Raw genomic sequence first — 113,945 nt, 5'->3', positions numbered from 1 at the left:
TCCGATCAGGCGCGGATCACAGCAGTCCGTCCCACATCTGCTCCAGCAGCACCGACCACCAGTTCTCCGGCGAGGCCAGCGCGGCGGTGTCCAGCCCCGCCAGATTCGCCTGGAAGTCGACCGTCCAGCGGCCCGCCTGCTCCGGCGTCAGATGCTGGCGCAGCCGCCACATGTGACCCAGCATCGCCAGGCACCGTACGAACTGCGGCAGGCTCGAATTCACGAACTGCGGCGGCACCGGAGCACCGCCCGGACCGCCCTCCACCGGCACCGCCACGATGTGCGCGGTCCCGTACTGCACGCAGAGCGCCTTGCCGAAGTCACTGCCCACGACGAGGTACGAACCCGCGTCCGAAGCGGGCTGGACCTGCCGCTGCGCGGCCAGCTCGGCCAGCGTCGGCACCGGCTGGCCCGGCACCGCCTGCGCCCAGAAGAACGGCCCGAAATCGACGGGCAGCCCCGACGCCATGAGAGTCTGCGCGACGATCTCCGGCACGCCCTGGCGGGACACCGCCCGCTGGTCGAAGCGGAACACCGCCTGCGGGCCGAAGGCACCCGCCAGCTCCTGCGCGATCGCCTCCAACGGGATCGCGGGCTGGAGCGGGACCTGCGGCAGGGGCGCCCGCACCGGCGCCGGACGCGCCGGACCGTCCGCCACCTGGTGCAGCTCGCCCTGGTGGGTGAGCAGGTGGCGCATGCCCTGCTGACGGCCCGCGTGGTCCGTGCCGTACGGGGCCACGCTGGTGATCCGCACCTGCGGCCAGGTCTCCCGGATCATCCGGGCGCAGTAACCGCCCGGCAGCTCGCACGACGCCAGCTCCGTGTGCAGCTCCAGCACCTGCTGCGGCGGCACGTTCATGGCGCGCAGCTCGTGCAGGATCTGCCACTCGGGGTGCGGCGTACCCGGCGCCGAACGGCGGATGAGCTGCTGCTCGGAGCCGTCGGGAGCGCGGTATCGCAGCACCGCCTGGTAACCGGGCCCCACCGTGGGCACACCGGAGGGCGCGGGCTGCGGCGCCGCGGGGCCCACGGGACCCGAGGGGACCCCCGGCGGCGGGCCGGGAGGACCGGGCGGACGCCCCACGGGCGGACCGGCGAGCATCGTGGCGGCATGGTCCAGCCCAGCGCCGGGAGCCCCGGGCGCACCAGGAGCACCAGGCGCACCCGGCGGACCGGGCGGCTGCGGTACGCCGGGACCCGCGAGCATGGTCGCGGCGTGGTGCGCCCCGCCACCCGGGGCACCGGGCGGCTGCCCCGTCACGGCCGGACCGGCCAGCATGGTCGCGGCATGATCCAGCCCACCACCGGGCGCACCGGGCGCACCAGGAGCACCGGGCGGCCCGGGAGGCGTGGGGGGCTGCCCCGTCACCGCGGGACCGGCGAGCATCGTGGCGGCATGGTCCAGCCCGCCACCGGGAGCACCGGGCGCACCAGGCGGACCGGGAGGCGCCGGCGGCCGGCCCCCGCCGGAAGCACCCGGAGCACCCGGAGCACCGGGGGCGCCAGGGACTCCGGGCGGACCGGGCGGCTGCGGGACCCCGGGGCCGGCCAGCATGGTCGCGGCGTGCTGCGGCGCACCCGCACCGGGCGCACCAGGCGCCCCGGGCGGACCCGGCGGCGTAGCGGACTGCCCGGCACCGGCACCGGCACCACCGGCGGCAGGACCGCGCGCCGGATTGACCTGGGCCTTGCTCGTGGGCGCGTCGGCGATGTCACCCGCGGACGGACGGGAACCCGCACCGGGGCCCGGGCCGTGCCCGAGCGCCGGGGAGACCGCGGTCCTCGGGAGCTGACTGCCCCCGGCCATCAGGGTCGTCTTCGCCTCCGGAGCCACCCCGGAGGACGGCCGGTCCTCCAGGTCCGAACCCGACAGGGGCGGCGCGAACACCGTCGCGGGCAGCGGCACGGACACGTCGTCCGCGTCCGCGTTCACATCGGTCCCGGCCCACGGCGTGGACCCGGCCGGAACACCCGCCGGAGCACCCGCCGGCACCCCGTCGTTGGCCGTCGGCTCGTACGGGATCTCTCCCCCGCGCCGCAGCGGCACCGCGTCCACCTGCGCCGGAGCAACCGCGGCCGCAGCCGGAGCCGGGCTCTGTGCCGCAGCCGCAGCAGGTGCGGAAGCCGACGCGGATGCAGAAGCGGACGCCGACGCGGACGCCGGAGCCGCGCTCGACGGACCCCCCGGGATACCCGCCCGGTCCGCCGCCTCCTGCAGCCACTCCGGCGGACTCAGCATGAAGGACGTCTGCTCCGAGTCGATCCGCGGCGCAGGCACCGAAGGCTCCGCCGCCGGAGCGGCCGAAGCCCCGTACTCCTCCTCGTACCGGCGGATCACCTCACCCACCGGCAGCCCCGGCCACAGCGTCACCTCCCCGCTGTCCCGCGCGATGACCAGACGCTGCCGCCCGCCACCCGACACCGGACCCGACGCGCGGTCCTCCGCCCACACCACGAACCCGAGGCCGAACTCCCGTACCCGCACCTCACGGTGCTGATAACCGGGAACGTCCCCGTTGATCCACTCCTCGGCGCGCTCCTGCGCCTGCGCGAAGGTCACCACCGCGCGCTCACCCCTCATCCGAAGCGGAACGCACCACGGGAACCGGGCGCGCGAATCCGCCGTCCACCATCAGACCGGCCACCGTCTCCAGCTCCGGCGGGTTCCCCGCCAGCCGCTCAAGAAAGGCGTCGAAATCAACGCCGCACGGCAGCAAAAGCCGCTCCACGCGCTCCTGCACCGACCAGCCGTCCCGGTCGCGCGCATCGTCGTACGGGGAGAACCACACCGAACCGATCGCCTCGCCCTTGACCTTCAGCGCGAGCAGCCCGCCCTGCGCGAAGGCCACGCACAGGTAGTCCTTGGTCAGATGGTCCCGCAGGCACTTGTTCACGTAGACGAGATCGTTGACCGCCGCCTCCTCGCGCACCGTGAAGAACGGCTGGTCCACGAGCAGACCCAGGTCCACGTCCAGGCCCGCGCCCACCGGCGCACAACCGCCCGCGGCCTTCAGGAACGAGCGGTACGCCTCCGGCAGCCGGTAGCCGAGGTCCTCCTCGACGCCCTGCACCTGCCCCTCGGACACCGACACCACCGACTTCGGCAGCCCCAGGTGAACCGGACGCACCTCCTGCAACGCCCGCGTCCCGCGCTTCTCGTGGTCCACCGGCGCCGTCACCAGCCCCGCGTGATGCCGCAGCAACGCCTTCACCTCGACCGGGACCAGCTCCAGCCGCCGCGTACCCGCCACGTGGTGCCAGGTCCAGCCGTGCGGCGTGGCCACCGGGCCGACCGTGTCCCACAGTTCGTGACCGGACTCCTGCATCGCCGCGTTCGCGGACACGTAGTCCGTCAGCCGCAGCTCGTCCACGCCGAAGCCCTCGGGCGGTTCGGCGATCTCCACCGCGGCGCGCGCGTACGGAGAGAAGTCCGGATGCCCGCCCCCGTCGATCCGTACTCCCTGGGGATGCCGAGCGGCCCGGACCGGGTCCGGGAAATGCACGACCTGCCCCGAGTAAGCGGCGTTGGGTGGCGCGGCCTGCTGCCCGAGCCGACCTGTCGTCATGGCGGTAGCCCCCTGCTGGATCTGGCTGGTTCACCACAGCCTATGTGCTGGGGCAAGAGGCTCACCCGCCCGTGACCGGCACGCCCCCACTAGGGACAGGAACATCCGAATTGATACGAATATTCGACCCCGCTTCCGCACTACCGGTGACATTTGGCAGGCTGTCCCCGCAGCACGGGGGCGTGCGCGACAGCGGCACCACCGCGGCCACGGGAGGGAAAGCGCAACCATGCAGAACACGGCAACACGCACAGATCCGGCCGACACCGGCCCCGGAACCCCGGGAACACCCGGCACCCCGGGCCCCGGCAGCACCCCGGCGACCGCCGAGACCGGCGACCCGGCCGGCGACCCCCGCCTGCGCTGGAGCAGCTCCGACGGCCGCCCCGCCGCGCCCGTCCTGCGCTTCCGCCGCGACGGCATCCTGCCCACCGTGGCCGCCGCACTCTCCGTACGCGGCGAAACCCTCACCGGCACCGCGGGCAAAGCCGACCATCCCCCCGCCCTCCACCCCCTCGTCCAGGACTTCCTCGACACCCTGACGAGCGGTCAGCGCGAACGTTTCACCGGCCGATGTCCGGAAGCCATCCTGCTCTCCCGCCACCTCGCCGCCGTCGAAGGCGCCCGCAGCAAGCGCGCCTCCCGCAAACCCCTCACCCCCAGCGAAGCCCGGCGCTCCCTCAAGCACGCGAAGATCACCGCCCGCCGCATCCGCGAGGACGGCGACCCCCTCCACGGCAGCTACGCACCCCCCTGCCGCTCCTGCGACGCCCTCCTCGCCCACTTCGGCGTACGCTCCGTCGACCTCACCGCATCCGAGTAGCCATGACCACGACCTCAGCCTCCTACGACCGCTCCTCCGCCACCCGCTTCCCCGTACCCGTCGACTCCGCCCTGCGCACCGCAGGCTGGGAACCCGGCCGCTGGGACATCAAGCAGGCCGAGTACTGGGCGGACGCCCTGCGCGACCACACCACACCCGCCGGACACCGCCACGCCGTCTTCCCCGCCGCCGTCGAGGCCTGGGCCGAATTCGGCGGACTCACGGTCACCGCCCCCGGACCGGGCCGCCAGATAGCGCCCACCCCCCTGCGCATCGACCCCCTCACCGGGCTCCACCTCGCCCGCACCTTCGCCGACCTCGGCCGCGCCCTGTCCACCCAGCTCTGCCCCCTCGGCGTCGAGGCCGACGGAGGCTCCCACCTCGCCCTCGACCGTGAGGGCCGCGTCTACGGCATCGACCACACCGGCGACTGGTACCTCGGCTCCAGCCTCGACGAAGCCCTCACCCTCCTCCTCACCGGCCTCCAGCCGACCCGCCTGACCACCGGCTAGCCGAGCTCCGGAAGCCGCTCACCCGCTTCCGGGTACCGCCCCTCCTCCAGCCGGAACAGGTACGCCCGCAGGTCAGCGGCAAGCCCGCCGGCCAGGTAGGCCCGGAAGTCCAGCACCCCGGCCACCGCGTCGTCCTCGCAGCGGTCGCGGCCGCGCCCGAACTCCTCCAGCGCCCCCACCAGGTGCCCGGCGACCCGGGCGCGCTCCGCCCACCACTGCCGCACCGCCGACGGAGTCCACCGAAGGTCCCCGTCACAGGCGTACTCCCAGAAGGACTCCGCGTCCGCCGCAGCCACCACGTTCCGCACCTCGCGCGGATCGCGCGGCTGCCGGAACACGTACTCGACGCTCTCGCACGCGGCCGCGTAGAGCACGTTGTCCGGCGCGTGGAGCCGCCCGGTCCAGCAGGTGTCCGTCACCGCCGTGTAGAACGGCCCGGGCACGTTCAGCCACAGCCGCTCCTCCCACCGCCCCCCGAACAGCTCCCGGTCCCCGTCCGTCAGCTCCCCCACCGGATCCCAGCCCATCGCTACCCCCGCTCGCTCGGGAGCACCGCCGACACCCGGAAGCCGCCCGCGTCCGTCGGCCCGGACACGAACACCCCGCCCAGCCCGAGCACCCGCTCCCGCATCCCCACCAGCCCGTTGCCCCCGCTGGGCAGACCCGCACCGTCCGCCTCGCCGTCACACGGCCCGTTCTCCACCTGCATCGCGACCTCTCCGTCCCGGTGCGCCAGGCGCACCACGACCCGCGCCCCCGGGGCGTGCTTGTGGCAGTTGGTCAACGCCTCCTGCACCACCCGGTACGCCGTCTGCTCGACCTCCGCCGCATAGGCCGCCCGAGCACCCTGGACCACCATCTCCACGGCCATCCCGGCCGCCCGCGACTGCCCCACCAGGGCCTCCAGCTCGTCCAGCGAAGGCCCGTCGTCGAAGGTCCCCACCAGAGCGGCCACGACCGGCACCACCGGCCGCACGGCCGCACCGCCCCCGGAACCACCGGCCGGCCGGACACCCGCCGGACCCGGGACCGGCTTCGGGGTCCCCGAACGGAGCACCCCGAGCATCTCCCGCAGCTCCGTCAACGCCTGCCGGCCCATGTCCCCCACCAGCGCCGCGTTCTTCACCGCCCGCGCCGGATCCTTGAGGGCCACGGCCTCCAGCGCCGCCGCGTGCACCACCATCAGCGACACCCGGTGCGCCACCACGTCGTGCATCTCCCGCGCGATACGCGTCCGCTCCTCCGTACGGGCCCACTCGGCCCGCTCCTCCGCCCGGTCCGCCAGCAGCGACAGCTCCCGCTCCAGGGAGTCCGCCCGCTCCTGCAGGCTCTCCATCAGCCGCCGCCGGGCCCCGATGTACAGCCCGAACAGCACCGGCGGCACGGTCAGCGCCACCGCCACGAACCCGGACAGCGCCACCACCAGCGCGGTGTCGGCCTCCACGTCCCCACGGGTCCGCAGGTACATCACGGCATACGTCGCGGCCAGCGACATCGAGGCGAGGGTGGCGGTGATCCGCCGGGGCACCTCGGAGGAGGCCAGCGTGTACAGCCCCACCACCCCGAGGAGGAAGCCCATGGCCGCCGGGGCCACGGCGATCCCCACCAGCACCACGGCGATCGGCCAGCGCCGCCGCAGCACGAGCACGGCCCCCACCACGATCCCGAACAGCACACCGACCGCCGTCGGCACCCCCGCCTCACCGGCGAAGGCGACCCCCTCCCAGCCGCACTCCAGGGCGGACAAGCCGCCGAGCCCCACGTCCCACACGGCATCCCGCCGCCGCACCCACCACAAAGGCGGCCCAGCGCGGCCTTCCACTTCCCCCGTACTGGTCATGCCGTCCAGCGTACGCAGCGCCCCCAGCACGTCCGCGACCGAAATTCCTGCACACCCCAGGCAATCGCACATACGACTGAATCGGCCCGGTGACCGAGACCCGAACTCCACATTCCGGACGACGGACCGGAAGAGCACGGTCGACACGCATCGCAGCCGCCTTGCGCTACGCGTCCCGAAAAGCTCAGATTTGTACCGTCGCATCGAAGGCGGTTGGTGCGGCATAGTAGGTGCCGTCGACTGGATCACCGGACAGAGATGTCCACTTCAGTCGGAAATGGTCCCCTGTGGTGTAATTGGCAGCACTGAGGCTTTTGGTGCCTTATGTCCGGGTTCGAGTCCTGGCGGGGGAGCCACACACATACGGGTCCTGACCTCCGAGGTCGGGACCCGCACTCGTTTGAGGCCCCTGGCCCCCCGGTATCCTTCGTGCGTCCACCCCCGAAGCCGAAGGGCACACCCGTGAGCGCCAACCGCCCGGCAGCCGTCGTCGTACTCGCAGCGGGTGAAGGCACCCGCATGAAGTCGGCCACTCCCAAGGTCCTGCACGACATCTGCGGGCGCTCGCTCGTCGGTCACGTCGTCGCCGCCTCCCGCGAGCTGGACCCGACCCACCTCGTCGTGGTCGTCGGACACGCCCGCGAGCAGGTCACCGCGCACCTCGCCGCCGTCGACGCGGAGGTCCGCACCGCCGTCCAGTTCGAGCAGAACGGCACCGGCCACGCCGTCCGGATGGCGCTCCAGGAGCTCGGCGGCCCGGTCGACGGCACCGTGATCGTGGTCTGCGGCGACACCCCGCTGCTGACGGGCGAGACCCTGCGCGAGCTCGCGCGGACGCACGAGGCCGACGGCAACGCCGTCACCGTGCTCACCGCCGAGGTCCCGGACTCCACCGGCTACGGGCGGATCGTGCGCGACGCCGGCGGGGCCGTCACGGCCATCGTGGAGCACAAGGACGCCTCCGACGCCCAGCGCGCGATCCGGGAGATCAACTCCGGGGTCTTCGCCTTCGACGGCGCGCTGCTGTCCGACGCCCTCGGCAAGGTGCGCACCGACAACAGCCAGGGCGAGGAGTACCTCACCGACGTCCTCGGCATCCTGCGCGAGGCCGGGCACCGCGTGGGCGCGGCCGTGGGCAGTGACCACCGGCAGATCCTCGGCATCAACAACCGCGTCCAGCTCGCGGAGGCCCGTGCCCTGCTGAACGCCCGCCTGCTGGAGCGGGCGATGCTCGCGGGTGTGACCGTGGTCGACCCGGCCAGCACCTTCGTGGACGTGACGGTGACCTTCGGGCAGGACGCCCTGATCCACCCGGGGACGCAGCTGCTGGGTGCCACGCACGTGGCCGAGGGGGCCGAGGTCGGGCCGAACAGCCGCCTGAAGGACACCCGGGTGGGTGCAGGGGCCCGGGTGGACAACACGGTGGCGGACACCGCGGTGATCGGCGAGTCCGCGAGCGTGGGCCCCTTCGCCTACCTGCGGCCGGGCACGGAGCTGGGTACGAAGGCCAAGGCCGGTACGTACGTGGAGATGAAGAACGCGAAGATCGGCGAGGGCACGAAGGTGCCCCACCTGTCCTACGTGGGCGATGCCACGATCGGCGAGTACACGAACATCGGCGCCGCGAGCGTCTTCGTGAACTACGACGGTGAGCACAAGCACCACACGACCGTCGGCTCGCACTGCAAGACGGGCTCGGACAACATGTTTGTGGCGCCCGTCACCATCGGGGACGGGGCCTACACGGCCGCCGGGTCCGTGATCACCAAGGATGTGCCGCCCGGTGCGCTGGCCGTGGCCCGTGGCCAGCAGCGGAATATCGAGGGCTGGGTGGCTCGTAAGCGTCCCGGAAGTGCTGCCGCGACGGCGGCCCAGTCGGCGGTCCAGGTGGACTCCGACGGCCGTTGAGGTGAACTGACCGGAAACAGGTACGTCCGGGACGGCGTACCGTGATAGGTGCACGCAATTCGGCTGGCTCACCGTGTGCGGGACGGACGCACATGGGGGCGAGCAGCTTTCAACACGTCTGAGGAGACAGTGCTGTGACCGGGATCAAGACGACCGGCGAGAAGAAGCTGATGCTCTTCTCCGGCCGCGCCCACCCCGAGCTGGCCGAGGAGGTCGCGCACCAGCTGGGAGTCGGCCTCGTGCCGACCAAGGCTTTCGACTTCGCGAACGGCGAGATCTACGTTCGCTTCCAGGAGTCGGCTCGTGGCGCGGACTGCTTCCTGATCCAGAGCCACACGGCTCCGATCAATAAGTGGATCATGGAGCAGCTGATCATGATCGACGCGCTGAAGCGCGCGTCGGCGCGCTCCATCACCGTGATCGTGCCGTCCTACGGGTATGCCCGTCAGGACAAGAAGCACAAGGGCCGTGAGCCGATCTCGGCCCGTCTGGTCGCCGATCTGCTGAAGACGGCGGGCGCCGACCGGATCCTCACGGTGGACCTGCACACCGACCAGATCCAGGGCTTCTTCGACGGCCCGGTGGACCACCTCTCCGCCCTGTCGGTCCTCGCGGACTACGTCGGCGCGAAGGTGGACCGTACGAAGCTGACGATCGTGTCCCCGGACGCCGGGCGCGTGCGCGTGGCCGACCGCTGGTGCGACCGCCTGGACGCGCCGCTGGCGATCGTCCACAAGCGCCGCGACAAGGACGTCGCCAACCAGGTGACCGTCCACGAGGTCGTCGGTGAGGTCCGGGGCCGCGTCTGCGTCCTGGTCGACGACATGATCGACACCGGTGGCACGATCTGCGCGGCGGCCGATGCGCTGTTCGCGCACGGCGCCGAGGACGTCATCGTGACGGCGACGCACGGCATCCTGTCGGGGCCGGCCGCGGACCGTCTGAAGAACTCCAAGGTCAGTGAGTTCGTGTTCACGAACACCCTGCCGGACCCGTCCGACCTGGAGCTCGACAAGATCACGGTGCTGTCGATCGCTCCGATGATCGCGCGTGCGGTGCGCGAGGTCTTCGAGGACGGTTCGGTCACCAGCCTCTTCGAGGAGCAGCAGTAGTCGCTCCGCGATAGATCCTTTTTGGTGCGGCCTCCCCTGCCGGGTACACTCCATGAGTTGCTCGGCGAGGGAGGCCGTACCGGTTCAAGGTACGGATGCTCCGTTATCGACGCGCTCTTCGTAGCAGGCCGTTCCGGCCGGGTGACTGTCGTCCATTTCCGTCACCCCACGAGGAGTGAGCATGTCCGAGGTCAAGCTTTCCGCCAAGATCCGTGACTCGTTCGGCAAGGGCTCTGCCCGTCAGGCGCGTCGTGACGCCCTGACCCCCGCCGTCATCTACGGCCACGGCACGGACCCCAAGCACGTCAACGTCGACGCCCACGCCCTTCAGCTGGCGCTGCGTACCCCGAACGTCCTGATCTCCCTGGACCTGGGCGACGCCGGCACCGAGCTGGTCATCCCGAAGGCCGTGCAGAAGCACCCGCTGAAGCGTTCGATCTCGCACGTCGACTTCCTGATCGTCAAGAAGGGCGAGAAGGTCACCGTCGACGTCGCGATCGTCACCGAGGGCGACCTGGCGGTCGGTGGCAACATGCTGGAGACCCTCCAGAACACCATCTCCGTCGAGGCCGAGGCCACCCACATCCCGACCGAGGTCACCGTCTCGATCGCGGGCCTGGAGGCCGGCGCCACCATCCACGCGAAGGACCTGGTCCTCCCGAAGGGCACCACCCTGGCCGTCGACGGTGACATCGCCGTGCTGCAGGTCGTGGCCCCGCAGGCCGAGGAGCCGGCTGCCGACGCCGCCGAGGGCACCGAGGCCTGAGCCTCGCCCTCACCCCTCAGCAGTTGCTGACCGACCGCCGTCCGGCTCCACTGGAGCGGGACGGCGGTCGTCTTCGTATAAGGAGTTCTTGATGTCGGACGACGCGGCACCCTGGCTGATCGTCGGCCTCGGCAACCCGGGACCGGAGTACGCGGGCAACCGCCACAACATCGGCTTCATGGTGGCCGATCTGCTCGCGGACCGTATCCGTGGGAAGTTCAAGGCCCACAAGGCGCGCGCGCAGGTGGTCGAGGGCCGGATGGGTCCGCCGGGGCCGGGGAACCGGCGGGTGGTGCTGGCCAAGCCGATGACGTACATGAATCTGTCGGGCGGGCCGGTGACGGCGCTGCGGGACTTCTACAAGGTGCCGCTGGAGCGGGTCGTGGCGGTCCATGACGAGCTGGACATCGACTATCCGACGTTGCGGCTGAAGCTGGGCGGCGGGGACAACGGGCACAACGGACTGAAGTCGATGACGAAGTCGCTGGGTGCGGAGTACCACCGGGTGCGGTGCGGGATCGGCCGTCCGCCGGGGCGGATGCAGGTGGCGGATTTCGTGCTGAAGGACTTCTCCTCGACCGAGCGCAAGGAGCTGGACTGGTTCGTGGACCGGGCGGCGGATGCGGTCGAGTGTCTGCTCCAGGAGGGTCTGGAGCGCGCGCAGTCGACGTACAACTCCTAGCGGCGCACGACGTGGGAAAGCCCCCGCACCGGCTGGTGCGGGGGCTTCCTGTTGTCCGGTCCGGTGCGGGGCCGGTCAGCCGGTGTTGCGCAGGCCCGCGGCGACGCCGTTGACGGTGAGCAGCAGGGCTCGGGCGAGCAGCGGGTCGGGGTCCTCGCCGCGGGCGGCGGCTGCGCGCTGGCGGGCGAGGAGGGAGACCTGGAGGTAGGAGATGGGGTCCAGGTAGGCGTCGCGGACGGCGAAGGTCTGCTGGAGCACCGGGTGGGAGTCGAGCAGTTGCCGGCCGCCGGTGATGCGCAGGACCTCGCGGACGGTGAGCTCGTGTTCGGCCTCGATGCGTGCGAAGACGTGCTTGAGGTCTTCGGGTACGAGGGTGTCGACGTAGTGGCGGGCGATCCGCAGGTCGGTCTTGGCCAGCGTCATCTCGACGTTGGACAAGAAGTTGCGGAAGAAGTGCCAGCGGCTGCCCATCTCGGTGAGGACGTCCTCCTGGCCTGCTTCGCGCAGGGCCTTGAGGCCGGAGCCGACCCCGTACCAGCCGGGAACGATCTGGCGGGACTGGGTCCAGCCGAAGACCCAGGGGATGGCGCGCAGTCCGTCGAGTCCGGCGCCGGAGTCGGGGCGGCGCGAGGGCCGGGAGCCGAGGTGGAGGTCGGCGAGCTGGTCGACCGGGGTGGCGGCGAAGAAGTAGGCGGGCAGGTCGGGGTCCTCGACGAGCGCGCGGTAGGCGCCGTGGGCGGCGTCGGAGACGGTGTCCATGGCCGCGTCCCAGCGGGCGAGGGCCTCGTCGGACTGGCGGGGCGCGGTGTGCAGGGCGGAGGCCTGCAGGGTGGCCGCGACGGTCAGTTCGAGGTTCTCGCGGGCCAGCGACGGGACGAGGTACTTGTCGGAGATGACCTCGCCCTGCTCGGTGACCTTGATCTCGCCTTCGAGGGTGCCCCAGGGCTGGGCGAGGATCGCGTCGTGCGAGGGGCCGCCGCCGCGGCCGACGGTGCCGCCGCGGCCGTGGAAGAGGCGCAGGCGCACGCCGTAGCGGTGGGCGACGTCGCGCAGGCGGCGCTGGGCGCGGTGGATCTCCCACTGGCTGGTGGTGATGCCGCCGAACTTGGAGGAGTCGGAATAGCCGAGCATGACCTCCTGGACGTCGCCGCGCAGGGAGACCAGGCGGCGGTAGGAGGGGTCGGCGAGCATCTCGTCGAGGATGACGTCGGCGGCGCGGAGCTCGTCGGTGGTCTCCAGGAGCGGGACGATGCCGATCTTGGCCCAGCCGCTGTGGAGGTCGATGAGGCCGGCCTCGCGGGCGAGGACGGCGGCGGCGAAGACGTCGTCGGCGCCCTGGCACATCGAGATGATGTAGGACTCGATGACTTCGGGGCCGAACTTCTCGAAGGCGTCCTTGATCGCGGAGAAGACCCCGAGGGTCTTCTGTCCGGCGGCGTCGAGGGGGGCCGGGGTGGGCGCCAGCGGGCGGCGGGAGCGGAGCTCCTTGGCGAGCAGCTTGCCGCGGTAGTCGCGGGGCATGTCGGCGTAGCGCCAGGACTCCTCGCCGAGACGGTCGAAGAGCTGGCCGAGCGCGTGGTGGTGGGCGTCGGCGTGCTCGCGGACGTCCATGGTGGCGAGCTGGAGGCCGAAGGCGGCCAGCGTCCGGATGGTGCGGTCCATGCGGCCGTCGGCGAAGAGCGCGCCGCGGTGTTCGCGCAGGGAGGTCTGGATGAGGGTGAGGTCGGTGAGCAGCTCGGCGGTGCCGAGGTAGTCGCGGCCTTCCTCGTGCGGGATGCCCTTGGCGAGACGCTCGCGGGTGTTGAGGAGCTTCTGCCGGATGCAGGTGGCCTTCAGCCGGTAGGGCTCCTCGGCGTTCAGCCGCTTGTAGCGCGGGCTGATCTCGGGGAGGCGCTCCAAGTCCGCCTGGAGGGAGGCGAGGAGTTCCTCGGTGGCTCCGGTGTAGCGGATGGAGTTGGAGAGCAGTCCGCGCAGGAAGTCGATGAGTTCCAGGGCGTCGGTGATGCCGTGCTCGTGCTGGAGGATCAGGACGTCGCGGGTGACCTCGGGGGTGACGTTGGGGTTGCCGTCGCGGTCGCCGCCGATCCAGGTGCCGAAGGTCAGCGGGCGGGTGCCGGCGGGCAGCTCGACGCCGACGCGCTGGAGCTCCGCGGCGAGGTCTTCGAGTACGTCCCCGACGGCGCCGGCGTGGAGCTCGTCGAGGTAGTAGATGGCGTTGCGGGCCTCGTCGGCGGGCTCGGGACGCACCACGCGCAGTTCGTCGGTCTGCCAGACGAGGTCGATGTTCTCGGCGAGGCGCAGGTCGTGGCGGCGGCGGTCGCCGGCGCCGGTGACGGGCTCTTCGAGCAGGGCGGCGATGCGGCGCAGCTTGTTGAGGACGCTGCGGCGGGCTGCCTCGGTGGGATGCGCGGTGAAGACGGGGCGGACGTTGAGGTTGCGGACCGTCTCGCGCAGGTGCTCGGGGTCGGCGTCCTTCAGCATGTCCGCGGTGCGGGCGAGGAGACCGCCCTCGGCGGCGCGGTGGGCGCGCAGTTCCTTGCCGCGGTGCACCTGTTCGGTGACGTTGGCGAGGTGGAAGTAGGTGGAGAAGGCGCGTACGAGCTTGGCGGCGGTCTCCAGGTCGGTGTCGCCGAGCAGGGTGGCGGCGGCTTCGCCGTCGGTGCGGGTGAGGGCGCGGACGCGCTCGACGAGGTCGAGGAGGTCCTGGCCCTCCTGGCGTACCAGGGTTTCGCCGAGGAGGTCGCCGAGGCGGCGGATGTCCGCGCGCAGTTCTGCGTTGGCGGTGTCGGCCTGGGTGGCGGGGGCGGCCTGCTGGGGGGCCCGGGGGGCCTGGTCAGCACTGCTCACAGGTGCGGCTCCTTGCAGTGTTCGAGCGCTACTGGGCGGTGGGCACCCGGGCGCGCGCGGCATGACCGCTCCTGATGCGCAGCTCGGGCTGCCCGTGCGGACCGCGCTGTCCGACGACAACAGGATAGGTGTCCGATGCCTGTGCCTGGGCAAATGTGTCACCAGGTGGTCGCGATCGGCTCGTGGCGCCGCTGTGGCGGGCGTGTGACGGCCGTCCGTGGTGCGGTCGGACGGGCCGTGGTCCTGGTGCCCCGGGCCCCGCCTTTGCCATACTTACGATGCCGTAGGTTACGGGTCCGTAGGGTCTGTGACCCTGGTTCCCCCGGTTCTCTGCCGGGTGGTGCTTCCGTCGATTCCTCACCCTCCAGGGGACCCTCATGACCACCAGTCCCGATCTGATCGAGGGCGCCTCGGCGCCCTCGGCGCCCTCCGCGCATCCGGGGGACGCGCCGTCGGCGACCCTCGGCGGCGAGAACAAGCGGTCGATCGAGCAGATCGCCCTCCTGCTGTTCATCACCGTTCCCTTCCTGGCCGTGCTGGCGGCGGTCCCGCTGGCCTGGGGCTGGGGGGTGAGCTGGCTGGACCTCGGCCTGATGGTGTTCATGTACTTCCTGGCCTGCCACGGGATCACCATCGGTTTCCACCGCTACTTCACGCACGGTTCCTTCAAGGCCAAGCGGCCGCTGCGGATCGCCCTGGCCGTGATGGGGTCGATGGCGGTGGAGGGTCCGCTGGTGCGCTGGGTGGCGGATCACCGCAAGCACCACAAGTTCTCCGATCACGAGGGTGACCCGCATTCGCCGTGGCGGTTCGGCGAGACCCTGCCGGCCCTGATGAAGGGGCTGTGGTGGGCGCACATCGGCTGGCTCTTCGACGAGGAGCAGACCGATCAGCAGAAGTACGCCCCTGACCTGATCAAGGATCCGGCGATCCGGCGGATCTCGCGCGACTTCATCTTCTGGACGATGCTGTCGCTGGCGATCCCGCCGCTGGCGGGCGGTCTGGTGACGATGTCGTGGTGGGGTGCGTTCACGGCGTTCTTCTGGGGCTCCCTGGTACGGGTGGCGCTGCTGCACCACGTGACGTGGTCGATCAACTCGATCTGTCACGCGGTGGGCAAGCGGCCGTTCAAGTCCCGCGACCGCAGCGGCAACGTGTGGTGGCTCGCGGTGCTGTCCTGCGGTGAGTCCTGGCACAACCTGCACCACGCCGACCCGACCTCGGCGCGCCACGGTGTCCTGCGCGGTCAGATCGACTCCAGCGCGCGGCTGATCCGCTGGTTCGAGCAGCTGGGCTGGGCCTCGGACGTGCGCTGGCCTTCGGAGGCGCGCATCGACGCCCGCCGCAAGGAAAACTCCCCGAACGCGGCATGATGGGGGACGTGGCGATCGACGGCAGTAATTCCAGCAGCGACAAGCCCAGGCGCGGCCGCCGGGTCCGGATGACGGGCGCGGAGCGGCGTCAGCAACTGCTGGACATCGGCCGGACCCTGTTCGCGGAGAAGGGCTTCGAGGGCACGTCGGTGGAGGAGATCGCGGCCAAGGCCGGGGTGTCCAAACCGGTGGTCTACGAGCACTTCGGCGGCAAGGAGGGCCTGTACGCGGTCGTCGTGGACCGGGAGATGCGCCAGCTCCTCGACGGGGTGACGGGCGCGCTGACGGCCGGGCATCCGAGGGAGCTGCTGGAGCAGGCGGCTTTCGCGCTGCTCGACTACATCGAGTCCTATACGGACGGCTTCCGGATCCTGGTGCGGGATTCCCCGGTGGCTCAGTCCACGGGTACGTTCGCCTCGCTGATCAGCGATATCGCCACGCAGGTGGAGGACATCCTGGGCCTGGAGTTCAAGGCCCGGGGCTTCGACCCGAAGCTGGCGCCGCTGTACGCGCAGGCGCTGGTGGGGATGGTGGCGCTGACCGGGCAGTGGTGGCTGGACGTGCGCCGCCCGAAGAAGGCGGAGGTCGCCGCCCACCTGGTGAACCTGGCCTGGCACGGCCTGGACGGGCTGGAGTCGAAGCCGCAGCTGGTGGGCCGCCGCAAGAGCTGAGCCGCGCGCGACGCGGGTACGACGGCGCCCCGCCACCGGATCCTTCCGGTGGCGGGGCGCCGTCGTGGACCCGTCGCGGAACGGGCTGCGGCCGTGACCGTGGGGTCAGGGGCCGGACGGCTCCGGAGTGCCGGGCTCGGGGCTACGGCGCTGCGGATCGTGCGGCTCCAGGAATTCGAGCCGGTTGCCGACGGGGTCCTCGGAGTAGAAGCGGCGGTGGCCCGGCAGGCCGTCGTCCCAGACGACCTTGGCGCCCCGCTCCTGCAGTCTCTGCGCGTAGGCCTCGATCCCGGTCACGCGCAGGCCCGGGTGGGCCTTGCGCGCCGGACGGAAGTCCTCCTCCACGCCGAGGTGCAGCTGGACGGGTCCGGCGGCGAACCAGCAGCCCCCGCGCGCGGCGAGGACGGAGGGTTTGGAGAGCTCGGTCATGCCGAGGACCTCGGTGTAGTAGGCGCGCAGCCGGCCCTCCGTGCCGGGGGGCGCCGCGAGTTGGACGTGGTCGACGGCGGTGAGCACGCTCAGGCCTCCTTGCGGGCGACGGCGAAGATGCGGCGGAAGGGGAAGACGGTGCCGCGGGGTCCGGACGGGTAGACGGCGCGCAGCCGGTCCCGGTACTCGGTGAGGAAGGCGTCCACGGCGTCCGCGTCGTCGCCCAGGGCGGTCAGGACGGGCCTCAGGGCGGTGCCCTTGACCCATTCGAGCACCGGGTCGGGGCCTTGGAGCAGCTGGTGGTAGGTGGTCTCCCAGACCTCCACGGCGCAGCCCAGTTCGGTGAGCCGGGCGAGGTATTCGGCGGGTTCGAGCAGGTGGATGTAGCGGGCTCCGTGGCCGGCGAGGCGGGAGCGCCAGCGCGGGGTGTCGCAGAGCTGCGCGAGGAGGGCGTGGCTGGGTGCGGTGAAGTTGCCGGGGATCTGGAAGGCGAAGGTGCCGCCGGGCCGCAGGCCGTGGATCCAGGCGGCGAAGGAGCCGGGGTGGCTGGGGACCCACTGGAGGGCGGCGTTGGAGACGATCAGGTCGTAGGGCTCCTCGGGGAGCCAGTCGGTGATGTCGCCGGGGCGGAAGTCGAGGCTGCCGCCCCCTGTGGTGGGGCCGGCGTACTCCTGGGTGGCGCGGTGGAGCATCTCCGGGGAGAGGTCGAAGCCGGTGGTGCGGGCCTCGGGCCAGCGTCCGGCGAGCAGGGCCGTGACGTTGCCGGGGCCGCAGCCCAGGTCGGCGATACGGGCGGGGCTGGTGGGGAGCTCGGGTATCCGGGTCAGAAGGTCGAGGAAGGGGCGTGTGCGGTGGCCTGCGTGCCGCAGGTACTGCTGGGGGTCCCAGGTGGGTGCGGAGGGTTCGGAGAGGACGTCGGCCGTGGGGATCCTGGCCTGGGCAGTATCGGAATGCATGTTCGAGCCTCCCTGCTGGCGGGGCGGTCGGAAGCGGAAGCCGTTTCAGCCCCCTCCATGCCCCATGGTCGCGGATTTATATCTTGACATCAAGATACTTGAAAACGAGATACTCGACATGAAGAGACTTCATATCGACAGACCCCTTACACTGATCCGCATGGAGGACGAGGTCGACCGACTGGTCGCGGCATGGCGGCGGGAACGCCCTGACCTCGACGTGGAACCGCTCGAAGTGCTCAGCCGCGTCAGCAGGCTCGCGCGCCATCTCGACCGCGCCCGCAGACTGGCCTTCTCCGAGCACGGCCTGGAGCCTTGGGAGTTCGACGTCCTGACCTCCCTGCGCCGCGCGGGAGCCCCGTACCAGCTCTCCCCCGGCCAGTTGCTGACCCAGACCCTCGTCACCTCCGGCACCATGACCAACCGCATCGACCGGCTCGCCAAGAAGGGCCTGGTCGAACGGCTGCCGGACCCCAGCGACCGCCGCGGGGTCCTGGTCCGCCTGACCCCCGAGGGCCGCGACCGCGCCGACCAGGCCCTGGCCGGACTGCTGGCCCAGGAACGGGCCATCCTGGCCCAGCTCTCGCAGGGCCAGCGCGGCGACCTCGCGGCACTGCTACGCCAGTTGACCGCTCCGTTCGACAACGTCCCCGGATAGGTCCGCCGGCCGTACGCCCGCCCGCCGGGCCAGCGCCACCGCGGCCAGCGTGGAGTGCACGCCGAGCTTGCCCAGCACGTTCTGCATGTGGGTGCGGACGGTGTGCGGGGACAGGAACAGCCGCGCCGCCACATCCTTGCGGCCCAGCCCCGCCACCATGCAGCGCAGCACCTCGTGCTCGCGCGGGGTCAGCGACTCCACCAGCCGTTCGCTGTCCGTCCGGTGCTTGCGGGCCGCCGTCAGCTCGCGCAGGACCCCGGTGAGCAGCGCGGGCGGCAGGTGGGTCTCCTCCCGCAGGACTCCCCGCACGACGGCCAGCAGCCGCGAGAGCGAGCAGTCCTTCGCCACCCAGCCCGAGGCCCCGGCCTGGAGCGCGAGCGCGGCCCGGCGCGGGTCGTCCCGCTCGGCGAGGACCACGGTGCGCACCCCTGGGTGGGACGCCCGCACCCCGGCGACCAGCGCGATCCCGTCCGAGCCGGACGGAGGCCCCGAACCCGGCTCCCGCTGGACGGGGACGACCCCGGCCGCGCCGCCGAGGTCGGCGTCGACCAGCAGGACGTCGAAGCGGCGGCCCTCGGCCACCGCGCGTTCGAGACAGCGCACGGCCGCAGGAGAACTGCCGGCCGCGGACACGTCGACGTCCGGCTCGGCCGCGAGCGCGGCTGCGAGCGATTCGGCGAAGATGCGGTGGTCGTCGACCACGAGAACCCGGATACGAGCCACAAAACCCCCAAGGGTCGGGGAACGGACGACGGCGGGTACGGAGCCCGGACCGGGTGATCCGCAGCTGCCGCGGCCGCCGCCGAGACATCTCTGCACTACCCCGGACCGGACGCCGTACCCGACTTGTCTCGACCCCTGAATCAACACCGGCCCCCACCGGTGTCACGCATCAGCGTAGGCCCGGCAGCCGCTGCTAGTTGGCCGAATAGCAGAAGTTTTCCCGGGGATTTTCCGGCGCGGCCGACCTCCAAGGCCTTTGCCGTGGCTTGAATTCACCGCTCGGCAGGTCCGGATGACAGCGTCGCCGACGGCGTGTGCCGCGGGCAGTTGCACGGGGGGCATTTCACCCGGCGTGCGCACGCCGGGCGCCCGCGCACAGCGCCCGCCCTCAGCGCGCGGCCCCAACGCACGCGCCCCCCGCGCCGGTCGGCGCGGGGGGCGGGTGGAGAAGCAGGGGGGCAGGTGACTCAGGAGGTGTGCGTACGGGCGAAGTTCCACGCGTCCGTGATGATGCCGGTGAGGCCCGAGCGGGTCGGGGTCCAGCCGAGGCGCTCGTGCGCCGCGCGGGCCGAGGCGACCAGGACCGCCGGGTCTCCGGCCCGGCGCGGGGCGACCACCTCGGGGATCTCCTTGCCGGTGACCTTGCGGACCGTCTCGATGACCTCGCGGACCGAGAAGCCGCTGCCGTTGCCCAGGTTGCAGATCAGGTGCTCACCGGGCGCGGCCACGCGCAGCGCGTCCAGGTGGGCCTCCGCCAGGTCCGCGACGTGGATGTAGTCGCGCACGCAGGTGCCGTCCGGGGTCGGGTAGTCCTCGCCGAAGACCGAGATGGCCTCCCGCTTGCCCTGGGCGACCTGGAGCACCAGCGGGATGAGGTGGCTCTCGGGCTCGTGCCGCTCGCCGAACTCCTTGTAGGAGCCCGCGACGTTGAAGTAGCGCAGCGAGACCGCGGCCAGCCCGTGCGCCGCGCACATCCCGGCGATCATGTGGTCCACGGCCAGCTTGGTGGCACCGTACGGGTTGGTCGGCGCGGTCACCGAGGCCTCGGTGAGCAGGCCCTCGGTGGGCTCGCCGTAGGTCGCCGCGGTGGAGGAGAAGACCAGCTTGGCCACCCCCGCATCCCGCATGGCGCTCAGCAGGGCCAGGGTGCCGCCGACGTTGTTCTCCCAGTACTTGGCCGGGTTCGCGACGGACTCGCCGACCTGCGAGGAGGCGGCGAAGTGCAGGACGGCGTCGTAGGAGCCGTCCAGGTGGCGGGCCGCGTCCTGGATCCGGCCCTCGATGAAGGCGGCGCCCGCGGGGACCCCCTCGCGGAAGCCCGTGCTCAGGTCGTCGAGGACGGTGACCTGGTGGCCCGCCTCCAGCAGGTGGGCCGCCACCACGCTGCCGACGTAACCGGCACCGCCGGTCACCAGGCACTTGAGAACCGGCTTGTCATGAATCGGCGTGTTGCTCACTCGCCTACTGCCTCTCACGGGGGTACGCACGCGGGAGGTTCCACATGCCGGTCATTGGCTTACCCGATTCCGCGCCCACGGGGAAATCGGCGGCCCCGCACGTCAGCCCGCGGGAGCGGCGGACGGGCCCGGCAGCGGCTCCGGCAGGGCCCGGTCCAGCAGGCCGGTGCGCGCGGCCAGCGCGGCCGCCTCCAGCCGTGAACCCACGCCCAGCTTCATCAGCACCCGCTGCACGTGCGTACGCGCCGTGCTGGGCGCGATCTCCATGCCCGCGGCGATGAGCCGGGTGTCCTCGCCCTCGGCGACCCGGACCAGCACCTCCACCTCGCGCGGGGTGAGCAGCCGCAGCAGCCGGCCGGCCTCGTCGTCGGGCTGGGCCGTGGGGTTGAGGAGCTCCGCGAAGGCCGCTTGCAGCAGCTGCGGGGCGATGGCCACCTCCCCGGCCCGGGCCTTGGCCAGGGCCCGCTCCACGCCCTCGATGCGCTCGTCGTGGCGCACGTACCCGGAGGCTCCCGCGGCGAAGGCCGCGGCGATCCCGCGCGGGTTGGGCACGGGGCCGAGGACCACGACGGCGATCTGCGGGCGCTCCCGCTTGATCCGCACGACGGGTTCGAAGACACCGGGCTCGGCCGGGGAGGCGGTGCCCAGGAGACAGACCTCGGGGGCCCGGCTGATGACCAGCTCGGCGGCGCCCGCGGCCGGGGCGGCAGCGGCGAGCACCCGGTGACCCCGCAGTTTCAGGGCCGAGGCGAGCGCCTCGGCCAGCAGCCGGTGCTCGTCGACCACCACCACGCGTACGCCCATCGAGGCTCCCCACCCCCACCCTTCTGACCCGGCAAGCTACACGCTTGTTCGACGGTGCGCGGGGGATACCGCGCAGAAGCCCCCGGAAGGACGGACCTTCCGGGGGCTTCCGAGGGGCGCTGCGGCCGGTCAGCTCGCCGTGTACGAGACGAACAGGTACTCGGGGTCGCCGCCGCCCGAGTAGGGCTTGCGCGCGTACCAGCGGGCGATGAACAGCTTGCCGTTGTGGTAGCGGTACTCGGCGGCGGTGGGCGTGATGCCGGTCTCCGCGCGCTGGCTGGTCTTGTCCCCCGGGTTCTCCATGAGGACGGTCTCCTTCATGGTCTTCCCGTCGATGCTGACGATCTGGCCGCCCTTGTCGTACGGGGGGATCTTGTACGCGATGACGTTGGAGCCGTCCATGCGCAGCGGCATGATCTGGTAGCGCTCACCCGCGTCGGCGCGGTCGCTGGTCTGCTTGCCGGTCTCCAGGTCGAAGGAGAGCAGCTCGTTGGTGCGGGCGCCGCTGGTGTCCTGGCCCTGGTGCTCGTAGGAGGGCAGGTAGAGCTTGCCGTTGCCGACCACCATGTTCACGCACTGCTCGACCTCGGTGGCGGGGCAGTCGGGGTTGAAGTTGCCGGAGGCCAGGGAGATGCTCGCCTTGAGCTGGCCCGCGTCGTCGATGACGAAGAGGTCGCTGACGCCGGTGGCGTTCTTGGCGGTCTTGCCGACGTCGGCGGCGATGACCAGCGGCTTGGTGGAGATGATGCCGGCCCACTCGATGCCCGGGGAGAGCTTGTAGGTGGACTTGACCGCGCCGGTGGCCGGGTCCAGGGACTGCGCGTGCAGCGTCTGGTTGGGGCTGCGGCCGCACTTGCGGAGCACGGCGAGGGCCTCGCCGCCCGCGTAGCCGAGGTCGTAGCAGCCTTCGCCGTCGACCTTGGGCTGCCACAGGGGCTTGCCGTCGGTCAGGTTCCAGGCGGCGCCGCCCGAGAGGCCGCCCGCGGCGACGGTCGTGCCGCTGAGGGAGACCTCGGCGAAGGTGACGTTCTTGTCACCGCCGGTGGAGGACTTGGCGGCGGCGGACCACAGGAGCTTGCCCGTCTCCAGGTCGATGACGCCGACGTGGGTGCAGGGCTGGTACTTCTTCTCCGGGGTCGGCATGGCCTCCTCGAAGAGGACGGCCGTCTTGCCCTCGCTGACGTGCTTGGTCGCACCGCAGAGCTGAGCGGGGAACGGCGTCTCCCACTTCTTGCCGCCGTCGACGAGGTTGTAGCCGACGACCTTCGCCACATCGGACTTGATGTAGGTGGAGTCGGTGATCCAGGAGCCCTTGACGGTGACCTGCTCCTCGGGGGCCGGGAGCGGCACGTTGATCAGGGTCTTCGACTTGGGGTTGGACGGGACCTTCTCGGAACCGCCGCCGCCCGCCTGGGGCTTGTCGCCGTCCGGGGAGCCGCTGGGGCCGCCGTCCGCGGTGGTCGTGGTGCCGCCGCCGTTGTCGCCCGAGACGTACCAGAAGCCACCGCCGATGATCATGACGATGGCCAGGAGGGCCGCGCCGACGATCATCAGCTGGGTGCGCTTCTCGTTGCCGCCGCCCCCGCCGCCGGCCGGGGCCGAGGACACGGACATGGGCGTGGTGGGCGGGCCGTACGGCGCCGGGGCGCCGGGCTGCTGCTGCGGGTAGCCGTAGCCGGGGCCGGTCTGCGGGTAGCCGTACGCGGGCTGCGCCGGAGCGCCGGGCTGCTGCCCGTACGGGGGCTGCGCCGGGGCGCCGGGCTGCTGCTGCGGCGGCGCGGGGGGCTGCTGCGGCGGCGGGGGCGTCACGGGCGGCTGCTGCGGGGGCGGCGGCGTGGGCGCGCCGAACCCGCCCTGGGGCGGCTGGCCGGGCGGCGGGGCGCCGAAGCCACCGGACGGCGGCTGCTGCGGGGGCGGGGGGGTACTCATCTGTTGCTACTGCCTCTCGTGGGCGGCTCGGTGGACGCGTTTCACTTGCCGAAGACCATCAGGAGCTTCTCGTCCTTGCCCTTGGCGAGCAGCCGCGTGGCGGAGATGAAGAAGCGGCCGTCCACGTAGTCGGTCTTCGGGGCGTAGAAGGAGCTCTCGACCGGGGCGGCGGCGCCCGACGGGTGGCGCAGCACCGGGGTCGGCGTGCCCCCGGCCGCGGGGACGGTGAGGACCTCGCCGCCCTGGTCGTACTCCGCCTTGCGGTAGACGATCAGCTGGCCGCCGGCGGCCTGGAGCGGGATCATGGTGCGCTTGTCCCCGGCGGGGATGCGCCACTTGACCTTGCCGGTGCCCAGGTCGAAGGCGACGATCTCGTTGCCCGTGCCGGCGGCCGGGGCGGTGGGCAGGTAGAGGATCCCGGAGTCGACCACGCCGGAGGAGCACTGGTAGGACTGGCTGAAGGAACTTCCGCAGCGGGTGGCGAAGCTGCCCTCCCCGGTCACCGTGTTGCGCTGCTTGCCGTCGGGTCCCAGGACCACGATGGAGCGTTCCTTCTTGGCCTCGTTGCCGATGTCGAGGACGAGCGGGTCCACCGAGTAGACGCTGGTGACCTTGAAGCCCTTGGGGAGCTTGAAGGACCAGGTCGTCTTGCCGGTGGCCGGGTCGGCGTCCTGCACCTCGACGGTGCTGTCGGCGTCCTGGCAGGTGGCGATGCCGATCATCTTGCCGTTGCCGCCGACGTAGGCACCGGCCTGGCATCCCTCGGACGGGCTGGCGAAGAGCTTGTCACCGGTGCTCACCTTGAAGGCGGTGGCGCGGGTCACCCGGTTCACGGAGACGGTGTCCCCGGTTAGCGAGAGGCTGGGGCCGGAGAAGAGGTCGAAGAGGCCCTCCTTGGCCACCTCCTTCGACCAGCCCTCCTTGCCCGCCTTGAGGTCGATCATCTTGATCTGGTTGCACTGGGCGGAGTCCGATTCCCCGTCCTCGTACATGACGACGGTCTTGCCGTCGGCCGTCATCTGGTCGGTGACCGCACAGATCTCGGCGGGGAAGCTGATCGTCCACTTCTCCTTGCCGTCGGCGGTGCCGTAACCGGTGATGCTCTTCCAGACGCTCTTGACGACGGTGTCGCCGACGACCCACTGGCCCTTGGCCTCGACGCCCGCGCCGGGTCCGTCGATCTTGTTGGTCTTGAGCCAGAGGACCTTGTCCTCCCCGTCCTTGCGGCCGGAGTTGAGGTCCTCCTCGCCGGCGCCGTTGCCGCTGCCGTCGCCCTTGTCCACGGACGGGGAGGCCGAGGGCTTCGCGTCGGTGGTGGGCCCGGAGGACTGCGCGACGGGCTGCTTGGGCTCCGCGTCGCCGCCCCGGAAGAAGCCCACGTAGGCGACGGTGCCCAGCACGAGGGCGCCCGCGACCGAGGCCGCGATCAGCACGGTCCGCTTCTTCTTCGGAGGCATGCCGGAGGCCCCCGGCGGCATGCCCGGCATCTGCGGCGCGCCGGGCGGCGGGGGCGGGAAGCCGTAACCGCCGGGCTGCGGCGGCTGCTGGCCGTACGGGGACGGCTGGGCGTACGGATTGTCGCCCTGCGGTGCGGCCGGATATCCGTAGCCGGGCTGCGGCGGGCCGGGCAGGTGGCCGTAACCAGAAGGCGTCGGCGGCTGGTTCGGCGGCTGGGGCGGCTCGGTCATCAGCGCACACTTTCGGCTTCAGGAGGTCGTGGAGGATGACCTTTCTATCACTGACGGCACACATGCGCCGGGCCGGTCCGCCCCCTGTACCCAAGGGAGGACCGGCCCGTGACGCCGTCGTTATCGGGCCAGTTGGCCCGGGCGCGCCCCCGGGGTCACACGTCCTCGGCCAGCTCCAGCCAGCGCATCTCCAACTCGTCCCGCTCCGAGAGCAGTTCCCGCAGCTCGGCGTCGAGCTTGGCCACCTTGTCGTAGTCGGTGGAGTTCTCGGCGATCTGCGCGTGCAGGTGGCTCTCGCGGTCGGAGACCTTGTTGAGCTGCCGCTCGACCTTCTGGAGCTCCTTCTTCGCCGCCCGGGAGTCGCCCGAGGCGGTGGACTTCGCCGCGGGGGCGGCCGGGGCGGCCGCGGGCGCCGCCGCCTCGATCATCTTCCGCCGGCGCTCCAGGTACTCGTCCAGGCCGCGCGGCAGCATCCGCAGGCTCCGGTCACCGAGCAGCGCCATCACCGTGTCGGTGGTGCGCTCGACGAAGAACCGGTCGTGGGAGATCACGATCATCGATCCGGGCCAGCCGTCGAGGAGGTCCTCCAGCTGGGTCAGGGTCTCGATGTCCAGGTCGTTGGTGGGCTCGTCGAGGAAGAGGACGTTGGGCTCGTCCATCAGCAGCCGCAGGATCTGCAGCCGTCGCCGCTCCCCGCCGGAGAGGTCGCCGACGGGCGTCCACTGCTTCTCCTTGGTGAAGCCGAACTGCTCGCACAGCTGGCCCGCCGTCATCTCGCGGCCCTTGCCGAGGTCGACGCGGTCACGGACGCGCTGCACGGCCTCCAGGACCCGCAGGGACGGGTCGAGCTCGCCGACCTCCTGGGAGAGGTAGGCCAGCTTGACGGTCTTGCCGACGGTGACCTTGCCCGCCGCGGGCTGGACGTCGCCCTGGGTGCGGGCGGCCTCGGCGAGGGCGCGCAGCAGGGAGGTCTTGCCGGCGCCGTTGACGCCCACGAGGCCGACGCGGTCGCCGGGGCCCAGGTGCCAGGTGAGGTGCTCCAGGAGGGTCTTCGGGCCGGCCTGGACGGTGACGTCCTCCAGGTCGAAGACCGTCTTGCCGAGGCGGGCGTTCGCGAACTTCATCAGCTCGGAGGTGTCGCGCGGCGGCGGCACGTCGGCGATCAGCTCGTTGGCGGCCTCGATGCGGTAGCGCGGCTTGGAGGTCCGGGCGGGGGCGCCGCGGCGCAGCCAGGCCAGCTCCTTGCGCATCAGGTTCTGCCGCTTGGACTCCTCGGTGGCGGCGATGCGGTCGCGCTCGGCGCGGGCGAAGACGTAGTCGCTGTAGCCGCCCTCGTACTCGTGGACCTCACCGCGCTGCACGTCCCACATGCGGGTGCAGACCTGGTCGAGGAACCAGCGGTCGTGGGTGACGCAGACGAGCGCGGAGCGGCGTTCCTGGAGGTGCTTCGCCAGCCAGGAGATGCCCTCGACGTCGAGGTGGTTGGTGGGCTCGTCGAGGACGAGGAGGTCCTGGTCGGCGATGAGGAGCTTGGCGAGGGCGATGCGGCGGCGCTCGCCGCCCGAGAGCGGGCCGATGACGGTGTCGAGGCCCTGCCCGAAGCCGGGCAGGTCGAGTCCGCCGAAGAGGCCGGTCAGCACGTCGCGGATCTTGGCGTTGCCGGCCCACTCGTGGTCGGCCATGTCACGGATGATCTCGTGGCGGATGGTGGCCGAGGGGTCGAGCGAGTCGTGCTGGGTGAGGACGCCCATGCGCAGGCCGCCCAACTGGGTGACCCGGCCGGTGTCGGGGTCCTCCAGCTTGGCCAGCATCCGGATCAGCGTGGTCTTGCCGTCTCCGTTGCGGCCGACGACACCGATCCTGTCTCCCTCGGACACGCCGAGGGAGATGCCGTCGAGCAGGGTACGTGTGCCGTACACCTTGCTGACTGCCTCGACATTGACCAGATTGACGGCCATCAGACGCGCTCCAGGGAAGGTTTGTGGATCAGCCCCTCAGCCTAACGCTCCGGGCCGCGGCGGACCGCTCCACCAGGAGCCAGCCTCCCACGGCCATGCCGATGGCCGTCGGGGCGGTCAGCGGGACTGCGACGAGGGTGGCGCTGTGGCCCTCCAGCAGACCCCCGAGGCCGGTCATGGACAGGCCGAGGACGCCGAACAGGCACAGGGCGATCCCGAGGGCGGCGCCCGGCCCGCTCGCCCGGGCGGGGGCGGCCGTCGCCTCAGGGGCAGCCTTCGCCGGGGCCCCGGCGGGGGTCTCGAAGCGGCGGAAGAGCGCGACGAACAGGCCGGTCAGTGCGATCGCGGCGAGCACCCGCACCGGTACCTGGGCCCACCAGGCGGCGCTCGTCGGGACCGGCAGGTCCAGGCCGAGGGCGAGCTGGACCCCGTACACGCCGAGCATGGCGGACAGGTGCCACAGGAAGGCGGTCATGGCGATGCCGTTGGCGGCGACGACCCCGCGCCAGACCCGGGGGCGGCGCAGCCAGACGGTGGCGGGGCCCGCCATCAGCTGCACGGCCCCGACGAGCCACATGCCGTGGCAGAGCAGGGCGAAGGTGGGCGGGGCCATGTTGGAGACCCGCTCGCCGGGCATCCCGACCATGGACAGCGGGTACGGGCCGAAGGCCACCAGCAGGACGGCCCCGGCGAGACCGGTGGCGGCGAGCAGGGCGGGCCTGCGGATGCGGCCGTCGGCGCGCAGGAAGCCGAGCTGGTGGACGGCGAGCCAGACGAAGGCGAAGTTCAGGAACTCCACGTACGGCACGCCGAGCGCGAAGCGCAGGACGTCGACCAGGCCGGCCGCGGCCACGAGCCCGGCGAAGGCGGCCCAGCCGAAGCGCTCGTGGAGCCGGAGCAGCGGCGGGGTGAAGGCGACCATCGCGAGGTAGATCCCGATGAACCACAGGGGCTGGGTGACCACCCGCAGCGCGGCCCCGGCCAGCCGCCCGTCGCCGCCGCCCGCGAGCTGGACGGCCAGCGCGAGCACGCTCCACACCAGGACGAACACCAGGGTGGGCCGCAGCAGCCGCTGGAGCCGGGCCCGCAGGAAGGCGGCGTAGACGGGGCCGTCGCTGCGGCGGGCGAGCGAACGGTAGGACAGGGCGTGCGAGAACCCGCCGACGAAGAAGAAGACGGGCATGACCTGGAGGGCCCAGGTGAGCACCTGGAGCGCGGGCAGCAGGGCGAGCAGGTTCCCTATGCCGTCGCCGCTGACGGCGGCCATCAGCCAGTGCCCGCACACGACGGTGCCCAGCGAGGCCACGCGCAGCAGGTCGACGTACCGGTCACGGGTGGCTGGGGTGGCGGCGGCGAGGTCGCGTGCGCTGGCTGTCATGCCGCCACGGTGCCGCCCGGGCCCTGCCGCCCGACAGGGCCCGGATACTCAACTCGGGCCTAGGTACCGGGGCCCTGCGGGGCTCGGCCGTGGGGTGGTGGCCCGTCTGCGGCGCCGCTGCACGGGACTCCGCCCCGGACCCCGCTCCTCAAACTCCCCCAGACTCCGTCCGGGGGAGCTTGAGGCGCGGGGGTCCGGGGGCTGGCCCCCGGCAGCGGCGCGGCAGACACACACCGCCAAGCCCCGCACGGGACACGTCAGGCCGGCAGGACCGTGGCTCCCGGTGCCGGGCCCGACGCCACGCGAGTGGCCCGGCAGGTGCCGGACGCCTCCAGGGCCGCCGCCACCTTCGCCGCCGCCTCCTCGTCACGGACCAGGAACGCGGTCGTCGGCCCCGAGCCGGAGACCAGCGCGGCCAGCGCCCCCGCCCCGGTGCCCGCCGCCAAGGTGTCCGCCAAGGCCGGGCGCAGCGACAGCGCGGCCGGCTGGAGGTCGTTGGCCAGCGTGGCGGCCAGCGCGTCGGGGTCGCCCGAGGCGAGGGCGGCGAGCAGTGCCGGGGAGGCTTCGGGCTCGGGGACGGCCGTCCCGGCGGTGAGGCGGTCGAACTCGTGGAACACCGCCGGGGTGGACAGGCCGCCGTCGGCCACCGCGAACACCCAGTGGAAGGCGCCCGCTTCCACCGGGGTGAGCAGTTCGCCCCGCCCGGTGCCCAGCGCGGCGCCGCCGACGAGGCTGAAGGGGACGTCGCTGCCGAGCACCGCGCAGATGTCGAGCAGCTCGGCGCGCGGGGTGTTCAGGCCCCACAGGGCGTCGCAGGCCAGCAGCGCGGCGGCGCCGTCCGCGCTGCCGCCCGCCATGCCGCCCGCGACGGGGATGCTCTTGGCGATGTGGAGGTGGACGGCGGGCTCGATGCCGGCCCGCTCGGCGAGCAGTTCGGCGGCGCGCGCGGCGAGGTTGGTGCGGTCCAGCGGGACCCGGTCCGCGTCGGGGCCCTCGCAGGTGACGGTCAGGGTGGCCGCGGGGGTGGCGGTGACCTCGTCGAAGAGGGACACGGCGAGGAAGACGTTGGCCAGGGCGTGGAAGCCGTCGGGGCGGGCCGCGCCCACCGCCAGCTGGACGTTGACCTTCGCCGGGACCCGTACGGTCACGCTCACAGCGCGGGCCTCGGCGCCTCGGGCTTGTTCTCGGCGATCGCCGCGAACTCCTCGACCGTGAGGGATTCGCCGCGGGCCTGCGGGGAGACGCCCGCGGCCACCAGCGCGGCCTCGGCGCCCGGCGCGGAGCCGGCCCATCCGGTGAGGGCGGCCCGCAGGGTCTTGCGGCGCTGCGCGAAGGCCGCGTCCACGACCGCGAAGACCTCCGCCTTCGTGGCGCTGGTCTTGACCGGCTCGGCCCGGCGCACCAGGGAGACGAGGCCCGAGTCGACGTTCGGGGCGGGCCAGAAGACGTTGCGGCCGATGGATCCGGCGCGCTTGACGTCGGCGTACCAGTTGGCCTTGACGGAGGGGACGCCGTACACCTTGTTGCCCGGTCGCGCGGCGAGCCGGTCGGCGACCTCCGCCTGCACCATGACCAGGGTGCGCTCGATGCTGGGGAAGCGGTCGAGCATCGTGAGCAGGACGGGCACGGCCACGTTGTACGGCAGGTTCGCGACGAGCGCGGTCGGCGCCGGTCCGGGCAGTTCCGTCACGAGCATCGCGTCGGAGTGGACGAGCGCGAAGCGGTCGCGGCGCGCGGGCATGCGGGCCTCGATGGTGGCGGGCAGCGCCGCGGCCAGGATGTCGTCGATCTCGACGGCGACGACCCGGTCCGCGGCCTCCAGCAGTGCCAGCGTCAGCGAGCCCAGGCCCGGCCCGACCTCGACGACCACGTCGTCGGGGCGCACCTCGGCGGTGCGCACGATCCGGCGGACCGTGTTGGCGTCGATGACGAAGTTCTGGCCCTTCTGCTTCGTCGGGCGGACACCGAGGGCTGCGGCCAGCTCACGGATGTCGGACGCGCCGAGGAGGGCGTCGGGGGTACTGGGGGAGGCGGGTTCGGGCTGCTGCTCTGCGGTGCTCACCGGTTAAGCGTCTCAGATCGGCCGGGGGATCCCGCGCCGCGGTCACCCCCGGGTGAGCCTGCGGCCGCAGTGCGGCCAGGGGCTCGCCCCCCGCTGCACGTAGAGCTTCTTCGCCCGGTACGTCTGCTCCGAGCCGGAGGCGTCCTGCGGGCGGCCGCTGCCGCCGAGGCCCTGCCAGGTGCGGACGTCGAACTGGTAGAGGCCGCCGTAGGTGCCCGAGGGGTCGGTGGCCGAGGGCCGTCCGCCGGATTCGCACTGGGCCAGGGCGGCCCAGTTGAGGCCGTCCGCGCCCGAGACGGAGCTCGGCAGCGGCTTCGTGCCGACCTTGACGAGCTGGGTGACGGGCTCGCGGACGGTCTCCTCGGCGACCCGGCGGGGCTGCTGGCGGACCCCGTTGACGGTGCGCAGGCTGTAGGTGACCCGGCGCGCGCCGGGGCGGCCCGCCCGCTCGACGACCTCGGTCCCGGCGAAGAGGCCGTCGTCCTTGACCCGCTCGGTGGCGTACGGGATGCGTTCCTCGCGGACCTCGCGGGTGCCGGTGATGCGCAGGACGGTGACGGTCTGGCCGTCGCGCGGGAAGGAGCCGGGGGGTACGGAGGTGCTGTCCTGGCCCTGGAGGGTGATGCCGGCCTGGCCGAGGGCCTCCGCGACGGTGGCGGCGTTGGTGCGGATGGTGCGTTCGTGGCCGTCGGCCATGAAGGTGACGCTGCGCTCGGTGCGGACGCTCAGGACGAGTCCGGCGCGCGGGACGGGCGCGGTGCGCGGGGCGGAGAGGTAGGCGCCCTCGGCGCGGACGCCGAACTGGCGCAGGGCCCCGTCGACGGTGCGGGCGGTGGTCCACACCTGGCGCTGCTGTCCGTCGACGGTCAGGCGCAGGGGGCGGCCGTAGCGGACGACGATCTCCTCGCCGTCCTCGATGGGTGCGCCGGGGGCGGGGGCGACGAGGTCGTGGGGGCCGACGCCGAGGCCTTCGGCGGCCAGCAGTTCGTCCACGCCTCCGGCGAAGGTGTGCAGGGTCCTCGGTACGCCGTCGACGGTGAGCCGGACGGATTTGTCGGCGGCGACGAAGGCGGTGGTGCCGCCTGCGAGGAAGGCGACGACGAGGGCCTGCGGGATGATGCGCCGCCAGGTCCCGCCGGGGGCTGCGGTGGGGGCGGTGCCGGGCGTGGGTCCGGTCCGGGGTGCGGCCCGCCGGCCGCCGGGGGCGCGCCTGCGGCCGGGGCCCGCGGGCGCGGGGACGGTGGCGGTGGCGGTGGCGGTGGCGGTGGGTGCGGCTTCGGCGGGGGCTCCGCGGCGTCTTCCGGAGCCCGCGGCGGGCGGGGCGGTCTCGGCGGCCGGGCCCCGGCGGCGTCCGGGGCCCGCGGGGGCGGTGCCGGGCAGGGTCGGAGCGTCCTCCGTGCCCGGGGCGGGGGCCGGGTCGGCGCCGCCGCGCCGCCTGCCGGTGCCGCGCGGGGCGGGCGGGGCAGGCGGGGCAGGCGGGGCGTACGCGGCGGGGGCGTCGGCGGCGGTCCGGCCGCGGGCGCGGCGGCCACCGCGCGGGGCGGGGACCGCGGGTTCCGGTTCGCCGGGGGCACCGGCGGCGGGCTGGTCCTCGTACGGCCCCGGAACGGGACCGCCACGGCGGTGACTGCCCTGCGTATCGCTCACGACGCTCGCTCCACTGGTCCGGCACCCCCTGGTCGGGGCACGGCACCATAGCGGAGCGGGCGTCACTCAAACAAAGCCGGGCGATTACACAGCGTGCCGCGCGGCGGGCGGGTTCAGTAGCCGAAGGCGCGGGCGGTGTTGGCGGCCAGGGCCGTGGCCATCGCGTCCTCGTCGAGGCCGCGGACCGCCGCCATCGCCCGTACGGTCAGCGGAATGAGGTACGGGGCGTTGGGCCGTCCGCGGTACGGCGCGGGGGTGAGGTAGGGCGCGTCCGTCTCGACGAGCACCAGCTCCAGCGGGGCCACGGCGAGGGCCTCGCGCAGCGGGGCGGCGTTCTTGAAGGTGACGGTCCCGGCGAAGGACATGTAGTACCCGGCGGCGGCGCACTCCCGGGCCATCTCGGCGTCCCCGGAGTAGCAGTGGAAGACGGTCCGCTCCGGGGCGCCCTCCTCGCGCAGCACCCGCAGGACGTCGGCGTGGGCCTCGCGGTCGTGGATGACCAGGGCTTTGCCCTGCCGCTTGGCGATCTCGATGTGGGCGCGGAAGGAACGCTCCTGCGCGGCCATGCCCTCGGGTCCGGTGCGGAAGAAGTCGAGGCCGGTCTCGCCGACCGCCTTGACGTGGTCCAGGGCTGCCAGCGCCTCGATCTCGGCCAGTGCGTCGTCGAGGGCGCCCTCGCCGCCGCCGGACCGGGCCCCCTGCCGCGACCAGCCGCCCCCAGCCCCAGGGGGCTGGGAGGTGCCCCCTGGGTCTCCGTGGACGATCCGGGGGGCCTCGTTCGGGTGAAGGGCCACGGCCGCGTGAACGTTCTCGTAGGCGGCGGCGGTCTCGGCCGCCCAGCGGGAGCCCTTCACGTCGCAGCCGACCTGGACCACGGTCGTCACCCCCACCGAGGCGGCCTTGGCCAGGCCCTCCTCGACGGTCCCGGCCTGCATGTCCAGGTGGGTGTGCGAATCCGCCACCGCCACCCGCAGGGGTTCGGGGAGCGGCGGCGGTGCGTACTTGGGCTCCTTGGTCTGCGCTTTCTCCACCTGAGTCATACGGCCGATCTTATGACCGGCGGAAGAACCCCAGCAGCCGGCCGAACAGGCCGCGGCGCTCCCCGTCCGGGTCGATGGCCACGGGTCCGGGGGCGTCGTGCAGGGCGGACGTCTTGCGCGGCTTCGGGGTCCGGGGGACGTCCGCGCCCGCCGGCACGGGGCCTGCGATCCCGGGCGCCACCGGGTGGTGGTAGAGCTGGTCGAGCATGCCGAGCACGGAGGACACCTGGCCCGCCCGCATGATGCGCACGACGTGGCCGCCGCAGTTCAGGCAGGTCGGGTTGGACAGGGGGGAGGGCACCCGTTCGCCCTTGACCGTGTAGACGATGAACGGCTGTCCCTTGCCGTCGACGTGGTGCTGTATCGCGTAGGCCTGCTCCCAGCCGTACCCGCACCGCATGCAGGCGAAGGAGTACGCCTCGTGCACGGTCTGCACGTCCGCGTCGGCGGGGGCTCCGCCCGGCCTGAGGCCGGCGGAGGGTACCGGGGTGTCTGCGATCTCACTCATGCCAGCTCCTCTTGTTCCACTGGTGCCATTGCCAGTGGACGCCTCTTCGGGCGGGAGCGCATCAGGCCCTGTCTAGTGTTGGACGGTCTTTGGGCGACTCATGCCCAAAGCGCCCGGTGCGCGGTCTGAGCTTTGCCTTTCAGGTTAGCTCTTTACCGACTTACGGCACCTTTTGTGCCGCATTCTTTGCCGCGACCACCGCGTCGAAGACCTCCCGCTTGGGTACGCCGGCCTCGGCCGCGACCGCTGCGATGGCCTCCTTGCGCCGCTCCCCCGCCTCCTCGCGCGTCCGCACCCGGCGCACCAGCTCCTCCGCGTCGACGTCGCCCGGCCCGGGCGCCGCGGCGCCCTCCACGACGACGGTGATCTCCCCGCGCACGCCCTCGGCCGCCCAGGCCGCCAGCTCGCCGAGGCCGCCGCGCTTGACCTCCTCGTAGGTCTTCGTCAGCTCGCGGCAGACGGCGGCCCGGCGTCCGGCGCCGAAGACCTCCGCCATCGCGGCCAGGGTGTCGTCGAGCCGGTGCGGGGCCTCGAAGTACACGAGCGTGCGCCGCTCTTCCGCCACCTCGCGCAGCCGGCCCAGGCGCTCCCCCGCCTTGCGCGGCAGGAAGCCCTCGAAGCAGAACCGGTCCACCGGGAGCCCGGACAGGGCGAGCGCGGTGAGCACGGCGGAGGGGCCGGGCACGGCGGTGACCTTGATGTCCTTCTCCACCGCGGCGGCGACCAGCCGGTAGCCGGGGTCGGACACCGAGGGCATCCCGGCGTCGGTGACCAGCAGCACCCGCTTGCCCGCCTCCAGGGCCTCGACCAGCTCGGGGGTGCGCGCCGACTCGTTGCCCTCGAAGTACGACAGGACCCGGCCGGTGGTGTGCACGCCGAGGCCCTGGGTCAGCCGTCGCAGCCTGCGGGTGTCCTCGGCGGCGACCACGTCGGCCCGTTCCAGCTCGGCCCCGAGCCGGGGCGGTGCGTCGGCGAGATCGCCGATGGGAGTGCCCGCGAGGACGAGCACACCCGCCTCGCCGGGAGCCGGGGGGACGGGTTCGGTGCCGCGGGGCTGGTCAGTTGTCACCCGGCCATCCTCTCAGCCCTTTCGGGGGCCCGGCTCGCCCGTACCGCAGGCGGGGACTGGGGCTCCCACAGATCGGTTCCCTACGATGACCCGGTGACCAGTACCGCGACGCCGCCGCCCAGCCCTGCGGGGGCCCCTCCCGCCCCGCCGGCGGGGCGGGAGCAAGAGCCGCCCGCCTGGCTGCGCTGCCTGCGCGGATTCGGCTACGTGCCCTCCGCGGCGGCCGAGCCCCGCGCGGACGTGCGCACCCGCCTCGTGCCCCCGTACGCCAAGCCCTCGCCGCAGCTGTGGGCGGCGTTCGGGCTGCCGCCCCAGGTGTGGGGGACCTGGCAGCGCATCTTCGCGTGGGCCGGTCCGCTGCTGGTGGCGCTGGTCGCGGGCGTGCTGCGCTTCGTGCACCTGGGCAGCCCGAAGGCGGTGATATTCGACGAGACGTACTACGCCAAGGACTCCTGGGCCACGATCCGGCAGGGCTACGAGGCGAGCTGGCCCAAGGACATCGACAAGTCGATCCTGGCGAACCCGGACGGGATCTCCCTCCCCGTGGACCCGGGCTACGTGGTGCATCCGCCCGTCGGCAAGTGGGTGATCGGCCTCGGCGAGTGGATGTTCGGCTTCACCCCGTTCGGCTGGCGGTTCATGACCGCCGTGCTCGGCACCCTCTCGGTGCTGATGCTCTGCCGGATCGGGCGCCGTCTGCTGCGCTCGACCTTCCTGGGCGCTCTGGCGGGCGCACTGCTCGCCGTGGACGGCCTGCACCTGGTGATGAGCCGCACCGCGCTGCTCGACCTGGTGCTGATGTTCTTCGTGCTCGCCGCCTTCGGGGCGCTGCTCATCGACCGGGACCGGGCCCGGGCCAGACTCGCGGACGCGCTCCCGGTGGACGACGAGGGGCGGGTGCGGCCCGATCTGAGGATCGCCGAGTCGCTGCGGCTGGGCTGGCGCCCGTACCGGATCCTGGCGGGTGTCTGCCTGGGTCTGGCCGCCGGCACCAAGTGGAACGGCTTCGTGGTCCTGGCGTTCTTCGGCATCCTCACCGTGCTGTGGGACGCCGCCGCGCGCCGCACCGCGGGCGCGGGGGCCCCGTACGCGGCGATGCTGCGCCGGGACGCGCTGCCCGCCTTCGTGTCCACCGTCCCGGTCGCGGTCATGACGTACGTGGCCTCGTGGTCGGGCTGGATCTTCAGCCCGGACAACGGCAAGGGCGGCTACCTGCGCGACTGGGCCGCCAAGAACGACCAGGGCAGCTCCCTGTCGTTCCTGCCGGAGTGGGTGCGCAGCCTGTGGCACTACGAGGTCGAGGTCTACCGGTTCCACGTGGGCCTGACCTCGGGGCACACCTACGAGTCCAACCCGTGGAGCTGGCTGGTCCTGGGCCGCCCGGTGTCCTTCTTCTACGAGTCCCCCGAGCCCGGCACCGACGGCTGCCCGGCGACGGAGGCGGGCAAGTGCGCCCGCGAGGTGCTGGCCCTGGGCACGCCGCTGCTGTGGTGGGCGGGCTGCTTCGCGCTGCTGTACGTGCTGTGGCGGTGGTTCTTCCGCCGCGACTGGCGGGCGGGCGCGATCGCGTGCGCGCTCGGCGCGGGCCTGCTGCCCTGGTTCAACTACCAGGAGCGGACCATCTTCTACTTCTACGCGGTGGTCTTCGTCCCGTACCTGTGCCTGGCGGTGGCGATGATGATCGGCGCCCTGCTGGGCCCGGCGGGCTCCAGCGAGCGCCGGCGGGCGCTGGGGGCGATCGGGGCCGGGGTCCTGGTGCTGCTGATCGTCTGGAACTTCATCTACTTCTGGCCCATCTACACCGGACAGACGCTGCCGATGGACTCGTGGCGCGGCCGGATGTGGTTCGACACGTGGGTATGACGGGTCCGACGGGTCCCACGTGACGCCTGCAGAAGGGCCTTCCCGGTGCCGGGAGGGCCCTTCTGCCCTGTCTCCCACCTTTCGGGCCACGGAGGTTCCGGTCCGGTAACAACGACCGGACCGGACGTCGGCGCAGCGTAAGGTCTGCACCAGTGATTCTTTGAACATGTTCAGAGAACTGTGGTCCGGGGGAGGACACAAATGAACGGGGCAGCGAAGGGTGCCGTCATCGGCGGCGTATTTCTCGCGATGCTCGGCGGCGCCGGGTACGGGGTGTACGCGCTGGTCGGCGACGCGGGCGACGACGGCAAGGGGGGTGGCGGCCAGGGGGCCGGCACCGCCGTCCAGTCCGAGAAGGGCAGCGGACCGGTCACCGAGAAGGAGACCGCCACGACCGCGAAGGCCTTCCTGGCCGCATGGGCGGCGGGGGACGACCGGGCCGCCGCCGACCTGACCAACAACGCGCAGGCGGCCCAGAGCGCCGTCGCCGACTACAAGGCCAAGGCGTACGTCTCCAAGGCCGTGATCACGCCCGGCGCGGCCAAGGGCGACACCGTGCCCTTCACGGTCGCCGCGGAGATCACCTACGAGGGCACGACCAAGCCCCTGGCCTACGAGTCCCAGCTGACCGTGGTGCGCGGCGTGACCACCGGCAAGCCGCTGGTCGACTGGCAGCCGTCGGTGATCCACCCGCAGCTCCAGAAGGACGAGAAGCTGCGCGCGGGAGCCCCGGCGAGCCCTCCGGTCAAGGCGGTCGACCGCAACGGCGAGGAACTCACTCCGGAGAAGTTCCCCTCGCTGCGGCCCCTCCTCGACCAGCTGCGCGCGACGTACGGCAGCAAGACGGGCGGCAAGACGGGCGCCGAGGTCTGGATCGAGCCCGCCACCGCGGACACGCCCAAGCGGACCCTGCTGACCCTGGTGGAGGGGGAGCCGAGCGTCCTGAAGACCTACCTCGACGCGAAGGTGCAGGCGGCGGCCGAGCAGGCCGTCGCCAAGTACCCCGAGGCCTCCGTGGTCGCCGTCAAGCCGAGCAACGGGCACATCCTGGCCGTCGCCAACCACCGCAAGGACGGCTACGACGCCGCGCTGACCGGCAACCGGGCGCCCGGCTCCACGATGAAGATCGTGACGGCCGCGATGCTGCTGGACCGCGGCAAGGTGGCGGCGGGCCAGCCCGCCGAGTGTCCGAAGAACGTCATGTGGGGCGGCCGCAGCTTCCACAACCTGAAGAACTTCGACCTGCCCGCGGGCACGAACTTCTCGACCAGCTTCGCCAAGTCCTGCAACACCGCCTTCATCAAGCAGATCGACGCCGTGGACGACGACTCCGCCCTGTCGAAGGAGGCCCGCGAGGTCTTCGGCATCGGCCTGGACTGGAAGACCGGCGTGAAGTCCACCGACGGCAAGGTCCCGCCCGCGACGGGCGCCGAAGCCGCCGCCGCGTACATCGGTCAGGGCCAGATCACCATGAACCCGCTGAACGTCGCCTCCATCACTGCGACCGCGCGCACCGGGGTCTTCCGCCAGCCGCTGCTGGTCTCCCCCGAGCTGGACGGCCGTACGGTCGCCACCGCTCAGCGCAGGATGAAGCCGGCGGTACAGCAGCAGCTGGTCTCGATGATGCGGCTGACGGCCACCGCGGGCACCGGCGCGAAGGCGATGGCCCCGGTCGGCGGCGACAAGGGCGCGAAGACCGGATCCGCCGAGGTCGACGGCGCGGGCAGCCCGGACAGCTGGTTCACCGGCTACAGCGACGACGTGGCCGCGGCAGCCATGGTCGAGGGCGGCGGCCACGGCGGCGACGCGGCGGGGCCGATCGTGGCCTCGGTGCTGTCCGCCTCCTGACGCACCGCCCGGCGCACCGCCTCGCGGGACGCCGACGGCTCCCGCTCCCCGCACCACCCGGTGCGGGGAGCGGGGAAACGGCTCGACCGGCCGGCCCGTACGGCGCTAGCGTCCGCGTATGAGCACCTCCACCCACCCCCTCTTCGCCGAGGCCCTCGCCGCCCTGGACCTCGACGTCGCCGTCCGCACCTTCCCCGAAGGAACCCGGACCGCGGCCGACGCCGCCGCCGCGATCGGCTGCGAGCTCAGCCAGATCGCCAAGTCGCTGGTCTTCGCCGCGGACGGGGTCCCGGTCCTGGTCCTGATGGACGGGGCCTCCCGGGTCGACGTCGAGGCGGTGCGCCGGGAGCTGGGCGCCGCGAAGGTCACCCGGGCGGACGCCGCCCTGGTGCGCGAGACGACGGGCTACGCGATCGGCGGCGTCCCGCCCTTCGGCCACCGCACCCGCACCCGGGTGCTGGCGGACCGGTCCCTGCTGGTCCACGAGGTGGTCTGGGCCGCCGCGGGCACCCCGCACTCGGTGTTCCCGATGGCCCCCGAGGAGCTCATCGGGCACGCCGGGGCGGTGCTGGCCGACGTACGGGAGGCGGCGCCGCCGTCACAGGGCTGAGCGCAGGGCCCGTACGAGCGCCTGCGCGCGCGGGTCGGCGGTGACCGACTTGGCCAGGGCGTTGGTGACGTAGCCGAAGCCGATGCCCGCCTCCGGGTCCGCGAAGGCCAGCGAGCCGCCGCGGCCCGGATGGCCGAAGGAGGCCGGGGACAGCAGCGGGGAGGCCGGGCCGTGCAGCATGAAGCCGGGGCCGAAGCGGGTGTTCACCACCAGCACCCGGTCCGGGCCCGCGGAGAGCTCCTTGCCCGCGAGGGCGGTGGTCGCCGGGGTGAAGATCCTGGCGCCGTCCTCCACCACGCCGACGGTGGCCGCGTAGAAACGGGCCAGGGCGCGGGCCGTGCCGATGCCCGCCGAGGCCGGCAGTTCGGCCGCCCGGTAGGCCGGGTCGTTCTCGTCCGGCAGCGGATCGATGGCCGCGAAGGCGCGCCGGGTCAGGGAGTCCGGGTCGGCGTACGCCTCGGAGACGTTTCGCCTCGGCCGGGTCCGGAGCAGGCCCGCGCCCTCGGGCGGGTCCACCGGGGCCACCCGGCCCACCCGGTGGGTCTCGCTGTCGGGCAGGCCTATCCAGAACTCCAGGCCCAGGGGCTCCGCCAGCTCCTCGGCCAGGATGCCGCCGACGGTGCGGCCGGTCGCCCGCAGCACCAGCTCCGACAGCAGCCAGCTGTAGGTCTGCGCGTGGTAGCCGTGCTCGGTGCCGGGCTGCCAGAACGGCTGCTGCGCGGCGACCGCCCGCGGCCCCGAGACCCCGTCGGCCGCCTCCGCGGCGCTCAGGCCGCGGTCCAGCGCGGGCACCCCGGCCCGGTGCGCGAGCAGGTCACGGACCAGGGTCCGGTCCTTGCCGCCCGCCTTGAACTCCGGCCAGTACGAGGCCACGGGCGCGTCCAGGTCCAGCAGCCCGCGCTGGTGCAGCAGCAGCGGTACGGCCGCGGCCACGCCCTTGGTCGCGGAGCGGACGATCTGCGCGGTGTCGCGGGTCCAGGCCTCGGTGCCGTACGCGTCCTTGGTCCCGCCCCACAGGTCCACGACCTTGCGGCCGTCCCGGTACACGGCCACGGCCGCGCCCCGGTCCCCGAGCACCTCGAAGTTGCGCACGAACGCGTCCCTGACGGGCTCGAAGCCCTCCGCCACCACACCCTGGATGTCCACGACCAGCCCAACAACCCGCGGCCTGCGGTTATGCCACGGTGACGGAGCGGGGGTCGAAGCCGAAGGGCAGCTCCAGGCGGTGGGCCCGCATCAGCTCCTCGTCGCACAGGAGCGCCTGCGTGCGGCCGTCGGCCGCGATGACACCGTCGCTGAGGACGACGGCCCGCGGGCACAGCTCCAGCGCGTAGGGAAGGTCGTGCGTGACCATCAGGACGGTCACGTCCAGCGACCGCAGGACGTCCGCGAGCTCGCGGCGCGAGGCCGGGTCCAGGTTGGACGAGGGCTCGTCGAGGACGAGGATCTCCGGCCGCATGGCCAGGACGGTCGCCACCGCCACCCGGCGGCGCTGGCCGAAGGACAGGTGGTGCGGCGGCCGGTCGGCGAAGTCCGCCATCCCGACCTGCTCCAGGGCGTCGCGGACCCGCTCCTCCAGTTCCGCGCCGCGCATTCCGGCCGCGGCCGGGCCGAAGGCGACGTCCTCCCGCACGGTCGGCATGAACAGCTGGTCGTCGGGGTCCTGGAAGACGATCCCGACCCGGCGCCGGATCTCGGCGAGGTTCCGCTTCTCCACCGGCAGCCCGGCCACGGTCACGGAGCCGACCCCGCCGGACAGGATGCCGTTGAGGTGCAGCACCAGGGTGGTCTTCCCGGCGCCGTTGGGGCCGAGCAGGGCGACGCGCTCACCGCGCCCGACGGTCAGGTCCACCCCGAAGAGGGCCTGGTGGCCGTCGGGGTAGGCGTAGGCGAGGCCGGCGACTTCCAGCGAGGGGGTAGGGGTCACAGGGTCCATCCCATCAGACAGACGGCGAGCGCCGTCACCGGGAGCACGGCCGCGTACGCCCACTGGGTGCGCGTTGCGGCGACGTCGTCGATCACCGGCATCGAGCCGGTGTAGCCGCGGCTGACCATCGCGAGGTAGACCCGCTCGCCCCGCTCGTAGGAGCGGATGAACAGCGCCCCGGCCGTCTTGGCCAGGACCCCCCAGTGCCGGATGCCGCGGGCCTCGAACCCGCGCGAGCGGCGGGCGATCGACATCCGGCGCAGCTCGTCGGTGATCACGTCCCCGTAGCGGATCATGAAGGTGGCGATCTGTACGAGCAGGGGCGGGAGCTTCAGCCGCTCCAGCCCCAGCAGGAGCGCCCGCAGCTCGGTGGTGGAGGCGAGCAGGACGGACGCGGCGACGCCGAGGGTGCCCTTGGCCAGGACGTTCCAGGCGCCCCACAGGCCCGAGACGCTGAGGGAGAGCCCGAGCACCTCCACCCGCTCGCCCTCGGCGACGAAGGGCATCAGGACGGCGAAGGCCACGAACGGGACCTCGATGAGCAGCCGCTTGAGCAGCAGGCCGACCGGGATCCGGGCCACCGCCGCCACCGCCCCGAGCAGGACGGCGTACAGGCCGAAGGCCCACATCGCTTCGCGCGGTGTGGACACGACGACGATCACGAAGGCGAGGGTCGCCGCCAGCTTGCAGTGCGGCGGCAGCCGGTGGACCGGCGAGTCACCGGGCCGGTAGAGCTGGTGGGCGTGGCCCGCGCCCATCTCAGACCGCCGACGGCTCGGCCGCTGCGGGCTCCTCGGCGCGGCGGCGGCGGACGGCCCAGAAGATGCCGGTGCCCACGGCCACGGTCCCGCCGACGCCGATGACGCCCGCGAGGCCGCCGGAGAGGCGGGCGTCGTCGACGTCCTTGACGGCGTAGTCGGCGAGCGGGGAGTCGGCGCTCGCGTGCTCCTCGACCTTGGTGTCGATGCCCTTGTCGGCGGCGACCTTCTCCAGGCCGTCGGGGTTGGCGGAGGCGTAGAAGGAGACGAACCCGGCCAGGACCAGGGCGGTGACCAGGCCGGTCGCCCAGACCTTGCGGGTGGAGCCGGACGCGGCGGGCGCCGGGGCGGCGGCGGGGGCGTCGACGAGCTCTCCGCCCACGCGCAGCTGGAGCGGGGTGATCAGGCCGCGGGCCCCGTGCACCAGGTCGGGGCGCACCGCGATCACGGCGCCCACGGTGGCCGCGGTGATGGCGGCCTCGCCGATGCCGATGAGGACGTGCACGCCGACCATGGCGGTGAAGACCTTGCCGATGGCCACGTCGGTGGTCCCTCCGACGGCGTAGAGGAGGGTGAAGGCCGCGGCCGCGCCCGGTACCGAGAGCAGGGCCCCGGCGAAGGCGGCGACGGTCACGGAGCGGCGGGTGCGGGGCAGCACCTTGACCAGGGCGCGGAACACCGCGTAGGCGATGAGCACGGTGACGACGCCCATGACGGAGATGTTGACGCCGAGGGCGGTCAGGCCGCCGTCGGCGAAGAGGATGCCCTGCATGAGCAGCACCACGGACACGCACAGCACCCCGGTGCAGGGGCCGACGAGTATCGCGGCGAGCGCCCCGCCGAGGAGGTGGCCGCTGGTGCCCGCGGCGACCGGGAAGTTCAGCATCTGGACGGCGAAGATGAAGGCGGCGACGAGGCCGGCGAGCGGCGCGGTGCGCTCGTCGAGCTCGCGGCGGGCGCCGCGGAGGCTGACGGCCACCGCGCCGGCAGCCACCACTCCGGCGGCCACCGAGACGGGTGCGTTGATGAATCCGTCGGGCACATGCATGGAGGGGCTCCGCTTCTCACACAGTCTTTAACCGTTCAAGAATAGTGCCCAGTTGCAAACCGTTGGCAAGAGCGTACGCATCACAAATGGAGCCGCGCGCTTTCGTCGGAATGTGCGAGGCTGGACGGACAAAAGGGCTCAAATATCTCGATTTCGAGGAGTCGTGTCGATGTCAGCGACCGCCGAGAATCCCCCAGCCGCCCAAGCCGCAGGCGCGACAGCGACAGCGACCGCCACGGCGACCGTTTCCCTGGTCGAGGAACGCGTCACCGCCCGCGTGATCACCGACGACCCGCTCTACCGGAAGATCCCGGTCTCCCTCCGGTTCGTCCCCGCCGAGCCCCTGGCCGTACGGATCGTCTTCCCCGCCGACCTCTCCCCCGAGGGCACCGACAACGAGTGGGCCTTCCCCCGCGCCCTCCTCGAAGCGGGCCTGCTGGCCCCCACCGGCACCGGAGACGTACGCGTCTGGCCCTGCGGCCGCGTTCAGGCGGTCGTCGAGTTCCACTCCCCCGACGGGGTCGCCGTCATCCAGTTCGACATCGCCGCCCTGCGCCGCTTCCTGCGCCGTACGTACTCCCCGGCCACCCGGTAGGAGCAACGGCCCCGGCCCCGTACCGCCTGGTGATCAGGCGGTACGGGGCCGGGGTGTCGTTCGGCTGAGCGGGATCAGACCTTGACCAGCTCGCGGTCCTGGTCCGTGCCGTCGCCGGAGCCGGAGCCGGAGTCGTCACCGAGGTGGCGCCGCAGGCTCTCGCCCTCCACGTCCACGTTCGGCAGCAGCCGGTCGAGCCACTTGGGCAGCCACCAGGCCTTGTGCCCGAGCAGGGCGAGCACGGCCGGGACGATGGCCATCCGGACCACGAAGGCGTCGAAGAAGACCGCGACCGCCAGGCCGAAGCCGATCATCTTGACCATCTGCTCGCTGGCTCCGATGAAGCCCGCGAACACCGCGATCATGATGACGGCGGCGGCCACGACCACCCGGGCGCTGTACTGGAAGCCGGTCACGACCGCCTGGCCGGGGCGCTCGCCGTGGACGTACGCCTCCCGCATGCGGGTGACGAGGAAGACCTCGTAGTCCATGGCCAGACCGAAGACCACGCCCACCATGAAGATCGGCATCATCGACATGATCGGGCCGGTCTGCTCCACCCCGAAGACCGAGCCGAGCCAGCCCCACTGGAAGACCGCGACGACCGCGCCGAGGGCGGCGACCACGGAGAGCAGGAAGCCGAGGGCCGCCTTGAGCGGGACCAGCACCGAGCGGAAGACGAGCATCAGCAGCAGGAAGGCGAGGCCGACCACGAGCGCCAGGTAGGGCAGCAGCGCGTCGTTCATCTTCTGCGAGAAGTCGATGTTCATCGCCGTGGCGCCGGTGACCAGGACGTCGTCGCCGCTGCCGTCGCGGATCGTGTGGACCAGGTCCTCCGTCTGGACGGAGGAGGGGCGGTCCTTGGGGATCACGGTGATCACCGCGGCGTCGCCGGCCTCGTTCGGGGCCGGCGGGGTGACCGCGGCCACGCCCTCCAGGCCCTTGATCCGGTCGGCGGTCTCGTCGGCGAGCTGCTTGCCCCCGTCCACGACCACCATCAGCGGGCCGTTGAAGCCCGGGCCGAAGCCCTCCGACAGCAGGTCGTACGCCTGGCGCTGGGTCGTGGAGACCGGCTGGGCGCCGTCGTCCGGCAGGCCCATCTCCAGCTTGCTCGCGGGGATCGCGATGACGCCGAGGCCGATCACACCGGCCAGCAGGACCATGACCGGGCGGCGCAGGACGAAGCGGGCCCAGCGGGTGCCGCCGTTGGCCTTCTTCTCGGCACCGGCGGGCTTGCCCTTGCCGAACAGCTTGCTCTTCTCGCCCGCCGGCAGGACCTTCCTGCCCGCGAAGCCGAGGATGGCCGGGACCAGCGTGAGGGCGACCAGCACCGCGATGACCACGGTTCCGGCGGCTGCGACGCCCATCTTGGTCAGCATCGGGATGTTGACGACGGCCAGGCCCACGAGGGCGATGACCACGGTCAGACCGGCGAAGACCACGGCGGAGCCTGCGGTTCCGGCAGCCCGGCCCGCGGCCTCCTCGCGCTCACGGCCCTCGGCGAGCTCCGCGCGGTAGCGGGAGACGATGAAGAGGGCGTAGTCGATGCCGACCGCGAGGCCGATCATCGTCGCGAGGGTGGCGGTGGTGTTGCCGAGGTCCAGCACGTTGGCGAGCGCGGTGATGGAGGAGACGCCGATGCCCACGCCGATGATCGCGGTCAGCAGCGGCAGCCCGGCCGCGATCAGCGAGCCGAAGGTGATGACGAGGACGATCGCGGCGACCAGGATGCCGATGATCTCGCCGGAGCCGGTCTCGGGCGCCGCCATCAGCGCGTCGCCGCCGATCTCGACGGTGAGCCCCTGCGCCTGGGCCTCCTTGCCGGAGTCCTTCAGCGCCTCACGGGTCGCGTCGGTCAGCTCCATGCCGCTGACCTTGTACTTGGTGCTGATGTAGGCGGTGGAGCCGTCCTGGCTCACGGCCTGCGTCTGGTACGGGTCGGCGACCGAGGAGATCTGGTCCTTGCCCGGACCCGACTTCAGGTCCTCGACGATCTTCTCGACCTCGGTCTTGGTGCCCGGGTCGGTGACCTTGGCGCCGGCCGGGGCCTTGATGACGATGCGGGCGGTGGCGCCGTCGGCGGCCATGCCCGGGAACTTCTTGTCCAGCAGGTCGAAGGCCTTCTGGGCCTCCGTGCCGGGTATCGAGAACGATCCCGAGGTGGGGGCGGACGCCGAGGCCGCGCCGAAGCCGGCGAGGAACAGCAGCGCCACCCAGAGGAGGGCGACGAGGCGGCGGCGCCGGAAGGCGCCTCTGCCGAGGCGGTAGAGGAAGGTGGCCACGTCGGTGGTTCTCCCGTTCGTGTCGTGGGATGGATCCGGTGCGGATCAGGGCGTGGAAAGCCGGCCCGACGACGAGAGCGGCGTGTCAGGAGCAGCAGGAGCGAGCAGCGGGGACGGGTGGAGGTTCAGACGCCGAGGGCGGGGAAGACCACGGCTTCGATGAAGTCACCGAGGAAGGTCCGGTCCACCGGACGGTCCTCGATCAGCGGGAGCGCGATGAACGCCCCGATCAGCATGTGCGGTACGAAGTCCAGGGCCGGACAGTCCGGGGCGATCTCGCCCCGGTCCACCGCGCGCTGGAGCATCACCTGAAGGCCGGTGATCTCCGGGTCGACCAACAGGTCCCGCAATGCCTTGTGCAGCTCCGGGCTCTCGTGGACCGCATGGGTCAGGCCCCGCATCAGCGCGGTGTCCTTGGCCATCTGCGCGTCGTCGGAGTGCTCGACCATGCGCGCGAAGTCCCCGCGCAGGCTGCCCGTGTCGATCTCACGCAGCGAGACGGGCTGCGTGCACCTCAGGGCCTTGGCGACCAGCTCCGGCTTGCTCCCCCACTGGCGGTAGAGGGTGGCCTTGCTGGACTTCGTACGGGCGGCGATCGCATCCATGGTCAGCGCCTCGTAGCCGACGTCACGCAGGAGGTCGAGGACCGCCTCGTGCAGTTCGGCCTGCCGTTCGGGGGTGATCCGGCTGCGCCGAGCCGCCATCGCATCGGTCATGGCCGCGCCTCCCGTCCGAACGAAACTGTTCCGTACGCTTAAAACCATACCCCCGCCCCCAACGAAACGAAACCGTTCCGTTTCGCTTCGGGGGGTGTCGTGGATCACCTGTACGAGTTGCCAGGGCCCCCCTGCGCGGAAAGCATTGGGGGGTGAGTCACGACGTCGCGTACCTCCGGTTCCCGCACCTGCACGACGACCTGCTGTGTTTCGCCACCGAGGACGACCTCTGGGTCGCTCCGCTCGTCCCCGACGGGCAGACGCCCGGCCGGGCCTGGCGGATCACCGTCGACCGGACCCGGGTCAGCCACCCGCGTTTCTCCCCCGACGGCCGCCACATCGCCTTCACCACCTGGCGCAGCCTCGACCCCGAGATCCACCTCGCCCCCGTCGACGGCGGCCCGGCCCGCCAGCTGAGCTACTGGGGCGCCACCGACACCCGCGTCTGCGGCTGGACCCCGCCCGACGAGGACGGCCGCAGCGACATCCTGGCCGTGTCCTCGCACGGCCAGCCCTTCTCCTACTTCGCCTGGGCCTACAGCCTCCCCACCGACGGCAGCCCCGGCGGACGCCTGCCCTGGGGGCCGGTCTCCGACATCCAGGTGCACGCCGGGGAGGACGGCGAACGCCGCAGCCTGCTCCTCACCGGCAAGCCCCCGCACGAGCCCGCCGCCTGGAAGCGCTACCGCGGCGGCGCCACCGGCCGGCTGTGGCTGCACGGCGTGCGGCTGCTGGAGGACGTAGAGGGCCACCTCGACTCCCCGATGTTCGTGGACGGCCGCATCGCCTTCCTCTCCGACCACGAGGGCGTCGGCAACCTCTACTCCTGCCTGCCCGACGGCACCGGCCTGCGCCGGCACACCGACCACGCGGAGTTCTACGCCCGGCACGCCTCCACCGACGGCACCCGGATCGTCTACCAGTGCGCCGGGGACCTCTGGCTCGTGGACTCGCTGGAGCCCGGCGCCGTCCCGCGCAAGCTCCGGGTCCGGCTGGGGGGACCGCGCGCGGGCAGGCGTTCGTACCAGGTGCCGGCCGCCAGCCACGTCGACTCGCTGTCCGTCGACGCCACCGGGCGGGCCAGCGCTGTCGTGGTGCGCGGCAGCCTCTACTGGCTGACCCACCGCGACGGACCGGCCCGGACCATCGCCGACACCCCGGGCGTACGGGTGCGGCTGCCCGAGATGCTCGGCAGCGGCGGACAGGTCGCCTACGTCACCGACGCCGAGGGCGAGGACGCGGTCGAGATCGCCTACCTGCCGCGGGCCTCCGGGGAGCGGGAGCCGCGCCGGCTGGCCTCCGGCGAACTGGGGCGCGTACTGGAGCTGCTGTCCGACCCGGACGGGGAGCGGCTCGCGATCGCCTCGAACGACGGCCGGCTGCTGCTCATCGACGCCACCGAGGAGTCCAACGGGGAGGTCACCGAGCTGATCCGGTCCATCAACGGGCCCGTCACCGACCTGGCGTTCTCCCCCGACGGGTGCTGGCTGACCTGGTCCCACCCGGGCATCGGACGCTCGCTGCGGCAGATCAAGATGGCCAAGATCGCCGGCCCCGGCGCCCACACGATCATCGACGTCACCAACGGCCGTTTCGAGGACGAGAGCCCGGTCTTCACCCGCGACGGGCGCTACCTCGCCTTCCTGTCGTGGCGCGGTTTCGACCCGGTCTACGACGTGCACACCGGGGACCTGTCCTTCCCGCTGGGCTGCCGCCCGTACCTGGTGCCGCTCTCCTCGGCCACCCCCTCGCCGTTCGCGTTCTCGCCGGACGGGCGCCCTGCCGCGGGCGGACTCGACCCGGCCGAGGGGGACTCGGAGGCGGGGGACGGCGCGGTGACCGTGGAGGTGGAGGGGCTGGAGAGCCGGGTGACGCCCTTCCCGGTGTCGGCGTCGAAGTACTCGGCCCTGTACCCGGTGAGCGGCGGCGGGCTGGTCTGGCTGCGCTGGCCGATCTCCGGCGCGCTCGGCGAGACCTTCGCCAATCCGGCCGACACCAGCGGCAAGCCCACGCTGGAACACTTCGACATGACCAAGGCCCGCAAGACCGAACTGGCCTCGGGGCTGGACTGGTTCGCGATCAGCGGCGACGGCACCCGGCTCGTGGTCAACGACGACGGCGACCTGCGGGCGGTGCCGTCCACCGAGTCCGGCGACAGCGACTCGACGGTCTACCTGGACCTGCGGCGCATCCTGCACGAGGTGGACCCGGCGGCCGAGTGGCGCCAGGCCTTCGAGGAGGCCGGGCGGATCATCCGCGCGTACTTCTGGGAACCGGACATGTGCGGCATCGACTGGGACGCGGTGCTGCGCCAGTACCGGCCCCTGGTCGAACGGGTCGCCTCGCCCGACGAGTTCGCCGACCTGCTGCGCGAGGTCCTCGGCGAGCTGGGCACCTCGCACGCGTACGTCTCCCCGGCGCGCCGCAACGAAGGCCCCCCGCACTACCAGCGGGCCATCGGCCTGCTCGGCGCCAACCTGGTGCCGAGGGACGGCACCTGGGTGGTCAGCCGGATCCTGCCCGGCGAGTCCTCCGACTCCAAGGCCCGCTCCCCGCTGGCGGGCACCGGCATCCGGGAGGGCGCGGAGCTCACCCACGTGGACGGCCGCCCCGTCGACCCGGTCAGCGGGCCCTACCCGCTGCTTGCGGCGGCCGGGGGCACCACCGTGGAGCTGACCTTCCGTCCCGCGGAGGGCTCGGGCCGGGCCCGCCGGGTCGCGGTCGTGCCGCTGATCGACGAACGGCCGCTGCGCTACCAGGACTGGGTGGCCAAACGGCGCGAGGTGGTCCGCGAGATCAGCGGCGGCCGGTGCGGCTACCTCCACATCCCCGACATGGGCGGCTCGGGCTGGGCGCAGTTCAACCGCGACCTGCGGATGGAGATGTCCCGGCCCGCGCTGATCGTGGACGTCCGCGGCAACGCGGGCGGGCACATCAGCGAGCTGGTGGTGGAGAAGCTGACCCGCTCCATCCTCGGCTGGGACCTGACGCGCAACGCCCAGCCGGTGTCGTACGCCTCCAACGCTCCCCGGGGCCCGATCGTGGCCCTGGCCGACGAGGCCACCGCCTCGGACGGCGACATGATCACCGCGGCCTTCAAGCTGCTGGGGCTGGGCCCGGTGGTCGGCCAGCGCACCTGGGGCGGGGTGGTCGGGATGACCGGCCGGCACACCCTGGGCGACGGGACGGTGATCACCGTCCCGATGAACGCCGCCTGGTTCCCGGAGTACGGATGGTCGGTCGAGAACCACGGCGTGGAGCCGGACCTCGCGATCCTGCGCACCCCGCTCGACTGGGCCGAGGGCCGGCACGCCCAGCTCGACGACGCCGTGCACCTGGCGCTGGAACTGCTGGAGCAGGACCCGGCCGCGGTGCCGCCCGGCTACACCGACGTACCGGACCGGCGCCGTCCACAGCTGCCGCCCCGGCCGTAGCGGGCGGACGACGCAAGGGCCCGGCCCGCACGACGGTGCGGACCGGGCCCTCGTACGCGTCCGGCCGGTCAGTCCTCGAAACCGCTGTCGAAGGTGTCACGGGCCTTGTCGGCCCGCGGCTTCGTGTCCTGCTCGGTCTGCGGGGAACGCGCGGGGGCCTCGTCCCGCGCGCCCTGCGCCCTGGCCTTGGCCTGCTCGGCGAGCTGCTTCGCCTTGTCCTGGAACTGGTCCCTGAGACCCATGCTGTTGCCTCCTGGAGGGGTGTAGGGGCGTGGCCCCGCCAGCCTGGCACGCAGCGACATCCTTCGCATTTCGGCCGGCCAGGGGCTAGGGGTGCCGGGTCCGCTCCTGTTCGTCGGCGGCGCCGCCCGCACCCACAAGTCCCTTGGAGACACTGGCGAGCCGGGGCTCGAACCGCTTCATCTCCCGCTGCCCGACCGTCGCGATGATCCCCGGCAGGTACCCGCGCACGCCCTGCATCCCGCGCAGCCACCACTGTGCGTACACGTGGGCCGAGCGGCGCTCGATGCCCGCCACGATCCGGTCGACGGCGGGGCCCAGCGGGTAGGTGCGGTTCGAGGGCCACGGCAGCCGCTGGCGCAGTTCCCGCATCACGTCGTCCTGGTCGGCGCCGCGCACCATGTCGGTGTCGGTCCAGGAGAGGTAGCCCACGCCCACCTTGACCCCCTTGTAGCCGACCTCGGCGCGCAGGCAGTGGGCGAAGGCCTCCACTCCGGACTTGGAGGCGCAGTACGCCGTCATCATCGGGGCCGGGGTGATCGCCGCGAGCGAGGCGATCTGCAGGAAGTAGCCGCGGCTCTCCGTCAGCACGGGGAGGAAGGCCCGTCCCGTGACGGCCCCGCCGATGAGGTTCACCTCGATGACCCGGCGCCAGGCGTCGGGGTCGGAGTCGATGAACGGGCCGCCGGAGGCCACGCCCGCGTTGGCGACGACGATGTCGACCTTCCCGAAGCGCTCCTTGACCTCCTGCGCGACACGGGCCATCGCCTCGTGGTCGGTGACGTCGGCGTACCAGTGGTCGCTCTCGGTGTGCAGCCGCTCGGAGACCTCTTTGAGGGCCTCCGGCTCCAGACCGACGAGCGCGACCTTCGCGCCCCGCGCGGAGAGCTTGCGGGCGAGCAGCTCGCCGACTCCGCGGGCGGCGCCGGTGACGACGGCGACCTGGCCTTCCAGGCTCCTGCGAGGGCTCACGGGGTCTTCTCCTTCTCTTCGGCGGGCAGGTAGAGGGCGGTCAGTTCGCGCAGCGCGGCCGTGACGGCCTCGGGGGCCTCGATGGGGGTCATGTGCCCCGCGCCGGTGAGTTCGGTGAGGCCGACGCAGTTCGGCAGCGCGGCGGCGATCGCCCGGGCGTGCACCACGGGGGTGAGCCGGTCGTCCTTGCCGCCGATGACCGCGGTGGGCACGGCGAGCCGGGCGAGGTCCGCGTCGAGGTCCAGCCCGGCCAGTACCTGGGACCAGGCGTGGCGGACCTTGGTGGGGCAGGCGTGCACGATGCGGGCGCAGGCCTCGACCTTGTCGGGCGCGGAGCCGGGGCCCATCGTGGCGTACTTGAGCACCTTCCGCGCGATCGGCGTGACCGGCCCGAGCGGGGCGCGGGCACCGAGGACCGCGCCGGTGACACGGGTCCGCAGGCGCCCGGCGCGGATCGGCAGGACGAGCGCCTCCTCGACGAGGCGGGCGCTGCCGGTGCTGCACAGCAGCGCCGCCGCGGTGTGTTCGGCGAACTCCGGCCGCCCGGCGGCGGCCATGATCGTCATCCCGCCCATGGAGTGCCCGGCGAGGACCGCGCGCTCCCCGGGCGCGAGGGCCGCTCCGAGGACGGCCACCAGGTCGTCGGCGAGGGCGGTGGTGCTGTGCGTCCGGGCGGCGGGGCTGCGCCCGTGGCCGCGCTGGTCGTAGGCGATGACCCGGTGGTCCTTGGCCAGGTCCCGTATCTGTGCGGCCCAGAACGCGGTGGAACAGGTCCAGCCGTGGGCGAGGACCACGGCCGGCGCGCCCTCCTCCCCGTGCACCTCGGCGTGCAGCCGGGCCCCGTCCGCCGAGACGGCGACGAGCTCGCGCCGCGCGGCGGGCGGTGCGTACCGCCCGGCGGTGACGTGCATCAGCCGGCTCACGCGGCGCCCTCCCCGGCGGGGACCTGTGCGGCGGCGCGCAGCGGCTCCTGCTCCGGGTCCTTGATCCGGAGCACCTCGTACTCGGCCAGGTCGACGCTGCGCGTCTCGCGCCGGAACTCGCCCGTCGTGCCCGGCCACACCGTGGTGTTGCGGCCCTGCGCGTCCAGGTACCAGCTGGTGCAGCCGCCGGTGTTCCACACCGTGCGCTCCATCCGGGCCTGCACCTGCCGGTTCCACTGGTTGACCGCTGAGGGCCTGGCGGCGAGCGCGGCCCGCCCGCCGAGCACGCCGAGCTGGCGCAGGTAGTCGGCCATGTAGTTGAGCTGCGACTCGATCATCAGGATCATCGAGCTGTTCCCGAGCCCGGTGTTCGGCCCGATGATCGTCATCCAGTTGGGGAAGCCCGCCGCGGTGGCACCGCGCAGCGACCGCATCCCGTCCTTCCATTCGTCCGCGAGGGTCCTGCCCTCCGCGCCCACCACCCGGTCGGCGATCGGCATGTCCGTGACGTGGAAGCCGGTGCCGAAGATGATCGCGTCGACCTCGGTCTCGGTCCCGTCGGCGGCGACCAGTACCGAGCCCCGGATCTCCTTGAGGCCGGAGGCGACCAGGTCCACATCGGGGCGGGCCAGGGCTGGGTAGTACTCGCTGGAGAGCAGGATCCGCTTGCAGCCGATCCGGTAGGACGGGGTCAGCTTGGCGCGCAGCGCCGGGTCCTTGATCGAGCGGGCCATATTGGCCTTGGCCAGCGATTCGATCAGCCCGAGCTGGTTCGGCCGCTTGGTGAAGGCGCTGACCTGGAGCTCGCGGATGCCCCACAGCAGTCCGCGGCGCGCCGCCCGGGTGAAGGGCAGCTGGCGGTGGAGCCAGCGTTCCACGGCCGAGATGGCCCGGTCGGTGCGCGGCATCACCCACGGCGGGGTCCGCTGGAAGAGGGTGAGGCGCTCCGTCTGCGGGGCGATGGCGGGCACGATCTGGATGGCGGAGGCACCGGTGCCGATCATGGCGACGCGCTTGCCGGTCAGGTCGTAGTCGTGGTCCCAGCGCGCGGAGTGGAAGACCTTGCCGGGGAACTCGGCGAGTCCGGGGATCTCCGGCATCTTCGGGTCGGACAGCGGCCCGGTCGCCGAGACCACCACGTCGGCGGTCAGCTCACCGGAGGAGGTCTCGATCTCCCACCGCAGTGCGTCCGCGTCCCAGCGCATCATCCGCACGTCCGAGTCGAGCCGGATGTGCGGGCGCAGCCCGAAGGTGTCGGCGACGTGCTCCAGGTACGCGCGGATGTGCGGCTGGCCCGAGAAGGTGCGGGGCCAGTCGGGGTTGGGCGCGAAGGAGAAGGAGTACAGGTGCGACGGGACGTCGCAGGCGCAGCCGGGGTAGCTGTTGTCGCGCCAGGTCCCGCCGACCGAGTCGGCCCGCTCCAGCACGACGAAGTCGGTGATCCCCTCCCGTCGCAGCCGTACGGCGGCGCCGAGCCCGCCGAATCCCGACCCGATCACTGCCACTCGTACGTGCTCGCGCCGCTCGCGCTCGCCCATGCCGCCCATGCCCGCCGCCTTCCGCTTCCGCTTCATCCGCAGTACCAGCCACGCCACGCCACACACCGTCACAACACTGCCAGCAATCACTGGCACAATCGGGAGAGTAGAGCAGCCCCGTACTCATGGGTAGGGGTCACGCCCGGAAAGTTACTGCCGGTACGCCATAGGCTGCGGCTGTGGCGAAGCAAGAGACGGATGCGAAGACTGTGCGTGAGTACCGTACGGAGGAACTGGCCGAGGCGGCCGGCATACCCGTGCGCACCCTGCGCTTCTACCGCGAGCGCAAACTGCTCCCGCCACCCCGCCGCGAGGGCCGCATCGCCTGGTACGACGACCACCACCTGGCCCGGCTGCGCACCATCGCCGCCCTGCTGGAGCGCGGCCACACCCTCGGCGGCATCGCCGAGCTGACCGCCGCCTTCGAGAACGGCCGCGACGTCGGCCAGCTCGGCGAGCTGCTGGGCATCGGCTGGTCGGAGGAGACGCCGGTACGCCTGACCCCGGAGGCCCTGGCCGACTACTTCGAGGGCGAGGTCACCCCGGAGAACCTGGCCGCCTCGCTCGACCTCGGCTACCTCGCCACCGACGGGGACGAGATCGTGCACGTGAGCAGGAGGCTGCTGGACGTCTCCTCGGCCCTGGTCCGCGAGGGGGTCCCGCTCTCGGCCGTGCTGGAGACCGGCCGCCGCGTCCGCGAGCACGCGGACGCGATGGCGGCCCTGTTCAACGAACTGATCTCGGCCCACCTGTCACCCGACGCGCTCCCGCGCCTGCGCCCCCTCGCGAAGAGCGTCGTCGAGGCGGAGCTGAGCATGGCGATGGACCGCCTGCTGGCCTCCGGTCAGGAACCCAGCTCGTAGACGACCGTCACCGGCGCGTGGTCGGACCAGCGCTCGGGGTGCGTCTCGGCCCGCTCGACGAACGCCTTCACGGCCTTCGCGGCCAGCCCCGGCGTCGCCACCTGGAGGTCGATCCGCCAGCCCGCGTCGTTGTCGAAGGCCCGCCCCCGGTAGGACCACCAGGAGTACGGGCCCTCCGTGTCGGGGTGCAGCGTGCGCACCACGTCGACGTACCCGGCGCCCGCCGCGTCGTAGACCTGGCCCAGCCACTCCCGCTCCTCGGGGAGGAAGCCCGCGTTCTTGCGGTTGGTCTTCCAGTTCTTCAGGTCGGCTTCCTCGTGGCAGATGTTCCAGTCGCCGCAGACCACGACCTCCCGGCCGTCCGCGGCGGCCCGCGCCCTGAGGTCCCGCAGGTAGGGCAGGAACTCCGCCATGAACCGGTACTTCTCGTCCTGCTTCTCGGTCCCCGCCTCACCGGACGGCAGGTAGAGGCTGGCCACGGTCACGCCCGGCAGGTCCGCCTCGATGTAGCGCCCGGCGGCGTCGAACTCGTCGCTGCCGAAACCGACCCGCACGGCGTCCGGCTCCCGGCGCGTGTACAGCGCGACCCCGGCCCGGCCCTTCGCCGCGGCCGGAGCGAAGACGGTGTGCCAGCCCGCGGGCTGCCTGACCTCCTGCGGAATCTGAGCTTCCTCGGCCCGTACCTCCTGGAGGCAGACCACGTCGGCGTCGGATCCCTCGAGCCACGCCCCGAAGCCCTTCTTGGCGGCGGCGCGGATCCCATTCACATTCACGGAGGTCACAGTGAGCATCCGAGCACCATAGCCGGAGGGTTCCGTACGATGTCCGGATGTCTCACGGGATCCACCTCCGCGCCGTGCCGTACGACCACCCGGACGCGGTGAAGCTCAACGACCAGGTCCAGCTCGAGTACGAAGCGCGCTACGGGGGTGAGGGCGATCTCACCTTCCTCGACCCCGCGATGTTCGCCCCGCCGCGGGGCCTGTACCTGCTCGCCTACGACGCCACGGGCGCACCGGTCGCCAGCGGCGGCTGGCGCACCCAGGACCTGAGCGAAGAGGGCTACGCGGACGGCGACGCCGAGCTGAAGCGCATGTACGTCATACCCGAGGCCCGCGGTCTCGGCCTCGCCCGCCGGATCCTGGCCGAACTGGAGCAGGACGCCCGCGCGGCCGGCCGCCTGCGCATGGTGCTGGAGACGGGCGACCAGCAGCCCGAGGCGATCGCCCTCTACGCCTCCGAGGGCTACGCGATGGTGACCAAGTTCGGCTACTACCGCCTCTACGACTCCAGCCGCTGCATGGCCAAGCCCCTCCGGACGCCCTGACCCGCACGGCGACGTGCGGCCCGGCCCTCAGCGCGGCAGCCAGAGCGGACGGTCCGTGCCCCAGCGCGACGGCCCCCGCTCCCAGTCCCCGAGGGGGCTGGCGGCGTGCCGCAGCGCCCCGTACCCCGAGCCGGCCTCCCGCAGCCACGGCCCGGGCTCGTACCCCGGCGCGGCCGGGCCCGCCGACGGGACCTCCCGGACCAGCCACGAGGCCGTTCCCGCCAGGGAACACCGCAGCACGGCGCCGCCCCCGTCCGCGAGGGCCCGCAGCACACCGGCCGCCACCAGGTACCCGGTCCCGTGGTCCAGCGCCTGCGCGGGCAGCACCCCCGGGACCCCGTCCGCCCCGGCGCACCGCGCGGAGATCCCGTACCCCGCCTGCACCAGCGAGTCGAAGCCGCGGCGGTGCGCCCAGGGGCCCTGCCGGCCCCAGGCGCAGAGCTGCGCCACCACCAGCCCCGGCCGCCGCTCCAGCAGCTCCCGCGGGCCGAGCCCGTACCGCTCCAGCGCGCCCGGCCGGTACCCCGTCACCACGACGTCGGCCTCCGCCAGCAGTCCCTCGAACACCGCCCGGCCCTCGGCGGCCCCCAGGTCCAGCAGCGCCGACCGCTTGCCGAAGCCGGTGTCGGCGTAGGCGTCGTCCGACTCCGGCAGCCCGGGCGCATCGATGCGCAGCACGTCCGCCCCGAGCAGCCCGAGGGTGCGGGTGGCCACCGGCCCCGCGATGACGCGGGTCAGGTCCAGTACGCGCACCCCGGCCGCGGGGCGCCCCTGCGGAGCCGGCCCGAGCTCCCGGCCCCGCCGCCCGGGCTCCCGTACCCGCTCGACGAGCGGCTGCGGGTCCCCGTACTCCCCCGCGACCGCGACGGCCAGCCCGCCCTCCCCGTACGCGCGCTCCTGGACCTCCACGGCCGTCAGCCGGGCCACGGCCTCCCGCAGGCCCTCGGGCGACGCCGGACCCAGCCCCAGCGCCCGGACGAGCGCCTCCTCGTGGTGCGGGTAGTTGGCGTGGGTCCGCACCCATCCGTCCGCGGTCCGCCAGAACCCGGACAGCGGGGCGAAGTTCACCGGTGCACGCCCCTGGACGCGCAGATGACGTTCACTCAAGAAGGCCGTCGTCACTGCCGCTTCGTCCACCGCGAGGGGCTGCACGTCGTCCACGCCGCCCCCGGCCCGCACCGCGGCGAGCTCGGCCGCGGCCAGCGCGCACACGCCCACCGTCGCCCGGGCCAATTCCCGTACGGGAAGCGGCCCTTCCCCTAGTCCGCCGGCCCCTGCATACCGCACCCGGCCGACCGCGTCCGCCGCCCCGCCGAGCGCCTCCCACGCCTGTGCCGTCGCCTGATCGCCCGCACCACTGATCGTCATGGGCCCATTCTCGGCCCTCCGGCGACCTCGACTAAGGTACGGACGCAAATGTGTTCGTATTCGCGTTCGCGCACGGGGGTAACCACGCATGGCCGACGACAAACTGCCCGAACCGTCCCAGCTGCCGCTGACCCCGGACGAGCTCAAGAGACACAACTCCGAGTGGGCGGGCGGCGTCACCAAGGCCCCCTCCCCGGACAGTTACCGGGACCCGCTGGAACCCGTCCCGTTGACACCCGCTTCGCCCTACTTCCAGCAGCCGCCCTCGCTCGGACACCAGCCCTTCGCGCCGACCCCCGCACCCGGAGGCCTGCCCCAGGACCGCCTCAAGATCGAACCCGGGGTCCTCAACACGGCGGCGGGCAAGGCGGACGAGATCCACACCGCCTTCACCAAGCCCGCGGCAGCGCTGGAGGAGCACGCGCAGGCGGCGGTGGCGGCGATGGCGGGCTGGGAGTCGGCCAAGAGCATCCGCACCGCTCAAGTGCAGTGGGAGAAGCAGGCCGGAGCCGTCGCGGGGTGGCTCGCGCACATCGCCGAGAGCCTGCGCATCGGGGCCCGCGACTACCACAAGACCAACGCCGAGATCGAGCAGTCCTTCCGCGGCCTGAAGCGGCGTTCGCTGCTGGAGGGGCTCTGATGACCACCTTCTACCAGGAGATCCTGGACACCGACCTCGGACCGCTGGAGAAGCTCGTCACCCAGTGGCGCACCACGCACGAGGCCCTCACCAAGCTCCCCAAGCGCGTCCACGACGAGATGCTCACCCCCCTGCGGGACAAGGGCTACTGGGAGGGCGCCGCGGCCCCGTACGCCTGGCGGATGATCGACGACATCGAGCGCCAGATCGAGTCGGCCGCCAAGGTCGCAAAGGCGGCGCTCGGGGTGACGGAGGACGCCCTCGGCGACTTCAAGGCGGTGAAGAAGGACCTCCAGGACGCCGTCAAGCGCATCCAGGCGTCGGGGGTCTTCATCCAGGCCAGCGGCGAGGTGTCCACCACCGTCTTCGACGGCCAGTGCAAGGTGATCGAGAAGGACTCCCCCGAGGCCAAGGCCATCGAGGGGGCCCAGCGGGACATCAACGCCATCGTGAAGCGCGGCATCGTCGCCGACCGCAACATGGCGTTCGCGCTGATGTCCGACGTCGGGCTCGGCCAGTGGTTCAACGCCAGCCCGCAGCACAGCAACATCGACTCGACCGACACGATCTCCCACGCGGACTACAACGCCTACAACCTGGCGATGCAGGGGAAGGACCCCTACCCGGACAGGAAGGACGAAGGCGCGTACTCCCTGGGCCTGGACTACGGCACCGGGAACGGGCCGCGCGACCGCGAGTACCACGACGGCGACAAGATCACCGAGCTCATCAAGAAGAGCGTCAGCATGGACCAGCTGCGGGCCGACACCCTCGCCGAGTGGCGGGACAAGGGACAGCAGGAAGGCACCGTCAGCTACTCGATCTCCAAGGACGGGAAGCTCGCCGCGCTCGGCAAGCTCGCCACGACCGACCTGCCGGCCATCATCTCCAACGACGAGAAGCACCTGGGCGAGGCCTTCGTGGGCTCGTACTCCCTCGGCTACAACGTGAAGGGCCAGGACCCCGACGGCTCCCTGGTCGTCGAGTACACGCTGGAGAACGACACCTCCAACGCCTCGCTCCTCCACTACATGGGCTACTTCGAGTGGCTGGAGAAGACGAACCGCGAGGAGGGCGTCCTGTCCACCATCCACCAGACGATGACCTGGACCGAGCGCATCCCGGCAGACGGAAGGTAGTCCCGTGCCCCGACGATCACACCGCATCCGGCGCACCGCAGCCGCCCTGGCCGTCCTCGCCGGCTCCCTCACGGCCTGCAGTGCGGACACCTTCGAACGCTGCGTCCCCGAGGAATCGACGACGGCCGGAGCCGTCCAGCTCCCCGGCACCTACGAGGGGGCCCTCAAGGCGAAGGGCGTCCGGCTCACCCTCGCCACCGCCTCCGGAGGCGAGGGGGCCGGCACCCTCACCGCCGAGAACTGGCCCACGGGCAGCGCCCACGAGACGACCCTGGGCAAGACCTTCAGCGGCTCCGGCACCTGGGAGGTCGAGACGGACAACTCCCCCAACCGCCGACGCGTGGTCCGCCTTCACTTCGACAAGCCGGAACTCTTCCTGCCGGGCGACACCGTGGACAAGCTCTCCATCGGCATCGACGCCGAGCGGACCTTCGTCTACACCAACCCCGACCCCGAGATCTGCCCGAAGTTCCGCCTGAAGCTCCAGCCGGCCACCTGACCCACCACGGGCCGCCGCCCCCACCGCGCGGCGGCCCGTGACACCGGGTCAGGTCCGTGCCGTGACCCCACAAACGCCGAGATCCCGCCCGGTCTTTCGACCGGGCGGGATCTCGTGACGTCCACGAGAGCTACTCGCGAACTGTCGTCTGTGGACCTGTGGGGATTTGAACCCCAGACCCCCTCGATGCGAACGAGGTGCGCTACCAGACTGCGCCACAGGCCCTTGCGACGTGTGAAACATTAGCATCCCCGCGCGGGTGCTCCAAAACGGGTATCGGGGAGCGTCCGCGCAGGTCACCGATCATTCGTTCGCGGCCCGCGGGCGCTCGTCGCTCTCGTACTGGTCGAACAGCGGCGTGCGGCCCCGCTCCCGGCCCCGGGGCCGGGGCGTCGTGGGCTGGGGCTTCGGCTCCGGTGCGGGCGGCTGGGGCTGGGCGCGCAGGCGCGGCTCCGTGGGCTCGGCCGTGCTGGAACGGGTCGAGCTCCAGGCGTCGGGGGCCGCGGGGCCGGTGGCCCGCGGGGCGACCGGGGCCGTCACGTATGTCGGCAGCGGCACCGGGACCGGCTCCCAGCTGTCGCCGCGGGCGGGACCGCGTTCGCGCTCGCGCTGCTGGTCCACCCACTCGGCATGGTCGGTCTGCTCGACCAGCGCCCGGCGGCCCGCCTCCTGGGGGGAGACCGGTGGCGCAGGGTCCGGTTCACTGCCCGCCGCGGCCTCCGGCTCACGGCGCCGCGGGCGGTTCTCGCGCAGGTGCCGCGCGGCCGCCTCGGCGCGCCGCCGGTCCATGGTGAACTCGTAGCGCCGCCGCTCCTGGACGCGCAGGTGGACGATGTACGAGCTCAGCAGGAGGGCCGGTACGGCCGGGGCCCACAGGTAGCCGAGTCCACCGACCGCGGCGACGACCGCGCCGAGGGTGAAGACCAGGAAGAGGAGCGCGGTGGTGCGCCGTCGCCGGGCGAGGACCTGGAGGCGCTGCTCGCGCCGGGCCCGCTCCGCCCGCTGCTCCCGGCCCGGGGCGGCCGGTCTCGGCTGCTCCGTCCGGGTCGGGGGCACGACGAAGGCCCGGGCGTCGGCGTCCACGGAATCAACCGTTTCCGTGACCGCGTCCGGGTCCGAGCGGGGCTCGGGATCCGACTCCTCGGCACCGCGCTCACGCAGCCCCTTGGCGTAACGGCGCTCCATTCCCGCCCGGCCGGAAAGCAGCCGAATGGCAGTGGAGAAGCGTTCCGTCGGACGGGCTTCGTTCAGCTCGTCCTGCCTCCGGAGCCACATGGGCACCAAGTAGGCGGCCCAGGCCCCGACAATGACTGCGTAGATGAGGCCGCTGCTGCTCACACCTCACACCGTAGAGGGGCGCGGCCGAGGGGATCGGCCAATTGGGCCGGTGTGTCGCACGATCTCGCTGATATCACGGACTTTTTTTGTGATTCTTCGGATCAGGTTATGGGCGAATCGGCTCGCCCGGCCCTGAATTCGAACTGGCTTTCGTATTTCATTTCGGGGGGATCTCGGGGTGCCGCGAGCGGTGCCAGCGGCGCAGCAGCCCCTCCGGGACCTCCTCCACGGTGACGGCGTAGACCAGATGGTCGCGCCAGGCCCCGTCGATGTGCAGGTAGCGCGGACGCAGCCCCTCCTCGCGCAGGCCCAGCTTCTCCACGACCCGGCGGCTCGGTCCGTTCTCCGGCCGGATGCACACCTCGATCCGGTGCAGCCCGACCTTGCCGAAGCAGTGGTCGACGGCGAGGGCGACGGCCGTCGGCATCACGCCGCGGCCGGCCACCTCGCGGTCCACCCAGTAGCCGATGTGGCCCGCGCACATCGAGCCCCAGGTGATCCCGGCGACCGTCAGCTGGCCGACCAGCCTGCCCTCGTACTCGATGACGAAGGGCAGCATCCGGCCCGCGTTCGCCTCGGCCCGCAGGTGACGGACCATCTGGCGGTACGTCGGCCGGTGGATCACCGGGCCCCACGGTGCGGGCGGCGGGATCGTGGCCTCCCACGGCCGCAGCCACTCGCGGTTGCGGCGGTTGACCTCGCGCCAGGCGCGCTGGTCCCGCAGCTTTATCGGCCGGAGCGTGACGGGGCCGTCCGCCAGGACCACCGGCCAGGAGGGGCCGTTCAGCTCGCGCTCCCGGAAGGATCCGCCGGTCTGGGGTGGTCGCCGCCGCGGATCTGGTCCACCGCGTGCAGGAGCAGGCGGGACAGGACCGCGAGGCCGTCGCGGACACCGCCCGTGGAACCCGGCAGGTTGACGATCAGGGTGCGCCCGGCGACGCCCGCGAGCCCCCGCGACAGGGCCGCGGTCGGCACCTTCGCCAGGCCTTCGGCGCGGATGGCCTGCGGGATGCCCGGGATCTCGTAGTCCAGGACCTTCGCCGTGGCGTCGGGGGTGCGGTCCGTCGGCGAGATGCCGGTGCCGCCGGTGGTCAGGATGACGTCGTACCCGGCCGCCACGCCCTCGCGCAGCGCCTGCCCCACGGGATCGCCGTCCGGTACGACCAGCGGGCCGTCCACGCCGAACCCGAGCTTCTCCAGGGCCTCGGCCAGCAGCGGGCCGCCCTTGTCCGCGTACACGCCCTGCGAGGCCCGGTTGGAGGCCGTGACCACCAGGGCGCGCAGCGCGGGGGCCGCGGCGGCCTCGGGCGGCCCGGCCGCCCAGGCCTCGCCGGTCGCCGGGTGGTGGCTGTGGACCTCGCCGCCGCGCGGGGCGTTCACGAGCGCGCCCAGTCGCCGGACTTCCCGCCGGTCTTCTCCTCCACCCGGACGTCGGTGATGACGGCGCCCTTGTCGACGGCCTTCACCATGTCGATCACGGTGAGCCCGGCGACCGCGACGGCGGTCAGCGCCTCCATCTCGACGCCCGTGCGGTCGGCCGTCTTCACCGTGGCGAGGATCTCGACGGCGTCGTCGGCGACCGACAGGTCCACCTTCACCCCGGAGACCGCCAGCGGGTGGCACAGCGGGATCAGGTCGGGGGTCTTCTTCGCGCCCATGATCCCGGCGATCCGCGCGGTGGCGAGGGCGTCGCCCTTGGGGACGCCCTCGCCGCGCAGCAGCTCGATCACCCGGGGGGACACGAGTACACGTCCGCTGGCCCGCGCCGTACGGGTGGTGACGTCCTTCTCGGAGACGTCGACCATCCGGGCCGCGCCGGCCTCGTCGATGTGGGTCAGCCTGCTCTGCGTACTCATGATCTGCGCGCCGCTTCCGTCCGGGCCCCCGAGGGGCCTGTGTGGTGCAACACGCTACCCGCACCGGCCCGACTTCAGCCGAGCAGGACCACTTCCAGCTCGGCCCCGGGCTCCACCGAGGTGACGTCCTCCGGGACCACCATGAGGGAGTCGGCGTGGGCCAGTGCGGCGATCAGGTGCGAGCCCGATCCGCCGACCGGGCTGACCGTGCCGCTCTGCGCGTCGTACTTGCCGCGCAGGAACTGGCGGCGGCCGGCCGGGGAGCCGATCGCCTTGTCGGCCTTCAGCACCGCCCGCACGCTCGGCCGGCTGACCTCGGACTCGGGCAGGCCCATGAGCGCCCGGATCGCGGGGCGCACGAACAGCTCGAAGGAGACGTAGGAGGAGACCGGATTGCCGGGCAGCGCCAGCAGCGGGGTGTGGTCCGGGCCGATGGCGCCGAAGCCCTGCGGCTTGCCGGGCTGCATGGCGAGCTTGCGGAAGTCGATTCCGGCGCCGTCCACCTCGTCGTCGCCGGTGGAGACCGCGGTCAGCGCCTCCTTGACCACGTCGTACGCACCCACGCTGACCCCGCCGGTGGTGACCAGCAGGTCGGCCCGGATCAGCTGGTCCTCGATGGTGGAGCGCAGGGTGTCGGCGTCGTCGGCGACGGCTCCGACCCGGTAGGCGATGGCTCCGGCGTCCCGCGCGGCCGCGGCCAGCGCGAAGCTGTTGGAGTCGTAGATGGTTCCCGCGGCCAGGGCCTCGCCGGGCTGCACCAGCTCGCTGCCGGTGGACAGGACGACCACGCGCGGACGGGGGCGCACCCGGACGGTACCGCGCCCGATGGCTGCCAGCAGGGCGATCTGCGGCGGCCCGAGGACGGTGCCCGCGGCGAGCGCGAGGTCCCCGGCCTGTACGTCGCTGCCGCGCGAGCGGACGTGCGCCCGCGCCTCGGCCGCGCGGTGCACCCGAACCTCGCCGGCCGCGCCCTCGGGGGCCGCGCTGGCCGGGGTCATCCCGCAGGCCGCGCCTGCGCCCGTCCCGCCGTCGGTCCACTCGACCGGGACGACGGCTTCCGCACCGGGCGGCAGCGGGGCGCCGGTCATGATGCGGGCAGCCTGGCCGGGGCCCACGGTGGGCAGCTCGCCGCTCCCCGCCGCGATGTCCCCGATGACCGTCAGCACCGCGGGGAACTCCTCGCTCGCGCCCTGGACGTCGGCCGTGCGGACGGCGTAGCCGTCCATGGAGCTGTTGTCGAAGGGCGGCAGGGCGACGGGCACCGTGACGTCCTCGACCAGGACGCAGCCCTGGGCGTCCAGCAGCTGGAGCTCGATGGGCTCCAGCGGCCGGACCGTGGCGAGGATGTCCGCGAGGTGCTCGTCCACCGACCACAGGCGCTGCTCGCCCTGGTGCCGGCCGGTGTCCTGCGGTGCGGAACTGCTCAAGGTGCTACATCTCCTCCGTGACGTAACGGTGAAGCCAGGTGCGGAACTCCGGGCCCAGGTCCTCACGCTCGCACGCGAGGCGGACGATGGCCCGCAGGTAGTCCCCGCGGTCCCCGGTGTCGTAGCGGCGGCCCCGGAAGACCACGCCGTGCACCGGGCCGCCGATGCTCTCGTCGGCGGCCAGCTTCTGCAGGGCGTCGGTGAGCTGGATCTCCCCACCGCGGCCCGGCTCGGTCTCCCGCAGTATGTCGAAGATCGCGGGGTTGAGGACATAGCGTCCGATGACCGCGTAGTTACTGGGTGCGTCCGCCGCGTCCGGCTTCTCGACGAGTCCGGTGATCCGGACCACGTCCTGCTCGTCGGTGGCCTCCACCGCGGCGCAGCCGTACAGGTGCACGTTGGCCGGGTCCACCTCCATCAGGGCGATGACGGTGCCGCCGGTGCGGGCGTAGATGTCGGCCATCTGACGCAGCAGCGGGTCGCGGGGGTCGATGAGGTCGTCGCCGAGCAGGACGGCGAAGGGCTCGCGGCCCACGTGCGGCTCGGCGCAGAGCACGGCGTGGCCGAGGCCACGCGGGTCGCCCTGGCGGACGTAGTGCATGGTGGCCAGGTCGCTGGATTCCTGGACCTTCTTGAGCCGGTCGTCGTCACCCTTGGCGATGAGGGCGGACTCCAGCTCGTAGTTCCGGTCGAAGTGGTCCTCCAGCGCACGCTTGTTACGCCCAGTGATCATGAGCACGTCGTCGAGCCCGGCTCCCACGGCTTCCTCGACCACGTACTGGATGGCCGGCTTGTCCACGACCGGGAGCATTTCCTTCGGGGTCGCCTTGGTCGCCGGGAGGAAGCGAGTGCCGAGGCCCGCGGCCGGAATCACGGCCTTCTTGATCACGGGGTGCAACATAGTCATGCCCAGAACGATAGTGGGTCCGGCTGAGCGCCAAGCGAGATCGTAGTAGGTAGGTCCGCTTATGTGCCGATTTAACGAGGATATTTGAATCCGCTGTGACTGATAATCCTTCTTCCGCTTCTGCGAAGGCCGGGCTGCGCCGGGAACTCCTCGCCGCACGCCGGGCCTTGTCCCCCGAAACCTGCCGCGCCGCGGCCGAGGCGCTCGCCGCCTCGGCCCTCGCACTGCCCGAACTGGCCGGTGCGCACACCGTGGCGGCGTACGTCTCCGTGGGCACCGAGCCCGGCACCCGCGCGCTGCTCGACGCCCTGCGGGCGGCCGGCAAGCGCGTGCTGCTGCCCCTGCTGCTGCCCGACAACGACCTCGACTGGGCCCTGTACGAGGGTCCGCAGAGCCTCGCCGAGACCGCCCACCCGGGGAAGATGCGGCTGTGGGAGCCCACCGGACCCGCGCTCGGGCCGGAGGCGGTGACCGATGCCGGGGCCGTCCTGCTGCCCGGACTCGCGGTGGACGGGCGCGGCATGCGGCTGGGCCGGGGCGGGGGCTCGTACGACCGGGTGCTGGCGCGGCTGGAGCGGGCCGGGAGCGATGCCGCGCTCGTCGTGCTCCTCTACGACGACGAGGTGGTCGCGCGGGTCCCGGAGGAACCGCACGACCACCCCGTCAGGGCGGTGGCCACCCCGTCGGGGGTGGTCCGCTTCAGCTCATGAACCGGCCGGCTTGAGGGTCAGGGTGTCGGTGGTCGCCTTGTCGACGGCCTCCTTGCCGAAGGGCCACTCCAGCAGTTCGCCCTTGGCCCACATCGTGGTCTGGTCCGTGTAGTTGCCGTTGTAGGCGTGGCCCGAGGCGCCGGTCAGGTTGATCCAGCGCGACTTGTCCAGGTCGTTGAGGTTGACGACCATGCGCATCGACGGCACCCAGGTGACCCCGTACCCGCCGGCCGCGTTCCAGCCGGTCGCGTTGACGGTGGCCTCGCCGCCGCCCAGGTTCCACGGGCCGCGGTTGAGGAGCCACTGCATGAAGCCGGGGCCCTCGGTGCCGATCGTCTGGTTCTTCAGCGTCAGCTGGTGCAGGCGGCCCCAGCTCCAGGTGGACTGGTCCTTGCCGAGCTTGGCGGTGAGCTCCCAGCGGGCGTCCTCCATGGCCCGTGCGAACAGCTCGTCGCGGGTGGTGGTGGCCGGCTTGGTGCGCAGGGCGGGCGACTGCCACCAGGGCGACTTCTCGTCCTTGACCAGGCGTCGGACCACCTCGAACCAGCGGTCGCCGCCGTCGGGCTGCGCCGATTCCCCGTCGCGGGTGCCGCATTCGCGGACCACCTCGGCGAGTTCGTCGGCGGGGCCGCTGCTGTCGGCGGGGACGTTCACGCAGCTGTCCTCGGTGCGCAGCTCCTTGGGCATCTTGTCGCCGAAGCCCAGCTTGAGGATGTTGCGCCAGACCGCGTTGAAGTAGGCGGCGGCCGCCGAGTCGGGCTCCTGGGTGTAGTTCCAGCCCTCCAGGAGCTTCTGCGCGGAGCGCACGTCCGGGTCGGAGACCTGGATCTTGGCCAGCATCGGGGTCAGCAGCGCGGCGATCTCGCTGCTGTTGTCCATCTGCATGGTGCGCATGTCGTCGGTGGAGATCTTGCCGCTGTCCTTGATCTTCGCCTCGATGAGGTCGTTGATCCGCTGGCTGCGGGCTCCGTAGCCCCAGTCGGTGGTCAGCAGGTACGGGTACTTGCCCGCGCCGGTCCCGGACTCCACCACGGCCTGGTTGGCGGTGACGATGTAGCCGCGGGACGGGTTGAGGTCCCAGGGGAGCTCGTTCTGCGGGATGTAGCCGGCGTTGCCGTCCTTGCCGCCCTTCCAGGCGAACTTGGAGTCCCAGCCGGGGGCGGGCATGCGGCCGTCGTGGCCCTGGTTGCGGACCGGGATGCGGCCGGGGGCCTGGTAGCCGATGTTGCCGGAGACGCCCTTGTTGTCGGCGTAGATCAGGTTCTGCGAGGGGACCTCGAAGTCGGCGGCCGCGGCGCGGAAGGCGTTGAAGTCCTTCGCCCGGTTGATCTTGAAGACCGCGTCCATCGACTTGCCGGGGTCCAGGGCCGTCCAGCGCAGGGCGACGGCGTAGCCGCTGCCGCGGTCCGGGGCGGAGCTGGCGACGGGGGCGCGGGTGCCGACCGTACCGAGCTCGTCGCTGCGGTCGGAGACCAGCGGACCGTTGTTGGTGATCCGGACGGTCATCTTCTTGCTGGCGCCGCCCGCGACCTTGATGACCTCTTCGCGGGTCTCGAAGGGGAGCACCTTGCCGTCGTAGACGTAGCCCTCGGGCTTGACCTGCTCCAGGTAGAGGTCGGTGACGTCGGCGCCGAGGTTGGTCATGCCCCAGGCGATGTCGGCGTTGTGGCCGATGACCACGCCGGGCATGCCGGAGAAGGTGTAGCCCGCCACGTCGTACTGGCACTCGGGCGAGGCCGTGCGGCAGTGCAGGCCCATCTGGTACCAGACCGAGGGCAGCTGCGGGGACAGGTGCGGGTCGTTCGCGAGCAGCGGCTTGCCGGTGGTCGTGTAGCGGCCCGAGATCACCCAGGAGTTCGAGCCGATGCCGCTGCCGTTGGGGCCGAGGATCGCGGGGATCTCGTCGAGGGTCTCGGAGAGGGCGGACAGCTGGGTGCGCAGGCCGGCCGTGGCGCCCTGGGCGGACGCGTTCCCGGCGAGGCCGTTGCCGGTGCCGGAGCCGTTGCCGGAGCCGTTGCCCGGGCTGCTGCCGTTGCCGGTGCCGGTGGCCGCGCCCTGGGGTGCGTACTTCCCGCCGTCGACCTTGCCGCCCTCGACGATCGGCTTGTTCCGGTCGAAGGGGTACGGCGGGTACAGCTCGTCGATCTGGGCCTGCGTGAGCTTGGTGGACATCAGCGCGCGGTCGATCTCGTCCTGCATGTTGCCGCGCAGGTCCCAGGCCATCGCCTTGAGCCAGGCCACCGAGTCCACCGGCGACCACTGCTCGGGCTGGTAGCCGTCGCTGAGCTTGAGGGCGGCGTGCTCGACGGAGAGGTCCTTGCCGGACTTCCCCTTCAGGTACGCGTTGACCCCGTCGGCGTAGGCCTGGAGGTACTTCTTCGTCTCGTCCGAGAGCTTCTTGTCGTACTCGGCCTGGGCGACCTGGCGCCAGCCCAGCGTGCGCAGGAAGGCGTCGGTCTCGACCTGGCCGGAGCCGAACATCTCCGAGAGCCGGCCGGAGGTCATGTGGCGGCGTACGTCCATCTCCCAGAAGCGGTCCTGGGCGTGCACGAAGCCCTGCGCGCGGAAGAGGTCCGCGTCGTTGTCCGCGTAGAGCTGGGGGATGCCGTTGGCATCACGCTTGACGTCGACGGTCCCGGTCAGGCCCGGCACCTTCAGGGAGCCGGTCGTCTGGGGGAAGGAGGCGCGCACGCTGTCCACGCCCCAGTACGCCCCGTAGCCGAGGCCCGCGAGGAGAGCCAGGACCAGGACGAGCACGATCAGACGGGCGCGTCGTCCCTTCTTCTTGGCGGGAGGAGCGGATTCGTTGGCGGGCATCGCTGTCCTTAGAGGGGCAGGGTGGTCCTGGGAGTGCTGGGAGCAACCATAGGCGCAGGACCCCAGTCGTTGATCCGCCAGGGGTGGAGCTGACGAGGACAGGGCCGAACAGGCGTTTCACAATGTGGGTATCGCGTCAAGAAAGCGTCAAAGATTAGGTAAGGTAACGAAGTACTTGCCGAATGCGCAGGCCGGAGGACGATCCGCCCGTGCTTTGAGGAAAGGGCCGCCCGCTGACTGTCCACACGCTCAATGAGCTCCTGCTGGTCTGCTCGCTCGTGCTGCTCGTCGCGGTAGCGGCGGTACGCATCTCTTCACGCAGCGGCCTGCCCAGCCTGCTCATCTACCTCGGCATAGGCATCGCGATAGGCCAGGACGGCATAGGCAACGTCGTATTCGACAACGCCGAGCTGACTCAGGTCATCGGTTATGCCGCGCTCGTCGTGATCCTCGCCGAGGGTGGTCTGGGCACCAAGTGGAAAGAGATCAAACCGGCCCTGCCGGCCGCGGTCGTCCTGTCGCTGGTCGGCGTCGCCATCAGCGTGGGCGTGACGGCAGCGGGCGCGCACTATCTCGTCGGGCTGGAATGGCGTCAGGCCCTGCTGATCGGTGCGGTCGTCTCCTCGACCGACGCCGCGGCCGTCTTCTCGGTGCTGCGCAAGGTGCCGCTGCCGTCCCGGATCACGGGCGTGCTGGAGGCCGAGTCCGGATTCAACGACGCACCCGTCGTCATCCTCGTCGTCGCCTTCGCCGCCGTCGGCCCGGTGGACGAGTGGTACGTCCTGATCGGCAAGATCGCCCTTGAACTGGCCATCGGCGCAGCGATCGGCCTTGCCGTGGGCTTCCTGGGCGCGTACGGGCTGCGGCACGTGGCCCTGCCCGCCTCCGGCCTCTACCCCATCGCCGTCATGGCGATCGCCATCACGGCGTACGCGGCCGGCGCGATGGCGCACGGCTCCGGCTTCCTCGCCGTCTACCTGGCGGCGATGGTGCTCGGGAACGCGAAGCTCCCGCACTGGCCGGCCACCCGCGGTTTCGCCGACGGGCTTGGCTGGATCGCCCAGATCGGCATGTTCGTCCTGCTCGGCCTGCTGGTCACCCCGCACGAGCTGGTCCACGACTTCTGGCCCGCGGTGGTCATCGGCCTGGTGCTGACCATGGTGGCGCGGCCGCTGGAGGTCTTCGTCAGCCTCCTGCCCTTCCGGATCCCCTGGCAGGAGCAGGCCCTGATGTCGTGGGCCGGCCTGCGCGGCGCCGTGCCCATCATCCTGGCGACCATCCCGATGGTGTCCGGGATCGAGGGCAGCGACCGGGTCTTCAACATCGTCTTCGTGCTGGTCGTCGTCTACACGCTGGTGCAGGGGCCGACCCTGCCCTGGCTGGCGCGCAAGCTGAACCTCGGGGACTCCGACGAGAGCGCCTCCGACCTCGGCATCGAGTCGGCGCCGCTGGAGAAGCTGCGCGGGCACCTGCTGTCCTTCGCGATCCCGCCCGCCTCGCGGATGCACGGCGTCGAGGTGAGCGAGCTGCGGCTGCCGCCGGGGGCCTCGGTCACGCTGGTGGTCCGGGACGCGAAGAGCTTCGTACCGGCTCCCTCGACCGTGCTGCGGCGGGGGGACGAACTGCTGGTGGTGGCCACCGACCCGGTCCGGGACGCGGCCGAGGCGCGGCTGCGGGCCGTGGCCCGGGGCGGCAAGCTGGCGGGCTGGCTGGGGACGGGAAACGGTCCCGCGCGCTAGAGCGGCACTTTAGAGCGACGTTCTAATTCCACATTTTCGGGGGAGTCTGCCCGGATATGCCCGCAATTTAGGGGGCCTGGAATGCGAAGCTCCAGTTAATCGCAGGTGAAGACACGCGTTGTCGGCGTAATCACAGGGCGTGGTAGTGGGATCCCCTGTATGATTAAGGCACACCACATCGAACCAACTCTGCCTGACGCAGAGCTGGCGCGACCGCAAAGCGGCCGTGGCACCCTCCGCAGTGGGCGCCCAGGTATCACTCGGTTCTGCGCAAGAGGACAGCTCTCGGGGATCCCACATGTACGGGTGCGGCCGCTCACAAGGCGGCGCACCGTCCGCAGACGGGGACGCTCTACCAGGCAGCGGAAAGGCCAGGCCGTGACATCCGCGGTCACGACCGACACGTCCGCCCGCCCCGGCTACGGGCAGCTCCTGCGCACGCCCGGCGCCCTCAGCTTCCTGCTCCCCGGCTTCGCCGCCCGGCAGCCCTTCGCGATGCTGACGATCAGCATCGTCCTGCTGGTGCAGCACACCACCGGCTCCTTCGGCAGTGCGGGCATCATCGCCGCCGTCACCGGCGTCTCGATGGCCCTGTTCGCCCCCCAGATGGGCAAGCTGGCCGACCGGATCGGCCAGAGCCGCGTCCTGGTGCCGGTCGTCCTCGCGCACGCCGCCTCCGTCAGCGCCCTGACCGCGCTCGCCCTGCTCGGCGCCCCGCTGTGGGCCCTGGCGCTGGCCGCGGTCCCCGCGGGCGCCTCCGTCCCGCAGGTCGGGCCGATGGTGCGGTCCCGCTGGGCCGCCAAGCTGGAGGGCTCCCCGCTGCTGCCGACCGCGGCCGCGTTCGAGTCCGTCACCGACGAGTTCACCTTCGTGGTGGGCCCGGTGCTGGCCACCTTCCTGTGCACCGCGATCCACCCCTCCGCGGGCCTGATCACCGAGGCGACGCTGACGATCGTCGGCGGCCTGCTCTTCGCCGCCCAGCGCAGCACCCAGCCCAAGCCGGTGGCCCGCCGGGCCGACGGCGGCAAGCACGCCTCCGCGCTGTCCTTCCCGGGCCTGCGCGTCCTGATCGTCGCCTTCATGGGCATCGGCGCCGTCTTCGGCGGCATGCAGGTCTCCCTGGCCGCCTTCTCCGAGGAGATCGGCAACCCGGGGGCCAACGGCCTCCTCTACGGCGTCTTCGCCGCGGGCAACATGGTCGCGGGCATCGCCATGGGCGCCATCGCCTGGAAGATCGGCCCCCGCCGCCGCCTGATCCTCGGCTACATCGGCCTGACCGCCGCCGCCTCCGTCCTGTGGGCCGCGAACTCCGCGATCCTGCTGGGCGCGCTCGGCCTGGTCGTCGGTCTGTGCATCGCCCCGGCCCTGATCACCGGCTACACGATGATCGAGCAGCTGATCCCGGCCGCCTCCCGCACCGAGGCCTTCACCTGGCTCACCGGAGCGGTCGCCTTCGGGCAGGCCGGCGCCGTGACCGTGGCCGGCCGCCTGACCGACGCCCACGGGTCCTCGTACGGCTTCCTGGTGCCCCTGGTGGCCACCGCCGTCGCCCTCGTCACCCTGGTGGCGCTGCGCTCGAAGCTGACGCCGAACGCCCCGAGCCGGGTCGTCAACTCCTCCGCCACGGCCCCCGCGGCCGCCTCGGCGCCGTCCTCAGCGGCCGCCCGCGACCGGGTGAACGAGCGTGGTCTGGGTCACCGCGTGCCGGTGACGGTGGACTGATCGGCCGGAATACGTCACCATGGAACGTCGTTAGCACTCATTGAGTCAGAGTGCCAGGAGGAAATTCGTGCCGACCTACCAGTACCAGTGCACCGAGTGCGGTGAGGGCCTTGAGGCCGTGCAGAAGTTCACCGATGACGCACTGACCGTGTGCCCGAACTGCGAAGGACGCCTCAAGAAGGTGTTCTCCGCCGTGGGCATCGTCTTCAAGGGCTCCGGCTTCTACCGGAACGACAGCCGCGGTGCTTCGTCGAGCAGCACGCCTGCCTCGAAGCCGTCGTCCTCGACGACCTCGACCGCTGCCGCCGCTCCTGCCGCGTCGTCCTCGTCCTCCTCGACGCCGTCGAGCTCGGGCAGCAGCTCCACCTCGGCCGCCTGACCGCGTTCCCGCCCCACGTCTTTTCCGACAGGCCCCGCCCGCCCCTCCCGGGCAGCGGGGCCTTCGGCATGCCCGGTTAGGGTGACGCCATGGCGAACGCAGAGATCGGTGTCATCGGCGGCTCGGGCTTCTACTCCTTCCTGGAGGACGTCTCCGAGGTCCAGGTGGAGACCCCGTACGGACCCCCGAGCGACTCCCTCTACCTGGGCGAGCTCGCAGGCCGCCAGGTGGCCTTCCTCCCCCGGCACGGGCGCAGCCACACCGTCCCGCCGCACAAGATCAACTACCGGGCCAACCTGTGGGCGCTGCGCTCGGTCGGCGTCCGTCAGGTGCTCGGCCCCTGCGCCGTGGGCGGGCTGCGCGCCGAGTACGGTCCGGGCACGCTGCTGGTCCCCGACCAGCTGGTCGACCGTACGAAGTCCCGCGCGCAGACGTACTTCGACGGGGAGCCGCTGCCCGACGGGAGCGTCCCGAACGTCGTCCACACCACCTTCGCCGACCCGTACTGCCCCGTGGGGCGGTCGGTGGCGCTGGCGGCGGCCCGCGGGCGGGAGTGGGAGCCGGTCGACGGCGGCACCATGGTCGTCATCGAGGGGCCGCGCTTCTCCACGCGCGCCGAGTCGCAGTGGCACGCCGCGGCGGGCTGGTCGGTGGTGGGCATGACGGGTCACCCGGAAGCGGTCCTCGCCCGTGAGCTGGGGCTCTGCTACACCTCGATGGCGCTGGTGACGGACCTGGACGCGGGCGCCGAGACCGGTGAGGGCGTGTCCCACACGGAGGTCCTGAAGGTGTTCGGCGAGAACGTCGGCCGCCTGCGCGAGGTGCTCTTCGACGCGGTGGCGGCGCTGCCGCCGACCGAGTCCCGCTCCTGCCTGTGCACGCACGCGCACGACGGCTGGGACCTGGGCATCGAGCTGCCGTAGCCCTGGCCCTCGCCTTGGCCTTGGCCTGGCCTTGGCCTCGGTGCCTGCCCCGCCACTCTTACGGGTGGCGGGGTTTTCCACATCCTGGGGACCGTCCACAGGGCGGGGCGGGGGCGGGCGGGGGACGGGATCGTGGGGGGTGTCCGGGCGCTGGGTCCGGGCCCCGGTCCCGTTTGGTGGTGTTCCCCATGTCCCGTACTCCCGCGATCCGTTCGACCTCGGCGTCTCCCTCCGCAGCTCCCTCCGCAGCTCCCGCTGCGGCGGTCTGCTCCCCGTGCACCCCTGCCCGGCCCGTTCCGCCGTTCCCCCCGCTGCGCGTGGGGCGGGGCGCGGGGCGGCTGCGCCGGGCGGTGCGCCGTCGGCGGCGGGCGGCCGCTGCCGGGCTGGCCGTCGTGGCGGCGGCCCTCGCCGTGGGCGGTACGGAGGCACAGGCCTCGCGGGGCGCCCCGCCGCCCGCGGCGGCCGAGCGCCCGCCGGCCGCGGTCCGGACCGTGTCCGCGCCGGTGCGCATCGCGGACGCGGGGACGGTGCGCCTGCTGCGGCCCGGTGACCGGGTGGACGTGGTGGCGGCGGAGCGCGCAGGGCCGCCCCGGGTGGTGGCCGCGGGGGCCCGGGTCGCCGAAGTGCCCGCCCCGGAGCAGGAGCCGGGGGACGGCGGTGCGCTGGTGGTGCTGTCCGTGGACCGGGACACCGCGCGGGCCCTGGTGGGGGCCGGCGCCGTGACACGGCTGGCGGTGACCCTGTGCTGAATCGCACGCGCGGCCGGTCAAGTCGCCTTGAGGTGGCTCCCGATTGGACATACCGCGCCCGGACTGCCGTAGTTTTCGGAACCGTTGGCTCCGTGTTCGGCACATACGAAGAAAGGCTCAGTGGTGAGCGAGAAGAAGAAGGAGAGCGTCCTGGCGGGCTTCAAGGCCTTCCTGATGCGCGGCAACGTGGTCGACCTGGCGGTCGCCGTTGTCATCGGCGCGGCGTTCACGAACATCGTGAACTCCATCGTCAAGGGAATCATCGGACCGCTGGTCGGCGCCATCGGGACGAAGAACCTGGACGTCTACAAGTCGTGCATCAAGGACCCCTGCGGGCTCGACGCCCAGGGGCAGCCCACGGGTGTCGAGATCCTCTGGGGCTCGGTGCTCAACGCGACCCTCACCTTCGTGATCACCGCGGCGGTCGTCTACTTCCTGATGGTGCTGCCGATGGCGAAGTACCTCGCGAAGACGGAGGCCAGGCGCAAGGCGAAGGAAGGCGTCCAGGAGACCATCGAGATCACCGAGCTGGAGGTCCTCAAGGAGATCCGGGACACCCTGGTCGCCCAGCGCAACGCCCAGGGCGGCGGCGCCGGTCCGACGGGGCCGCGCGAGGGGTTCTAGACCGCGGCCGGGCGGCGCGGGGCGCCGCTGCGGCAGCTCAGATGTGGTGCGGGGGCTTCTCGTCGAGGAAGCGGGCCAGGTCGGCCGCGCTTCCGCCGGCGGGCGGCCGCTCGCCCCAGCCCCGGTCGGTGTCGTCCGAGGACTGCTGGTCCAGCGGGTCGTCGAAGACCAGCTTGGGCCTGGGGCGCGGCGCGGCGGTCCCCTGCTCGGGGCGGTCGCCGCTCTGCGCGGGCTGCGGGTCGGAGGCGGGGGCGGTGCTCATGCCTCCAGGGTACGGCGGCCCCCGCCGGAGCCCGGGCTCAGCTGGGGGCTTCGGCGCCCTTGCGGGCGTAGAACCACCAGCACACCGCCAGGCAGGTGGCGTAGAAGCCGATGAAGATCCACAGTGCGGCGGTGACCGCGATCGCGGCGAACATCGCGGGGATGAAGAAGAAGCCGTAGGCGGCGATGGCCGAGGAGAAGCCGGTGACGGCGCCCGCCTCCATCTCGGACTGCTTCAGGGCCGCGGCCTGCGCCTCGGGGCCCTTGCCCTCGGCCTGGCGCATGTGCTGGTCCCGGAAGATGACCGGGATCTGCCGGAAGGTCGAACCGTTGCCGAGGCCGGAGAAGGCGAAGGCCGCCAGGAAGCCGATGAAGAAGGCCCAGAAGTTGCCCTGGTCGCCCTCGTGCGGCAGGGCGTAGATCACCACCACCAGGGAGGCCGCCATGCCCACGAAGGACAGCATGGTGACCCTGGCGCCGCCCATCTTGTCCGAGAGCCAGCCGCCGGCCCAGCGCATGAGCGCGCCGACGAACGGCCCGAGCCAGGCATAGGTGGTGGCCTGGTAGCCCTGCGCCTCGAAGTTGTTCTTGATCAGCAGGGGCAGGCCCGCGGCGAAGCCGATGAAGGAGCCGAAGGTGCCGACGTAGAGCCAGGTCATCAGCCAGTTGTGCTTGCGCTTGAAGATGATCTTCTGCTGGCTGAAGGGGGCCGCGGCCACCTTCAGGTCGTTCATCAGGAACCAGGCCAGCAGCGCCACGACGACCAGCAGCGGCACCCACAGGAAGGCGCCGTTCTGCAGCCAGATGTCGGTGCCGTTGTTCACGTCGCGCTGCGGGCCGCCCGCCGGGGCGCCGAGGACGGCCGCGGTGACCACCAGCGGGGCGACCAGCTGGACCACGCTCACGCCGAGGTTGCCGAGGCCGCCGTTGAGCCCGTTGGCGTTGCCCTTCTCCCGCTTGGGGAAGAAGAAGCCGATGTTGGCCATCGAGGAGGCGAAGTTGGCGCCGCCGATGCCGCAGACGGCCGCGATCAGAGCCAGCTCCCAGTAGGGGGTTCCGGTGTCCTGGAGGGCGAAGCCGAGCCACAGCATGGGCACGACCAGGATGAGCGTGCTGAAGGCGGTGAACTTCCGCTCGCCGAAGATGGGTCCGATGAAGGTGTAGAGGATCCGGAAGGTGCCGCCGGTGATGCCGGGGATCGCCGTCAGCCAGAACAGCTGCGACTTGGAGAAGCCGAAGCCGACGTTGTTCAGGTTGACCACCGTGACCGACCAGACCTGCCAGACCACGAAGCCCAGCATCAGGGCGGGGATCGAGATCCAGAGGTTGCGCTGGGCGACCTTGCGGCCGGTGGACTGCCAGAAGCCTTCGTCCTCGGGCCGCCAGTCGCCGATGGTGGCGCCCGGCTTGTAGGTCTCCGCACGGTGGGAGGCGACCGTGCGCGAAGTGGGCGTGGGTATCGACATGGTCACCGGTCCTTGGGGTCGAGGAGCCATAGCGCGATCACGACGAGGAAGGACAGGATCAGGAATCCCGCCCCCCACCAGGCCGTGCCGGTGTTGCCCTTCATCCACTCGTTGACGGTCACGGTCAGCGCCCAGAGCTGCCCGATGACGACGGTGAGGGCCAGGGCCAGACGGGCGTTGAGCTTCGATGCCCGCTCGGGTTCCTGCTCGGTCCCGGCGCCCGGGCCGGGACCCGTGTGCCGGACCCGCGGATCTCCGTAACCGCTGGTGGAGCGGATCTGCGGATAGCGCTCCCGCACCGGCCTGTTCAGCCGGGGGTCGGCGCTGCCGGGGCGGTACTCGGGGCGGGGAGGCAGCTGCGCGTCGCTCATGTCCGCCTGCTCTCGGTGGCGCGGCCCGCTCCGGGGCAGCCCAGCTGCTGGGCCATCTCGGGGCGGGAGTCGAGGAACTGCCGGCACAGGGCTTCCCTGGCCGGTTCTCCCGACCGGGAGGTGGCGACGGCCCAGACACTGCCGTCGGGCTGTTCGGTCAGGAAGATCCTGGGGAGCGGCCGGGGCGGCGGGCCCGCGGTCACCTCGCCGGTGCGGGCGTCGAAGACGCCCTCGTGGCAGGGGCAGTAGAGCTCCCCGTCGTTGCCGCGGTCCTCGCGCCACAGCACGGCGCAGGCCAGATGGGTGCAGACGGCGGAGTAGCCGACGAGGGATCCGTCCGGCAGCCGCACCGCGAGGGCACGGTCCTCCTCGCCGGGGAAGCGGAAGGCGACGGATTGGCCCGGCGCCAGTGCGTCGGTCACCTTCTTGCTCTCGGGGAGCTTCTCGCTGTCGCCGTGCCGGTGGAGGATGCCGGCGGCCACGCCGACGCCGCCGATGGCCAGGCCGCCGGAGACGGTGGCGACGATCCGCAGGTAGTCGCGGCGGGTGGTCAGGGAGTCGGCGCTGATCCGGTCGCGGAGCGCCTGGGCGGCTCCGTCGCCGTCACCCGGGTCCGGACCCGGTGCGGGGGCGGGCTGTTCGGTGAGGCTCATCGCACATCCACTCCGTTGATCTCGACGACCGGGAGGCCGCCGGGGACGGGCCACTGGACCTTGTCGGCGGGGACGACCATCGCGACGCCGGTGGCGACCACCACGTCGCCGAAGACGAAGGAGTCGGCGACCTGGACGCCCGGCCGCTCGGCCTGGAGCTCTTCGAGGGTTCCGTAGAAGAGGGCACCGGTGGGGCAGACGGTGGCGCACATCGGGGCCAGCCCGTAGGCAGTGCGGTCGTAGCAGAGGTTGCACTTCATCTGCAGCTTCGCCTGGAGGTCGATCTTCGGGACCCCGAAGGGGCAGGCGTTGACGCAGTTGGCGCATCCGATGCAGCGGGTGGTGTCGGCCTGCTGCACCACCCCGTCGGCGGTCACCAGGATCGCGTCGGCGGGGCAGACCTCGGCGCAGGGCGCGACCGGGTCCTCGCAGTGCATGCACACGGTCGGGAGGGAGGCCACCGACATGCCGGGGTCGGTGTAGTCCAGGTGGATCATCGACTTGCCGCGGTGCGAATCGCATTCGCGGCAGGCGGAGACACACGCCTGGCAGCCGATGCACCGGCCCGGGTCGATGAAGATCGTGCGGCCCATCATCGCGGATCAGTTCCTCTCCGACGTGCCACGGCCCTGCGGGGACGTGGGGGGCAGGGGGTCCGTGCGGGACACCTGGGCCTCCGGGTAGGCCTCGCGGCCCGGGGGCGTGGGCGGCGCCGGCACCTCGTCGATCCGGGCGGCGGCCTCGATCCGGGCGGCGCAGACCTTGTACTCGGGGATCTTCGAGCGGGGGTCGAGGGCGTCGATGGTCAGGGCGTTCGCGGCCGTCGGAACGGGCCAGTGGTACGGGATGAAGACGGTGTCGGGGCGGATGGCCTCGGTGACCAGCGCCGGGAAGACCTCGCTGCCGCGGCGGGTGACCACCCGGACCGGGTCGCCGTTGCGGAAGCCGTGCGAGGGGTGCACCTCCACCCAGGGGCGCGGGGTCTGTTCGACGAGGGCGCCCAGGCGGCGGGTCTGGTTGCCGGAGAGGAAGTGCGCGACGGTGCGGCCGGTGGTGAGGGAGAGGGGGTACTCCTCGGTGTAGGGGTCCATCGGCGCGTGCCACTCGACGACCTGGAGGTGGACCTTCCCGTCGGGGTGGTAGGTCCTGCCTCCCTCGAACAGCCGGGGCGTGCCCGGGTGGTCGGTGGAGGGGCAGGGCCACATGATGCCGCCCGTCTCCTCCAGACGCTCGTAGGTGATGCCGTAGTAGTCGTTGACGGTTCCGGCGGAGGCGACGCGCAGTTCCTCGAACACCTCGCGGGAGCCGGGGAAGTCGAACTTGTCCCCGACGCCGAGGCGGCGGGCGAGTTCGCACATCACCCAGGTGTCGGTGCGGACCCCTGGGGGCGGCTCCTGCGCCTTGTTGTGCTTGACGACGCGGGCCTCGGTATTGGCCATGACGCCCTCGTCCTCGGCCCAGACGGTGACCGGGAAGACCACGTGCCCGTTGGCGGCGGTCTCGGAGAGGAAGAAGTCGAACTGGGCGTGGAACTCCAGGGCGTCGTAGCCCTCCTTGACCGTGGCGTAGTTGGGCAGGGAGACGAAGGGGTTGTTGCAGATGCCGATCAGCCCGCGGATCTCCTGGCGCTGCATCTGCCAGACCATCTCCATCATGGAGGTTCCGGCGGGCGGGAGTTCGGACTCCTCGATGCCCCAGATCGCGCAGATCTGGCGGCGGTGCTCCTCGTTCATGATGGAGCGGCCGCCGGGCAGCAGGTCGGACTTCTGGCCGTGCTCGCGGCCGCCCTGGCCGTTGCCCTGGCCGGTGATGGTGCCGTAGCCCGCTCCGGGCTTGCCGAGGTTCCCGGTGGCCACGCACAGGTTGATGATCGAGAGGCAGTTCTCGACGCCCTGCGAGTGGTGTTCCACCCCGCGGGCGTGGAAGGCCATGGCCTTGCCCGCGCGGCCGAACGTACGGGCCACCTGGACGATCTGCTCCTCGGGGACACCGCAGATCCCGGCCGCCCGGGAGGGCGGGTAGGCCTGGACGGTCTCCCTGACCTCCTCCCAGCCGGTGGTGTGCGCGGCGAGGTAGGACTCGTCGGTCAGGCCCTCGGCGACGATCACGTGGAGGACGGCGTTGAAGAAGGCGGAGTCGGTGCCGGGCTTGATCGCGACGTGGATGTCGGCGGTACGGGCGATGGCGGTCTCGCGCGGGTCGACCACGATCAGCGAGGCGCCCCGGTCGCGGGCGCCCCACACGTACTGGGTCATGACCGGGAAGCACTCCCCCACGTTCGAGCCGGCGATGAGCAGGCAGTCGGTGAGGAGGATGTCGGAGAAGGGGTTGGCGGCGCGGTCGATGCCGAAGGACAGTTTGTTCGCGCCTGCGGCGCTGACCATGCAGAGCCGGCCGTTGTAGTCCACGTGCCGGGTCTTCAGCGCGACCCTGCCGAACTTGCCGACCAGGTAGGTCTTCTCGGAGTACAGGCTGGCGCCGCCGAGCAGCCCGAAGGCGTCGTTGCCGTGGGCAGCCTGGATGCGGCGGATCTCGGAGACGGTGAAGTCGAGGGCCTCGTCCCAGGAGGCCTCGCGGAACTCCTCGTCGCGGGAGCGGCGCATGAGCGGGGCGGTGAGCCGGTCGGGGTGGTTGACCTGCTGGTAGGCGTTGATGCCCTTGGGGCACAGCCGCATCCGGTTGATGTCGTGGTTGCGGGGCTCCACGCCGAAGACCTTGCCGCCCTTGTCCACGCGCAGGTACATCCCGCACTGGACCCCGCAGAAGCAGCAGTGGGTGGGGACGAGGGTCTCGCCGTTCTGGTCGGCGTGCCACTGGTCGGCCGGGATGCCGCCCGCGTCGCGGAAGTTGCGCGTGCCGGGCGGGGCGATCGAGGGGTCGAGGGGCAGCGGTGCCGTCTTGGCGGGGTCCGTCGCGGTCACTTGAAGCCCTTCTTGACGTGGGTCAGGTAGGCGCTGCCGCGCAGCACCCGCTTGCAGCGGGGGCAGTACTCGGCCCAGGCGTCGAAGTCGAGCTTCAGGTCCTTCATCGTGCCGCGCAGGTTCTCCACGTACGGGGCGGTGTCGACGGGTTCGCCGCAGCGCTTGCAGGCGAAGACCTGCTCGTCCTGGCGGGCGGTGTACTTGAACAGCTGCATGCCGACGGCGGCCGGGCGCTGGACGATGTGGAAGAACTTCCCGAAGGGGATGTAGATGAGCGTGAACACCACCGACACCATGTGCAGGATGGCGAGGAACTCGTAGCCCCCGCCGTGCAGGAAGATCGACGAGAAGGTCAGCAGCAGCCCGGTCACCGAGATCACGATCAAGCAGATCAGCGGCAGCAGGTCGTAGGCGAACCGCTGGCCGGTGATGGCTCCGCGGTCCTTCATCCGGCGCCACAGGAAGTACGAGGCCCCGGGGATGACCAGGACGGCGGCGACGTCGAGGCCGTGGAACATCAGCCAGCCCAGGATGTTCAGCGAGTCGAAGCCGAGGACCTTGAAGCCCCAGATCCGCATCTCGTAGCCGGGGCCCGAGCCGCTGTCGGAGGTGAAGGTGAACCAGCCCCAGGTCAGCGGGAAGGTGATGAGCGCGGCCAGGATGCAGCCCCAGAAGATGAGCTGGTGGGCGGCCCAGCGGGCGCGGGAGCGGGCCCCGAGGAACTTCTGGAAGCCGAGGTAGGTGGCGATCATCTTCGGCAGGGCGGTGGGCGCCTTGCGGAAGTTGTCGGCGGAGAAGAAGCTGCCGAAGCCCTTCCGGAAGAGACGGCGGGCACCGGGGGCGGAGACCCAGACCGTGTACCGGTAGGCCACGCCGAAGGCCAGGAAGACCGTGGCGACGGCGTACGGCAGCAGTGCCGAGTCGAAGTCGCGCAGCAGCCGGCTGCCGAGCACGATCGCGACGACGAGCAGGAGCGAGACGACGGCGCCGGCCAGGGTGGCCCGTGCGGTGACGGATCTCCCGGCCGGCGGCGGAGTCCCGGGCGTCCCGGGTGGCGGCGGGGCTTCGGCGAGGACTTCTGTGGGCTCGGACACAGCACCACGCTAGGTGTTCCGTACCGATTCAGCCCGTTATGCCGCATTCATGGCTAGGCCGAACGGGGTCAGACCGCCGTCAGCCCCTGCGCCTCGAAGACCGCCTTCGCCCCGGCCACCTGACCGGCGGTGGGCGAGGGCGTGTCGTGCAGGGTGAAGGGCATGTCCAGGGCCTGCCACTTGGCCTCGCCCAGCTTGTGGAAGGGCAGGACGTCCACCCGCGAGACGTTGCCGAGGCCCGCGGCGAATGCGGCCACGCCCTCGACGTTCTCCCGGGCGTCGGTCAGCCCGGGCACCAGCACGAAGCGCAGGTGCACCTCCTTGCCGAGGTCCGCGAGGCGCCGGGCGAAGGCGAGGGTGGGGTCGAGCGGGCGGCCGGTGACCTTCCGGTAGGTCTCGCGGTCCCAGGACTTCACGTCGAGCAGGACCAGGTCCACGTCCCGCAGCAGAGCGTCGGTGGCCCGTGCGCCGAGGAAGCCGGAGGTGTCGAGGGCGGTGTGCAGGCCGAGGTCGTTCTTCATCCGGTGCAGCAGTTCGCCCGCGAACACGGGCTGGAGCAGGGGTTCCCCGCCGGAGACGGTGGCTCCGCCGCCGGACGCGGCGATGAACTTCCGGTACTTGGCGGCTTCGGCGATCACGTCGTCGGCCGAGGTGCGCTTGCCGGACCGCATCTTCCAGGTGTCGGGGTTGTGGCAGTACAGGCAGGTCAGCGGGCAGCCGGCCAGGAAGGTCACGAAGCGGGTGCCCGGGCCGTCCACCCCGGTGGAGAGGTCCCAGGAGTGCACCGAACCCTCGCTCGGCCGCTGGGTGGCGGCCGCGGCGGGAGTCTGGCCCGCGCTGGCGACGACCGCGTTCGCCTGGCCGACGGGGATGCTCGTACCGAAGAGGACGGTCATGGCAGGTGCTCCAGACTGATCCGGTGTCCGTGGGGGCGTGTCCGTGGGGGCGCGCGGCCCCGGGGCCGGGGTGAGGGACCGGCCCCGGGCCGCGCGGTCAGGGGCGGCTCCGCGACTAGAGGGAGCCGTGGAAGGTGCGGTTCAGCACGTCGAGCTGCTGGTCCCGCGTGAGGCGGACGAAGTTCACCGCGTAGCCGCTGACCCGGATGGTCAGCTGCGGGTAGTTCTCCGGGTGCTCCATGGCGTCCATGAGCGTGTCGCGGTTGAGCACGTTCACGTTCATGTGGAAGCCGTCGCTGGCCATGTAGCCGTCGAGCACGCCCGCCAGGTTCCTGATCCGCTCCTCGGGGGTGCGGCCCAGCCCGTCGGGGGTGACGGTGTTGGTCAGCGAGATGCCGTCCTCGGCGTCCTCGTAGGGCAGCTTGGCGACCGACAGCGCCGAGGTGACGTAGCCGTGGGTGTCGCGGCCGTTCATCGGGTTGGCGCCCGGGGAGAACGGCTCGCCGGCGCGGCGCCCGTCCGGGGTGTTGCCGGTCTTCTTGCCGTAGACGACGTTCGAGGTGATCGTCAGCACGGACTGGGTGTGCTCGGCGCCCCGGTACGTCTCGTGCTTGCGGACCTTGCGCATGAACTCCTCGACGAGCCAGACGGCGATGTCGTCCACGCGGTCGTCGTTGTTGCCGTAGGCCGGGTAGTCGCCCTCGACGGTGTAGTCGGTGGCGAGGCCCGTCCCGTCGCGCAGGGCGCTGACCTTGGCGTGCTTGATGGCGGACAGCGAGTCGGCCGCGACCGACAGGCCCGCGATGCCGCAGGCCATGGTGCGGCGCACGTCGCGGTCGTGCAGGGCCATCTCGATGCGCTCGTAGGCGTACCGGTCGTGCATGTAGTGGATGACGTTCAGCGCGTGGACGTAGGTCTGGGCGAGCCACTCCATCTGCCGGTCGAACTTGGCCATGACCTCGTCGTAGTCCAGCACCTCGGAGGTGAGGGCTCCGGTGTCGGGGCCTACCTGGGCGCCGGACTTCTCGTCCCGGCCGCCGTTGATCGCGTAGAGCAGGGTCTTGGCGAGGTTCACGCGGGCGCCGAAGAACTGCATCTGCTTGCCGACGGGCATCGCCGACACGCAGCACGCGATGGCGGTGTCGTCGCCGAAGCGCGGACGCATCAGCTCGTCGGACTCGTACTGCACCGAGGAGGTGTCGATCGAGACGCGGGCGCAGAACTCCTTGAAGCCCTGGGGGAGCTGCGGCGACCAGAAGACGGTCATGTTCGGCTCGGGGGCCGGACCGAGGTTGTAGAGGGTCTGGAGGTAGCGGAAGGAGGTCTTGGTGACCAGCGGGCGGCCGTCCTCGCCCATGCCGGCGATGGACTCGGTGACCCAGGTGGGGTCGCCGGAGAACAGCTCGTCGTAGTCGGGGGTGCGCAGGAAACGGACGATGCGGAGCTTGATGATGAAGTCGTCGACCAGCTCCTGGGCCTGCTCCTCGGTGAGCCGGCCCGCCTCGATGTCGCGCTGGAGGTAGACGTCGACGAAGGTGGAGGTGCGGCCCAGCGACATGGCCGCGCCGTTCTGCTCCTTCACGGCCGCCAGGTAGGCGAAGTACAGCCACTGGACGGCCTCGCGGCCGGTGGCGGCCGGGGCGGAGATGTCGTGGCCGTAGGAGGCGGCCATCGCCTTGAGTTCGGCCAGGGCGCGGATCTGCTCGGCGAGCTCCTCGCGCAGGCGGATCGTCTCCTCCAGCGAACGGTGGCCCGCGGGGAGCGAGTGCAGCTCCTCCTTCTCCTCCTTCTTGAAGGCGATGAGGCGGTCGACGCCGTAGAGGGCCACCCGGCGGTAGTCGCCGATGATGCGGCCGCGGCCGTAGGCGTCCGGCAGGCCGGTCACGATGCCGGCCTTGCGGGCGGCGCGGATCTCGGGGGTGTAGGCGTCGAAGACACCGGCGTTGTGCGTCTTGCGGTACTCCGTGAAGACCTTCTCCAGTTCCTCGGAGACCGGGTAGCCGTAGGTCTCCAGGGCGCCGGCGACCATCCGCCAGCCGCCGTACGGCATGATCGCGCGCTTGAGCGGGGCGTCCGTCTGGAGGCCGACGATGAGGTCCTTGTCGCGGTCGATCCAGCCGGGGGCGTGCGCGGTGATGGACGACGGAATGTCGTACGCGACGTCGTAGACGCCCTTCTCGCGCTCCTCGGGGAACTTGTCGGTGATGGCCTTCCACACGGCGGTGGTGCGCTCGGTCGGGCCGGCGAGGAAGGAGTCGTCACCCTCGTACGGGGTGTAGTTCTGCTGGATGAAGTCGCGGACGTCGACGGCGTCGCGCCACAGGCCGCCCTTGAAGCCCTCCCAGGCCGCGCCGTTCTTCGTGGTTTCCGCAGGGGTGGCAGTCATCGCCCGCACCTTCTTCGAGTCGCCTCATTGCTTGTATCCATTGCACGCCTTTTGATCGATCATTTGCCGCCGCGTTGGTCCTGAGATGGGGCCCGAAGGTCCTGCGATGTTCCGGGGCACCTTCCATGCAGGGCGTCTGACCTGGCATTTCAGGGAGGCCGAAGGTCCCTCGTGCGCTTGTGAATGGATTCACAAGAATCTTCAGCCGGTCAGACAATACGAACCAGAGCGAAGCCTGTGGACACCGCGACGCAGGTCGTGACGAGCCCCGGCAGCATGAAGGAGTGGTTGACGGCGAAGCGGCCGACGCGGGTGGTGCCGGTCCGGTCGAAGTTGATCGCCGCGATGAAGGTGCCGTAGGCGGGGAGCAGGAAGTAGCCGTTCACGGCGGGCCACATCGCGATGAGGAGCGGCGCCGGGATGCCGAGCGCCAGGCCCAGCGGCGGGTCTGGCCTTCCGTTCGTGACGGGCTGCGGGGAGGGGGTGCGCGTACGGAGCTAGGCCCCGGGCGGGGCGCCGCACACGACGGCGGGGCCGGCGCCGCGCCGCGCGCAGTCCGGCCCCGGGGGGAGGGAGGTTCTAGCTGGGCGCCTCGGCGTTCTTGCGGGCGTAGAACCACCAGGCCACCACCACGCACGAGGCGTAGAAGGCCACGAAGCCCCACATCGCGCTGGTCACCGCGAAGTTGGCGAACATCGCCGGGATGAAGAAGAAGCCGTAGGCGGCGATGGCCGCGGTGAATCCGGTCACCGCGCCCGACTCGATCTCCGCCTGCTTCAGGGCGGCCGCGTACTGCGGCGTGCCCTCGGTCAGGCCCCCCAGGTGCTGGCCGCGGAAGATGACGGGGATCTGGCGGAAGGTCGAGCCGTTGCCGATGCCCGAGAAGAAGAAGGCCGACAGGAAGCAGAAGAAGAAGCCCCAGAAGGAGCCCTGGTCGGAGCCGGCCGGGAGGAAGGTGATCACGCCGATGATCGAGGCCGCCATGCCCACGAAGGACAGGATCGTCACCCGCGCGCCGCCCAGCTTGTCGGCGATCCAGCCGCCGGCCCAGCGGGCCAGCGCGCCCAGCGCCGGGCCGATCCAGGCGTAGGTGGCCACGGAGTACTCCGGGAAGGTGGTCTTGATGAGCAGCGGCAGCGCCGCGGCGAAGCCGATGAAGGAGCCGAAGGTACCGACGTAGAGCCAGGTCATCAGCCAGTTGTGCTTGCGCTTGAAGATGATCTTCTGCTGGCTGAAGGGGGTGGAGGCCACCTTCAGGTCGTTCTGCCCGAACCAGGCGACGGCCGCCAGCACGATCAGGACCGGCACCCACACGAAGGCCGCGTTCTGGAGGTATATCTCTGAGCCGTTCGCCTTCTTCTGGCCCGCGCCGATCGCCAGGACCGAGGAGGTGATCAGGATCGGCGTCAGCAGCTGCACCACCGAGACGCCCAGGTTGCCCAGGCCGCCGTTGATACCGGTCGCGTTGCCCTTCTCCTGCTTCGGGTAGAAGAAGCCGATGTTGGCCAGCGAGGAGGAGAAGTTCGCGCCGCCGATGCCGCACAGTGCGGCGATCGCGATCATCGTGCCGTAGGGGGTGTCCGGGTTCTGCACCGCGAAGCCCAGCCACAGCAGCGGCACGATCAGCACGACGGTGGAGATCGCCGTGAAGCGGCGCTGGCCGATCATCGGGCCGACGAAGGTGTAGACGATGCGGGCGGTGCCGCCGGTGATGCCGGGGACCGCCGTCAGCCAGAACAGCTGGGACTGCGAGAAGCCGAAGCCGACGTCCTTGAGGTTGGTGGCGGTGATGCTCCACACCTGCCAGACCACGAAGGCCACGAGCAGGGCCGGGACGGCGATCCACAGGTTGCGGGTGGCGACCTTCTTGCCCGTGGACTGCCAGAAGGACGGATCCTCCGGCGTCCAGTCGGTGATGGTGCGGCCCGGCCTGTACTGCGCGGGATCGGTGGTCAGCGGCCGTACCGCTTCCTGCGTTGCGGAACTCATGGCTTGTCCTGGAACGTCGAGGGGTGTCCTTGCCTATCCAGGTTCCGCCCCGGCACCGGGCCCGCGGCAGAGGAGAACGCACTGTGGGAGGCAGGACAAGGTCCCGTCTCCCACAGTGCATTGGCCCCTCCCGGCACGGCCCGGTCGGCCCGTCCGCCGAGGCCCGGCCGGTCGGCCCGGCCCGGCCCGCCCGGCCCGCGCGGTCAGCTCAGCGGCAGCACCGGCAGTGCGACGTCCGGGTCGTCCAGGCAGATGCCGGTCCGCAGGTCGAAGAGCTGCTTGTGCATCGGCGAGGCCACCACCGGGACCCCGTCCTTCGAGCCCATGATCCCGCCCGCGATGACGTCCGCGCCCGAGAAGGGGTCCCGGTCTCCCACCGCGTACACCCGGCCCGCGCGGTCCTTGAAGACCGCCGCCCGCGTCCCGTCCGCCAGCACGGCGGTGCGCCCGCGCCCCGGTTCCAGGGCGGCTTCGCCCGCGGCCCCGAAATCGACCGTGCCGAAGCGTTCCAGCGCCGCCGGGTCCTCCAGGACCGCCTGCCACTCGTCCCCGTACGCCGCCACGTGCCGCTCCATCTGCGCCTCCAGCTCCGCGCAGATCCCGAGCGAGTCCTCGATCAGCACCTCCTTCAGGTGCTCCAGCCCCGCCGCACTGCCGCCGAGCCGCTCGATCCAGGCCGCCGTGCGCTCCAGGCGCTCGCCCGTGCGCACGTAGTACATGAGGAACCGGTCGACGAGGACGAAGAGTTCGGCCGTGGTCAGGTCCGGGGCCAGCAGGTCCGCGTGGCGCGGGGTGGCGCCGCCGTTGCCGCCGACGTACAGGTTCCAGCCGTTGGCGGTGGCGATGACACCGACGTCCTTGCCCCGTGCCTCCGCGCACTCGCGCAGGCAGCCGGAGACCCCGCCCTTGAACTTGTGCGGGGTGCGCAGGCCCCGGTAGCGCAGCTCCAGGTCGATCGCCAGCTGGATCGAGTCCCCCTGCCCGAAGCGGCAGAAGCGCGCCCCGACGCAGGACTTCACCGCGCGCAGGGACTTCCCGTAGGCCTGCCCGGACTCGAAGCCCGCACCGCCCAGGCGCCGCCAGATGTCCGGCAGCTGTTCCCTGCGGACCCCGAAGAGACCGATCCGCTGGGCGCCGGTGATCTTCGTGTAGAGGCCGTGGTCGCGGGCCACCTCGCCCAGGGCGATGACCTGATCGGCCGTGATCTCGCCGCCCGCGACCCGCGGGACGACCGAATAGGTGCCGTCCTTCTGGAGGTTGGCGAGGAACAGGTCGTTGGAGTCCTGCAGCGATGCCTGCTCGCCCTCCAGGACGTGCCCGAGACCCAGCTCCGGGGCGAGCGTGCCCAGGACGTTGGCCACCACCGGCTTGCACACGGCGCAGCCCTCGCCGCCCGTCCCGTACGTCTCCAGCAGCTCGCTGAAGCTGCGGATGCGTTCGGTGCGCACCTTCTCGTACATCTCGGCGCGGGTCAGGGGGAAGTGCTCGCACAGCCCGCGCGGCTTCTCGATGCCCTGCGCGGCGAGTTCGGCGTCCAGTACGGCCTGGAGGGTGCCGAGGCAGCCGCCGCAGCCCGTGCCCGCCTTGGTGCACTTCTTGATGCCGCCGACGTCGGTGAGCGCCTCGGCGGCCACGGCGTCCGTGACCTGCGCCTTGGTGACGTTGTGGCAGGAGCACACCACCGCGTCCCCGGGCAGTGCGTCCGCTCCGGGCAGCGCCGCCCCGTCCGCGGCGGGCAGGATGAACGCCTCCGGCGGGGCGGGCAGTACGCGGCCCGCGTGCGGCTTCAGCGAGCCGTACGCCTGCGCGTCGCCGACCAGGATGCCGCCGAGCAGGGCGCCGTCCGGGCCGAGCAGCAGCTTCTTGTACACGCCCTCGCGCGCGTCGGAGAAGACCACCGAGACGGCCCCGCCCCGGCCCTCGGGCGCGAAGGGGTCGCCGAAGGAGGCGACGTCGGCGCCCATCAGCTTGAGCTTGGTGGAGGTGTCGGCCCCGGTGAAGGTCAGCGCACCGGCGCCCGCGAGGGCCTCGGCGACCGCCTCGGCCATCTGGTAGCCCGGCGCGACCAGCCCGTACACCGTGCCGTCCACGGCCTGGGCGCACTCCCCGACCGCGTACACGTACGGGTCGCTCGTACGGCAGTGGGCGTCCACGGCCACGCCGCCGCGGTCGCCGACCGCGAGCCCGCACTCGCGCGCGAGCCGGTCGCGCGGGCGCACGCCCGCCGAGAAGACCACGGCGTCCGCGCTGAGGCTGCGGCCGTCGGTCAGCCGCAGGCTGACGGCCCGGCCGTCGGCGTCCGTCCCGACCCCGGCCGCGCCGACGCCCGTGTGCACGGCGACCCCCATCGACTCGATGGTGGCGCGCAGCGCCGCCGCCCCGCCGTCGTCCACCTGGAGCGGCATCAGCCGGGGGGCGAACTCCACGACGTGCGTGGTCAGTCCGAGGGTGCGCAGCGCGCCCGCGGCCTCCAGGCCGAGGAGCCCGCCGCCGATGACGACACCGCTGCGGACCCGGCCGCGGCCCGCGTGGGCGGTGAGCGCCGTCACGTCGTCGAGGGTCCGGTAGGTGAAGCAGCCTTCGGCGTCGGCGCCCTCGATCGGTGGCACGAAGGGGTAGGAGCCGGTCGCCAGCACCAGGGCGTCGTAGCCGAGGACGACCCCGGAGCGGCTGGTGACCGTACGGGCGACGGTGTCGATCCGCTCGGCCGGGTCGCCGAGGCGCAGGTCGACGCCGTGCCGCTCCAGGAAGCCGGGGGCGACGAGCGAGAGGTCCTCGCCGGTCGAGCCGGTGAAGGCAGCGGACAGGTGGACCCGGTCGTAGGCGGGGCGTTCCTCCTCGGCGAGGACGCTCACCTGCCAGCCGGAGGCACCGGGCCGGGCCGGGTCCGCGAGCGCGTCCCGCTCGGCGAGCGCCTCCAGCAGGCGGTGCCCCACCATGCCGTGGCCGATGACAACCAGCGTCTGCGCCATGGGTCTCACTCCGTGTGTCCCGGGTCCGCACACGCGGGTCCGCGCATGCCTCCGCTCTCGACGGTAGGTCCGCTCCCCGCCCCTGAACTGCGGAAAAGGGCCCCGGGGCGGGGGCCCGGAGCCCTCTTGCGCCCGGGACGTGTGGCCCCCGGCCCAGGGCCCTTGGGGGCCCTGACCGCACGCGCGCGGCGGCCTAGCGTGGAGGGGGGCCGGCCACCGGGAGCGCCCGGGATCGCCGGAGCCGCGCCCCGCCCGACCCCGCCACCCGAAACGAAGGGGCAGCCATGCTCGTCGTCGCCGTGCACGGCAGTGCGGTGCCCGCCGCCGCCGCGACCCTTCGCCGTCTCACCACCGCCGTCGAGGCCCTCAGCGGGGTCCGCGCCACCGTGGGCCACCTGGAGGCGCAGTCCCCGTCCCTCGCCGAGGCCGTACGGGAGCACCCGGGCGCGGTGGTCGTCCCGCTGCTGCTCGGCGACGGGTACCACCGCCGCATCGACGTCCCCGCCGTCCTCGCCGGCAGCGGCTGCACCCTGACCGAGGGACTCGGCGGCGACCCGTCAGTCGCCCTCGCCCTGCACAGCCGCCTGTGCGACGCCGAGCGCCGCCGCGGCCCGTACCGCAGGGCCGACGCCGTGGTCGTGGCCGGTGCGGGCTCCTCCCGTCCCGGCGGCAACACGGGTACGGCCGCCTGCGCGGCCCGGCTCGCCGCCCTGCTGGAGTGCGAGCGCGGCCCCGGCCGGGTCCCGGTGCTCCCCGCGTACCTGACCTCGGCCGGGCCGGGCGTCCCCGAGACCCTTGCCGCCCTGCGGGCCGCCGGCTACCGCCGGATCGCCGTGGCCGCGCACCTGCTGGCGCCGGGCCGCTTCACCCGTGCCCTGGCGGGCTCCGGCGCCTGGACGGTGTCGCAGCCGCTCGCCGACCACCCGCTGCTGGCCCGGCTCGTCCTGGACCGCTACGAGTCCGCCCGGGGCACGCGCGCCCCGCGGGCCGCGCGCCTGGCCTGCTGAAGGGCGCGGCCTCTGGTCTGCTGGCCGGTATGGCCTACGCACCGATGACCGCACGCAGCCGCGAGGAGCACCACCGCGCGGCGACCCCGCTGGAGCTGTTCTTCGACCTCTGCTTCGTCGTCGCGATCGCCCAGTGCGGCGCGAGCCTGGTGCACGCGCTGGCCGAGGGGCATCCCGGCACCGGGGTGATCGGCTACTTCTTCGTCTTCTTCGGCGTGTGGTGGGCGTGGATGAACTTCACGTGGTTCGCCTCCGCCTACGACTGCGACGACGTGCCGTACCGGATCGCGACCCTCGTGCAGATCGCCGGCGTCCTCGTCTACGCGGCCGGGGTCAGCCTGGCCTTCGACGAGAACGACTGGACGGTGGCCGTCGTCGGCTACCTGATCATGCGCGTGGCGCTGACGGCCCAGTGGCTGCGGGCCGCGTCCGGGGAGAGCGGCCCGGCACGCACCTCGGCCCTGACGTACGCGGCCGGCCTGGTGATCTGCCAGGCGGGCTGGGTGGGGCTGCTGTTCGCCCCGGAGGGCGCGAAGCGCTGGCTGTTCCTGGTGATGGTGGCGGCCGAGCTGTCGGTCCCGCTCGTGGCCGAACGCGGGCACCAGACGCCCTGGCACGCCCACCACATCGTGGAGAGGTACGGCCTGTTCACCATCATCGTGCTGGGCGAGACGATCGCCGCGAGCACGGTGGCCGTGAAGTCGGCGCTCGACGAGCACGAGGCCCTGGGCGAGCTGCTGCCCATCGCCGCGGGCGGGCTGCTGATCGTCTTCGCCGCGTGGTGGATCTACTTCGCCGTGCCGATGCACGAGAAGCTCAACACCAACCGCGAAGCGATCCCGTGGGGCTACGGGCACCTGCTGATCTTCGCCTCGGGCGCGGCGATCGGGGCGGGCATCGAGGTCGCGGTCGAGCACGCGGTGGGCAAGGCGCACATCTCGCAGACCGCCGCGAACGCCGCCGTCACCGTGCCGTCCGCCCTGTTCCTGCTGATGGTGTGGCTGCTGCACTCCCGGCACTTCAAGCGCGGTGCGGCCCAGCAGCTGACCCTGCCGCTCTGCGCCCTCGCGATCCTCGCCTGCACCTGGACGGGTACGTACGCGGTGCTCTGGGCGGCCTGGTCGCGTCGGCCACGGTGGCGGTCGGCGTGACCCTGTCCACCCGGTCCGCCCGCGTCGGCGTCTGAGGCCCGCCGGACCGTCACCCCCGCGCCGCCGTCACCGTTCTCCAGCGCAGGACGACGCGCGCAGCAACTGGAGGCAGGCCATGACACTCCCGGCACCCCGTACCGGAACCGATCCCGGGGCGGAACTGGCCGAGCCCGGCTTCTGGCAGCGGCCCCCCGCCCACCGGCTCGCGGCCTTCGCCCGGCTGCGGGCCCTCGGCTCCCCCGTGTTCGTCCCCGAAGGGGCGAAGGGGGCCGGTCACTGGGCCCTCGTACGGCACGGCCAGGTACAGGAGGCGAGCCGGCTGCCGAAGGTGTTCGCGAGCGCCCCCGGGGTGACCACGCCCGAGCCGGCCCGGTGGGTGCGGGCGCTGTTCGGGGACTCGATGGTCAACCTGGACGGCCCCGACCACGCCCAGCTGCGCAAGATCGTGCAGCGGGCCTTCACCCCGCGGCTGCTGGCGGCCGCCGAGGAGGACATCCACGCGGTCGCGGCGCGGATCGTGGACGACGTGCTGGACGGGCAGCCCGACGAGTTCGTCTCGGCGGTGGCCTCCCGGCTGCCCCTGGAGGTCATCTGCAACATGATGGGCATCCCGGAGCACTACCGGGCGGAGATCGCCGACCGGGTCGACCACGCCTCCGAGAACATCGGGGTGGAGCGCGGCCTGGCCGCCCGGCTGCGGATGCCCGGCCGCGGACTGCGGGCGCTGGCCCGGATGCAGCGCATGGTGGCGGGCATCGGGCGGGAGCGGCGCAAGAACCCCACCGACGACCTCATCTCGGCGCTGGTGTGCGCGAACGTGGACGGCCAGGCCCTCGGGGCCCGCCAGCTCGGCGCCTTCTTCTCGCTGCTGATGGTCGCCGGGGTGGAGACCACGCGCAACGCGATCACCCACGGCCTGACCCTGCTGACCGACCACCCGGACCAACGGGACCTGCTGCTCTCGGACTTCGAGCAGTACGCGGACGGGGCGGTGGACGAGATGATCCGCCACTCGACGCCGATCATCCAGTTCCGCCGGACGGTCGCCGCCGAACACACCCTGGACGGGCACCTGTTCCGCCCCGGCGACAAGGTGGTCCTGTACTACGCCTCCGCCAACCGCGACGAGGCCCTCTTCCCGGACCCCGACGCCTTCGACATCACCCGCTCCCCCAACCCGCACCTGGGGTTCGGCGGCGGCGGCCCGCACTTCTGCCTGGGCGCGCATCTGGCCCGGGTGGAGATGAAGGCCCTGTTCCGCGAACTGCTGACCCGCCCGGTCGGGCTGCGCGCGGTGGGCCTGCCGGACCTGGCGGGATCGAACTTCGACAACCGGGTCCGCTCGCTGCGGTTCGCCTTCGAACGCCCCTGATCCGGGAGCGTGACCGGCCACCGGGCAGGCTGGGAGCCCGGCGGCCGGAGCGGGGGGTGCGGCGGCGCTGCGCTGCGGCTACTTCTGGAGCCGGCGCACGGACAGCACGCAGTGGGCGCTGCCGGTGAGCACCGACTCGTCGCCCGCGAAGGCCTGCAGCGTCTCGGGCTCGACCGGGCGGCCCGGGACGGCCTCGGGCCAGGCGCGGGTGGCGAACAGGAAGTACGCCTGACCGCTCTCGTCGGCCGCGGCGACCCACTCGTCGGGTGCGGTGCACTGCGCGTTCATCCCGGGCAGGGTGAGGGCGATCTGGTTGCCCTCCAGGAGGATCTGCACCGGGAAGGCCGCCGGGTTGCGGGTGCCGTCCATGACGACGTCCCCGATGGGCAGGCCGATCTCCTCCAGCAGCCCGCGGGCAGCCGCCTCACCGGCCTCCCGGCCTCCGGGGCCGTCACCGAGGGTGTAGGCGAGGAGGTACGGGATGTCGTGGGCCTCGGAGGGGTCGCCGATCCAGGCGAGCACCGAAAGGGTGCCGAGCTGGGACCGGTCGATTTCGGCTTGAGTAGAAGTCATGCGCCGCACCCTAGTGGTCTGTCGCCCGGCTCTTTCACGGCCTTTCACCCGGGCGGGCTAGACGCCCCAGAAACCCCCTCCGGAATTCGCCTGGATGTTCGCGTCCTGGTACTGGAGCCGCACAATGCGCGCGTTTTCCGGAATTTCGAACACCACCCACCCCTCGGCCCGCTCACCGACCTCCAGGGAATCGAAGACGAGTGGTTTGCCGGTGGTCAGCTCACCGGTGGGCACCACCTTGTGGCGCTGCCCCGCGCTGTCGTGCGCCCACATGCTCCCGAGGGCCCCGTACGAGGCCCCGCCGACGTTGACGAACGACATCGAGGCGGCCACCCAGCGCTTGCCCGCGGGCGGGACGAAGTTCTTGTCGACGCTGACCGCGGGGTCCACGTACGCGTTCAGCACCACCTGGAGGTGCCGTCCGACCTGCGCGCCGCGCACCCGTACGGACTCCCCGACGTGGGCCTCCCGCACGGCGCCCGGCGCGGCGGCTCCCGGCGCGGCCGCCTGCCCGGGGTCCTGGCCGGCGCCGGGGACGCCGTCGTCCACGGGGACCGCGGGCACGGCGGCGGGGGCGAGCGCGGCGCCCTCGGAAGCGTTCTGGCAGGCCGTGGCGCCGAACAGGAGGAGCGGGAGGAGGGCGGCGGCGAGGACGGGGCGGGCGGACTGACGCATGCGGGATCCCTTCGGGGATGTATTTCGGTCAGTCTCACGCGCCCGAGCGGGCAATTGCACACACCGACACGAGTGTGCGGAGCCAGTTGCCGCCCAACTGCCAGCACAATGCGTTCCGGCGGAATCCCGCCACGCGCATCCACCCGGAGGAACAATGGTTATCCACGGAACCCGCATGGCCCTGGCGGCCCTGTCCGCACTGGCCGCCACGGCGGCATTCACGGCCCCCGCCGAAGCCACCGTCTACAACCAGGGAATTTCCGTACAGTCGCACGGGCACATCAGCCAGGACGGAACGGTCACCCTTTCCGGCACCTACCACTGCACCAACCCGTCACCCGTGGGGGCGAAGCTCCAGATCTCGGCGGCCCTCGTCCAGGGCAACACGCGCCTGGCCTTCGGCGGCGGCGAGGCGGACTGCGACGGACAGGAGCACGCATGGGAGGCCACCGGCTCGCTCAAGTACACGCCGGGCATCCGTGCGGGCGCCGCGCTGGCCGAGGCCCAGCTCAAGGAGATCCACTTCTCGGGCCTGATGCCGCGCTCCGTCGACGTCGTCGCGGAGGACCGCCGGGAGATCCGGCTGATCACCCTGGGCTAGCGCGTCCGGACCGGAGAGGGCCGGTAGCCGCCGCTACCGGCACTCGGGCGCCACGCCCGTCATCGACATGAACGCCACCGACTGGCACCCGGGGTCCGCATGCGGGCGGCCCGTCGTCCAGTCCACGACCGTCGGCACGCCCGCCGCCAGCAGGAGCAGGGCCAGGACTGCGGTCGCGGCGCCCTTGTTCAGCCTGCGCACAGCACGATCCGTCTCATAGCCCGCATCATCTCCCCACCCTTGCCGCCCCACAACTCGGGGTGACCACATGGTCACCCGATGCTCCTGAGGCTGCCGCCGGCATCGAACTCGCACCACACCGCCTTGCCGTCGCCCCGGGACTCCACGCCCCAGTGCGTGGCCAGCGCGTCCACCAGCAGCAGCCCCCGCCCCGTGGTGGCCGCCTCGCCCGGGGTGCGCCTGCGCGGCCACACGCTGGAGCGGTCCTTGACCCACAGCCGGATCCGCCGGACCGGCTCCGGCAGCACCTCCATCGTCAGCACCGCCCCGCCGTCGGTGTGCAGCAGGGCGTTGACCAGCAGCTCCCCGGCGGCCAGCTCCACGTCGTCGGCGAGTTCCGGCATCCCCCAGTCCCGCAGGGCCTGCCGCAGGGCGTAGCGGGCCTCGGAGAGCCCTTCGGGGTCGGCCTGGTGGATGTACTGGTGGATGCGCGGGGCCCGGTGGGTGCCCGGGTCGGGGGCCCGGCGCAGCACCAGGAGGGCCACGTCGTCTCCGGAGCCCCAGCGCTCCCAGAGCCGGTCGGAGAGGTGGTCGGCGAGCGCCCCGGCCTCCTGCGGGCCGCTGCGCACCGCGTGGGCGAGGGCCTCCATCCCCTGGGTGATGGCGGTGCCCGGCTCCTCCACCAGCCCGTCCGTGCACAGCACGAGCGTCTCGCCGGGGACGAGGTCGAGCCGGGTCTCGGGGAACTCCTCCTGCTCGAAGGCCGTGGCCAGCCCCAGCGGGAGGCCGCCGCGCACGTTGGGCCAGCCGGTACGCCCGTCCGTGTGCCGGATCAGCGGGCCGAGGTGGCCCGCACGGACCGCCCGTACGCCGCCGGTCTCCAGGTCCACCTGCGCGTACATGCAGGTGGCGAAGCGTTCGGTGTCCAGCTCGGCGAGGAAGCGCGAGGCCCGGGCCAGCACGGTGGACGGCGGATGCCCCTCCCCCGCGTACGCGCGCAGGGCGATCCGCAGCTGGCCCATGATCGCCGCCGCGTGCGTGTCGTGCCCCTGCACGTCGCCCACCACGATGCCGACCCGGTCGCGGGGCAGCGCGATCACGTCGTACCAGTCCCCGCCGACCTCCCGCCCGCTCCAGGCCGAGTGGTAGCGGACCGCGATCTCCCCGCCGGTGATCTCCGGGATCCGCCGCGGCAGCATGGCGGCCTGCAGTCCGGTCGCGAACTCCCGCTCCTGGTCGAACAGGAGCGCCCGCTGGAGCGACTGCGCCACGATGCCCGCGAGGCCCAGGCACAGGTTGCGCTCCTCGGGGCTGAACTCGCTGCGCCGCCGGTAGAACAGGACCAGCCCGCCGATGGCCTTGGCCTGCGCGATCAGCGGCAGGTAGGCCGCCGCGTCGTACTGGATGCGGTTCAGGTAGTCGCTGAGCAGCGGGAACTCCACGCCGAGCGCGGTGAGCGAGGTGGCGAAGCGGGCCTTCCTGGTCAGCACCGCCTGCGACAGCGGCAGCGAGCCGTCCAGCCGCGTCAGGCTGCGCTCGCTGAGGATCTCCAGGGTCTCCCCGCTCATCGCGATCATCTTGATGGTGCCGCCCTCGACGAGGCCCAGGGCGGACTCCTCTCACCAGTCTCCCCGCCGTGAAGCCCGCACCGTGCACGAATCGCATGGAAGGGCCGAATGAGGGAGCCGTCAGCAGCCCCGCGAAGAACAGCCCGGGCCACGAGGACTCGAAGCGGGCGCTCAGCTCCGGGGTCCGAGTGCCCCCGACCGTCTCCAGCGCGGCCCGCAGCCCCGCATCGAGCAGCTCCATGCGGTCCAGGTCCGGGGTGAATCCGGTGGCCGCGATCACGTGGGCGGCGTCCAGGACGACGGACTCCCCGGCTCCGGTGGTCAGCCCGAGTCGGGTCCGCTCACCCACCGCGACCGCCCGGTGCAGCCGGTGGCCGAGAAGGGCCGGGACGTGCTGCTCGAACCGGTCCCGCAGCCACCAGGCACCGGCCGGCCCCAGAGCCGTCGCCGCGATCCGCTCCCGGGTCGCGGCGGGCAGCCTCCGCACCGCCCAGGGCAGCTCCGACCACGCCCAGCTGCGCCATCCCGTGCCGAGCCCGCTGTGCGGTTCGCGCAGGGCCCGCAGCGCGGGCCGCTCCAGGGGCTGCGGGACGGTGTTCCAGTTCAGCCGCGAACTGCGGGCCACCAGAGCCGGCCGGGCCCCCTGCTCGGCCAGCAGGGCGGCGGTCTCCAGGGCCGCCTGCCCGGCGCCGAGCACCGCGACGTCCAGTCCGGCGAAGCGGGTCAGGTCCCGGTGGCCGCTGCTGTGCGAGTAGTGGCCGGGCGGGAGGTCCCGCAGCGCCCGGGGATGGTGGACGAAGGGCATCACTCCGACCGCGAGGGCGACCGTGCGGGCGAGCAGCGGCGGTCCCTCGGCGGTACGGATGCGGAAGGCCTCGCCCTGCGGGGTCACCTCCGTGACGGTCACCTCCTCCACCTCGGGTGCGGCGTGCCGGGCGAACCACATCCCGTACGCACTGAACGTCCCGATCGGCAGCGGAGTGCCGTGTTCCGCGACCAGGCCCCGGGTGGCGCAGTACTCGGCCAGGGTGTGCCGTCCGTCAGGGGCGGACAGGTTCGACGACCAGGGTTCCGACTTCAGGTACATGCCGTCGGGCATGTGGTCGCGCCACGAGGCCATCGGCCGGCCCAGCACCCGTACGTCGAGCCCCGCGCCCGCAGCGTGCGCGGCGATCGACAGCCCGTACGGGCCCGCGCCGATCACCACGAGATCGTCCATCCGCGTCACGGCCGTCCTTCCAGAGTCGTGCTCAACGGGTCACCAGTTCGTCCGGCTCCGCCGGTGCCTCGGGCGGCGCGGGACGGGAGGCGGACCCGCCCGGGGCGCCGGCGGGCTGTTCCCGGCCGCGCTGGCGCGGGGCCCGGACGGCCGCGCGGGCCGTACGCCGCCCCTGTGCGGGGACACCGCGCAGGGCGCGGGCGCCCTTGCCCAGCCCACGGCCGAGGAAGGCGCGGAGCATCGCCACGAACGGCCCGAGGTCGTCCGCGGCGAACCAGGCCGCCTCGACGCGCCCCCGTTCCCCGGCCGGCCGCTCCCGCACCGGTCCACGGCCCCCGCCGGCCGCGGCCGGACCGGTCCGACGCTCCGTCACCCGGCCCTGGGCGGCCTGTGCCGGACCGGCCTGCGGTGCGGGTCCGGGCGGCGCGGCGGGCCCCGCCGGACCCGCGCCCGGGCGGCGCGGCAGGCAGCGCCCCCGGACCGCCGCCAGCAGCGCGTAGTTCTCGGCGACGAACACCCGGCCCGGCCCGCCCGAGGGCTGCGGGACCCGCTGCCCCGTCAGGTCCAGGTACATCGCCTGGACGACGTCCAGCCCGGCCGCGTCCGTGAACAGCCGGAACTGCGCCCCGGGGCGGGGGTTGAAGTCCACCAGCCGGAAGGTGCCGCACTCGTCGCGGCGGAAGTCGAGGTCCAAGATTCCCTGGTAGCCCAGGCGTTCGGCGAGCCGCAGCCCCGCCTCCTCCACCGCCGGGTCCGGCAGCCAGCGCCCCACCGCCGTCAGGCCCGTCCGCACCGGCCAGGACAGCTCCTTGCGGCCGGAGCCCGCGAGCAGCGGGTGCCCGCCCCGGGAGAAGGCCCCGTGGAAGAACCAGTCGGTGTCGGCACCGGCCGGCAGGAACCGCTGGAGCAGCAGCCTGCTCCCGGCCTCGGCCGAGCGCTCGTACAGCCGCCGCACCTCGGCGGTGGTCTGCACCAGGGTGGTGCTGCGCAGCCCCTCGCCCCCCGGCGGCAGCAGCCAGGGCCTGCTCCACTTGGCGACCACCGGCAGCCCCAGGCGCCATGCGGCGTCCGCCGCCTCCGCCCCGCTCGCCGGGATCACCGTCTCCGGGTGCGCGATGTCCCACCGCGCGCAGAGCCGGGACAGCTCCGCCTTGTCGGCCACCCGGGCGGGCAGGTTGTCCGGCTGATGGGGGATCCGGAAACGGTCCGTCAGCATCGGGGCGACCCGGGAGACGGCGATCGCGCTCAGGTCGTCCATGGCGACGAGCACGGCCGGCCGGCCGATCCGCTCCGACACCCCGGTCAGGCAGTCCAGCAGCGCCTCGGGGCTCTCGGGGTCGATCCCGCCGGAGGGCCCGGGGTGCACGGCGTGCAGGTACCGCGAACGTCCCACGGGACCTCCCCCGGCCTCGACGACGGCATGGACCTCCACGCCCTTACGGCCAAGGGATCTGACGGCGCCAAGGGTTCCGTGGTGGAACGGATTCCGATCGAGTCTGAGCAGAACTGCGGGCACATGAGGGGCGAACGCGTGCATGGAGGCGGTGTCTTTCACCTAGTCGGACCAAGCGGGGGTGGTGCGCAGCTGCGAATGGCCTACCCATCGGTCACCGAACAGGCCATTCGTCAGATGTGATGTCTAACGTCTTTGGTAAGCACACCGATTCAGGAAAGCTCGGGAGACGCCATGCCCAGACCACGCCGCCGACTGGCGAGCACCTGCATCGGTACGGTCACGGCCGGACTGCTCGCCACCGGCGCCGCCCTCGCGGCGCCCGAGGAGGACAAGGCCAAGGGCTCCGGCATCGCCATGGGCGCCTATCTCGACTACGGGCCCTCCGGCGTGGCCCGCATCCCGCAGCTGTCGCAGTGGCTGGGCGGCAAGGAGATCCGGGTGGGTCACACCTATCTCCCCGGTGACGTGTGGGCGGGCATCGAGGGCAACGTCTCCTTCCTGCAGTCCTGGGCGGCCTGGCGGCTGGCCCAGGACGACCGGATGTTCGTCCTCAACGTGCCCATGCAGGCACGGAACGAAGCACGGGTCCCCGATCGCCAGGTGGCCCAGCTGATCAAGGCGGGCGCCGAGGGGCAGTACGACCGCCACTTCAAGAAGCTCGCCGAGCGGCTGGTGTCGCTGGGCGTCCCGGACACGGTGATCGTGCTCGGCTGGGAGATGAACGGCACCACCTACACGCACCGCTGCGGGCCGGACCCGGAGAACTGGAAGGCGTACTGGAGGCGCGTCGTCACCACGATGCGCGCCGTGCCCGGACAGGAGTTCAAGTTCGACTTCGCCCCGAACCGGGGTACGGACGCCATCGGCTGGACCAAGTGCTACCCCGGCGACGACGTGGTCGACATCGTCGGGATGGATTCGTACGACCAGGCTCCGGGCCGTACCTTCGACGACCAGATCACCCAGCCGTACGGGCTCCAGCAGCACGTCGACTTCGCAAAGGCACATGGCAAGGAGATCTCGTACCCGGAGTGGGGGCTCTTCCGGCACGGGGACAATCCGGAGTACGTGCGGCGCATGCTGAAGTGGATCGAGCAGCACAAGCCGCTCTACCACACCATCACCGACTACTGCCCGCACGGCGTGTGGCAGTGCAAGCAGAACCCGGACTCCTCGAAGGTCTTCCGCGACGCGCTGACGCCCGAGAACCCCGGCCCGGTGATCCCCACGCCCGTGGTGCCGACTCCCGTGGTCCCGACTCCCGTGGTCCCGACGCCGGTCGTCCCGACGCCCGAGGTCCCGACGCCGCAGGTCCCGACGCCCGAGGTGACCGTCCCCACGGTGCCGAGCCCCGCGGTCCCGACGCCCGAGGTGACCGTCCCGACGGTGCCGAGCCCGCAGGTGCCGGTGCCGGTGACCCCGAGCCCGGTCGTCCCGACGCCGACGCCCGAGGCCCCCGCCCCGGTCAGCCCGGCCCCGGAACCGAGCCCGGCCGTCCCCACGCCCGCCGTTCCGACGCCCGCCGTCCCCACGCCCGCCGTGCCCGATCCGGCGCCCGAGGTCCCGGCCCCGGTCACTCCGGCCCCGGTCACCCCGAGCCCGCTCGTCCCGACGCCGGCACCCGAGCCCCCCGCCCCGGTCACCCCGGCCCCGGTCACCCCGAGCCCCGCCGTCCCCACGCCCGCCGTCCCCACGCCCACGGCCCCCGCACCGGAGGTCACGGCACCGGTGCCCGCGCCCGTGACGCCGAGCCCGGTCGTGCCCAAGCCCGAGCCCCAGCCGACCCCGCCGCCCGCCAACAGCAAGCTGTGGTGCGTACCGCTCAGCTTCGGTGAGTGGCTCTCCAAGCTCGTCGGCAAGCAGTCGGTCTGCGTCCAGCTCGGCTGGGACAAGGGCTCCGGCCTCTGGCCGTTCTAGGCGGCGCCCCGGCGGGCGCGCGGAGACGGGCGCGGGCACGGTCACCGGACCCGGAGTTCGTTGATCCGCGCCCGCCAGTCCCGGGCCGCCGGCAGCGTCTCCCGCAGTGCGTCCACCGCCCGCTCGCGCCCCGTCAGCTGTGACTCGTGCAGCCGCAGCAGGGGCGCGAGCGCGGTCGTGGCCAGCAGGAACCGCCGGCTGACGACCGTCTCGGGCCGCCAGTGGTTCTTGTACGGTTCGCTGCCCCGCAGGAAGCTCACCACCGGGCGGCCGTCGGCGAGCGCCCGCCCGACGTCGTGGCGCAGCAGCAGCGTCGCCACGTCCACCTTGCGCGACCGCAGGTCCGGGTCGGCCCCGTAGAGGTAGCCGCCGCTCATCCCCGCCGACAGCAGCGTGACGTTGGCCGCCACCGGTTCCCCGTCGAGGCGGAACTCCGTCAGCCGGGCCTCCCCGGTGCGCACCATCCGCCGGGTGGCCCGGGTCAGGTGCTCCGCGAAGCGGGGCCTCAGGTGCTCGGGGGTCACACCGCGGCCGCGCCACTGCTTCTCGTGCAGCCGCAGCAGCGTCCGTACGGCGCCCGGCACTTCGGCCTCGGTGGCCTCGTGCGCCTCGATCCCGGCCGCGTCGGTCTTGCGGAGCTTGGCCCGCACCCGCTGGCCCCCGGAGGCCGGCATCCGCTTGACCAGCTCGTCGAAGGGCAGCGCGGGCAGCTCCATGCACGTGGAGTCGGTGAGGGCGGCGCGCACCCCGGGCCACTGCCCGTAGAGCGCCTCGGCGGCCGCGCCGGGCCGCACCTCCCGCAGGTCCACGACCGCGCCCCGGGCCGCCCGGTGCAGCCCGCGGGCCAGCGCCGGGACGACCTGCTCGGCGTGGTCCGCGGCCACGAGCACGTCGAAGTAGTCGGTGATGGGCCCCCCGAGCGGCACCAGCAGCGGCAGCGGCCGGTGCACGAGCATCAGCGCGGCCGCGCCGACCAGTTCCTCACCGCGCCGTACGAGCAGGATCCGCAGCCGGCCGTCCTTGCCGTACGACAGCCACCAGGAGTGCAGCCAGGCGTGGCTCTGGAACGGGGTGGCGGTGGGGCAGCTGCGGACGAGCCGGTTCCACGGCTCCTGGAGCGCGGCGAACTGCCGGGGGTCGCGGCATAGCGTCACCGACAGGGCCCCGGTGGAGCCCGCACTCATCGCACGGACTCCTTCTCCTTGGTCTCGGTGTGCTCGCCCTGGGCCGGGAGCGTCGCGTACTCCTCGACCGCCGGGGCGGCCACGGACCCGTCGGTGCGTTCCTGGCGGCGGGCGCGGCCCGGCCGGGCCAGCAGCCACAGCCCGCCCAGCAGCCCTCCGGCGCACAGCCCGACGGCGCCGCTGACGGGGGCGGAGGGCGAGGCCGGGTCGGACGGGGCCACGGCCTGGTTGAAGAGCAGCAGCTGGACCCCGGTGTTCTTGGCGGCCTGATTGCTGCTCAGGGACAGGGCGTCGGCCACCGCGTTGGCGATGTCGGCGGCCTCGGCCGGGCTCTTGGAGGTTCCGGTGATGGCGATCATCGGGGACTCGGGGGAGGTCTCGGCCCGCACCTGGGTGCGCAGCTGCCGGGTGGTGAGGCCCGCGCGGGGCTGGGCGTAGGCGAGCGTGGAACTGCTGGTCGCGATGCGGGCGTAGGCCTGCGCGAAGCCGAGGGCGGTGGCCGGTTCGGTGGTGTCGTCCGGCACGGCGACGACGTAGCTGGTGGCGGCGTACTCGGGGGCCTTGAGCACCCCGTACGCCCCGCCCGCGGCCAGGCCCAGCGCGGCGCACACGGGCAGCGGCCACCATGCGGGGGGCTTCGGCAGCCGTCGCAGCGGCCTCTTCTTCTCGGAGCGGTGGTCGGACTTCTTCTGGTCGGCGGTGTCGGCCATGAGCGTGCTCGCTTCCTGGTGGAGGGGAGTTCTTCGGGTCCCGGCCGGGACCCCTGCCGGGACGGGGATGGATCAGCCGGTTCCGTTACCGGTGCCGGCGCGGGCCGTGCCCTCGGGCGAGGGCCCGGCCGCGGGCAGACCGGGCCCCGCGGCCGGACGGGGCGCGGGCTCGGGACCGGTGGCCAGCGCGAGGGCGTAGACGTCCAGGAGCCGGCGGGCGCTGCCGGCGATGTCGTAGCGGCGGACCACCGGCGGCGGCGGGAGGCGCCGGGCCCCCGCCTCCATGTGGCCGCGCAGGGCCGCGACGAGTTCCTCCGTACCCGGCCCGATGCGGCGGGCGCCGGGGGCCTCGTCCGCGGGCAGGTCGTCGACGGCCGGGCAGGTGACGTGCAGGACCGGGAGCCCGGCGGCCAGCGCCTCGACCACGGCGAGCCCGAAGGCCTCCTCGCGCGAGGGGGACACGAAGACGTCCATCGCGGCCAGCAGCGCCGGGATCCCGGGGGTGCGGCCGTCCGCACTGTCGCCCAGCGGGTCGCGCTCCCCGAGCAGGTGGATCCGGTTCTGTACGCCGAGCTCCCCGGCGAGCCGGCGCAGCGCCGCACGCTCGGGCCCGTCCCCCACCAGCAGCAGGTGCGCCCCCGGCAGCGCGGCGACGGCCCGTACGAGGACGTCGAACCGCTTGCCGGGCACCAGCCGGCCGACCCCGCCGACCACGAAGGCCCGTTCGGGCAGCCCGCTGCGGGCCCGGGTGGCGCGGCGCACCCCTTCGTCGAAGCGGAAGCGGACGGCCTCGATCCCGTTCGGTACGACATGCACCCGCGCGGCCGGCACCCCCCATCCTTCCAGCCGGGCGGCCACGGTGTCCGAGACGGCCACGGTCGCGGCTCCCAGGCGCTCACTGGCCAGGTACAGCGCCCGGACCCCGCCCGACAGCGGCCGGCCCTCGATCTCGCCCTCGCCGAGGGAGTGTTCGGTGGCCACGGTCGCCCCGACCCCTGCGAGCCGGGCTGCCAGGCGCCCGTAGACGCAGGCCCGGTACAGGTGGGTGTGCACGAGGTCGTAGCGGCCGCGCCGGATGAACTTCACCAGCCGCGGCAGCGCCCCGAGGTCCCTGTTGCCCTGCATCCCCAGGTGCACGACCCGGACCCCGTCGGCCCGCAGCCCCTCGGCCACCGGCCCGGGATTGGTCAGGGTGAGCACGTCGCTCTGCATCGGCAGGTGCCGCAGCAGCAGCCGCAGTTGCTGTTCGGCCCCGCCGACGCCGAGCCCGGTGATGATGTGGAGTGCCTTGACCTCCTTCACCGGTGCACCGCCCGCCGCAGCTCCCGCGCCTGGTGGCGCAGCTGCTTGATCCGCAGCCGGGCGCCGCCGTCCGCCTGGCTGACGTGCGTACGGGGCAGGGCGTGCGGGCCCGCCAGCCGTCCGGGGTCGATGGCGCAGGCGTACCCGTATCCGGCGGCCCGGGTGGCGTCGACGACCCTGGCGTCGAGGTGCCCGTACGGGTAGCAGAAGCCCTCGGGCAGGGTCCCGGTCAGCTCGCGCAGCAGGTCCCGGCTCCCGCGAAGCTCCTGGAGGAGCACGTCGTCGGAGGCGGCCGTGAGGTCCTGGTGGAGCAGCCCGTGCGAGCCGATCTCCTGCCCCGCGGCGGCGACTTCGCGGATCCCCTCGGCGGTGAGCAGGGACTTGCGCGGCCCCAGCGGGTCCCACACGTTGTCCACGCCGAGCCGCCCGGGCAGCACGAAGAGGGTGGAGGTGCAGTCGTAGCGGCGCAGCAGGGGCAGCGCACGGGTCAGGTAGTCGGTGTACCCGTCGTCGAAGGTCAGCCCGACCAGGCCGTCGCCGCGCCCGGCCGCGCGGGCCCGGAGCAGCTCGCCGACCGACACCCCGCGCAGACCGCGCGAGCGCAGCCACAGCAGCTGGGCCTCCAGGGTCCGGGGGGTGACGGTGATCCCGTACGGGTCTTCGGCGGGGTCGGTGAACTCGGCGACCGAGTGGTACATCAGGACCCACGGCGAAGCGGTCCGGCGGGCGGGGCCCACGACGGCGGCGGGCGCCGTGTCGGTGTCAGCGGGCATTGCGGAACCTCTGGGTGAGCTGGGACATCTGGGCGGGCAGGGAGGTGACTTCGAGGGCCCGTATGGCCGTGCCGGTGGCCCCGAACATGGCCGGGACCAGGAGGCAGCCGAGGGCGGCGCTGAGCATCGGGTCGGGGATCATCGGCCCCGCGATCCAGCCGGTGGCGCAGGCCGCCGCCGCGGAGACGGCGAGCCGTCCGATGCTGACGGCGACCTGGCGGACCTGGATGGCGATGATCCGGGAGCCGAGTCCGGTGAGCAGCAGGGCGGCGGTGGTGGTGATGCCGGCAGCGTTGGCGGCGGCGATGCCGTAGGTGCCCCACCAGGTGACGGCGAGGGCTCCGGCCACGATGTTGACGAGCAGTCCGGCGCCCATCGCGAACGCCGGGAACCAGATGGGCCGGGCGGTCGAGAAGAAGGGCCGGGACAGTGCCCCGACGAGGCAGTGGCCGAGGAGTCCGAGTCCGTAGACCCGCATGACGGAGGCGGTGGCGAGGGTGTCCTGGTGGGTGAAGGCGCCCCGTTCGAAGAGGACCTGGATGATCTGCGGTGCGTACCCGATGACCAGGGCGGTGCCCATCAGGACGGCGAGGGAGGCGAGGGCGAGGTCCTGTTCGACGCGGCGCCGGGCCTTCTCCCGCTCCCCGGCGGCCATGGCCTGGGCCACCACCGGGAAGGTGACGGTGCAGATCATCAGGGAGAGCACCATCGGCATCTGCGCGACCTTCTGCGCGTAGTTGAGGTGCGAGATCGCCCCGGAGGGCAGGGAGGCGGCGAGGAACCGCTCGACCAGCACCTGGGACTGCCGGAAGACGGCGAAGAAGATGACGGGTGCGATGACCCCGAAGGCGATGAGGGTGGGCCGGTCGCGGTCGCGCTGGCTGCGGGGGGCGCCCTTGCGGCGGGTCGGGCCGAAGCCCACGTTGCGGATGAAGGCGGGGAGCTGGACGAGGACCATCAGCAGACCGCCGACGGCCACGCCCGCGGCGGCGGCCCGCACCCCCCACAGGGTGTGGAGGGCCAGCATCGTCCCGATGATCCCGACGTTGTACGAGACGTAGATCGCGGCGGGCGGCACGAAGGAGCGGTGGGCTCTGAGGGCGGCGCTGAAGTATCCGGCGATCCCGAAGGAGAGCACGGTCAGCGCGGTCAGCCGGGTGCACTGGACGGCCAGTTCGGGGTCCGGCAGGCCCGGCGCGAGGACGGCGACGACCAGCGGCGCCGCGAGGACCAGTACGGAGGCCACCGCGGCCAGCAGGACCGCGAGCCGCGGCAGGGTCGCCCCCAAGAGCAGCCGTACGGGGTCCTGCGCCCGGGCCTCCTTGCGGGTGAGGCCCGCCCTGCTGGCGGCCCGCCTGGCCAGGGCGTGGCTGAAGGCGGGCACCATCAGCAGCGCCATGGCGTCCTCGATGAGCAGCGTCGAGGCCATCTCGGGCACGGTCCAGGCGATCAGGAAGGCGTCGCTGTCGTGCCCGGCCCCGAAGAGGTGCGCGATGGTCTGGTCGCGGACCAGGCCGAACACCGCTCCGGCGGCGGTCAGCACGGCGGTGACGGCTGCCGCCTTCGCCAGGAACCGGCCGAGCGGGGCGGGCGCGTTGCCGCCCCGGTCGGCGGGCGGCCCGGCCGGTCCGGACGGCCCCGGCCCCTGCTTCGGCCCCGGCTGCGGTTCGTCCGCGGGCCGCAGCGCCGTGGTGCCCCCGGCGGGCGGACCCGCCGTGGCGTGCGCCGCCCTGCGCAGGCCGCCCGGTCCTGCCGCGCCGCGGGTGCGGCCCGGCAGGACGGGGGCCCGGCCGGGCTCGGGGGCGGCCGGCCCCCCGTCCTGCCGGGCCCCCGGGGCGGTCGCGCCGAGGGCAGCGCCGTGCCCCCCGGCCCGGCCCGGCTCGGGGGGATGCGGCGGACGGCCCGCAGTCGCGGCGACCTCGGTCGCCGCGGCCGCGGGCCGCCGCCAGGGCGTCGTATCGGTCACCGGGCCGCCGGCCCGTCGAGGGCCGGGCGCCTGCCCGGGCCACCGGGCGCGCCGTCCCCGGTGGGGGACGGCAGGGCCCACCACGCGGCCAGACCGATGATCACCCCGGTGAGGACGGTGGACGGGCCGCCGATGTCCGCGTAGAGGAAGTCGGTGAGCTGCCACACGAACAGCCCGGTCGCGATCAGCCCGCAGTCCCGGACGGCGCCGCCCCCGCCGGAGGCGAGGCGGCGGATGCCCGCGGCCAGCAGCAGCGCCCAGCCGCCCGCCAGCGCGGTCAGCCCGATCAGGCCCTGCTCGCTGAGGATCAGCAGGTACATGTTGTGCGGGGAGAGCAGCGGCTGGCGGATGTACGCCTGTCCCGCGCCGGCGGTGTCGCTGCCGGAGGACAGGCCCAGCGAGGAGTGCCCGTCCCGGTGCGCCGGGAAGCCCTTGAGGCCCACACCGGCGGCGGGCCGCTCGCGCCACATCGACTCGGCGGCCGCCCACATCGTGTAGCGGTCGGTCACCGACTGGTCGGGGGCGCTGGAGACCTGGGTGATGGAGGCGAGCCGTTCGGCGACCATCTCGGAGCCGACCCCGAGCCCGCCCACCAGGACCACCCCGGCCGCGGCCAGCGCGAGCAGGACCTTCAGGGCCCGCCGGATCCCGGCGAGGCCCATCACCAGCACCGCGGCGCCGAGGGTGGCGATCCAGGCGCCGCGGCTGAAGGACAGCACCAGGGGCAGCACCAGCAGCAGGGCGGCCGCCCCGGAGATCCGCCGGACCTGCCGCGGCAGCCCCGGCGCCAGTGCGGCGGCGGTCGCGACCACGAGCCCGTACGCCACCACCGTGGCCATGCCCATGACGTCACCGGGGCCGAAGGTGCCCACGGCCCGGATGTCCTCGCCCTGGTAGGAGGCCCCGGTGTGGGTCGCGTACTGCACGACGCCCACCGCACCCTGCACCAGCGCCAGGACCACGAAGCACCCGGCGGCGATCCGGAACTCCCCGGCGTCGCGCACCAGCAGCACCACGGCCGCCGGGACGAGCACGAAGACCTGGAGGTAGCGCACGAAGCCCGGCAGGGCCGCGTACGGGTCCCCGGCGGTCACCGTGGCGACGGCCAGGCCCACGGCGGGCATCCCGAGCACGAGCACGCCCAGCGGGCTCAGCGTCCGCACCCGGCCGCGCAGCGCCTGCACCGCGCAGACCAGGACCAGCAGCAGCGAGGCGGCGTCGGCCGGACCCACCTTGCCGGAGGCGGTCGCGTCGCCCGCCGGGAGCGGGGCGAGCAGGAACAGCACGGTCGCGGCGAGCGGCAGCAGCGGCCAGTGCCGGCGCAGCAGGGCCGGCACATCGGGCCGTACGCCGTTCAGGGCCACGGCAAGGCTCATCAGCTGCCCCCCAGCCGGAAGCGGAAGAAGGAGGCCGCGGTACGGGCGAGGATCCACAGGTCCTGCCACAGCGACCAGGTGTCGATGTAGTGGTTGTCGAAGCGGGCCCGGTCCTCGATGGAGGTGTCCCCGCGCAGCCCGTTGATCTGGGCCAGTCCGGTGATGCCGACGGGCATCCGGTGGCGGGCCTCGTAGCCGGGGTGGACGGTGCTGAACTTGGCCACGAAGAAGGGCCGTTCGGGACGCGGGCCGACGAGGCTCATGTCACCCCGTACGACGTTCCACAGCTGCGGCAGCTCGTCCAGCGAGGACTTGCGCAGGAAGGAGCCGACCGCGCTCATCCGGCGGTCTCCGGCCACCGTCCAGCGGGTGGCGGCCTCGTGCTCGTCGGCGCGCAGGGTACGGAACTTCAGCAGGGTGAAGGGGCGCCCGTAGAGGCCGACGCGCTCCTGACGGAAGATCACACCCGGCCCGTCCCAGAGCCGCACGGCCAGGGCGCAGGCGCCCATCACGGGGGCGGCGGCGACCAGCGCGAGCGCGGCCAGCAGGCCGTCGATGCCCCGCTTGGTCCAGCGTTCCAGCTGCCGCGCGGGACGCGGCAGCAGCGGCTGTACGGCGTACCCCCACAGCTGGTCGGCGGGGCAGGGCACCCGCATGCCGGTGACCTTGGCGGTACCGGCCGGGTCGGCGAGCCAGAGCCGGCAGCCGTGGTCGTGGAAGAGCCGGACGAGGGAGGCGGTGCGTTCGTCGGCTTCCGCCGGACGGGTGAACACGGCGTGCCGGACGGAGTTCTGGATGACCGCCCGCCGGACGTCCTCGTGGGTGGCGAGCACCGGCAGGGCGCCAGGCCGGGCCTGCTGCGGATCGCCGTCGGCGGTGGGGGTGTCGGCCAGGCCCACCGGCCGCAGCCCGTACTCGGGGCGGCCCTGGAGGGCCGCGGCCACCGCGTTCGCCCCGGCGGCGGGCCCCACCACCAGGGCGGAGGCGGGCCTGCGCACGGCGGCCCGGCGGCGGAGCTGGTTCACGGCCCCGCGGCCCGCGCAGGCCAGGACGGTCTGCAGGCAGACGGCGGTGAGCAGCGCGCTCCAGCCCAGGGACCGGCCCGGGTCGACGGCGGCCAGCACGGCCGCGGCCCCGCACCACACGGCGGCGGACCGTCCGGCCAGCGCGGGCAGTTCGAGCAGCGCGGAGGGGGCCAGGCGCGGCCGGTACAGCCCGGCCCGGGCGTTCAGCGCGGCGAGCAGCGCGGCGGCCGGCAGGGCGGCCGCGACCGGCAGCGCGGGTGCGGGCAGGGCCGTCGTGGTGAGTACGGTGGCCAGCGCGTCGGCGGTCAGCAGCGGGAGCAGCCCCGTCATGCTCCCGTGGCGGCGGAGCCGTCCCGGCCGCACCGCGGCCCGGGCCTGGTCGGTCCTGGGACCTCGCGGGGGGTGGATGGCGGCCGCGGACCGGCGGGACGCCGGGTGGGCCGCGGGCGCGAAGGCGCTGCCGCCGGCGGGCCCCGTACCGCCCGGCCCGGTGTGCCGGGCGGGTGCGCTGTCCATCGTCATCGGCTGATGCGCTCCTGGTTCAAGGGCCGGGGCCTGCCCAGCAGTTCGTGGTACAGACCGGTGACCGCGTCCGTGGTCCGCCGCACGTCGAAGTCCGTCCGGGCGTGCTGCCGGGCCTGCTCCCCGAATTCGGCGAGCAGCCGCGGCTCGGTCAGCAGCCGTCCCAGGGCCTTGGCCAGTGCCGTCGGGTCCTCCGGTGGCACCAGGCACAGCCGTCCCTGGCCGGGCGGCAGGCTCTCCCGTGCACCGCTGACGTCGGAGACCAGGACCGGTCGACCGCAGGCCATGGCTTCGAGCGGGGCGAGCGCCATGCCTTCCCACCGCGACGGCAGTACAACGAGATCGGCGGCCCGAAGCCACGGCCGGATGTCCGCGGCGGCTCCGGCGAAGTGCACGCCGGTGCCGGACAGCGCCGCCGTGCGGCGCAGCCGTTCGGTGTCGGGGCCGTCGCCGACGAGGGCGAGGCGCGCTCCGGGAACGGCCCCCACCACCTCCGGCCAGGCCCGCAGCAGGACGTCCTGCCCCTTCTGCGGGCACAGGCGGCCCACGCAGACGGTGAGTGGTCCCTCGCCCGGGAACCCCTCGGGCAGGGGCAGTGCGGCCCGGGCGGCCGCCTTGTCCTGGTCGGGGTCCGGTGCGCCGGGCCGGAAGTGGTCGAGGTCCACGCCGTTGCGGACCACCGACCAGCGGGCGGTGATCCCCTCGGTCTCGCCCGCGCGGCGTTCGGCCTCGCTGACGCACAGCACCCGGTCGGCCCAGCGGGCCCCGTAGCGCTCCCAGCGCAGGGCGAGCGCGGCGGTGGCCCCTCCGACGGCGTCGAAGGACCAGGCGTGGGGCTGGAAGACGGTGGGCAGGGCCCCGCGCACGGCGAGCCGTCCGGCCAGCCCCGCCTTGGCGCTGTGGGCGTGGAGCAGGTCGGGCCGGACCCGGCGGACCAGGCGCCGGGCGCCGAGCACCTCGGCTCCGGCGTCCCGGGCGGCGTCGGCGAGCCCGCCGCCGCGCGGGCAGCCGACGACGGTGCGCAGTCCGGCGGCGGACTGGGCGCGGACGAGGTCGACGACGACCCGGGCGACGCCGCCTTCCACGGGCTGTACGAGATGGAGGATGGTCGGGGGCTGTGCGGTCAAAGGCTGTGTCGGCACGCGGAGCGGTCTCCTACGTTCAGCGGCGCGCGTCTGTCTGAACGAAGAGCACACCGAGGAAATGACCCTGACTTTCGCCCGTGAACCTGAAACTCAGGCTGCGGGCACCACCGGACAGAGCGGGACTCAGATCGAACACGTCCGCGTCATACCCGAGGTTATTCATATGTTCGGGCTGTCGCACGAACGAGGGATGCCCAAATTCCGTGATCGTGGAATTCATAACATCATTAAAAGGATTTTCTGCATCGCTGAGACTGACCCTGCGCCCGCTGTCCGCGGTCACGGTGAGTGAGTCCCCGAGGGTGCCCCGGTCCCCGTCGTACGCCACCACGCCGGCCCGCCCCGCGGATCCCGCGGGCGCGTCCAGACCGGCGATCTCGACCGTCTCGCCGGCCGCCTCCCCGCCCCCGGCGGCCAGGTCCTCGAACCCGTCCCACAGGGAGATCCTGCGCACCGGCTCCTGCGGGTGCTCGTAGGCGACGACCAGCGTCCAGCCGCCCCAGGCACCCACCTCGGAGTGCCCCATGGCGATGTTGAGCTGGGCCACCGTCCACATGCCGGCGCCGCCCTTGCGGACCAGCGGGGTCACGTCGGCCGAGGCCTGGTAGGCATCGCTGCCCGCGTCCGTGTGGTGGCCGATCACCGTGTCGGCCAGCACCTCCTTGTACGCGCCGCCGGGCTCGGAGACCAGCACCCGGCCGTTGTCCTCCGGGGGCTTCTGCTCCCCCACCCGCAGGTTCCCGCCCCAGTACAGGCGGGCGTAGGAGACCTTCGCGCCCTTGGGGACCTTCAGCTCGGCCCGGGTCGAGTTGTAGGTGTCCGGGTCCTTGTCGACCTCGCTGTAGAACATCTCGAAGTCGCCGTTGACCCCCGCCGCACCCCGCTTGACCTCGGCGCACGGTTCGGCCTGCGGCGCCTGCTCCTTGCGGCAGCTGATGCCCGAGTTGGAGGCCCGGACCAGCCCGCCGTGCTGCACGGCCTGGTAGCGCTGGGTGAACGGGACCCGGGGCAATTCCTTGGGTGCGGGGGCGGCTGCGGCCGCCGCCGGAAGGTTCACGGAAAGGGTGAGGCAGGACAGCAGACCGAGCGTGCCGAGGATTCTGCGGGAGGAACCCATGACCCTGTCTCCATATTCGATCAAGGGGACAAAACAGGAGTGCACTTTGTCAGAAATCGGGCTGGAAATCACGTCGGACTCGCTCGTACGGCCTTTTGGGCGATCGCACGCACCCTGAGAGCGGGCGGGTCGTTATGGCTTGCACCATTGTTCGAACGGAAAGGAAAACCGGAGATGAAGAAGCAGATGGTCCGCGGCACCACCCTGGTCGTCGCGAGCGCCGCCGCCCTGATGGGTGCCTCCGGCCTCGCCTCCGCGCACGGTGGGAGCGGCGCTTCCGCCGAGGGCCTCGCGGCCGGCTCCCCCGGCGTGCTGAGCGGCAACCTGCTCCAGGTCCCGGTGCACGTCCCGGTCAACGTCTGCGGCAACACCGTCAACGTGATCGCCCTGCTGAACCCCGCGTTCGGCAACACCTGCGTGAACGCCTGAGCGTCAACCCAGCCACTCGAAACGGCGGCATCCGGGTGAAGTCACGCAACCCGAACCGGGGGCGGGGCGTTGATCCGGGTGCTCCAGCACCGGGCAATCCTGCAAAAAAGGGACGACAATGATCAAGAAGATGATGGCTTCGGCAGCGGTTGCAGCCTCGGTCGTGGGTATGGGTGCCGCCATGGCGCCGCAGGCGATGGCCATCGGGAACGACAACGGCATCAACACCGTCAACGGCAACGGCGCCTCGCAGATCTACGGCAACCAGGCCACGTACGGCAACATGAGCCCGCAGATGGCTCTGATCCAGGGCTCCTTCAACAAGCCCTGCATCGCCCTGCCGGCCAAGGCCAACGTGCAGTCGCTCCTCGCCCTCGTCAACGTCGGCGTCCAGGACATCCCGGTCCTGTCCAGCCCGCAGAACCAGCAGTGCACCGAGAACTCCACCCAGGCCAAGGGCGACGAGGCTCTCTCGCACATCCTCAGCAACATCCCGATCCTCTCCGGCAACGCCTCCGCCGGCAGCTGATCGCGCCCCGCGCCAGCGAGGCCGCCGCACCTTCGGGTCGCGGCGGCCTCGCCGCGTAAAAGGGGAAACCCGGCAACTCGGCAAATAGTGTCGAAATCACCGGGGCCCCGAATTCCGGCCGCGCATCGGGGTGAATTGCAGAACGGCCCCCGAAAATACGCGGTTTCTTTTCCCCGAGCCGCTCGTTGTTATTTCTGCAGTGGATACGCCTCTGCGGGAAGGATCGAAATCAAATGAAGTACAAGAAGGCAGTGGTGCTGGCCGCCGGCGCTCTCATGGCCGCCGGTGCCGCCTCCCCCGCCATGGCCGACGCCGACGCCGCGGGCAAGGCCGTCGGCTCCCCCGGCGTCCTGTCCGGCAACCTGCTCCAGGTCCCGGTCAACGTCCCGGTCAACGTCTGCGGCAACACCGTCAACGTGATCGCCCTGCTGAACCCCGCGTTCGGCAACACCTGCGTCAACGCCTGACGAAGCGCCTTTGCCCGCAAGGGCAGACCTCCTCGGAGTGGCCTCGGAGTGCACGGCGGTGCACTCCGAGGCCACCTTCGATTCAGCACCGGCAGGACCGCCGGTAGACAGGGAAGGACCCATGCGACAGGTACTGAGCCGACAGGTACTGGGCAAGGGGATGCTCACGGCGGCGGCCGCGTCGAGTCTGCTGTCCATCGCGACCGGCGCTGCCTACGCCTACCCCGGAGCGAGCGCAGAGGCCGCGCATTCACCGGGCGTGCTGTCCGGCAACAGCGTCTCGGTACCCGTCACCTTCGCCCCGAACGTGTGCGGCAACAGCGTGGACGCCGGCGCGGCCCTGAACCCCGCCATGGGGAACACCTGCGCCACCACCACCGGCTCCGACAGCCACGCCGGCCACCAGGAGTACGCGCGCTACCTCAGCCCCGAGAACGCGCAGGCGCTGGAGCGCTACCTCGACGAGCGCGAGGCACGGCACGCCC

General features: G+C 72.5%; 98 protein-coding genes, 2 tRNA genes and 3 pseudogenes (1 of these 103 only partly in view). 36 read left to right on the top strand and 67 right to left on the bottom strand.

All coding sequences use genetic code 11. The features are described 5' to 3' along the window. Positions 1-16: 16 nt before the first annotated feature. A complete protein-coding gene (locus tag IO30_RS40000) occupies positions 17-2,581 on the bottom strand; it encodes an SUKH-4 family immunity protein (RefSeq protein ID WP_078904502.1) in 2,565 nt (854 codons plus the stop codon). Beyond that, positions 2,571-3,566 (bottom strand): SMI1/KNR4 family protein, encoded by a 996-nt coding sequence (locus IO30_RS0103120; RefSeq protein ID WP_078904129.1) that lies wholly within the window; start codon positions 3,564-3,566, stop codon positions 2,571-2,573. Before IO30_RS0103120 ends, IO30_RS40000 begins: the two co-directional genes overlap by 11 nt. Positions 3,567-3,795: 229 nt before the next feature. On the opposite strand from IO30_RS0103120, the gene IO30_RS0103115 reads away from it, so the two are divergent. Both IO30_RS0103115 and IO30_RS0103110 read left to right on the top strand, forming a co-directional pair. Continuing rightward, positions 3,796-4,389, top strand: a complete 594-nt coding sequence (locus IO30_RS0103115) for a YwqJ-related putative deaminase (protein WP_037892902.1) — start codon at positions 3,796-3,798, stop codon at positions 4,387-4,389. A 2-nt stretch (positions 4,390-4,391) separates the two neighbouring features. Further along, positions 4,392-4,901 (top strand): SUKH-3 domain-containing protein, encoded by a 510-nt coding sequence (locus IO30_RS0103110; RefSeq protein ID WP_031138984.1) that lies wholly within the window; start codon positions 4,392-4,394, stop codon positions 4,899-4,901. Here the strand turns inward: IO30_RS0103110 and IO30_RS0103105 are convergent. Next, positions 4,898-5,428 carry a hypothetical protein gene (locus tag IO30_RS0103105; RefSeq protein ID WP_031138982.1) on the bottom strand — a complete coding sequence of 177 codons (531 nt, stop codon included), beginning with the start codon at positions 5,426-5,428 and terminating at the stop codon, positions 4,898-4,900. The two genes, IO30_RS0103110 and IO30_RS0103105, sit on opposite strands and share 4 nt — an antisense overlap. A gap of 2 nt (positions 5,429-5,430) precedes the next feature. After that, positions 5,431-6,741 carry a histidine kinase gene (locus IO30_RS0103100; protein WP_031138979.1) on the bottom strand — a complete coding sequence of 437 codons (1,311 nt, stop codon included), beginning with the start codon at positions 6,739-6,741 and terminating at the stop codon, positions 5,431-5,433. 281 nt (positions 6,742-7,022) lie between these two features. On the opposite strand from IO30_RS0103100, the gene IO30_RS0103095 reads away from it, so the two are divergent. The 5 genes from IO30_RS0103095 (at position 7,023) to pth (ending at position 11,209) form a co-directional block, all read left to right on the top strand. Beyond that, positions 7,023-7,097 (top strand) — tRNA-Gln (locus IO30_RS0103095). A 106-nt stretch (positions 7,098-7,203) separates the two neighbouring features. Then, positions 7,204-8,649, top strand: a complete 1,446-nt coding sequence (gene glmU, locus IO30_RS0103090; protein WP_031138977.1) for a bifunctional UDP-N-acetylglucosamine diphosphorylase/glucosamine-1-phosphate N-acetyltransferase GlmU — start codon at positions 7,204-7,206, stop codon at positions 8,647-8,649. 134 nt (positions 8,650-8,783) lie between these two features. Further along, positions 8,784-9,761, top strand: a complete 978-nt coding sequence (locus IO30_RS0103085) for a ribose-phosphate diphosphokinase (protein WP_031138975.1) — start codon at positions 8,784-8,786, stop codon at positions 9,759-9,761. A gap of 181 nt (positions 9,762-9,942) precedes the next feature. Further along, positions 9,943-10,527, top strand: coding sequence for a 50S ribosomal protein L25/general stress protein Ctc (locus IO30_RS0103080; protein WP_031138973.1), 585 nt, complete (start codon positions 9,943-9,945; stop codon positions 10,525-10,527). 91 nt (positions 10,528-10,618) lie between these two features. Further along, complete coding sequence (gene pth / locus IO30_RS0103075) at positions 10,619-11,209, top strand: aminoacyl-tRNA hydrolase (RefSeq protein ID WP_031138971.1); 591 nt, start codon at positions 10,619-10,621, stop codon at positions 11,207-11,209. Positions 11,210-11,284: 75 nt separating this feature from the next. Here the strand turns inward: pth and ppc are convergent, their stop codons facing one another. Beyond that, entirely contained in the window at positions 11,285-14,056 is a 2,772-nt protein-coding gene (ppc, locus tag IO30_RS0103070; protein ID WP_031138969.1) for a phosphoenolpyruvate carboxylase, read from the bottom strand. Between the two features lie 377 nt (positions 14,057-14,433). On the opposite strand from ppc, the gene IO30_RS0103065 reads away from it, so the two are divergent. Continuing rightward, on the top strand, positions 14,434-15,429 hold the full coding sequence (locus IO30_RS0103065) for an acyl-CoA desaturase (protein WP_031138967.1): 996 nt from the start codon (positions 14,434-14,436) through the stop codon (positions 15,427-15,429). Beyond that, entirely contained in the window at positions 15,429-16,100 is a 672-nt protein-coding gene (locus IO30_RS0103060; RefSeq protein WP_031138966.1) for a TetR/AcrR family transcriptional regulator, read from the top strand. The genes IO30_RS0103065 and IO30_RS0103060 overlap by 1 nt, the downstream gene beginning before the upstream one ends. Before the next feature lie 105 nt (positions 16,101-16,205). On the opposite strand, the gene IO30_RS0103055 is transcribed toward IO30_RS0103060, so the two are convergent. Both IO30_RS0103055 and IO30_RS0103050 read right to left on the bottom strand, forming a co-directional pair. Further along, positions 16,206-16,616, bottom strand: coding sequence for a VOC family protein (locus IO30_RS0103055; protein WP_051859473.1), 411 nt, complete (start codon positions 16,614-16,616; stop codon positions 16,206-16,208). Between the two features lie 2 nt (positions 16,617-16,618). Next, the gene (locus tag IO30_RS0103050; protein ID WP_031138964.1) at positions 16,619-17,485 is read right to left on the bottom strand and encodes a trans-aconitate 2-methyltransferase; all 867 of its coding nucleotides are present in this window, start codon (positions 17,483-17,485) and stop codon (positions 16,619-16,621) included. 160 nt (positions 17,486-17,645) lie between these two features. On the opposite strand from IO30_RS0103050, the gene IO30_RS0103045 reads away from it, so the two are divergent. After that, positions 17,646-18,143 (top strand): MarR family winged helix-turn-helix transcriptional regulator, encoded by a 498-nt coding sequence (locus tag IO30_RS0103045; RefSeq protein ID WP_031138962.1) that lies wholly within the window; start codon positions 17,646-17,648, stop codon positions 18,141-18,143. Here the strand turns inward: IO30_RS0103045 and IO30_RS0103040 are convergent. The 13 genes from IO30_RS0103040 to rsmI form a co-directional block, all read right to left on the bottom strand. Continuing rightward, the gene (locus tag IO30_RS0103040) at positions 18,102-18,866 is read right to left on the bottom strand and encodes a LuxR C-terminal-related transcriptional regulator (RefSeq protein ID WP_031138960.1); all 765 of its coding nucleotides are present in this window, start codon (positions 18,864-18,866) and stop codon (positions 18,102-18,104) included. The genes IO30_RS0103045 and IO30_RS0103040 overlap by 42 nt on opposite strands. A 467-nt stretch (positions 18,867-19,333) precedes the next feature. Continuing rightward, positions 19,334-20,323, bottom strand: a complete 990-nt coding sequence (gene galE / locus IO30_RS0103035; protein WP_051859474.1) for a UDP-glucose 4-epimerase GalE — start codon at positions 20,321-20,323, stop codon at positions 19,334-19,336. A gap of 102 nt (positions 20,324-20,425) precedes the next feature. Then, a complete protein-coding gene (locus tag IO30_RS0103030) occupies positions 20,426-21,127 on the bottom strand; it encodes a response regulator transcription factor (RefSeq protein WP_031138954.1) in 702 nt (233 codons plus the stop codon). A gap of 129 nt (positions 21,128-21,256) precedes the next feature. Beyond that, complete coding sequence (locus IO30_RS0103025) at positions 21,257-23,056, bottom strand: outer membrane protein assembly factor BamB family protein (RefSeq protein ID WP_031138953.1); 1,800 nt, start codon at positions 23,054-23,056, stop codon at positions 21,257-21,259. A 41-nt stretch (positions 23,057-23,097) separates the two neighbouring features. Further along, positions 23,098-24,744: an outer membrane protein assembly factor BamB family protein gene (locus tag IO30_RS0103020; RefSeq protein ID WP_031138951.1), complete on the bottom strand. Its 1,647-nt coding sequence runs from the start codon at positions 24,742-24,744 to the stop codon at positions 23,098-23,100. Positions 24,745-24,899: 155 nt separating this feature from the next. Beyond that, positions 24,900-26,702: an ABC-F family ATP-binding cassette domain-containing protein gene (locus tag IO30_RS0103015; protein ID WP_031138949.1), complete on the bottom strand. Its 1,803-nt coding sequence runs from the start codon at positions 26,700-26,702 to the stop codon at positions 24,900-24,902. 28 nt (positions 26,703-26,730) lie between these two features. After that, entirely contained in the window at positions 26,731-28,080 is a 1,350-nt protein-coding gene (locus tag IO30_RS0103010) for an acyltransferase family protein (protein WP_031138948.1), read from the bottom strand. Between the two features lie 257 nt (positions 28,081-28,337). Next, positions 28,338-29,228, bottom strand: coding sequence for a 4-(cytidine 5'-diphospho)-2-C-methyl-D-erythritol kinase (locus IO30_RS0103005; protein WP_031138947.1), 891 nt, complete (start codon positions 29,226-29,228; stop codon positions 28,338-28,340). A gap of 2 nt (positions 29,229-29,230) precedes the next feature. Then, positions 29,231-30,142 carry a 16S rRNA (adenine(1518)-N(6)/adenine(1519)-N(6))-dimethyltransferase RsmA gene (rsmA, locus tag IO30_RS0103000; protein ID WP_031138946.1) on the bottom strand — a complete coding sequence of 304 codons (912 nt, stop codon included), beginning with the start codon at positions 30,140-30,142 and terminating at the stop codon, positions 29,231-29,233. A 42-nt stretch (positions 30,143-30,184) separates the two neighbouring features. Continuing rightward, the gene (locus IO30_RS0102995; protein ID WP_078904501.1) at positions 30,185-31,789 is read right to left on the bottom strand and encodes a resuscitation-promoting factor; all 1,605 of its coding nucleotides are present in this window, start codon (positions 31,787-31,789) and stop codon (positions 30,185-30,187) included. A gap of 113 nt (positions 31,790-31,902) precedes the next feature. Further along, positions 31,903-32,829 carry a TatD family hydrolase gene (locus tag IO30_RS0102990; RefSeq protein ID WP_051901814.1) on the bottom strand — a complete coding sequence of 309 codons (927 nt, stop codon included), beginning with the start codon at positions 32,827-32,829 and terminating at the stop codon, positions 31,903-31,905. A gap of 10 nt (positions 32,830-32,839) precedes the next feature. Continuing rightward, on the bottom strand, positions 32,840-33,337 hold the full coding sequence (locus IO30_RS0102985; RefSeq protein ID WP_031138942.1) for a hypothetical protein: 498 nt from the start codon (positions 33,335-33,337) through the stop codon (positions 32,840-32,842). Positions 33,338-33,497: 160 nt separating this feature from the next. Next, on the bottom strand, positions 33,498-34,406 hold the full coding sequence (gene rsmI / locus IO30_RS0102980; protein ID WP_373316494.1) for a 16S rRNA (cytidine(1402)-2'-O)-methyltransferase: 909 nt from the start codon (positions 34,404-34,406) through the stop codon (positions 33,498-33,500). Between the two features lie 93 nt (positions 34,407-34,499). Between rsmI and IO30_RS0102975 the strand changes: the two genes are divergently transcribed. The 3 genes from IO30_RS0102975 (at position 34,500) to IO30_RS0102965 (ending at position 38,727) form a co-directional block, all read left to right on the top strand. Then, entirely contained in the window at positions 34,500-36,269 is a 1,770-nt protein-coding gene (locus IO30_RS0102975) for a dolichyl-phosphate-mannose--protein mannosyltransferase (protein ID WP_031138939.1), read from the top strand. 201 nt (positions 36,270-36,470) lie between these two features. Next, entirely contained in the window at positions 36,471-38,117 is a 1,647-nt protein-coding gene (locus IO30_RS0102970; RefSeq protein ID WP_031138937.1) for a penicillin-binding transpeptidase domain-containing protein, read from the top strand. Between the two features lie 118 nt (positions 38,118-38,235). Continuing rightward, positions 38,236-38,727 carry a YbaK/EbsC family protein gene (locus IO30_RS0102965; RefSeq protein WP_031138935.1) on the top strand — a complete coding sequence of 164 codons (492 nt, stop codon included), beginning with the start codon at positions 38,236-38,238 and terminating at the stop codon, positions 38,725-38,727. Here IO30_RS0102965 and IO30_RS0102960 read toward each other — a convergent pair. The 4 genes from IO30_RS0102960 to IO30_RS0102945 are packed head-to-tail and all read right to left on the bottom strand — an operon-like array spanning position 38,716 to position 42,460. Continuing rightward, positions 38,716-39,873, bottom strand: coding sequence for a serine hydrolase domain-containing protein (locus tag IO30_RS0102960; protein ID WP_031138933.1), 1,158 nt, complete (start codon positions 39,871-39,873; stop codon positions 38,716-38,718). The two genes, IO30_RS0102965 and IO30_RS0102960, sit on opposite strands and share 12 nt — an antisense overlap. Positions 39,874-39,901: 28 nt before the next feature. Continuing rightward, complete coding sequence (locus tag IO30_RS0102955) at positions 39,902-40,663, bottom strand: energy-coupling factor ABC transporter ATP-binding protein (RefSeq protein WP_031138931.1); 762 nt, start codon at positions 40,661-40,663, stop codon at positions 39,902-39,904. Further along, positions 40,651-41,412 carry a cobalt ECF transporter T component CbiQ gene (cbiQ, locus tag IO30_RS0102950; protein WP_031138929.1) on the bottom strand — a complete coding sequence of 254 codons (762 nt, stop codon included), beginning with the start codon at positions 41,410-41,412 and terminating at the stop codon, positions 40,651-40,653. Before cbiQ ends, IO30_RS0102955 begins: the two co-directional genes overlap by 13 nt. 1 nt (position 41,413) lies before the next feature. Next, the gene (locus tag IO30_RS0102945) at positions 41,414-42,460 is read right to left on the bottom strand and encodes an energy-coupling factor ABC transporter permease (protein WP_031138927.1); all 1,047 of its coding nucleotides are present in this window, start codon (positions 42,458-42,460) and stop codon (positions 41,414-41,416) included. Positions 42,461-42,629: 169 nt separating this feature from the next. Here IO30_RS0102945 and IO30_RS0102940 point away from each other — a divergent pair, with 169 nt between their 5' ends. Beyond that, a complete protein-coding gene (locus IO30_RS0102940) occupies positions 42,630-43,055 on the top strand; it encodes an SsgA family sporulation/cell division regulator (RefSeq protein ID WP_078904132.1) in 426 nt (141 codons plus the stop codon). A gap of 74 nt (positions 43,056-43,129) precedes the next feature. Here the strand turns inward: IO30_RS0102940 and IO30_RS0102935 are convergent, their stop codons facing one another. Further along, positions 43,130-45,337, bottom strand: coding sequence for an MMPL family transporter (locus IO30_RS0102935; RefSeq protein WP_031138923.1), 2,208 nt, complete (start codon positions 45,335-45,337; stop codon positions 43,130-43,132). A 125-nt stretch (positions 45,338-45,462) separates the two neighbouring features. Then, positions 45,463-46,053: a TetR/AcrR family transcriptional regulator gene (locus IO30_RS0102930; RefSeq protein WP_031138921.1), complete on the bottom strand. Its 591-nt coding sequence runs from the start codon at positions 46,051-46,053 to the stop codon at positions 45,463-45,465. A 152-nt stretch (positions 46,054-46,205) separates the two neighbouring features. Between IO30_RS0102930 and IO30_RS0102925 the strand changes: the two genes are divergently transcribed. Next, positions 46,206-49,487, top strand: a complete 3,282-nt coding sequence (locus IO30_RS0102925; RefSeq protein ID WP_031138919.1) for a S41 family peptidase — start codon at positions 46,206-46,208, stop codon at positions 49,485-49,487. 68 nt (positions 49,488-49,555) lie between these two features. Here IO30_RS0102925 and IO30_RS45160 read toward each other — a convergent pair whose 3' ends face one another. From IO30_RS45160 to IO30_RS0102905, 4 genes are all read right to left on the bottom strand, one after another. Further along, entirely contained in the window at positions 49,556-49,729 is a 174-nt protein-coding gene (locus tag IO30_RS45160) for a hypothetical protein (protein WP_157853060.1), read from the bottom strand. Positions 49,730-49,814: 85 nt separating this feature from the next. Beyond that, a complete protein-coding gene (locus tag IO30_RS0102915) occupies positions 49,815-50,699 on the bottom strand; it encodes an SDR family oxidoreductase (RefSeq protein ID WP_031138917.1) in 885 nt (294 codons plus the stop codon). Beyond that, positions 50,696-51,622: an alpha/beta fold hydrolase gene (locus IO30_RS0102910; RefSeq protein ID WP_031138915.1), complete on the bottom strand. Its 927-nt coding sequence runs from the start codon at positions 51,620-51,622 to the stop codon at positions 50,696-50,698. Before IO30_RS0102910 ends, IO30_RS0102915 begins: the two co-directional genes overlap by 4 nt. Then, positions 51,619-53,169: a flavin-containing monooxygenase gene (locus tag IO30_RS0102905; RefSeq protein WP_031138913.1), complete on the bottom strand. Its 1,551-nt coding sequence runs from the start codon at positions 53,167-53,169 to the stop codon at positions 51,619-51,621. Before IO30_RS0102905 ends, IO30_RS0102910 begins: the two co-directional genes overlap by 4 nt. 170 nt (positions 53,170-53,339) lie before the next feature. On the opposite strand from IO30_RS0102905, the gene IO30_RS0102900 reads away from it, so the two are divergent. Continuing rightward, on the top strand, positions 53,340-54,023 hold the full coding sequence (locus tag IO30_RS0102900; RefSeq protein ID WP_031138911.1) for a MerR family transcriptional regulator: 684 nt from the start codon (positions 53,340-53,342) through the stop codon (positions 54,021-54,023). Here the strand turns inward: IO30_RS0102900 and IO30_RS0102895 are convergent. Beyond that, positions 54,005-54,814, bottom strand: coding sequence for an exodeoxyribonuclease III (locus IO30_RS0102895; protein ID WP_031138909.1), 810 nt, complete (start codon positions 54,812-54,814; stop codon positions 54,005-54,007). The genes IO30_RS0102900 and IO30_RS0102895 overlap by 19 nt on opposite strands. Before the next feature lie 38 nt (positions 54,815-54,852). Between IO30_RS0102895 and IO30_RS0102890 the strand changes: the two genes are divergently transcribed. Then, on the top strand, positions 54,853-55,350 hold the full coding sequence (locus IO30_RS0102890) for a GNAT family N-acetyltransferase (RefSeq protein WP_234321770.1): 498 nt from the start codon (positions 54,853-54,855) through the stop codon (positions 55,348-55,350). Positions 55,351-55,377: 27 nt separating this feature from the next. On the opposite strand, the gene IO30_RS0102885 is transcribed toward IO30_RS0102890, so the two are convergent. Next, positions 55,378-56,718 (bottom strand): CoA transferase, encoded by a 1,341-nt coding sequence (locus IO30_RS0102885; RefSeq protein ID WP_078904499.1) that lies wholly within the window; start codon positions 56,716-56,718, stop codon positions 55,378-55,380. Positions 56,719-56,806: 88 nt separating this feature from the next. Between IO30_RS0102885 and IO30_RS0102880 the strand changes: the two genes are divergently transcribed. Genes IO30_RS0102880 through IO30_RS0102870 form a run of 3 tightly spaced genes read left to right on the top strand, consistent with a single transcriptional unit; the run spans position 56,807 to position 58,996 of the window. Then, positions 56,807-57,358, top strand: a complete 552-nt coding sequence (locus IO30_RS0102880) for a WXG100 family type VII secretion target (RefSeq protein ID WP_031138903.1) — start codon at positions 56,807-56,809, stop codon at positions 57,356-57,358. Further along, positions 57,358-58,497 carry a hypothetical protein gene (locus IO30_RS0102875; protein ID WP_031138901.1) on the top strand — a complete coding sequence of 380 codons (1,140 nt, stop codon included), beginning with the start codon at positions 57,358-57,360 and terminating at the stop codon, positions 58,495-58,497. The genes IO30_RS0102880 and IO30_RS0102875 overlap by 1 nt, the downstream gene beginning before the upstream one ends. Before the next feature lie 4 nt (positions 58,498-58,501). Next, entirely contained in the window at positions 58,502-58,996 is a 495-nt protein-coding gene (locus IO30_RS0102870; protein WP_031138899.1) for a hypothetical protein, read from the top strand. A gap of 151 nt (positions 58,997-59,147) precedes the next feature. On the opposite strand, the gene IO30_RS0102865 is transcribed toward IO30_RS0102870, so the two are convergent. From IO30_RS0102865 to galU, 7 genes are all read right to left on the bottom strand, one after another. Beyond that, positions 59,148-59,221: transfer RNA gene (locus tag IO30_RS0102865), tRNA-Ala, on the bottom strand. A gap of 78 nt (positions 59,222-59,299) precedes the next feature. Beyond that, complete coding sequence (gene sepX / locus IO30_RS0102860) at positions 59,300-60,334, bottom strand: divisome protein SepX/GlpR (protein ID WP_031138897.1); 1,035 nt, start codon at positions 60,332-60,334, stop codon at positions 59,300-59,302. Positions 60,335-60,491: 157 nt separating this feature from the next. Further along, on the bottom strand, positions 60,492-61,100 hold the full coding sequence (locus IO30_RS0102855) for a GNAT family N-acetyltransferase (protein ID WP_031138895.1): 609 nt from the start codon (positions 61,098-61,100) through the stop codon (positions 60,492-60,494). Positions 61,101-61,117: 17 nt separating this feature from the next. Beyond that, a complete protein-coding gene (locus tag IO30_RS0102850) occupies positions 61,118-61,618 on the bottom strand; it encodes a MogA/MoaB family molybdenum cofactor biosynthesis protein (RefSeq protein WP_031138894.1) in 501 nt (166 codons plus the stop codon). 92 nt (positions 61,619-61,710) lie between these two features. Continuing rightward, positions 61,711-62,190 carry a cyclic pyranopterin monophosphate synthase MoaC gene (moaC, locus tag IO30_RS0102845; RefSeq protein ID WP_031138892.1) on the bottom strand — a complete coding sequence of 160 codons (480 nt, stop codon included), beginning with the start codon at positions 62,188-62,190 and terminating at the stop codon, positions 61,711-61,713. Between the two features lie 74 nt (positions 62,191-62,264). After that, positions 62,265-63,617 (bottom strand): molybdotransferase-like divisome protein Glp, encoded by a 1,353-nt coding sequence (glp, locus tag IO30_RS0102840; RefSeq protein ID WP_051859476.1) that lies wholly within the window; start codon positions 63,615-63,617, stop codon positions 62,265-62,267. Between the two features lie 4 nt (positions 63,618-63,621). Beyond that, positions 63,622-64,524 carry a UTP--glucose-1-phosphate uridylyltransferase GalU gene (gene galU / locus IO30_RS0102835; RefSeq protein ID WP_031138888.1) on the bottom strand — a complete coding sequence of 301 codons (903 nt, stop codon included), beginning with the start codon at positions 64,522-64,524 and terminating at the stop codon, positions 63,622-63,624. 95 nt (positions 64,525-64,619) lie between these two features. Here galU and IO30_RS0102830 point away from each other — a divergent pair, with 95 nt between their 5' ends. Then, positions 64,620-65,234, top strand: coding sequence for a 5-formyltetrahydrofolate cyclo-ligase (locus IO30_RS0102830; protein ID WP_078904134.1), 615 nt, complete (start codon positions 64,620-64,622; stop codon positions 65,232-65,234). On the opposite strand, the gene IO30_RS0102825 is transcribed toward IO30_RS0102830, so the two are convergent. After that, positions 65,229-68,051: a penicillin acylase family protein gene (locus IO30_RS0102825; RefSeq protein WP_031138885.1), complete on the bottom strand. Its 2,823-nt coding sequence runs from the start codon at positions 68,049-68,051 to the stop codon at positions 65,229-65,231. The two genes, IO30_RS0102830 and IO30_RS0102825, sit on opposite strands and share 6 nt — an antisense overlap. A 233-nt stretch (positions 68,052-68,284) precedes the next feature. Here IO30_RS0102825 and IO30_RS0102820 point away from each other — a divergent pair, with 233 nt between their 5' ends. From IO30_RS0102820 to mscL, 6 genes are all read left to right on the top strand, one after another. Further along, a complete protein-coding gene (locus IO30_RS0102820) occupies positions 68,285-69,790 on the top strand; it encodes a potassium/proton antiporter (protein ID WP_078904135.1) in 1,506 nt (501 codons plus the stop codon). A gap of 378 nt (positions 69,791-70,168) precedes the next feature. Further along, positions 70,169-71,512, top strand: a complete 1,344-nt coding sequence (locus IO30_RS0102815; RefSeq protein ID WP_031138883.1) for an MFS transporter — start codon at positions 70,169-70,171, stop codon at positions 71,510-71,512. A gap of 67 nt (positions 71,513-71,579) precedes the next feature. Next, a complete protein-coding gene (locus IO30_RS42810) occupies positions 71,580-71,891 on the top strand; it encodes an FmdB family zinc ribbon protein (protein ID WP_031138881.1) in 312 nt (103 codons plus the stop codon). 89 nt (positions 71,892-71,980) lie between these two features. Further along, entirely contained in the window at positions 71,981-72,814 is an 834-nt protein-coding gene (locus tag IO30_RS0102805; RefSeq protein WP_031138879.1) for an S-methyl-5'-thioadenosine phosphorylase, read from the top strand. Between the two features lie 188 nt (positions 72,815-73,002). After that, the gene (locus tag IO30_RS0102800; protein WP_078904136.1) at positions 73,003-73,563 is read left to right on the top strand and encodes a hypothetical protein; all 561 of its coding nucleotides are present in this window, start codon (positions 73,003-73,005) and stop codon (positions 73,561-73,563) included. A gap of 123 nt (positions 73,564-73,686) precedes the next feature. Further along, on the top strand, positions 73,687-74,187 hold the full coding sequence (gene mscL / locus IO30_RS0102795) for a large conductance mechanosensitive channel protein MscL (RefSeq protein WP_031138875.1): 501 nt from the start codon (positions 73,687-73,689) through the stop codon (positions 74,185-74,187). A gap of 37 nt (positions 74,188-74,224) precedes the next feature. Here the strand turns inward: mscL and IO30_RS0102790 are convergent, their stop codons facing one another. The 12 genes from IO30_RS0102790 to nirB all read right to left on the bottom strand — a co-directional run bounded on the left by IO30_RS0102790 (position 74,225) and on the right by nirB (position 89,196). After that, complete coding sequence (locus IO30_RS0102790; RefSeq protein WP_031138873.1) at positions 74,225-74,449, bottom strand: hypothetical protein; 225 nt, start codon at positions 74,447-74,449, stop codon at positions 74,225-74,227. 37 nt (positions 74,450-74,486) lie between these two features. Continuing rightward, the gene (locus IO30_RS0102785; RefSeq protein WP_051859477.1) at positions 74,487-75,914 is read right to left on the bottom strand and encodes a NarK family nitrate/nitrite MFS transporter; all 1,428 of its coding nucleotides are present in this window, start codon (positions 75,912-75,914) and stop codon (positions 74,487-74,489) included. Positions 75,915-75,916: 2 nt separating this feature from the next. Further along, a complete protein-coding gene (locus tag IO30_RS0102780; RefSeq protein WP_031138868.1) occupies positions 75,917-76,285 on the bottom strand; it encodes a hypothetical protein in 369 nt (122 codons plus the stop codon). Next, positions 76,282-76,938 (bottom strand): QcrA and Rieske domain-containing protein, encoded by a 657-nt coding sequence (locus IO30_RS0102775; protein WP_031138866.1) that lies wholly within the window; start codon positions 76,936-76,938, stop codon positions 76,282-76,284. The genes IO30_RS0102780 and IO30_RS0102775 overlap by 4 nt, the downstream gene beginning before the upstream one ends. Further along, positions 76,935-77,534, bottom strand: a complete 600-nt coding sequence (locus tag IO30_RS0102770) for a 4Fe-4S dicluster domain-containing protein (RefSeq protein WP_031138864.1) — start codon at positions 77,532-77,534, stop codon at positions 76,935-76,937. The genes IO30_RS0102775 and IO30_RS0102770 overlap by 4 nt, the downstream gene beginning before the upstream one ends. Before the next feature lie 6 nt (positions 77,535-77,540). Continuing rightward, on the bottom strand, positions 77,541-79,859 hold the full coding sequence (locus tag IO30_RS0102765; protein ID WP_031138862.1) for a molybdopterin oxidoreductase family protein: 2,319 nt from the start codon (positions 79,857-79,859) through the stop codon (positions 77,541-77,543). Further along, positions 79,856-80,953 carry a hypothetical protein gene (locus IO30_RS0102760; RefSeq protein ID WP_031138861.1) on the bottom strand — a complete coding sequence of 366 codons (1,098 nt, stop codon included), beginning with the start codon at positions 80,951-80,953 and terminating at the stop codon, positions 79,856-79,858. The genes IO30_RS0102765 and IO30_RS0102760 overlap by 4 nt, the downstream gene beginning before the upstream one ends. A 68-nt stretch (positions 80,954-81,021) precedes the next feature. Further along, positions 81,022-81,849, bottom strand: coding sequence for a pyruvate formate-lyase-activating protein (gene pflA, locus IO30_RS0102755; RefSeq protein ID WP_031138860.1), 828 nt, complete (start codon positions 81,847-81,849; stop codon positions 81,022-81,024). Between the two features lie 115 nt (positions 81,850-81,964). Continuing rightward, a complete protein-coding gene (gene pflB, locus IO30_RS0102750; protein WP_031138858.1) occupies positions 81,965-84,235 on the bottom strand; it encodes a formate C-acetyltransferase in 2,271 nt (756 codons plus the stop codon). Positions 84,236-84,444: 209 nt separating this feature from the next. Then, positions 84,445-84,633 carry a hypothetical protein gene (locus IO30_RS42805; RefSeq protein ID WP_078904137.1) on the bottom strand — a complete coding sequence of 63 codons (189 nt, stop codon included), beginning with the start codon at positions 84,631-84,633 and terminating at the stop codon, positions 84,445-84,447. Between the two features lie 181 nt (positions 84,634-84,814). After that, on the bottom strand, positions 84,815-86,224 hold the full coding sequence (locus IO30_RS0102740; RefSeq protein WP_051901812.1) for an MFS transporter: 1,410 nt from the start codon (positions 86,222-86,224) through the stop codon (positions 84,815-84,817). A 203-nt stretch (positions 86,225-86,427) separates the two neighbouring features. Next, a complete protein-coding gene (nirB, locus tag IO30_RS0102735) occupies positions 86,428-89,196 on the bottom strand; it encodes a nitrite reductase large subunit NirB (protein ID WP_037892884.1) in 2,769 nt (922 codons plus the stop codon). 284 nt (positions 89,197-89,480) lie between these two features. Here nirB and IO30_RS0102730 point away from each other — a divergent pair, with 284 nt between their 5' ends. The 3 genes and pseudogenes from IO30_RS0102730 (at position 89,481) to IO30_RS0102720 (ending at position 92,726) form a co-directional block, all read left to right on the top strand. Beyond that, the gene (locus IO30_RS0102730; protein WP_051901810.1) at positions 89,481-90,203 is read left to right on the top strand and encodes a sirohydrochlorin chelatase; all 723 of its coding nucleotides are present in this window, start codon (positions 89,481-89,483) and stop codon (positions 90,201-90,203) included. A 29-nt stretch (positions 90,204-90,232) separates the two neighbouring features. After that, positions 90,233-91,389, top strand: a pseudogene (locus IO30_RS39995) (low temperature requirement protein A). Between the two features lie 80 nt (positions 91,390-91,469). Then, on the top strand, positions 91,470-92,726 hold the full coding sequence (locus tag IO30_RS0102720; protein WP_031138852.1) for a cytochrome P450: 1,257 nt from the start codon (positions 91,470-91,472) through the stop codon (positions 92,724-92,726). Positions 92,727-92,804: 78 nt separating this feature from the next. Here the strand turns inward: IO30_RS0102720 and IO30_RS0102715 are convergent, their stop codons facing one another. Both IO30_RS0102715 and IO30_RS0102710 read right to left on the bottom strand, forming a co-directional pair. Continuing rightward, complete coding sequence (locus IO30_RS0102715; protein WP_031138850.1) at positions 92,805-93,299, bottom strand: DUF5949 family protein; 495 nt, start codon at positions 93,297-93,299, stop codon at positions 92,805-92,807. A 57-nt stretch (positions 93,300-93,356) separates the two neighbouring features. Beyond that, positions 93,357-93,974 carry a DUF4352 domain-containing protein gene (locus IO30_RS0102710; protein ID WP_031138848.1) on the bottom strand — a complete coding sequence of 206 codons (618 nt, stop codon included), beginning with the start codon at positions 93,972-93,974 and terminating at the stop codon, positions 93,357-93,359. A 154-nt stretch (positions 93,975-94,128) separates the two neighbouring features. On the opposite strand from IO30_RS0102710, the gene IO30_RS0102705 reads away from it, so the two are divergent. Next, positions 94,129-94,575: a DUF6299 family protein gene (locus tag IO30_RS0102705; protein WP_031138846.1), complete on the top strand. Its 447-nt coding sequence runs from the start codon at positions 94,129-94,131 to the stop codon at positions 94,573-94,575. 33 nt (positions 94,576-94,608) lie between these two features. Here IO30_RS0102705 and IO30_RS45840 read toward each other — a convergent pair whose 3' ends face one another. From IO30_RS45840 to IO30_RS0102690, 4 genes and pseudogenes are all read right to left on the bottom strand, one after another. Beyond that, positions 94,609-94,776 (bottom strand): hypothetical protein, encoded by a 168-nt coding sequence (locus IO30_RS45840; protein ID WP_167347233.1) that lies wholly within the window; start codon positions 94,774-94,776, stop codon positions 94,609-94,611. 71 nt (positions 94,777-94,847) lie between these two features. Further along, positions 94,848-96,365, bottom strand: a pseudogene (locus IO30_RS0102695) (ATP-binding SpoIIE family protein phosphatase); the annotation flags it as partial. After that, positions 96,364-97,542: pseudogene (locus IO30_RS42800) on the bottom strand (NAD(P)-binding domain-containing protein); the annotation flags it as partial. The pseudogenes IO30_RS0102695 and IO30_RS42800, both read right to left, overlap by 2 nt. A gap of 31 nt (positions 97,543-97,573) precedes the next feature. Further along, on the bottom strand, positions 97,574-99,079 hold the full coding sequence (locus tag IO30_RS0102690; protein ID WP_031138842.1) for a carboxylate--amine ligase: 1,506 nt from the start codon (positions 99,077-99,079) through the stop codon (positions 97,574-97,576). A 150-nt stretch (positions 99,080-99,229) separates the two neighbouring features. On the opposite strand from IO30_RS0102690, the gene IO30_RS0102685 reads away from it, so the two are divergent. Continuing rightward, positions 99,230-100,915, top strand: coding sequence for a glycoside hydrolase family 26 protein (locus IO30_RS0102685; RefSeq protein WP_051901808.1), 1,686 nt, complete (start codon positions 99,230-99,232; stop codon positions 100,913-100,915). A gap of 41 nt (positions 100,916-100,956) precedes the next feature. Here the strand turns inward: IO30_RS0102685 and IO30_RS0102680 are convergent, their stop codons facing one another. From IO30_RS0102680 to IO30_RS0102640, 9 genes are all read right to left on the bottom strand, one after another. Further along, complete coding sequence (locus IO30_RS0102680) at positions 100,957-102,099, bottom strand: GNAT family N-acetyltransferase (RefSeq protein ID WP_031138838.1); 1,143 nt, start codon at positions 102,097-102,099, stop codon at positions 100,957-100,959. Then, complete coding sequence (locus tag IO30_RS0102675; RefSeq protein WP_031138836.1) at positions 102,096-102,809, bottom strand: YveK family protein; 714 nt, start codon at positions 102,807-102,809, stop codon at positions 102,096-102,098. The genes IO30_RS0102680 and IO30_RS0102675 overlap by 4 nt, the downstream gene beginning before the upstream one ends. Before the next feature lie 72 nt (positions 102,810-102,881). Continuing rightward, entirely contained in the window at positions 102,882-104,111 is a 1,230-nt protein-coding gene (locus tag IO30_RS0102670) for a glycosyltransferase (RefSeq protein ID WP_078904497.1), read from the bottom strand. Beyond that, positions 104,108-104,884, bottom strand: a complete 777-nt coding sequence (locus tag IO30_RS0102665; RefSeq protein ID WP_031138831.1) for a polysaccharide deacetylase family protein — start codon at positions 104,882-104,884, stop codon at positions 104,108-104,110. The genes IO30_RS0102670 and IO30_RS0102665 overlap by 4 nt, the downstream gene beginning before the upstream one ends. After that, complete coding sequence (gene murJ, locus IO30_RS0102660) at positions 104,874-106,622, bottom strand: murein biosynthesis integral membrane protein MurJ (RefSeq protein ID WP_373316546.1); 1,749 nt, start codon at positions 106,620-106,622, stop codon at positions 104,874-104,876. The genes IO30_RS0102665 and murJ overlap by 11 nt, the downstream gene beginning before the upstream one ends. A gap of 224 nt (positions 106,623-106,846) precedes the next feature. Then, positions 106,847-108,226 carry an O-antigen ligase family protein gene (locus IO30_RS0102655; protein ID WP_078904496.1) on the bottom strand — a complete coding sequence of 460 codons (1,380 nt, stop codon included), beginning with the start codon at positions 108,224-108,226 and terminating at the stop codon, positions 106,847-106,849. Continuing rightward, positions 108,226-109,773 carry an exopolysaccharide biosynthesis polyprenyl glycosylphosphotransferase gene (locus IO30_RS0102650; RefSeq protein WP_373316493.1) on the bottom strand — a complete coding sequence of 516 codons (1,548 nt, stop codon included), beginning with the start codon at positions 109,771-109,773 and terminating at the stop codon, positions 108,226-108,228. The genes IO30_RS0102655 and IO30_RS0102650 overlap by 1 nt, the downstream gene beginning before the upstream one ends. Then, on the bottom strand, positions 109,770-110,915 hold the full coding sequence (locus tag IO30_RS0102645) for a glycosyltransferase (RefSeq protein ID WP_031138823.1): 1,146 nt from the start codon (positions 110,913-110,915) through the stop codon (positions 109,770-109,772). The genes IO30_RS0102650 and IO30_RS0102645 overlap by 4 nt, the downstream gene beginning before the upstream one ends. A 19-nt stretch (positions 110,916-110,934) precedes the next feature. Further along, positions 110,935-112,107, bottom strand: a complete 1,173-nt coding sequence (locus IO30_RS0102640) for a hypothetical protein (protein ID WP_031138821.1) — start codon at positions 112,105-112,107, stop codon at positions 110,935-110,937. A 102-nt stretch (positions 112,108-112,209) separates the two neighbouring features. Between IO30_RS0102640 and IO30_RS0102635 the strand changes: the two genes are divergently transcribed. The 4 genes from IO30_RS0102635 to IO30_RS47520 all read left to right on the top strand — a co-directional run. Then, entirely contained in the window at positions 112,210-112,464 is a 255-nt protein-coding gene (locus IO30_RS0102635) for a chaplin (protein ID WP_234321772.1), read from the top strand. Between the two features lie 118 nt (positions 112,465-112,582). Then, positions 112,583-112,993: a rodlin gene (locus tag IO30_RS0102630; protein ID WP_031138818.1), complete on the top strand. Its 411-nt coding sequence runs from the start codon at positions 112,583-112,585 to the stop codon at positions 112,991-112,993. A gap of 233 nt (positions 112,994-113,226) precedes the next feature. After that, positions 113,227-113,460 carry a chaplin gene (locus tag IO30_RS0102625; protein ID WP_031138815.1) on the top strand — a complete coding sequence of 78 codons (234 nt, stop codon included), beginning with the start codon at positions 113,227-113,229 and terminating at the stop codon, positions 113,458-113,460. 121 nt (positions 113,461-113,581) lie between these two features. Next, a protein-coding gene (locus IO30_RS47520; RefSeq protein ID WP_031138813.1) for a chaplin crosses the window boundary here: on the top strand, positions 113,582-113,945 show its 5' portion. 794 nt of this gene lie beyond the right edge of the window; only the first 364 of its 1,158 coding nucleotides appear in the window; it begins with the start codon at positions 113,582-113,584; its stop codon lies beyond the right edge, outside the window.

It is taken from the genome of Streptomyces xanthophaeus, assembly GCF_000725805.1.
Taxonomy (GTDB): domain Bacteria; phylum Actinomycetota; class Actinomycetes; order Streptomycetales; family Streptomycetaceae; genus Streptomyces; species Streptomyces xanthophaeus.
The sequence above is the reverse complement of the archived record's forward strand: the minus strand, read 5'-3'. Positions and strand labels throughout refer to the sequence as shown.

Coding starts and splice junctions, on each gene's coding strand:
- moaC (WP_031138892.1), bottom strand. CDS start 62,190: ATGAGTACGCAGAGCAGGCTGACCCACATCGACGAGGCCGGCGCGGCC.
- IO30_RS0102740 (WP_051901812.1), bottom strand. CDS start 86,224: ATGAGTTCCGCAACGCAGGAAGCGGTACGGCCGCTGACCACCGATCCC.
- IO30_RS0102685 (WP_051901808.1), top strand. CDS start 99,230: ATGCCCAGACCACGCCGCCGACTGGCGAGCACCTGCATCGGTACGGTC.
- IO30_RS0102770 (WP_031138864.1), bottom strand. CDS start 77,534: ATGATGGGCCGCACGATCTTCATCGACCCGGGCCGGTGCATCGGCTGC.
- IO30_RS42805 (WP_078904137.1), bottom strand. CDS start 84,633: ATGTGGCCCGCCGTGAACGGCTACTTCCTGCTCCCCGCCTACGGCACC.
- IO30_RS0103060 (WP_031138966.1), top strand. CDS start 15,429: ATGGGGGACGTGGCGATCGACGGCAGTAATTCCAGCAGCGACAAGCCC.
- IO30_RS0103080 (WP_031138973.1), top strand. CDS start 9,943: ATGTCCGAGGTCAAGCTTTCCGCCAAGATCCGTGACTCGTTCGGCAAG.
- IO30_RS0103020 (WP_031138951.1), bottom strand. CDS start 24,744: ATGACCGAGCCGCCCCAGCCGCCGAACCAGCCGCCGACGCCTTCTGGT.
- IO30_RS0103105 (WP_031138982.1), bottom strand. CDS start 5,428: ATGGGCTGGGATCCGGTGGGGGAGCTGACGGACGGGGACCGGGAGCTG.
- cbiQ (WP_031138929.1), bottom strand. CDS start 41,412: ATGGGCGCGGGCCACGCCCACCAGCTCTACCGGCCCGGTGACTCGCCG.
- IO30_RS0102775 (WP_031138866.1), bottom strand. CDS start 76,938: ATGAGCCTCACCGAACAGCCCGCCCCCGCACCGGGTCCGGACCCGGGT.
- IO30_RS0102780 (WP_031138868.1), bottom strand. CDS start 76,285: ATGAGCGACGCGCAGCTGCCTCCCCGCCCCGAGTACCGCCCCGGCAGC.
- IO30_RS0102635 (WP_234321772.1), top strand. CDS start 112,210: ATGAAGAAGCAGATGGTCCGCGGCACCACCCTGGTCGTCGCGAGCGCC.
- IO30_RS0103050 (WP_031138964.1), bottom strand. CDS start 17,485: ATGCATTCCGATACTGCCCAGGCCAGGATCCCCACGGCCGACGTCCTC.
- IO30_RS0102790 (WP_031138873.1), bottom strand. CDS start 74,449: ATGAGCACCGCCCCCGCCTCCGACCCGCAGCCCGCGCAGAGCGGCGAC.
- IO30_RS0103030 (WP_031138954.1), bottom strand. CDS start 21,127: ATGGGCGTACGCGTGGTGGTGGTCGACGAGCACCGGCTGCTGGCCGAG.
- IO30_RS0102650 (WP_373316493.1), bottom strand. CDS start 109,773: ATGACGATGGACAGCGCACCCGCCCGGCACACCGGGCCGGGCGGTACG.
- IO30_RS45160 (WP_157853060.1), bottom strand. CDS start 49,729: ATGGGTCTCAGGGACCAGTTCCAGGACAAGGCGAAGCAGCTCGCCGAG.
- pflB (WP_031138858.1), bottom strand. CDS start 84,235: ATGACTGCCACCCCTGCGGAAACCACGAAGAACGGCGCGGCCTGGGAG.
- IO30_RS0102990 (WP_051901814.1), bottom strand. CDS start 32,829: ATGACTCAGGTGGAGAAAGCGCAGACCAAGGAGCCCAAGTACGCACCG.
- IO30_RS0103110 (WP_031138984.1), top strand. CDS start 4,392: ATGACCACGACCTCAGCCTCCTACGACCGCTCCTCCGCCACCCGCTTC.
- IO30_RS0102655 (WP_078904496.1), bottom strand. CDS start 108,226: ATGAGCCTTGCCGTGGCCCTGAACGGCGTACGGCCCGATGTGCCGGCC.
- IO30_RS0102680 (WP_031138838.1), bottom strand. CDS start 102,099: ATGAGTGCGGGCTCCACCGGGGCCCTGTCGGTGACGCTATGCCGCGAC.
- IO30_RS0103100 (WP_031138979.1), bottom strand. CDS start 6,741: ATGACCAGTACGGGGGAAGTGGAAGGCCGCGCTGGGCCGCCTTTGTGG.
- nirB (WP_037892884.1), bottom strand. CDS start 89,196: ATGGCGCAGACGCTGGTTGTCATCGGCCACGGCATGGTGGGGCACCGC.
- IO30_RS0102630 (WP_031138818.1), top strand. CDS start 112,583: ATGATCAAGAAGATGATGGCTTCGGCAGCGGTTGCAGCCTCGGTCGTG.
- IO30_RS0102875 (WP_031138901.1), top strand. CDS start 57,358: ATGACCACCTTCTACCAGGAGATCCTGGACACCGACCTCGGACCGCTG.
- IO30_RS0103015 (WP_031138949.1), bottom strand. CDS start 26,702: ATGGCCGTCAATCTGGTCAATGTCGAGGCAGTCAGCAAGGTGTACGGC.
- IO30_RS0103065 (WP_031138967.1), top strand. CDS start 14,434: ATGACCACCAGTCCCGATCTGATCGAGGGCGCCTCGGCGCCCTCGGCG.
- IO30_RS0102805 (WP_031138879.1), top strand. CDS start 71,981: ATGGCGAACGCAGAGATCGGTGTCATCGGCGGCTCGGGCTTCTACTCC.
- IO30_RS0102965 (WP_031138935.1), top strand. CDS start 38,236: ATGAGCACCTCCACCCACCCCCTCTTCGCCGAGGCCCTCGCCGCCCTG.
- pth (WP_031138971.1), top strand. CDS start 10,619: ATGTCGGACGACGCGGCACCCTGGCTGATCGTCGGCCTCGGCAACCCG.
- IO30_RS0102715 (WP_031138850.1), bottom strand. CDS start 93,299: ATGACTTCTACTCAAGCCGAAATCGACCGGTCCCAGCTCGGCACCCTT.
- IO30_RS0102690 (WP_031138842.1), bottom strand. CDS start 99,079: ATGCACGCGTTCGCCCCTCATGTGCCCGCAGTTCTGCTCAGACTCGAT.
- IO30_RS0102800 (WP_078904136.1), top strand. CDS start 73,003: ATGTCCCGTACTCCCGCGATCCGTTCGACCTCGGCGTCTCCCTCCGCA.
- IO30_RS0102955 (WP_031138931.1), bottom strand. CDS start 40,663: ATGGACCCTGTGACCCCTACCCCCTCGCTGGAAGTCGCCGGCCTCGCC.
- galU (WP_031138888.1), bottom strand. CDS start 64,524: ATGACTATGTTGCACCCCGTGATCAAGAAGGCCGTGATTCCGGCCGCG.
- IO30_RS0102785 (WP_051859477.1), bottom strand. CDS start 75,914: ATGTCGATACCCACGCCCACTTCGCGCACGGTCGCCTCCCACCGTGCG.
- IO30_RS0102880 (WP_031138903.1), top strand. CDS start 56,807: ATGGCCGACGACAAACTGCCCGAACCGTCCCAGCTGCCGCTGACCCCG.
- IO30_RS0102625 (WP_031138815.1), top strand. CDS start 113,227: ATGAAGTACAAGAAGGCAGTGGTGCTGGCCGCCGGCGCTCTCATGGCC.
- IO30_RS0102710 (WP_031138848.1), bottom strand. CDS start 93,974: ATGCGTCAGTCCGCCCGCCCCGTCCTCGCCGCCGCCCTCCTCCCGCTC.
- IO30_RS0103120 (WP_078904129.1), bottom strand. CDS start 3,566: ATGACGACAGGTCGGCTCGGGCAGCAGGCCGCGCCACCCAACGCCGCT.
- pflA (WP_031138860.1), bottom strand. CDS start 81,849: ATGACCGTCCTCTTCGGTACGAGCATCCCCGTCGGCCAGGCGAACGCG.
- IO30_RS40000 (WP_078904502.1), bottom strand. CDS start 2,581: ATGAGGGGTGAGCGCGCGGTGGTGACCTTCGCGCAGGCGCAGGAGCGC.
- IO30_RS0102705 (WP_031138846.1), top strand. CDS start 94,129: ATGGTTATCCACGGAACCCGCATGGCCCTGGCGGCCCTGTCCGCACTG.
- IO30_RS0102885 (WP_078904499.1), bottom strand. CDS start 56,718: ATGACGATCAGTGGTGCGGGCGATCAGGCGACGGCACAGGCGTGGGAG.
- IO30_RS0102720 (WP_031138852.1), top strand. CDS start 91,470: ATGACACTCCCGGCACCCCGTACCGGAACCGATCCCGGGGCGGAACTG.
- IO30_RS0103115 (WP_037892902.1), top strand. CDS start 3,796: ATGCAGAACACGGCAACACGCACAGATCCGGCCGACACCGGCCCCGGA.
- IO30_RS0102665 (WP_031138831.1), bottom strand. CDS start 104,884: ATGCCCGCTGACACCGACACGGCGCCCGCCGCCGTCGTGGGCCCCGCC.
- IO30_RS0102675 (WP_031138836.1), bottom strand. CDS start 102,809: ATGGCCGACACCGCCGACCAGAAGAAGTCCGACCACCGCTCCGAGAAG.
- IO30_RS0102825 (WP_031138885.1), bottom strand. CDS start 68,051: ATGCCCGCCAACGAATCCGCTCCTCCCGCCAAGAAGAAGGGACGACGC.
- IO30_RS0102905 (WP_031138913.1), bottom strand. CDS start 53,169: ATGGGCGGCATGGGCGAGCGCGAGCGGCGCGAGCACGTACGAGTGGCA.
- IO30_RS0102945 (WP_031138927.1), bottom strand. CDS start 42,460: ATGCATGTGCCCGACGGATTCATCAACGCACCCGTCTCGGTGGCCGCC.
- IO30_RS0103025 (WP_031138953.1), bottom strand. CDS start 23,056: ATGAGTACCCCCCCGCCCCCGCAGCAGCCGCCGTCCGGTGGCTTCGGC.
- IO30_RS0102895 (WP_031138909.1), bottom strand. CDS start 54,814: ATGCTCACTGTGACCTCCGTGAATGTGAATGGGATCCGCGCCGCCGCC.
- IO30_RS0102890 (WP_234321770.1), top strand. CDS start 54,853: ATGTCTCACGGGATCCACCTCCGCGCCGTGCCGTACGACCACCCGGAC.
- IO30_RS0103010 (WP_031138948.1), bottom strand. CDS start 28,080: ATGACAGCCAGCGCACGCGACCTCGCCGCCGCCACCCCAGCCACCCGT.
- IO30_RS0102970 (WP_031138937.1), top strand. CDS start 36,471: ATGAACGGGGCAGCGAAGGGTGCCGTCATCGGCGGCGTATTTCTCGCG.
- IO30_RS0102985 (WP_031138942.1), bottom strand. CDS start 33,337: ATGAGTGAGATCGCAGACACCCCGGTACCCTCCGCCGGCCTCAGGCCG.
- IO30_RS0103045 (WP_031138962.1), top strand. CDS start 17,646: ATGGAGGACGAGGTCGACCGACTGGTCGCGGCATGGCGGCGGGAACGC.
- IO30_RS0102730 (WP_051901810.1), top strand. CDS start 89,481: ATGCTCGTCGTCGCCGTGCACGGCAGTGCGGTGCCCGCCGCCGCCGCG.
- IO30_RS0102940 (WP_078904132.1), top strand. CDS start 42,630: ATGTCAGCGACCGCCGAGAATCCCCCAGCCGCCCAAGCCGCAGGCGCG.
- IO30_RS0102930 (WP_031138921.1), bottom strand. CDS start 46,053: ATGACCGATGCGATGGCGGCTCGGCGCAGCCGGATCACCCCCGAACGG.